This window comes from Paenibacillus sp. FSL H8-0122 (assembly GCF_038005345.1).
Lineage (GTDB): Bacteria > Bacillota > Bacilli > Paenibacillales > Paenibacillaceae > Paenibacillus_AQ.
In genome coordinates this window covers 1,440,673-1,556,015 of record NZ_JBBOTB010000001.1, presented here as the reverse complement: position 1 = coordinate 1,556,015, position 115,343 = coordinate 1,440,673, and the positions used below count along the sequence as shown (strand labels likewise).

Here is a 115,343-nt window from a genome sequence, read left to right as displayed (position 1 = left end):
TGATGAGCGAGGTGCAGGAGTCCAACCAGCAGAAGAATGCCATCCTGCTGAAGCAGAATGAGATCAAATTCAAAATGATGGCCAGCCAGATCAATCCCCATTTCCTGTTCAATGCCCTGGAGTCGATCCGGATGAAGGCCCACACCCGGGGCCAGACCGATATTGCGCAGGTAGTCCGGCTGCTGGGCAAGATGATGCGCAAGAACTTAGAGGTCGGCGGAGGCAGAATCACCCTGCAAAGTGAGCTGGAGACCGTGAACTGCTACCTGGTCATCCAGAAATTCCGCTACAATGACCGGCTGGCCTACGAGCTGTATGTAGATCCGGCAGCGAATACGCTAAGGATTCCGCCGCTTATTATTCAGCCGCTGGTGGAGAATTGTGTCATTCACGGCCTGGAGGACCGGATGGACGGCGGAATGGTCCGGGTGGATATCCGGGTGGAGGAGGCCATACTTAAGGTTCAGGTCTCCGATAACGGAACCGGAATCTCGCCGGCCCGGCTTGCAGAGCTGCGGCAGATGCTGGACAACAACGATGACTATGAGACCCACAGTATCGGAATGCGTAACATCCATCTGCGGCTGAAGCTGACCTATGGCCCGGAATGCGGCTTGATTCTGGCCAGCCAGAGCGGATACGGAACACAAATCAGCTTCGCCATCCCTTTAAGGAGTGATTCCTATGTATAGTGTGTTAATTGTTGATGATGAATTGTCGATCCGCGAAGGACTTGTCACTCTGCTGGACTGGGAGAGCCTCGGCTACCGGGTGGTAGATACAGCGGCCAATGCGATTGAAGCCAGGCATAAGGCTAAGCTGTATTCCCCGGATCTGATGATTGTGGATATCCGTATGCCCGGGAAGGATGGACTGGAGCTGATCGGTGAGCTGCGGGAGGATCATGAGGAGCTGCATATTCTCATTCTGAGCGGCTATGCCGACTTCAGCTATGCCAAGCGCGCGCTATCTTACAATATCGATAACTATCTGCTTAAGCCGGTCGATGAGGAGGAATTGCAGCTGTATCTTACCGGACTGTCCACCGTGCTGAACGCACGGCTGGCACACCGCAAGAATCATGAAGCCGTTAAGGTCTGGAGCCGGGAGATGCTGGTTCAATCCCTGCTGATGGAGAGCAGTCTGCATCCCGCTCCGGCACTGATGGAGTCGGCGCTGGAAGCGGGGCTGCTATGGGATTCCTACCAGATCGTGCTGATCCGGCTGCTGCTCCAGGATCATGCGGACAACGGACCCTCTAGTAGCGTCAAGTCCCGGCTGACGTCAAGCTTCGAGGACAACCGCTGGGGCATCGTTTTCGCGCTCGATTCTTATCTCGGGGTGCTGCTGCAGCCCTCTTACCAGAAGGAGCTGGTAAGCAAACGGATGGCCCTGCAGATCCGTGAGGCTGCTGCCGCAGAAGGACTGGAGTGCATCATCACTGCCGGGGATATGGTGGACAGTCTGACGGAGCTGCCGGTCTCGCATCAGTCGGCGCTGGCGCGGATGAAGGATCATTTCTTCTATGATGAGCCGGGGATGATTGGACCGGATTCGCTCAGGCTGAAGCAGGGGCTGCCTGCGAACCCCCAGGATACGGAGAGCAGGCTCGCTCCCGTGATGGACCGGCTGTATTTCGCCCTGGATACCGGCAATCTCAGCGTAATCTCTGCCCTGATCCAGGAAGCAGGGGACCTTATGGCTGCTGCGGGATTATCCGAGATGGCGGTGAAATCCTATTATGTCCGGGCCGTCACCTCCATGTCCGGCAAGCTCTCCGTTCATTATAAGGAGCTTAGCGCAGCGCAGAGCCGGATGGAGGAGCAGATTCAGCAGATCTACAGGCATACCTCCCTCCCCCAGCTCCAGCGCTATATCACAGGTCTGCTGGAGGAATATGCTGGCGGGATTATCCGCGACGATATGGATGTCCTGATGAAGCGGATGGTCGATCTGATCCACCGGCACTATGACGAGAATCTGAAGCTGGAGACGCTGGCCGATGTGTTCACCTATAGCAGTGCCTATCTGGGTAAGCTGTTCAAGAACACCATGGGCTGCTCCTTCAACACTTATCTGGATACAATCCGCATTGAGAAGGCCAAGGAGCTGCTGGACCAGGGCTGCAAAATCCATCAGGCAGCCAGCAGCGTCGGCTTCAGCGATGTCGATTATTTCCGTGAGAAGTTCAAAAAAATCACAGGCACCTCCCCCTCCGCTTACCGGAGAAAGGAGCCGGAGAATGTTTTTTCAGAAAGCGCTTACGAAAAAGACTGATTTCCCCCTGTTTTTACACTTAAATCTTCGGGTGTTTCCCGTCCTGGCGGCAGATTATGATAAAGCTATATCGAAGGAGGGACATAAATGAAAGCGATTACCACCGCGATGAAGCCGGAGCCGAAGAAATCCTCCTCCAGCTTCTGGGGGAAATTCCGGCAGCAGAAATACCTCTATATGATGGCTGTTCCTTTTGTCCTCTGGGCCTTTGTCTTCAGCTATCTTCCGTTATGGGGGTGGATGATGGCCTTCCAGAAGTATAAGCCGGGCAAATCCTTTTTCGAGCAAAAATGGGTCGGCCTCCAGTACTTCCGGGAGCTCTTCCAGGATGAGCAATTCTTCAACGCCCTGCGCAATACGCTGGCCATGAGTATTATGGGACTGCTGGCAGGCTTTATCATTCCGATTATCTTCGCTATTCTGCTGAATGAGGTCCGGCTGCAGGTGCTGAAGCGCTTCGTTCAGACGGTGTCGTATCTGCCGCACTTTGTGTCCTGGGTGGTTGCCGCCGGGATCATTACCAAGATGCTCTCCACGGACAACGGCGCAGTCAATGACCTGCTGATGGGTCTTCATATCATCAGTGAGCCGATCCAGTTCATGGCGAAGGGCAATCTGTTCTGGGGCATTGTCACCGCCTCGGATGTCTGGAAGGAGACGGGCTGGAATACCATTATCTATCTCGCCGCCATCTCGGGCATCGGGCCGGAGCTGTACGAAGCAGCCAGGGTGGACGGAGCCAGCCGGCTCCAGCAGGTGCGTCATATTACTTTTCCGGGCATCCGGGGTACCATCGTGATCCTGCTGATTATGTCCATTGGCCATCTGATCAGCATCGGGTTCGAGAAGCAGTTCCTGCTCGGCAACAATCTGGTGCGTGACTACTCGCAGACCCTTGACCTGTATGCCCTGAATTACGGGCTGGGGATGGGACGGTTCTCCTTCGGAACGGCGATTAATATTTTCAACTCTGTGGTGAGTGTGATCCTGCTCTTTACCGCCAACGGCATCTTCAAAAAAATAACCAAGGAAAGCATCATATAGGAGGCCCTGCTCATGATTAAAAAACTGGCTGCGGCATCCTGGTCGGACCGCATCTTCGATTTGGTTGTCTATCTCGCGATTACGGTGGTTACCGTCGCTACGCTGTATCCTTTTCTGAACGTGCTGGCGATCTCCTTCAATGACTCGACGGACAGCATCAAGGGCGGGATTACGATCTACCCCCGGATGTTCACCTTCAAGAATTATGAGACGATCTTCGCCTTCTCCGGACTGATTACCGGGTTCAAAATTTCGGTGCTGCGGACGATTATCGGGACCCTGCTCGGACTGGTCAGTGCCTCCATGCTGGCCTTCACCTTAAGCCGGGTGGACTTCCAGGCCCGCAAGTTCGTCTCTACCTTCCTGGCGCTGACGATGTACGTATCGGGAGGGCTGATCCCCTTTTACATTCTGATCAAAGATTTGCATATGATGGGCACCTTCGGCGTGTATGTTCTGCCCGGTCTGGTGAGCGCCTTCAATGTGTTCGTGATCCGCTCCTTCATCGACGGTCTGCCGTACGCTCTTCAGGAATCTGCCAAGCTGGACGGAGCCAATGACTTCACCATCTACTGGCGCGTCATTCTGCCGCTGACCAAGCCTGCGCTGGCGACCATCGCCCTGTTCCTGGCTGTCGGCCAGTGGAATGCCTGGATTGATACCTATCTGTATAACGGCTCGAAGGACTCGCTGACCACCCTGCAGTTCGAGCTGATGAAGGTCATTCAGAGCACTACGACCAATGCGGATAATTTCCGCGGGCGTAACATGACTGAGGTGATGGCCCAGATCTCCCCGGAATCGGTCAAAATGGCGATCACCATTGTCGTCACCGTACCCATTCTGGTGGTCTATCCGTTCCTGCAGCGCTATTTCGTTAAAGGCATGACGCTGGGTTCGGTCAAAAGCTAAGCTGCTTAAGCGGTATCTTCAGGCTGCGGCCTGTGAATACAATATGATTCTACCAGACAAAGGGAGGGTTTCAATTCATGACAAGAAAGACGGCGAAACCGGTTGTGGCGCTGATGGTGCTGACCTTGCTGCTCAGTGTGCTGGCAGGCTGCGGCGGGGGCAATAATAACGGCAACAAGAATACGGCTGAGAATACCGGGGCCAAGGCCACGAACAGCGGCAATGCCACGGCAACAGCTGAGGCTACGGCGGCGGCTGAGGACCTAAGTCCCCTGACACTCTCCTTCTTCGCGGAAGATCCCAATCCGAACTGGAACAATATGAAGGATGAGGTCAGTACCGTCATTACACAAAAGACAGGCGTCACCCTCGATGCCGAATTCGCTGTCGGTGATCCGCAGCAGAAGATTGCCCTCATTGCAGCGGGCGGGGATTATCCCGACATTATCTCTGCTAAAGGCGACATCGGGAAGCTGGTGGACGCCGGCGCGGTCCTGGATCTCACCGATCTGATCGATAAGCATGCCCCTAACATTAAGCGCGTGCTCGGCGATAATCTGGCCCGGGCCAAGTACACGAATGAAGACCAGTCGATCTACGCTATCCCAACCTGGGCAGCCGTGGATGAGAAGAAATTCGTAGCGGGCGGCGGCTTCGAGCTGCAGCACCGGGTCGTGAAGGAAGCCGGTTACCCGGAGATCCGCACGGTGAAGGATTATGAGAACGTAATTAAAGCCTATCTGGAGAAGCATCCGACCGATGAGAACGGCAACAAAAACATCGGCGTCTCCCTGAATGCAGATGACTGGCATATGTATATTTCCGTAACCAACCCTGCGGTTGCGACAACCGGCGGCTCCGATGACGGTGAATATTTCATCGATCAGGAGACTCATGAAGCAATCTATCATTTCCGCCGGCCTGAAGAGAAGGAATACTTCCGCTGGCTGAACCACATGAACGATATCGGCCTGCTTGATAAGGAGAGCTTCGTTCAGAAATACGATCAGTACAAAGCCAAGGTAGCGACTGGGCGCGTGCTCGGGCTGATTGACCAGGACTGGGATTACAACGACGCGCAGCAGGCGCTCAAAGCCGCCGGCAAATTCGATCAGACTTACGGACACTATCCGGTCACCTTGACAGAAGAATACAAGGAAACCAGCTTCTGGCCTACCGGCTTCATGGGCGGCTACGGCATCTCCATCTCCACCACCAACCCCGATCCTGTGCGGACGATCAAGTTCCTGGATTACCTGGCCTCCGATGAAGGTCAGATCCTGAACAACTGGGGTGTTGAAGGCAAGCACTATAAAGTGGAGAACGGCAAACGCGTAGTTCCTGCCGAGGTTCAAGACCGCATTAATAACGACAACACCGCCTTCACGAAGGAAACGGGCATTGGCTTCTACTGGAACATGATGGTTCACTATGGTGACGGTGCCAAGGATTCTACGGGCAACTACTACACCAAGAACTTCCCTGAGCAGCTGGTGCTGGGCTATAGCGATGTTGAGAAAGAGACGCTGGCAGCCTACAAAGCTACGACCTGGAAGGATCTGTTCCCGAAAGAGGAAGAATTCAAGGAGAAAGCCTACGGCGCAGCCTGGAACATTTCAATTCCCGGTGAGGATGAAGTCTCCATTCTGGGCAATAAAATGAAGGATATTACGTGGAAGCGCATCCCGCAAGCGATTCTGGCCAAACCGGCTGAATTCGATAAAATCTGGGATGATTACATGGCCGATCTGGAAAAAGCCGGCGTGAAGAAAATGGAAGCTGGCTATACCAAGTATGTGCAGGACCGTGTTGAGCTGTGGACTAGCAAATAAGATTCCATAAACCTTGATCAAAAAATCTTAGTAATAGGGTAGTCGCCACTGCGGAGATTTTGGACTTCCGGTCGCTGTTGTTGTAAGAATTTCTTGATTGGAACCGCTGGTAGCGGTAAAAATCCGGAAACAAAGGCGAACGCTACGCTCCTACAGTTCCAAAATCTCCTCCGTCGCTCCTTCCTTTATCTGAAGATTTATAGTTCAACCTATATTTCAGTGCAGAAGGACACCCGTGCGGGAAATAGCACGGGTGTTGTTTGCTGTGCTAGGATGCTGTAGTCGCTGGAACGATCGCAACTGCATTTTGTACAACAGAATGCTGGAAGAAGGGCTTCGAAATACAATCTATTGTATTCCGTACAATTGAATGTTGAAAAAAGGCCAGTTTTCACCCAAAACTCAACATTCCACTGTATGAAATACAATAGAATCTCATTTTACGGTAAGCTATGCCTTTTCTATTGCAGGAAATACAATCTAGCTATGCAGCTCGTGATAAGTTTTGTTAATCATATCGGTGTATATGGAAGGTGAGTAATCCCTGACCTGATCATAGGCGAATTGGGACAGCCGCAATGCTTCCTCCTTCAGGCCCCGGCGCATACAGATCTGTGCGCGGTAAGCATAAGCGGTCAACAGGTTGGCGCGGTCAAGCGGGTGGTAGACCTGATCCCCCGGCTCGGCTTTGGACAGGCTGATCAGCGCTTCATCGTCCTGGCCGAGATGAACCCGGGCGATGCCGCACATGAGCTGGACGCTGGATGCATACGGTTCATCCTCCGGCGGGTACTGCTCCGCCAGCGCGAGAACCTTACTGTATTCTCCCTTAGCTACCGCGAGTCTGATCTCTCCGATCTCCACCAGCTTCAGCGAGTCCTGTGATTCGGTGAATTCTGCGAATGCCCGGGCCTTCTTCATAGCTTCCTCTGCCGCCATGGTCTCTCCTTCGGTCAGCGCCAGAATCCCAAGCACCCGGTACAGATGATCCGTCATATAGTAGATTCCCTCTTCCCGCGACACCTGAAGCGCCGACAGCGCCGCCGCACGGCTTCCCGCATAGTCCCCCAGGGCAGACAAGCTGATGCTCTCTGCATAATGAAGCTCGATTTCAAAGATAAAATCATTCCCCACCTTATTATCCTCGTACTCCTTACGGACCCGGCGGATCAGCTCCAGCCCTTCCGCGTATCTGCTCTGTGCGAAATTCAGGGCATAGGAAATATACTGCACCTTCGCCCGTTCCACGAATAAGCCGAAGCGTTCATAGATCAGCGCTGCCCGCGCAAGCTCTTCTTCCCCGCCTCCGGCGCCTGTATAGAAAAGGGAGCTTACATAGAACTCCAGCAGACGCGCAGCGTCAATCGTCATCGGAAGCGTACGCTCCGTTAGCGGCTGGAGCCGCTGGATGACCTCTCTGTAATTCTTCGCCTTAAACTCCGCCTCCATCTCCCGGACAAGCGGAGCCAGCTCCGCCTCCTCCTCGCCTTCAAGGAAGTAGCCCGGATCAACGCCCAGCCGGCCGGCCAGAACCTGCAGGCTGTTCATTGAGGGCAAGGCCCGGCCATTCTCGATTTGACTCAGCATGCTCTTGGTCATATGGTCTCCGGCGAGGTCCGTCTGCGTAAGCCCCTTAGCCTTGCGCAGTTGCTTGACTTTCTCTCCGATGGTTTGTTTGGTGGTCATCTGCTTGCCAACTTTCCAGGTAGCTTTTCTTTTCAGTATAGCTTACCTATACCCTAAGAGAAAACTGAAAATACATAAAAGTTAAATTATATTAAACTTTTTGTTGCGTTTCTGAACTTTCACTCATACAATAAGTTTAATTAAATTTAACTTTTGACCAAGGGAGTGCTAGTATGTCTCAAATAACATCCGCAACCCATGATAAGACAGCGACTAACCGTAACATATTCCTCTTCTTCGGCAGCAAACTGGTCTCTGTTCTCGGCTCCAGTATGTACACCTTCGTAGCCGGTCTGTACATTCTGAACGAGACCGGTTCTGGGAGCAGCTTCGCTGTTACACTGCTGTGCGGTCTTCTGCCCGGCATCCTGATGTCCCCCTTCGCCGGTGTGCTCGCCGACAGAGTCAGCCGCCGCAGGCTGCTGATGGGCTCGGATCTGGCGAGTACCCTGATTATGTCCCTGGCCTTCCTGTTTGCCGCGCTGGAAGGAATGTCCGTGTGGCCTATCTATCTGTCACTCATTCTATTATCTATCTGCTCTACCTTCTATAGTATCTCTGTCTCCTCCTCGATGATGATGCTTGTAGACAGCGGCTCCGTCCAGCGGGCCGGATCACTGAATCAGATTGCCGGATCGGCTGGCCACCTGCTGGCTCCGATTCTCGCCGGCCTGCTGTATGCCTTTCTCCCGCTACAGGATTTCATGCTGTTGAATGCGGCAGGCTTCACCGTTTCGACTGTGATGGGCTGCATGCTGAAGTACAAGCCGATTCCGCGGCTTCAAGCTGCCAGTGAACCCGCCGAAGCCGCAGGTCCCCGGCCGCTCCGCGAACGTCTGGGCACTGCTGTTAACGGGGTCCGCACGAATCTGCAGGAAGGCTTCGCTTATGTGATCCGCCGTCCGGTCCTCCGTTCCCTGATGGGGATTGTGTTCTGGATTAATTTCTTCGTTGTCGCCCTGAATGTTGTGCTGCCCTATGTTGCAGTACAGACGCTGGGACTCTCCTCAAGGCAATATGGAGTCCTCGAAGCGATGCTGGCAGCAGGCGTACTATTGATGTCGCTGCTGCTTGCTATACTTCCCCAGAGCAAGAGTCCGGTGAAGCCGATCCTCGGAGGCTTAAGCGCGCTGGGAGTGTTATTCCTCGCACTTGCGGTTCCGCTGCTGCTGCATTTCGCCCCGAATGCCACCTTCCTTCTCTTCTTGCCGCTGCTGGTCCTTATCGGCGTCATGATTATGTTCATTAACATTCCGATTCAGGTCTATCTGCAGCAGACCACCGAGGAAGAGTACCGTGGACGCGTATTCGGGCTGGTGGAGGGCATCGCCGGTTCCATCGCTCCGCTCGGAATGCTGCTCTATGGAGTCCTCCTCGACCGGATTCCCGGCTCGTTCATTCTGCTCGTCTCCGGTGCAGCTATTCTGGCGGTCACGCTGGCCGGACGGAGAGGCCTCATCCGCAGCGGTGCCGCTGATCAACAGGTTGCCCAGGGGAAGACAGAACAGGCGGGAGCCTGAATGTCTGAATTGACCATAGCTGGCAAGCTGTCCAATTGATACGCTTAACACAGCAGAATCTACTCAAGGAGGCGGAACGTTATATGCACGCGCACCATAGACAGACGCTGGAGAAGCTGGCGGAGAAGCTGGAGCAAGACCCTTCTTGTCTGGCGGCAATCACCAGCGGATCTGTAGCCAAGGGGACCGCCAGCGAGACCTCGGATGTGGATGTACATCTGGTCTTCACCGATGAAGCCTATGCGAAATATGAGCGGAACAACAGGCTCTCCTACGTGGACCGGGAAGTCAGCACCTATGAAGGCGGATATGCCGATATCAAGGTGATCAACCGACGGTTTCTGGAGCTTGCCGCCCGGCGGGGCAATGAGCCGACAAGGTATGCTTTTACCGGTGCAGAGGTTCTATTCTCCAGAATTCCGGAGCTGGGTGAGCTGGTGGCCCGGATTCCCGTCTACCCCGAGGAGAACCGCGAGCGTAATTTGCGGGAATTCTGCGCTCAGATCTACCTGTACGGGCTGTATTTCGCCAAGGAAGCGGGTCAAAAAAATGACGCCTACCTGCTCGCTCATACGGCGGGCCAACTGGTGTTTTTTAGCGGACGGATGATTCTGGCGTATAACCGGCTGCTTTTTCCAAGCCACAAAGGGCTGCTGGATGCTGTCGATGCTGCGGAAGCCCAGCCGAAGAATTTCCGTACGCTGGCAACAGAGGTGCTGCAATCGCCCAGTGCACATAAGAGTGTGCGCTTCGCCGCGAAGATGCTGACTTTCTATAATCATGGCTTGTCCTTCGAGCAGGCACTCGGGATCTATGTGCTGAACAACGAGCGTGCCTGGATGGACCAGTCCCTTTCCTTACAGGACCGCTAGTGCAGCGTCAGAATTAATTTATGGATTGGATCAGTAAAGCGGAACTATATAGTGGAACAGCAAATAGCGCCCCCCACAAAGGGAGTCGCTATTTGCTTTTGCTGGAAATTGCTGCTGTCAATGGTCTCACTCTGCTGGCGCTAATACTATAGTGGAAGCATCTCAGAGACCCGGCACCGCTGCGCTTCGGCCATGATCTGGGACTGCAGCTGCACCCGTTCCCAGGTAGCGTCAAGGTCCTCGGCCTGTTGACCGCCCATGATTGCTGCAAAAGCCTCCAGCTGTCCCACGTAATAGTTCAGCGGGGCGAATTCGCATAGGGTGGTGCGGTTGTCCGGCAGGTCATGCCGGATTTTGAGCTTGTAGAACCCCTTGACCGGCCGGAAGAAATCCGGGACCGTCAGCACCGTATGGTCGAAATACAGGGTATGCGAGGCCCGGAATGGCAATTCGAAGGACGTGAGACACTCAGCCCTCAGCCCGTTCTTGAATTGCAGCGCCGCCTGAAAGGTCCAATCGCAGCCATCCGGCCCGTCAAAGGCGGACTGTGCCAATATCTCCTCCGGCTGAAGACCGGCAAGTATCTGCACGAACTGCAGCCAGTAGCAGCCCAGATCGGCAAAAGCACCTCCGCCCTTCCCCCTGACACTCCGGTAATTGCCAGCATGCCCGTTCTTGGCAGGAACGGAGATTCTGGTACTGATTCTGCGCAGCGCACCGAATTCGCCCGAATCGACAATGCCCTTCAGCGTTTGCTGCCAGGGGTGACAGGCAATCATCAGACCCTCGGCCAGCTTCGGGGCAGCAGGGTTATTCTTCGCCAGCCTTAACTGCTCCGCTTCTTCAGGATGCAGACAAATCGGCTTTTCCACCAAGACATGCTTGCCCGCGTTCAAGGCCCGGATCGCCCACTGCGCATGAAGCTCATTGCTGAGCGCAATATACACCCCGTCCAGCTCATCAAGCTCCAGCAGCTCATCCAGACTACCCGCCACATTGGGAATCTGGTACGCTTCCGCCATGGCCTCCGCTTTCGCCAAGGTACGGTTGGCAATCGCCGTGATCTTCACCTTGTCCACGACCCGAGCCGGCTCCAGCATCGCTGGAACAGCAATATTCGAGGCGCCCAGAATGCCGAGCTTATAGCTTGGCTCCTCTACCACACTGCTCATATCTGCGCCAGCGCAGCATAGGTGTTGAGGTATAGCACATTACATTTGGAGCAGGCCGGGGACAAGCCTTCGTCCATAATCCGCCGCAGCCGGTCATATCGCGCAGAATTCCATATGTCTGTCAGCGTCAGATCCTTCACATTGCCAATAGCCAGCTCCCCAAAAAATTTACAGGCGCTCACCATGCCATTCGGGGCAATATCCACCCGGGTACTGAGCGCCAGACATTTCGACGTACTGCGGGATTTCATCGGCTTCCCGGCTACGAAGTCCTCAATCTCATCAAAGTCCAGCCCCGGCTGATAGCGGATTCGGGTATTGTGCCAGGTGTTACTGTTAATCCGCCGCAGGTCATCGGTCAGTCTGGTGATATTCTCCGGCTGGATATGGTATTTGAACGCGTGCCAGCTGCTCCGGTGATCCGGTGGAAGCTCGGCCAGCCACTGGAAGTGTTCATCGTAGAAGCGGTCCATCGCAAGACTGGTGTCTTCCGAGATATACCAGGGGAAGCAGAGCAGAACCAGATCCACACCCTTTTGTTCAAAAAACTCCACCAGCTCATATAGTCTCCCGATCATATTGTCGTTGATCACATTATGCACCGAGATCCGGCCGCGGAAGCGGCCCTGCTCGCGCAGCTCCAGCAAACGGTCAACGGCGTCGATGACCTTCTGGAACGAATTCTTGCCGCGCAGGAAATCATGCTCCTCCTGGAACCCCTCGATCGGAATCAGCAGCTCCAGATTGTCCGAGATGGCACACAGCTCCTCTTCGAACTTAGGGATCATATAGGCATTGGTGCAGATGGTAGTGTCCCGGGGATGCTCCTTCAGCAGCTCCAGAATCTCCTTGGCCTGCCGGTGAAACAGCGGCTCCCCTCCCCATAAATACAGGCGGGACTGCGCTTCATCCGTCTCCTCCAGCAGCCTCTGGATCATTCCCAGATCCATATCCAGATTCTGCTCAGCGGTATCCATATCATGATGGTAGCCGTCTTCATTCCATTGATAGCAATGCTTGCAGCGCAGATTACAGCGGTTGGTCAGCTTGAGGGACATAATCTCGGGCATCACCGTCTTGAAGCCGGGATCATGCTTGCGTTCCCGGTGCGGAACCACCACATTCTTGATTGTACGTTTCAATGCCTCAAAGGACTGCTCGTCCAGGCTCACTCTACTGGTAGGTTGCATTAGCTTCTCCCTCCTGCTGTGGATAATTGTCCGGCATAGCTTGCCGCATAGTCCGGGTATTGACCTCTGGCGGCTCTGAGGTTATCCGCCCGCTTGCGAAGTTCATCATAATCATATCCTGACGCGGCCCACTCCCCGTAAGTGATGCCGTAACCAAGCCCCACCCACAGATCACTGTTGATCTTCTCGTGCGGGCCGAAGGGATCCAGCAGCACCAGCGGTGTACCCGAAGCCAGGGAATCAATCAAAGCGCCGCCGCCCGGCTTGCTAATGACTGCGGAAGCCTGCCGGATGACTCCGTACATCCCCTCCCCGTAGCTCTCGCAGGGCGGAAAATGCCCGGTCCGGTTACCCGTTACCTCTGCAAACGGCGGGAAGGTATATTGCCCGCTGCCATCCCTCGTCCAGGTACGCCACTGCGGATCATTCATATAATAACGTCTGCCGCGGACAGCCCCGCCAATCTCCTGAATGCTGTAAGCGGCGATATCCAGCTCGTACCCCGCCGACTCCAGCGCATCAAACTTCTCGCGGAAGGTTCCGATTCCCCAGCCGCCCCCATGAACGACCAGCCGTCCGTTCCGGGCCGCAGCAGGCAGTGCTTCCGCAGGTCCGGCATCGATGCTGCACAGAATCTCCTGCTTCCCGGGATCATACAGGCTTACTTCATGGTAGCCTTCTGCGTAACCCGGATTCAGTTTGCGGAGATTCTTCCACGATGGCGACAGGTCAGCGTCGATATACAGCAAATCGGCATATACAGTCATACCTGCCATCTCACGGTACCGGTCCATGACATGTACCCAGTGCCCGGACAAGACGATGAAGCGCTGCCGTTCCTCTTGCTTCCATTGCTCCAGCAATTGTTCAACGGCTGCAGGGTCAAGGCTGCTTCTTATATCGGACGGTATTTTCTGTGAGGTCAGGGCGACAGCAAAGCTCTGCTGGTATGCCCTGCGGCTGTTGTCTGTCTGCTCCTTTTTGTGGTCAGGCATTAAGGCCTCAAACACCTCAACCTCTGCCTGAAGGCCCATCGCTGTGAACTTCCGTTCAAGCAGCAGACCAGGGACATAGAAGCCCAGGCCAAAGCCTGAGCATAGAATCGTCACGGTGTTATTCATTGGAGGATTCCTTTCTTTATCGCAGGATAGTATAGCCTGTGCGCATGAGAGACTCGTCCAGCGTACGGATGAGGCTCTGCTTGCTGTCTTCACTCCGGTAAGTCAGGGCCGCATACAGCTTGCCCTTCGTGGAACCGGCAGCACGGGCGGGGTCCAGCGGCTGGAGCGCGCTTGAGGTCAAGGGCATCACACCTTCACCTGCCTCCAGCGAGAATAAAATCCCCGTCTCCTCCATCCGCTCCAGCAGCTCCTCATAATGAACTTTGCCCATAGCCGCCAGCGGCACCTGTATCAGACAAGTGTGCATGCCCTCCTGCTTGAACCGGCGGTCCACATGATGCTTAATCAGACTCATCGACTTGCGGGCATTGATCTCGACGAGAGGCGCCAGGCTTCCGTCACGCAGCTGCATCGAATCGACACATACTTCACCGTAATATCCGTCAGAGTACAGCTCCCGGCCTATGCTGTGCATGGTCTCCCAGTAGCCCTCCTTGTCCAGCTTGTCCAGCAGAGACGGATGCGGGGAGTGGGATTCGCCGAAGGCGAAGCCCTGGTTCACCAGCTGCTGAACCGACAGCAGATTGATCCGGCCTTCCGGATCAATCTGAAACTGGCAGGAGAAGTCTGTCTCCCGGTCCAGCAGAGGCTCAAGGACAAACCGGATTCTTTTGCCCTGATTGCGGCTCGACTCCAGATACCCGGCCATCCGGCGCAGCATACGCTCGGAATCCACCAGCTGATTTCCTTTACCGGATACCCCATACTCGTCCTTGATCAGGAAGGCCCCCTTCTCCAGCAGCGCTTGTCCCGCTTGCAGCAGCTCCTCCAGACTGTGGACCACTACCGCAATATTCGGCAGCCCGAGCCGGTCCCGCATGGCTGTAGAATAGCTCTTGGTATTCACTGCCCGTACAATCTCTTCGTCAGGCAACGTGGGCAAAAGCTTGTACCGGCTAACCGCAGCCTGTGTCCCGGGAAGCACGGCAAAGGGCTCCAGCAGCGCTCCTTCCGGTATTAAGCGTTCCGGCTCCTGCCCGGCCTCCATCCGGCCCAGCAGTTCAAATACATTCAGCGCCGCCTGTGCGGGAGCAGACGCCTCCGCCTCCAGACTGAGCGGCTCCATGTTGGTGCTGAATGAATAACCGAGCGATTGCAGATAGTCATATTGTGCCCGGTTCATCCCCTGGCGGGTTAAGAGAACATCGCCGCTCCCGCAGAAGACAAACAGCATTTCATCCATCGCCTGTACGATAGCCAGCGCCTTCGCATCGGGAATGGCCGGCAAGGAGGCCAGATCCTCCTCCCGCCAGTACCGCTCCGACTCCAGGCTGCCGCAGTGCACAGCGTTCCTCATTGTACGGCAAGCCCGGCGACATAAGCGGAGAACCGGTCCACTGATTTCAGATGCTCCAGATCAAAGGTGTCGAAATCTACCTCTATATTGAATTCATCCTCGACTCTCAGAATAAAATTAATGATCTGCAGGGAGTCAAGTGCGGCGTCCAGAGTCAGGTCAGAAGCTCCGCTGAGCGTCTGAAGCAAGCCTGGTTCCTCCTTGATTTCGGCGATAATCTCAATGACTTTCTGCTGCATGTGTCTACCCCTTTCAGGTTGCATAATTGGAATGAATAGGATGAATATACCAAATTTTAAGTTGTTAATATATGGTTGAATGCGCCAAAATATTGAGATATACTAGGGTGGATTCCAGTCATCCAACATAAGGAAGCAGGAAACGGAGGTTTGTTTATGGAAGCTTTTCCGCTATTTACGGGGGACTATTTATTCGACTCCTGTTCGCCCGTACAAATGCTCCTGACTCAAAAAACGGTCACTTCCGTACGTCATCAGCACGACTTCGTAGAGCTGGCCTACGTGGTTCAAGGGACAGGCATTCATCTGGCTGGCGAAGATAAAATGCAGGTAACGCAGGGGGATGTGCTCGTGATTCCGCCGGGGGTATCCCATGTCTTTCATCCGCAGGATCTGAGCGGTGCCGAGCCGCTGCTGATCCTGAGTTGTATGCTCAGGCCCGGGCTTGGCAGGATGCTCAGCGAGCTGCCGGGGCCCTTGTCCGAAGAGTCCCGCTTGCCGCTGCTGAAGCTTCTGGAGGTGCGGCAATGGTTCGGATACAGGGAGAAGAACAAGGAAATTCTCTTCCTGCTCGGGCGGCTGCAGGGGATGCTGAATTCTGGCCTGCTCATGGATGAGCAGCGGCTATACCCGCCGCTGCTGGAGCTGGCGAAGCTGATTATGCCCGCAGCAGACGTCCCCTTCACCAGGCGCCCGGAGCCTCAATATGACCCGCTGCATGATGTCATCCTATATATGATCAGCAACTATAGTGAGCGGATCACGCTGAATGAGATGAGCGGGCACCTGGCGATGAGCTCCCGCCAGTTCCAGCGGCTGCTCAAGAATAAGACCGGCAGATCCTACATCCAGATCTTCCAGGAGATACGGATGAAATACAGCTGCATCCTGCTCCTGTTCACGAAGCTTGGCGTGCAGTCCGTGGCCCTTAAGGTCGGCATTTACGACATGAAATATTTCTACCGGCTCTTCCGCGAATTCAGCGGCATGACTCCCGCTTCTTATCGCAACCGGCTGCACAGCCACTCCAGCTCGGCGAAGGAGATGATAAGCAGTGTTGAACATTGCTCCTGTTAAGAGTACCCCATACCCTAAGCTGCGCAGCTGCATTGATGATTGCATCCAGTCTGTAGCGCAGTGGCAGGGCCTGGACAGCAAAGGCATGTACGGCGATGCCTGGCAGATGTTCCTGGATGAGCCGCAAGCCCCGGACCAGCCGCTGATTGAGCGGATCCGTCTGCCCCGGATCAATACCGGCTATTTGTCTGCGTACCATGGCCTCACCTTCAGTTATATAGAACGGACAGAACCGGCAATGGATAGAAGCTACATGCTTGACCTGCTGGAGAATCAGCTGTCCTCCGGCATGCCGGTTCTGGTCGGCTTCGATTCCTATGACTGTCCCTGGTGTGTAGTATACCGCAGGCTGCATACGAACCACGCCTGTCTTGCCGTGGGTCTGGACAGGGAGAAGAGCCTGATCTATTTGACGGATGCCTACTATGGCAGGGATCTTGAAGCGATAGATTTCGGCATCCTTGAAGGGGCCTGTCATTTCTATGCTTTATTCGGGCGGTGTGAAGTCTCCCGTTCCTGCTCCGACTGGCAGACCATCCTTCAGGAGGTACTTACCAGCCAAGCCCCGCTGGTTCGTCCGGATCAGGTGGGCGTCCAGCTCAGAGCGTATGCCCAGGCCTATCTGGAGACCGGGATTAAGGCTGATAACTCAGCCGAAGCCAGTTCAGCCTTCAAAATCTATGCCAACGCCCTGCCGATCAGCCGGATCCGGTTCAGCCAATTCCTGCAGCTGCTGGAGCGCGAAGGCCCGGCGCCTGCTCTCTCCCGAGCAGCTGAAGGCTACCGTCAGGCAGGCGAGAAGTGGGATCTGATCAATCAGTTCATGATTAAGGGGATGTACTCGGGCAACAAGCCCGCCGCGCGGGTGAAGCTTCACAGGAATATGTGTGAGATTATCCGCCTGGAGGAGCAGCTTCTGGAGGAGCTGGTAGATTTGACGATGACGACGCAGCCTAGCAGATAGGTTATCGTGTGAACCCTTGGTGTGTGATTGGTTACACAAAGAAGCAGCGGCCCCCAACCGGGAGCCGCTGCTCTACTTGTGTCACACTATCCTGTTATTCTGCTACTTGCGCACCGAGAGGACGAACCGCTCCAGCGCGCTTATATCCGTAATGCTCTGATTGCAGCCCTGATTATCCATACATACGTACTGGCCCACGGAAGCAAAATTATCTGCTGCCGCCAGCTCCGGCTTGGTCTTGACGGTCAGGAAGGCAAGCTCCTGCTGCCGGTTGCAGAACAGGCAGTAGCCCTTCTTATGCACAGGCAGCATCCGGCCTTCCACACCAATGAACTGCCCTTCATGCGGATAGACGATGAACAGCTTGTTTGTGGCGATGTCCACCCAGGCCAGATACGTGACATAGCGGAAATCAAAGGACTGCAGGTCAGGCAGCTTCATCTTTTTATTCTTGGGAAACAGCTTCTGAATCTGCTTCAGTGTAATCGGCGGAAACGGCTCCAGATAAGGCTCCAGCCCGCTGGTATACTGCTGGAAGTCCTCGGCCTTCTCGAAGGTGGAGATTGCCCGCAGCATCTGCTCCTGCCCCTCGGTCAGTGAGGCGAAAGCCCCCGTCACGTTGAGCTCGGCGCTGTATCTTACGGTCTCCAGGACACGGCGGTCCGCTACCGAACGCAGTGTTTTCAGCACAAAATCCGCTTGTTTCTTAATATAATTATATTGATGGTTTCTAATAAATGTTGGTTTCACAGCTCTTCAGCCCCTTATTATGATTGATTACAGCAATAAGGTGCAGAGCCTGCGATTAGAAACGATAATATCTGTTTGGGCGATCAAGATTGTCCTGCCGCACCCCACGCAAAGTATCGCCCCGGATCAGGCTCTGCATGAGGACTCCCTAGCTAATGAGCAATTCGTTGCCATCCGTGTAACCCCCTATCAACTAACCTGACAAAAGTATAGCAGGAAATTACGGACGGAACAATTCCAATAGTGTACACAGCAGAGTGCCTGAAGGGATGACGGCGGCATGGCGTAGCTATTTTATAGCAGGAGTGTATTAAACGATTCCGCATCCAGCTCCAGCTTGTAATGCGTGCCGTCATTCGAGAGGGTAACCGTCCGCGATTCCTTGAACGGATTGGCAATGACGAGAACCCGTCTGCCCTCCGGCGTCTCGAAGGCGACTGCATTTCCGGTCCATTTGCCCTTGAGTCCGATTCTGCTGGAGCCGGGACCCACGAAATGGGCGAAATGCTTCATGACATAGAATTCGGGATTATGCACTGCCTGAACGCCGCCCGGGTCTACAGTAATCATAGAGTTCTGTTCCCATCCCCACGTACTGCGCCCCTTAGGCAGCAACACCATATTCCAGTAGATATACGCGTTCACGCCGTTAGTGAAATAATGCTGATACAGGTTGAATACATATTTGGCATAGAACCAGGTATTCTCCCCGTCCCCGCACTCATTCTCCGTCTGCATATAACGCAGTTCAGGATAGGCCTGTACCGTACGCTGGATGCCGTATTTACCTGCCCACTGGTAGCCGACTCCCTTCACATACTTATAAGCTTCAGGATCACTTAATACCGTATGGGCATAGGCATCGAAGCTGCTGTCCTTCTTCTTCATCCACTCGTCCCAAGGCTCCGGCGCGTTGATTGTACCCAGCCAGATCTCCGTACCCAGTCCATGCTGTTCAAAAGCCGGCCCCAGATAATCACGGATGAATTCACGGAGTTGTTCGCCCGTCCACACGCAGGAAGGGAATTTCTGATCGGCCACCACCTCGTTCTGCACATGCACCTGATGAATAGTAATTCCCTCTCCGGCATACGCCTGGACGAACTTCACGAAGTATAGCGCATAGGCCTCCAGAATATCCTTCTCCCAGCGCAAGGTACCGTAATTGTAGGCGCGCGGGAATTTCATCCACGTGGGCGGACTCCAGGGGGAGGCGAATAATTTCAGCTCCGGGTTCAGCTTGAGGGCTTCGCGGATATAGGGGATCAGATACTTGCGGTCCCGCCCGATGGAGAAATGCTCCATGGCGTAATCGCCGTCGGTCTCATTCAGGCTGTACCATTCCAGGGCATAGTCGCTGGCTCCGATCGGCAGGCGGCAAATGCTGAACCGCTGATCCCCTTCCGGGTGAAACAGCGAATGCAGTACAGCGCTTCGGTCTTCATCCGCGAGGAGGTTCAGCGCCTCGAACCCCAGCTCATTGAAGCATCCGCCGAACCCTTCGATATTCTGATGCAATTGTCCGGTGAACGCCAGATCCACTGCTTCTGCAGTGGTGGCTTCCAGGGGATGGGATACCCAAGGCTCATTTTCTGTACTCGATATCCATACTTGTCCTGTAACGTCCACGCTTCTGCCTCCTAATGCTATTAGTTAACTAATAATCATAACGCCCCAAGCATCAAGCGTCAGTTCTTCATCCTGCGCCACCGCATTGCCGGACAACAGCTCCTGACCGGCCTCATGCGGATATTGGAAGCTGAGCGGCTGGGCTGAGTAGTTATAGTAGTAGCGGATGGTGCTTCCCTGGCGGTTCACACCGGACTTCACGATGAGCGGGAACGACAGCTGCTGGTCCGCTCCCCATAATCCGGCCGTTTGGAGCGTATCGCGCAGGATCTCCGCAAGTGCGGCAGGTCCGGTCATGCAGCCGATGTAGGTGGCTGTTCCTTCGCCGAAGGTATTTCTGGTGACCGCCGCATATTCGCCCCACTGGGGATGATCATAGCTGGCCAGCACCTCCGCTGAACCGGGAACAATCATCTCCATCCAGGTGCGGACGGTGTGAACGCCTGCTTCGGCTCCCTCAGGGAACAGCTTGCCGGTAAGTCCCGTAACCGCATTCGGTGTGGCAAAATGACTGTAAGCAATCCCGCAGGCCTCATGAATGATCCCGGGTTGTGCGGTATGACGAACCTTCACCTGTTCATCGGTGAACCCGCTCTTGAAGGAATAGACTACATGGCCGCCGCTGCGGACGTAATCATTCAACTGCTGCAGCGCTTCATCGGAGACGGCGTATAACGCAGGAACCACAACCAGCTCATACTCGCTTAGGCGCGGGCTGCCCGGCTGGATGAAATCGCAGGCGATGTTCATTTTATATAACTCATCGTACATCCAGCGGACCACATCGTTGTAGTTGAGACCTCCTGGAAGCTTGAACCAGTCGATCGCGGACAGCGCCTCATTGCTGACCATAACGGCCACCTTACTGGTCTTCTTCAGTCCGATCAGCTGGTCGCTTAACCGCTTGAAGTCCGCGCCGATAGTCATAGCTTCCTTATACACCGGGTTAGGCAGGAAGTCATGGCTGAGCAGCCCTTTCCAGTAGGTCTCGAAGGAGTTATGAATCGAATGCCAATGCCAGTAAGCGACCATCGAAGCCCCTGAGCCCAGATGGCTGAATGCCAGCTGCCGCAGCTGTCCTGGATAAGGCGTCCACTCTGGGAACGCCTGTGCCTGCGTCTCCAGCACGAAGTAATTATCCTGCTTCAGCGAGCGGATCAGATCTCCCCCGAAGGCAATCTCGGCACCGGTCAGCTGGTCCTGGGAGGGATGATAAATATCTGTACCGGCAATGTCAAAAGGCTGCGAAGCCGCAAAATGATCCACCGAAGGCTGAACACCGAAGGAATAGCCCCGCCACTCGAAATCGAAGTTATGCGTGGTGAACTGCCCCGGCTGCTTATACTCATTCACAATTCCGACCTGCCACGCCAGGAACTCATTCACCAGCCCCCGCTGGAACCGGGCGAATTCCGCCCCCAGACTGCCGTTGATCGTCCCAACCATGGACGGGAAGTCCTCCCAGCTGTCGATCCGGTTACTCCAGTAATCCAGACCGAACTGGTGGTTGATGGCTTCGAGCGTTCCATAGGTTTCCCTCATGTATTTGACGAATCTAAGCTGGACGTTCGGCCCGGCCGTCTCATAATGCTTGGTCTCATTATCGATCTGGTAGCCGATCACCGCCGGATGCTTATGTACCACAGCCATCAGCTTGCGGATGATCCGCTCCGAGTAGAACAGATACGCCGGACTGGTGATATCCATAATCTGTCTGGCACCATATTTGCCTTCCCCGTTCACGGTGACCGCCAGCACCTCCGGGTGCTCCTTGACCATCCAGGCCGGAACCGCATAGGTAGGTGTTCCTACAATGACATGAATTCCGGCCTCATGCATCGCATCCAGCACTCTACGTACAGAGGAGAAGTCGAATACCCCGTTCTGCGGCTCATGTGTGCTCCAGGTGGATTCGGCAATCCGGACGGTATTAATGCCCGCATCCTTCATCATTTGGATGTCCTGCGCAAGACGGTCATAAGGCATGTATTCATCATAATAAGCAACGCCGTATAACAAGTGATCCATTATAATCCTCCTGAAAGTTTTGATAGCATACGCTAAGAGTTTTGATAGCATTTTACACGATAAGTTTAGCCTTTTACCGCGCCCGCTGTCACTCCCTTGGTAATCTGTTCGTTGAAGATGGCATAGATGACAATGGCCGGGATTGATGTCAGCACCATGACTGCAAATTGTGAGCCGTAGTCTGAGGAATACTGGCCGGCGAAGTTCATGACCGAGAAGGGCAGCGTCTTCAGCGCATCTTTACTGAGGAAGGTCGATGCCATAATGAATTCATTCCAGCAGTTCAGGAACGTTGTAACGATGACCGTAACCAGTGCAGGCGCGGTAAGCGGGGCAATGATCTGGAAGACAATCCGGTAAATATTTGCACCGTCTACTACAGCGGACTCTTCCATCGCTCTTGGAATGCTCCGCATGAAGCCGGTCAGGATGAAGGTTCCCAGTGGTACAGATACTGCGGTGTACGGCAGGATCAGCCCGAGATAGGAATTCGTCAAGCCCAGCGCCTTGAAGATGGCAAAGTTAGGCAGGAGAGTCGCATGAATCGGAATCATAATCCCAAGCAAAATAATGGTGAAGAAGATGGGGCGCAGCTTCCACTGCATACGGGTGAAGGCATAGCCGAGGGTAAGGGACAGAATCACCGTTAACAGAATAGTTACTGAGGTCACGAAGGCACTGTTAATGAAGTAGCGCAGGAATTTGCCGTCTACCCAGGCGTTAATGTAGTTCTGCCATTGGGGGTCACTCGGCCATTTCAGGACGCTGGAGGAGTAGAACTCATTGCTGCTGAGGAATGAGAAATCTACCAGCCAGATGAGCGGGAACAGCTGGACCAGGGCGACGATCAGGAAGAACACCCATAGTATGGTTTTTGTGCTTTTTGTCATGGTGAGTCCTCCTTAGAATTCCGTCGCATCACTGCGGGTCAGTTTGTTGCTGAGATAGGTGGCAAGCAGGCAGACAATGATGAACAGAATCGAGATGGCGTTGGCATAACCGTATTGGCTTGCCGAGAACGCCTTGTTATAGAGATACACGGCCAGGAATTGGGTGGAATCGCCGGGACCGCCGTTAGTGGTCAGGAACACCGTTTCCATCTGTTTCAAGGCGGTAATCATAGCCAAAGTAATCTGCACCGTAATAACCGGTGACAGCAGCGGAACGGTAATCCGCCAGTGCAATCGGAAGCCGGAGGCTCCGTCCAGTGAAGCGGCTTCATACATATCATCGGGAATGCCTTTGAGTCCTGCATAATAGAACAGCAATCCCCAGCCGAAGCCGGCCCAGATCAGGATGAACAGCATGGAGATCAGCGCGGTGCTGCTATCCCCCAGCCAAGCGTGCTTAAGGAAGCCGAGTCCCAGAGAATCCAGCATTTTGTTGAAGGCCCCGAAGGTCGGGTCCAGCAGGGACAGCCACATTTTCGAGATGACGACTACAGATATTACGCATGGGATGAAGAAAATCGTTCTAAACCACTTCTCTGCCTTCCCGCCCAGGCGGTCCAGCATAATGGCAAAAAAGATGGCAATCGGATGTTGGATCAGGATAAAGCCCAAACCGAGCAATACGGCATTTCTAAGCGCCAGCCAGAACCGTGAATCGTGAAACAGCAGCTCTGTATAGTTGGCGAATCCGATGAATGCCGAGGGCGTTCCCGGAGACAAAGTGTCTCTGAACGAGTAATAGGCGCTGAGTACAATCGGTACAAGAAAGGTTAGGGCGAACAGGAGAATCCCCGGAAAGACGAACAGAAAGATTGCCATTTTGTTGTTGAATACTTTTTGCATGGAACTCCAACTCCATCCTTAAGATTAGAGAGGGGCAAGAATGCTTCCCGCCCCGTCTCCTTTCACTCTCTTTAGTGGTGATCTGTTATTGTGTTTCCGCAGCCTTTTGAAGATCAGCCAGCAGCTGCTGCGGCGTTGATCCGCCGGCGAAGAACTTGCCGAAGGCATTCTGTGCATCATCCTTGAACTTAGGCGTTCCGGAGTCAAGAGCAATGGAGCCCGCTGTACTGGTTGCACCGGTCAGAACCTCGGTCAGTTGTTTCTGCAGCTCGCTCTCTTTACCGGACAGCTCATACTTCTGCGCCGGTACAGCTGCTCCGGTATCCCATACAATCTTGGCCCATTGATCTGCGGACATCATATAGTCGAAGAACTTCTTGGCTTCTTCAGGATGCTTCGAGCTGCTGACCAGTGAATATCCTCCGCCGTTCCAGGCCAAAAGATCGGTGTCCTTACCTTTGCCGCCTTCGACAACCGGGAATTTCAGTACATTCACATTGTTGCGGAAGTCTTCCGGCAGCTTGTCATTCGTTGCCATCCCTGCTTCCCACGAGCCCATGTACCACATGGCTGCACGGCCCTGAGTGAACAGGTTCTGCGATGCGCCGTAATCTGCTGTCATGAACGATTCCTGGAACAGCTTGGTGTCTCTGGCCTGGGCCAGCAGCTCAGCAGCCTTCGTGAAGTTCTCATCGCCAGTGAAATTCTTCTTCTTCGCTACCGCATCCAGCATCAGGTTCTGATCGCCGGTGAGGCGTACGACAAGATCCTGGAAGAAGGCCGCGAAGCTCCACAGGTCCTTACCGTTCATCGACATCGGCTCAATGCCTTTGGCGCGGAACTGCTTGCCCGCTTCCAGCAGCTCGGCATAGGTGGAAGGAATCTTGATACCGTTGTCATCGAACAGCTTTTTGTTATAATAGATCACTTCATAGTCACTGTTGCGGGGCAAGCCGTAGAGCTTGCCGTTAAAGGTGAATGATTTGTACACTCCCGGCAGGAATTTATAAGTATCTCCTTCGTATTCCGCAGGGTTCAGCTCTTTCACATAGCCGGCTTGTACCAGCGTATTCAGCTCTGCACCGCCGTGAACCATGGTCACATCCAGCGCTTCGTTGGAGGCCATGTACGCCTTCAGCTTGTTTTTGAACGGCTCCTCGGCGAGGGTTTCGATATCGATCTTGACATTGGGATTCGCTTTGATATAGTTGTCGATTACCATTTGCTCTGCCAGACCCTGGCCCGATTTACGGTCGGGAAGGTTCGAGAACAGACGCAGCGTTACTTCCTTGTCCGCAGAGCCGGCTGTGCCGCCGTTCGTGCCGCTGCCTGCATTATTGTTCTTGTCATTGCCGCCTCCGCATGCGCTGAGCACCGAGACTGCCGCAAGGGCCGTAACCAGCAGTATATTACGTGTGGATTTTGAATTCATAGCCATGTCATTTCCCCCTAATTGTTATGGATCGTGGGTTGCCTTCTTTGTTTCTGAACACATCGTACCAGAGCACCAGAGCCAGGGTCAGTAGAGAAAAAGAGAGTAAAGTTGAAAATTGTCGACTTCAATCGTCAGCTCCCTTGTGTATACCCGGCATTACGCATAAGATAAAAAACAAAAAGGTTAGTGATCCTGTGCTGCGCTACTACTTGAATATGAACCTGCGATACAAGATAACCATACTGATCTTCCTGCTGATTACAGGGGTGGCCTGCACGCTGGGCGCTTACTCCTATAAGATCTCCAAGCAGCAGATTATCAATAAGGTGAGCAATTCCAACCAGAGTGTGCTCAAGCAGATTGACAGTAATCTCGCCCGTATGCAAAAGACGTTAGCCGACTGGGTCACCGTATTCAGCCTCGCTCCAGTCGTCCAGGACACTCTGAGGAGCAATACCCCGGATTCGGCGAAGATCGAGAACCAGCTCTATAACGGACCCACCGCGTCGATCATGAACCAGATGCTGGTGACCGGAAGCTTCGACTATCTGGCTCTGTATGGCAGCTTGTCCGAGCCGCTGTTTCAGGTCGCTACCGATGACAGCAGCGGTGCGTATAGTTTGAGCAAAATTACCTCAAATGATACTTATAAACAGACCGTTGCCTTAAACGGTGCCTCCTACTGGTTCCCGCTGACGGAAGAGAACAATGTATTCATTCAGAGCAACCGCAATGACAAGCTCGGCATGACCCGGATTATCCGCGATATTGTGAACGGGAACCGGATCGGCTTTGTGTTCGTCGGCATTAATCTGGAGACCATCCGCCGAACCTATCTGACGAATCTGTATGACAAGGATCACGGCATCCTCATCCTGAGTGAACAGGGCGCACAGCTGCTGTCGGCAGGCAAAGAGACCTACAGCCCCGAAGCCGTAGACTTCGTGATGAAGCAGGCCAAGGCCGGCATTCTGTCCGGCAACACCATCGTCAGCCTGGAGGGCAAGGATACGCTGCTGAATTACAACATCAACGAGGATGGCTGGATCACTCTGTACAGTGTTCCACTGCGTTCGCTGACCCAAGAGCTTAATTCCATCAAATCGGCAGTGCTCGTGATGGTATTAGCCAGCCTGGTGCTGAGCATTCCTCTGCTGATGTTCTTCTCCTCCTTCCTGACAGCGCCGATCAAGACGCTGCTGCTGTCCATGCGGCGCTTCCAGAACGGGCAGTTCGAGGAGAAAGTGGAGATCAAATATTGGGATGAGATCGGCCAGCTGAGCCGGGGCTACAATAATATGGTCGGCAACATCAAAGCGCTTGTGGACGACGCCTATCTGCTGAAGCTGAAGGAGCAGGAGGCAGAGCTGAAGGCACTGCAATCGCAGATCAACCCCCATTTTCTCTACAACATGCTCGACACGATCTTCTGGGAAGCGGAGGCGGCAGGACAGGACAAAATCAGCGAGATGGTGATCAACCTCTCCCGGCTCTTCCGGTTAAGTCTGAATCAGGGCAAGAGCTTCACCAGCGTAGCCAAGGAAAAAGAGCTGATTGAGCTGTATCTGTCGCTCCAGAAGATGCGGTTCCAGGAATCTCTGGAGTATGTGATCGACATTCCCGAGGAGCTGTACGCCTATGTCATCCTGAAGCTCAGCCTGCAGCCGTTCATTGAGAACGCACTAATCCACGGCATTGAACGCAAGCGCGGCGGCGGACGGGTAAGCATCAGCGGACAGCGTACCGGAGATCAGCTGAGGTTCGTGATTGAGGATAACGGGGGCGGAATGAGCAGTGATACGCTGCAAAAGATTCTTGCCATGCCTGACGAGACAGATGTGTATACTGCCCGGGATGTCGGCGGCTATGCGGTGCAGAATGTACAGGCACGGCTGAAGCATTTTTATAAAGGTGACTATGCCTTGAACTATACCAGTGTCCCCGGAGAGGGAACTCGCGTGGAGATCGTAGTTCCGGTGATCGTAAATGACATGCAAGAATAAAAGAAGCCGGGGCGAATAAACAATACGAATACAGATCGGAGGGGATGTCCCTTGTATAATATGATTATTGTGGACGATGAGGAGCGGGCGCGGGTAGGCATAAGGACTCTGATTGACTGGCATTCGCACGGCATCCATATTGCAGGCGAAGCCAGAGACGGCCTGGAGGCACTTGAACTCCTGGATACCTATTCCGTCGATATCATGCTAACGGATATCCGGATGCCGCAAATGGACGGCCTGGAGTTAATCAAGGTTGTCTCGGAGAAATACCCCCGCGTCAAATCGGTCATTATGAGCGGATATGATGATTTCGCCTATGCCCAGCAAGCGATAAGATCCGGGGTCAGCAACTATCTGCTGAAGCCGAGCCGCCGGCAGGAGATTCTGAGTACGGTTCTGGCCATCACGGAGCAGATTCAATCCGAGAAGCTGGAGATTACCACGCTTGAGCATCTGCGGCAAGGCTTCCGGGAGAGTCTGCCCCTGCTGAAGGAGAAGACGTTAAGCCAGCTCATTCTCACTGAGAGTCCCGCGTATTCCCGGCTGCTGGCTAATCTGAAGATGAACCAGCTGGTTTTTCCCTATTTGCTGTACGGCATCATTCTGCTGCGGATCGACAATTTCCAGCTGCTGCATGAGAAGTATATGCATGAGGATACGGAGCTGCTGAAGTACGGGCTGAAGAATATTTGCGAGGAGTCGCTGCCGGAGGCTGTGCTATGCGTTGCCTTCGAGCATCAGGACGATATTGTGCTAATCCTTAATATGGACGAGCTGCCGGATCAGGAGGAATTAAGCGGTTATATCCGGATTATTCAGGAGAATATCGCCAGCTTCCTGAAATTCACCGTGTCCGCCGGGATCGGAAGTATCGACAAGAATATCGGGCATCTGCGCCACTCGTTCGTGGAGGCCTGCCAGGCCTTGAATACAACCAACTACACCGGCATCGCTAAAATCGTGGAGTACAGCGGAGAATTCGATGCCGAGTCCTCTCAATCCTCCTATCCCCTGCATGAGGAGCAGGAGGTGCTGAAGGCGGTACGCGGCGGTTCCCCCGCAGACATCGCCGATAAGCTGACGCTGTTCAACGTAGCCCTGCAGCCCGAGACGGTGTCCAGGGACCAGGTGATCAAATCGAGCTTCGCCCTGTTCTTCGCCCTGTATAAATTATGTATCGAGAACAATGTCAATGTAAATAAAGTCTTTGGGCAGAATCTGACCGAGCTGATCCATGTCCTGTCCCGCTCCAGTCTGGATAATTTGTTCCAGTCTCTGCTGGAGACGGCCCAGCGGGTCAGTGAGCATTTGACGTCCAAGAAGAACAGCAACAAGCTGCTCGAAGCGGCCAAGAGCTATATCGGCGAGCACTTCATGAAGGATATCAACCGCGAGATCGTCGCCAGGGAGATCTATATTACCCCGGGATATTTAAGCCTGCTGTTCAAGCAGCAGCTTAAGATCAGCTTCATCGATTATCTGCATAAGGTCCGCATCGAGCATGCCTGCCAGCTATTCAAAGATCCCGGAATGCGGATTGAGGATATCGCTCTGCAGTCCGGGTACAACGACACGAAATACTTCTACCAGGTATTCAAAAAGTATAAAGGGCTCACGCCCAATCAGTTCCGCAGCAATACGGAGTAAGGGATATTGTTCATACTGCCCGCCCTGCTCCCTGCACCGGATGCTTCATATGTGTGCAGGGGCTTGTGGCCGCACCCGGTCCAATTGTGTTCGGTTTTTAACATACATTTGGTCCACGCGCCGCATCCAGGCCGATTGTAATCGATTTTTCGATTACATTTGTCCCACTCGCCGCATCCAGGCCAATTGTAATCGGTTTTTCGATTACATTTGGTCCATGCGCTGCATCCAGTCCAATTGTAATCGGTTTTTCGATTACATTTGTCCCACTCGCCGCATCCAGGCCAATTGTGATCGGTTTTTCGATTACATTTGGTCCACGCGCTGCATCCAGGCCAATTGTGATCGGTTTTTCGATTACATTTGGTCCACGCGCCGCATCCAGGCCAATTGTAATCGGTTTTTCGATTACATTTGGTTCACGCGCCGCATCCAGTCCAAATGTAATCGGTTTTTCGATTACATTTGGTCCACGCGCCGCATCCAGGCCAATTGTGATCGGTTTTTCGATTACATTTGGTCCACGCGCCTCGAAAGGCCAGCAGCCTCTCCAAAGGAGAAGCTGCTGGCCTGCTTGTATGTTGGTGGCACTAAAGAGCCAATGTTGAGTTATTGACCGAAATTGCTGTACTATGACCAAAATGCTGTGTTTTCGCACCATATTTCTGCTCATTGCACCGGAATGCTGAGCTCTGTCCCGCCGGAGGTTAGCACCGTAATCCGCTCTCCGGCAAGCTTGATCTGGAGCAGGTCTTCAGGAGTCTGTTCCAGCATCAGGCCGAGTTCCTTTGCCCCGTCTGTCAGCGGCGCAGAGGAAGGGTCGCCGTACACAGCAGAAGCCAGCCAATGAACTCCAGGCTCCAGCGATGCCATCAGGGTAGGCAGCACAGTCCGTGGATGAAGCAGGTTCGTGTTGGCATTCGGCGAGATTAGCTGAGCCTTGGTATAACCCATCAGCCCCTTGATGGCGCTTGTGCCCCATGGGGTCGCTGCCGCCGCCTCCAGTTCGTCCAGCTGCTGAGCAGGCTCCGCCTCCTGACCCAGCGCGAATCCGCCCTCGGCGGCATCCAGGGCCCGGCCCGTCTCGATCCGGTGAATCCGGATATGCCACGGCAGACCCGCTACCACCCATGTGCGTACCTCAACATCAGCCCAAGGCTTCCAGACGGACCGCAGGACGTTGTCCGTAATCTCTGATTCCAGATTCCGCCGCCGAACGCGGTACAGATTGTCCCCGCCTTCGCTGAGCGCCAACATGGAATCATAGGCTCCCTGTGCTAATCCCCATTCCGCACGCGGCACACTGAAGCCGAAGCCGATGGAATAGACGAATTTCTCGTATTTGGCCGAGGTATGGGTATGCTCATTGGTGGACAGATGCCCGCTGTTGAAGGCGGCCACATGACCGGAAGCCGGTTCGCGGACCAGAACCAGATGCGGCGGATGCTGCACCGTCACAGCCGGAAGCTCCGGCAGCGGCAGCTCCGGTTCGCTCCAGAACGGATGCTCCGCGCCGAGGGCAAGCAGCAGGAAGGTCTTCAGCGCCCAGTAAGGCGAGCCGGGCGCATTATAATTCTCCGCCATGACCAGATTCGGATACGTGTATCCGATGGTCAGCACACCGGCTGCATCGAAGATAGGCTGGCGGAACCACCAGCGCAGGTTGCGCAGGACGATGCCTTTGACCACACCGGCAGTGAAGCCCTCCACCTCTGCATACGCCAAGGCGCTCCAGAAGGCAGACTGGGCGAACCGGTACGCCAGACTGCGGCCATAGGGAAGCGCAGCGCCGTCCGGGGCGAACCAGCGTATGAATTCAGCGGCGAACAGCCGGGCGCGTTCTTTGAACAGACGGGAACGCTCCGGGTCCTCCCGCTCCATCAGCTTGGCATACAGCAGCGAATAGTAATGGATGGCGAAGGGCCCGTAATAATCGCAGTGTCCGCCAACACCGTCACTGTACCAGCCTTCACCCAGATAAAAGGCATCCATCCGCTCCAGATTCCGCTCCAGTTGAATCGCATCATAGGGGCGTCCTATCGTACGGAAGCCGACATTCACCAGCACGTTGAAGAACAGCCAGTTGCAGTCATAGCAGGGACGGGAATTGATCTGATTCAGCCAGTTGTATAGATGCTCCTGTTCCTGCTTGTCAAGCGGCAACCAGATATGCTCCGGCACTGCCGCCAGCGCGAAGCCGAAGGCGGCCATCTCGACCAGACGCTGGTCATAGTCCCTTACATCACCCCAATATTCCTCATGGGCCGGATCGGTGCCGTGCCGGATGCCGTCCAGCACAGTGGCCCATAGCTCACTGTTCCCGCCTCCGGCGAGCAGTGGAATTAGTCCCCAGAGCACCCGGGAGAAGCCCTCCATTCCGGCGGTGGCTGACGGATAGCTCGCTCCCGTAATCCCGATCTCAAGTCTTGCGCTGCCTCTGCTATAGAGCGGCCGAAGCGGCTCTGTCAGCTGCTCAAGGGCAGCCAGCAGGTCGTCCCGGGTCTTCAGCGGATTGCTCTGAATCCCCAGCTTGCCCGTCGCCGGATCGCCTGTCCCCAGATTTCCAACCACCGGAGTCCTCTTATCGTTCGTCATGATCATACTCCTCCTACTCCCAATAGAACGGGCCTGCTCCCTTAATCCGGGCCAGTGCCTCGACATAGAAGAAATCCCCGTAGATCAGCGGCACATCGATGTTCCGGTCCTCAGGAAAGTTACTGGTACCGTGAAGCAGCAGCCCCTGTTCGGCGGGATTGTCCCAAGTTCCATAATTGCGGTAGAGAGATTCCGTGATTCTAAGCGCCCCGTTTCGGTAGACTTGAGCCTCTGATTCTTCCACCAGCCCGGCCAGCAGCAGCAGACCGCTTGCCGCACAGGAACCGGCCGAAGAATCGCGAATCTCGCCAACATCGCCGGGAGCGCGGAAATCCCAATGCGGCACCTGATCCTCCGGCAGCCGGGTCAGGAAGAAATGCGCAACCTGCTTGGACGCATGCAGGTAGCTAAGCTTGCCCGTATGGTGATAGGCCAGCGCCAGCCCGTATAGTGCCCAAGCCGCGCCGCGCGACCAGGCCGATTCCGGCGCATAGCCCTGTCCGCCCAGCTTCTCTGCCACTTCGCCCGTCTCCGGGTTGAAGTTGACAATATGATAGACGGAGCCGTCCGGCCGGATGAAATGCTCCAGCACCGTATCCATATGTGCCTCCGCGAAATGCCGGTAACGCGGGTCTCCCGTGACTTCGGAGGCCCAGAACAACAGGCTGGTGTTCATGCTACAGTCAATGATGGCGACCCCGCTGTTGTCCTCGCCTTCTCTCCAGGGATTCCAGGCCCGGATGTAGCGGCCCTTCAGGTTGAAGCGGGCGGCCAGATAGTTGGCGGCCTTCAGCCCGCGAACCCGTGATTCTTCCCTGCCCGTCAGCTTGTAATTGGCAACACTGGTCAGCAGCCACATGAAGCCCAGGTCATGGTCCAGCTTCACATAGCCGTCCAGCACCTCATCCAGCCGCTCCTCGCAGCGCTCGGCTACCGCTTTCAGGCTCTCATCGCCGCTCCCTGCGTAGAGCTGCCAGAGCATGCCCGGCCAGAAGCCGGCAGTCCACCAGCTCGGCACTTCCAGTACATACTTGCCGCCTTGGCTGGCATGCGGGAACTCCGCCCCGATGCTGATACTGTTCGTTCTCGTCTTCTCCAGCGCCTTACTCCAAGCCTCATCTACCCATGTCTGATCTATGGTTCTGCTCATTTGAATCCCGCCTTTATCTGAATGGTATACGCCTGCCGTCATCTACAGAAATTGAAAAGTAAACACCAATACGCCTTCCGCCCCGGGCTGGAGAACCTGAAAGTCCAGACTATGCCACACCTTGTCCTGGCCATAGTGGTCCTGGTACACATGTGCGGTAATCTCCGGCCGGACGATCTGCGGATCGTAGGTCACCTGAACGCCGTGGCCTTCGGCACCCGGTAGCAGTACGTGCCCTGAACCCGTCAGCTCCGGTCTGCGCCACGTTACGAACCGTTCCGTCCAGCTTGCCGGAGCTCCGTCATAGCGGTAAGTGTCTGTCAGCTCCAGACGGGGCAGCTCCTCCTTATGCCAGACCAGCGAACGGACCAGGGATTGCAGTCCGGCTACCGGGTATGCCCGGGCCAGCTCCAGCATCAGCTCATCCTTCGCCTCCGCTGCCGATGCATGCAGCACCGTTGCCTCGAACTCCCGTCCTGCCCCCTGGTACTGGCCGTCAATAATCGGCACACTGTGGCCCTGCGACCCGTTACAGTCATAGCCGTAACGGCCGGCACCGAAATAGTCCGCCGTGTACTCACCGCTGCCCAGATCGGCCGCGAAGATCTCCCCCCGGCCGCTCAGAACGAATTGGCCCAGGTCATTATGATTATGCGGCTCGTCGTTATGGCCGCCCTTGGCCGCGAAGCCGAAGGCGCCGGCAGCGGAGATATGCCGTGCTACCAGCCAGGCTGCATCGGGCAGATAGCTGCTGCCTGCCTCCCACGACTCCTTCTCCTCTCCGGCTCTTGTCCAGATCAGATTGCGCAGCGCCGGTGCGAAGCGGCTGCAATGATCCTCCGTGAACGGGGCGCGCAGCGCAGAAGGCGGGCGCAGGACATCCGGATAGACGTCCGCCAGATAATGGGAGAGTCCCATATGCACCCGCACCCGGGGCACGGAATCGGAGAAATTAGCGACATAGCTGCCGTCTATGAAGCATTGCTGCTGGAAGCGGGCGATCTGTGCCACCTTCTCCTGCTTGAACCAGTCCAGCGTGCCTCCGCTCCTTACACGGAGCAGATCGCTGTAATAAGTGAAATAGCCGAACCCGTAATTCCAGTAGCCCAGCCCTTCCTGACAGGCCCCGTCTGCCCCGAAGCCCTGCAAATAATAATTCATGCTGCTCTCTGTCTTCAGCAGGATCTCCGCCAGCATGTCCTTGTCCTTCACAAGCAGCAGTGCAGCCGCCCCGACAGAGCCTGCGCAGACCGCCGCCCAATTGTGAGTCGAAGTCTCCCAGAAATAAGGGCCATGCGCAAGGAACGGCCGGAAGATTCGATTCTCCACCTCACTGCGTATCCGGGAGTGGAGCAGCAGCGGGAGTCGCTCTCCGAGCAGCAGCAGACATTCGCTTAAGGTAAAGCCCGTCTCGGAGGAGAACAGATCGATATGGCGGTTGATCTCAGCAGCCTCATGCTTCTCAGGAAGATGGGCGGGAACGCACCATGTGTACTCATCGCAGATCGCCCATAGAATATCTGTAAGCTGCTCCAGAGCTGCTGCGTTCTCCGGCTCCAGCAGACTAAGGAACACATACGTATTCAGTCTTCTTCTCCGTTCAAAATAAGGCCGCTCATACTCCAGTCTCGACCCCGTCTGCCGGAAAAGGGTAAACAAACGATACGACAGCAGCGGTATAGGCTGCCCTTCCAGCCTCCGTGCCTCTGCACGAATCTCACTGATACTGGCCTGCAAAACTTTAGAAGATGCCGCCTCTCTCCAAAAAGCAGCCGAATCTCCTTGCGGATAATATAAGCTGAGATCTGCCGGCTTCATGTTCTCTACGATTGCCTTAAGTTCCTGTATGTTCATGCCTAAGCTCCCTCTCCTGTTCGCTGTGTCTGTATCCCTTATTCCAAAGCATGGTCCCGCATCACATTCTCGCCGTCTGCGATTCTCCGGGCCGTCCATTTCATGTCCTCTCCCGACCAGAAGGGGTCAGCCGGAGGCAGCCCCAGCGGCAGGAAAACAGCAGCGCACAGATACAGACTGCCCGTATTAATGTAGCTCTCGGCCAGCTCCGGCTGATAGCCGTAGATCCCCGGCTGCAGCCAGCCGTTCTCATCCAGCGTGCCCGGGTATTGCATAATCCGGCTAATGACAGCGGTCAAAGCGCAGCGCACCTGGGCCGGGGGCAGCGAGTCTTCCAGGAGATGCTGGAGCGCCGCCTGCGACAGCAGCTGAAATGCCCCGAACCGGTAAACGATAGAACGCCCAAGGAACGGATACGTTCCGTCCGGGGCGATGCTGCGCTCCAGCACAGATGCGTATCTCTGCGCCCGCTGCAGGACCAAGGGTCTAAGCCGGGCATACTCCTCATTCTCCTGTTCGAAAAGGGTAACCACATCCAACAGCATCGGCTGAATCACGAAGCTGTTGTAATAATCCCAGTGGAAGTCCTTCCCGTCCCCGTAGACTCCGTCACCCTTGTACCAGTCCATGAACATGTGGACCGCATAACCCACCCGCATCCGGTCATACTCCGGGTCGTCCAGCAGGTATAAGGCTGCTTCCACCATCGCACTGAACAGCAGCCAGTTGCTGCCGCTGGGGGCGGTCCGCCGCGTCTGCTTGAGCGCCGCAATCAGATTGCTTTTGACCCGTGTGTCCAGCCGGGCTGTAACCGCTTTCGGTGCCCGCACCAGAGCATGGGCCAGAAATGCCGCATCGACCAGCGGCTGGCCCTCGGTCTTGAATTCCATATAGTCAGGCGACTGCGGATCGACCGCCGCAGCAATTGCTTCCAGCATCAGCCCGGCATAACGGGCCCTCAGCTGCTCTTCTTCACCCTCAAGCCCCTGAAGCTCCAGCCAGGGAGCCATTCCGCAAGCCAGCCTTGCAAAAGCTTCCAGATGCGCAAACTGGCTGCGCTCGCTATGAAACTCCGCAGGTAACTGTTCTTTCAGTTTCCGCGCGGAGAGCGCCTCCAGGACCGGCATTCCAATCCGTAGCATCGTATCCAGCCAGTATTTACGCTGTTCTATCCCACTCATCCCTAGTTCCACCCTCTCAGGTATTCTTCTTCTCTAGTGTATTGTGGTATTATTGCAATGTCTTTGCGAATAGTGATGAAATATTGCGTATATTGTGATCAACATGAAAGGGGCAGTGACAATGAAGCATGCCCGGTATTATGAAACGTTCGACGGCGATATTCTGGCCGGTATCGGCAATTCTCCGATCTCTCCGACGAAGGATTTCCATATCCATGACCACTATGAAATCTTCCTGTTCCTCGGCGGCAGCGTGAATGGCTTCGTGGACCAGTACAGCTATCCGCTGGAGCGCGGCGACGTCCTGTTATTCAATAATCATGAGATTCATAAAATCATCAACCGGTCCCCCGAGCCTTATAAACGGCTGACCATTCATTTCAAAGCCCCGCTGGTCTACCCGTTCTGTACGGCGACCACGAATCTGCTGGCCTGCTTCCAGAACCGCCAGCCCGGGGAGAATAACCTGGCGCGGATGGAGGAGCCGCTGCTCTCAGAGTATACCGACCTCTCCTCCCGGCTGATTGCAGCCCTGGAGCGCAAGCAGTACGGCAGCGAGGTGCTGGCCCTGACGTATCTGATTCAGATTCTGGTGCTGGTCAACGAGCTGTACAGCCGCTCCCGTGCTGCCGTGCCCAGCATCATCTCTTCCCATATTCAATCTGCCATGAGCTATATCGACAACCACCTGCACATGAATCTGTCGCTGGATCACATCGCCGGGGAGCTGGGCCTGGATAAATACTATCTCAGCCACCTGTTCAAGCAGCAGACCGGAGGCACCATCTACCGTTATGTCCTGCTCAAAAAGATCGCGTTATCCAAGCAGCTTCTGTCCGCCGGCAACTCCGTGTCCGATACCTGCTACCTGTCCGGCTTCAATGATTATGCCAACTTCATCCGCACCTTCAAGAACATCACGGGCATCCCGCCGGGAAAATACGGCAAATAAAGACGGCAGCGCCTATCCGCAGCGCTGCCGTAAAATGAACGATATAACTCGAAGCTTCGTCGTCACTGCGGTGAACATTTGGACTTCCGGCCGCTGCCCAATTTAGATTCCTTGATTAGAACCGCTCTTCGCGGTAGAAATCCAAATACAAAGGCGGTCGCTATCGCTCCTTCAGTTCCAAATTTCCCCTCCACTTCTTTTTGCTTTTTGTTAGTAACCCCGCTCCCCTCCCCTATACTCCGTAGGACTTACGCCCGTATAGTCCTTGAACACCTTGGAGAAATAATGCTGGTCGCCGAAGGACAGCAGCTCCGACAGCTCCTTCACCCTCAGCTCCGGCCTCAGCGCGATCAGCCGACAGGCTTCGGCTATCTTCAGCCGCATGCTGTAATGCACGAAGGTCTGGTGCGAATAGCGCTTGAAGATCCGGCTGACATAGGAAGGGCTCACATGGAACTTAAGCGCGGCCTCGGTAATGGAGAGCGGAGCGTAGAGCTGCTCCTGTACATATTGCTCCAGCTGCTTAAACAGCTCTTCGCTGCTCTTAGGCCGCTGCTGCCCGGCAGAGATCGCTCCCTCCGGCAAACCTATTCTGCTGCCCTCCTGCTCCTGCAGATGGGCGACCAGCCGCTGCATCACTTCGGCAAGCTGCTGCCGCTCCACCGGCTTCAGCAGATAATCGAATACCTGCAGATTCAGCGCTTTGCGCGTATACTCGAAGTCGCTGTAGCCGCTGATCAGCACCGCCTTGAGCGCCGGATTCACCTGCCTGCACTGCCCGATCAGCGCAAGCCCGTCCAGCTTGGGCATGCGGATATCGGTCAGCAGGATATCCACCGGGTTAGCCTTGATGTATTCCAGGGCATCCAGCCCGTTCGAGGCGGTGGCGGATATACGGACAGGCAGCTCCATAGACTGCAAAAGAGCCTCGATATTCCGCAGAATCGGCTTGCTGTCCTCTGCAATGATAGCGGTATACATAGCGGTCCCTCCCGGTTCTAGTAGAAGTCTTTACTCATAGATGCGATAATCTGGACCGTGGCACCCTTTTCCCCGCCCAAGTGGTTGTAGATGTTGAAGAACAGCCGGTTCCTGTACATCAGCTTCAGCCGGTTCACCGTATTCACAATCCCCATATTCCCAATTCCTGAGGTATCATGCCGAAGCTCGCTAACCCCGGAATCCGAGTCCTCAATATTGTCCAGAATCTCCCTGATCCTGCCCGGCGCGAAGCCTTCTCCGTTATCCCGGATTTCGATGGCCCACAGGCCGTTATATACCTTCACCCGCACCTCAATCCTCCAAGGAGGGTCCGTATTCTTAAAAGCATGCTCGATACAATTCTCCACGAACGGCTGAATCACCAGCCGGGGCAGCTCAATCCGCTCAAGGCCCCCGTCCCCGTCAATCTCCCACTCCAGGTCGTCCTCGAAATTATGCTGAATCAGGGACAAATAATGCCGGGTATGCTTCAGCTCCTCCGTCAATGTCACATGCTGATAAGGGGAGGACACAATATAGCGCAGGCTGTCCGAGAGATGCTTGCACATCTCCGTCACTACGCTATTCTTCCCTTCCTGGGCGGCAATACTGATCAGATACAGGACATTGTGGATGAAATGGGGGGCGATCTGGGCCTGCAAGGCGGAATTCCGCGACTTCACTTCTTCGTGGAGCGCAAGCTTTTCCCGTTCGATGGATTCCTGCAGCCGCTCCAGCAGCTCCTGAAAAGCGCTATTCAGTTGAATCAGCTCATTGTTGTGGGTACGGGGGCCCGTCTTCATATTCAGGTTGCTGTAGTTCATCCGCAGAATCTGGCTGCGCAGCTTGCGGATCGGAAGCAGCAGGTTCCGGGTCGAGAAGTAGATGAAGATGAACGAGAACAGAATCAGCGCGGTGATCAGCAGAATGGAGAGGTATTTCACCGAATTGACCGGGCCCAGCACCACATTCCTGGGATTCACCACGTAGGTAGTCCAGCCCGTCTCAGCAGAGCGGTGGTAAGCCACATAGTTCTGGCCGCTGCTTAGATAGATTCCGTTAGCTGTTGCAGATTCAGAGGGAGACGCTGCGAATTCGGGGACCTTCTCCCCTTCCCGCAATGCCGGAGAGCTGGAGACCAGCCGCTGGTCCTGATCCATAATATAGACCTTGCCGCCCGCCAGGCCCGCAGCAGATCTGTTCAAATACCGCTGGTCGAGCTGCACCGCCAGATAGCCGAACACCTGACCATTCTGGTTCCTGATCGCCCGCACAAAAGAGATGGCATCCGCCCCCTGCCGGTACAGCGCGTAACCGCTTGCATTCCAGGTCGGCAGGTTGCTGCTCTCTTCCAGAAACGGCCTGAGCGAAGCCGGGCTATCCGCATATCCGATATAGGATGCCACCCGCTCCCCTGTCAGATCATAGATCATCATATCCTCAATGTTCAGACTCGGCCCCAGCGCCTGGAACATGATGTCTTTCAGCCGGCGGCTCCGGGTCAGCCCTTCGAGGGTGAGCTGCGAATAATCACCTGCGGACAGCAGCGTGAACACCTCTTTGTTCGACAGAATCCGCTGGGAGAGCTGGTTCTGGTTACTGATATACAGGTTCAGCTGGTCGCTGACCTGGACAGCCGCCCGCTTCATTTCGTTCTCCGTCTTGTCCTTGAGCGGCTGGATCACCATATAATTCACGTAGACCAGGAAGCAGCCCAGCACAATCAGCAGGAGCAGCATGAAGGTGAAGAAGAATTTCGTTTGCAGACTGGCCTGAACCCTGCCTCCGCGTAATTTCTGAACAATAGTAGCCAAGCCCGAGCCCTCCCTGAACCTTAGGATGCTGCCTACTTTACAACCAATCGGGCGAAATGACAAGCCATCCCCGGAGTTCAGAATATTACACAGAAAGTGTCAAGTACAAACATGTACCTTGTGCTCTCCTCATTCTATAATGGGCAATGTAAACGGATTCAGTTCACAGAAAATACACTACGGGGGCGATCACATGAGTAAGCAAATGAAGAAAATCGCGACAGGCCTGCTCGCTGGAATCATGACCTTAACGCTGGCGGCATGCGGCTCTGACAATTCAGGTAAGGGCAATGCTGCGGCAACGGACAGCGGAGGCGGTAACAGCGGAGGCAGCAGCAACGGCAAAAAGGTAACCATCGAGCTGGCCATCTCCAAAAGCTCGCAGGATTCAGCGTTCGTGGCCCAGGATGTGCTGGATGAATTCGAGCAGAAAACCAACATCAAAGTCAATCTCCAGTTACTTCCCGCAGAGCAGACTGCCACGGTACTCCAGACCAAGCTGGCCGTTGACGAGGTGCCGGATCTGATTCAATATAATCTCGCCAGTGCGACCACGGACCTGAATCTGGAGCGGAATTTCGAGATTCTCGATAATGAGCCTTGGGTGAGCCGGCTGCTGAACAAGGATGTGCTCTCTGCTTACGATCATGTCTACAGCTTCCATTACAGCCAGGATACAGGGATGCAGGGAGTCGTCTATAACAAGGATATCTTCAAGGACTTGGGGTTGAGCATTCCGAAGAACTACGAGGAATTCCTGGCCGTGTGCGAGAAAATCAAGGCCAGCGGCATTACGCCGGTGTTCATGCCGTTCAAGGATAACTGGGCGGCGAATATCTGGCCGGCAGCAGCTTTTGCTGACTGGGCAGCCAAGAATGAGCCATCCCTGTTCGAGGACATTAATGCCGGCCGCAAAAAGTGGTCCGATGTCCCTGAATTCGCCACCTTCCTGGACCAGCAATACGAGGTCTACAAGAAAGGCTACACCAACACAGACATTCTCAGCGACAGCTACGATATGGCCGTGGGCAAATTCCTGAACAAGGAAACGGCGATGATGTTCATGGGCGACTGGCTGATCGTGAACGTGGCCGAGAAGGACCCGAATGTGCATCTGGGCCTGTTCGCCATCCCTTCCTCTGAAGATGCCAATCTCGGTGCAAGCCCGCTGGGCGGCCAGCTGTTCATTCCGAAGAAAGCCAAGCATATGGATGAAGCGAAGAAATTCCTGGAGTTCCTCGCCACCAAAGAGGTTGCCCAGAAAATGGTCGACAGCCAAGGCTCCGTCTCCAACTTCAGTGATGTCACAACACCGACGCTTCCCGAATACAAGCAGGAAATTGTCGATCAATATATCACGCCTAAGAAGACTACGCTTACTACCGATGCTTATATGATCGTGGACCGCAGCGAGCTATACCGCCTGCTTCAGGATGAATTCGCCGGCGGTCTGGACGCCAAGGGCGTACTTAAGGCCTGGGATGAGAAATTCAGCCAGCTGATGAAGGACAAAGGCGCAGAAGGCTTTTAAATCAAGTATCCCATCTGATTAACCATACAGCAGGCAGAATAGAGTCCGGCCAGGGCTTTATTCTGTCCTGGGCTATATAGGAGTGTGAAGAGATGAACGTATCCAAGAAGCTATACTCATATTATCTAATCTGGCCTGCGCTGCTGATCTATTCAATTTTTTTCGTGCTGCCCGCGCTGATCGGACTCTTCTATTCCTTCACCGACTGGCGGCTGGACAGAGAAGCGGTTAAGTTCATCGGCTGGGACAATTTCGAACGGATTTTCACAGATCGAACGCTATTGCTTGCGATGAAAAATACAGCGATCTTCGCCATCGTTACCGTTCTCGGCAAAAATCTGCTCGGCATCGCGCTTGCGGTCGGTCTGAACATGAAGCTGAAATCCAAAAACCTGCTGCGGGCGATTTTCTACTCCCCGTCGATTCTTAGTGTTCTCGTAATCAGCATTGTGTTCACGCCCATGCTGCGCTCTGACGGAACGATTAACCGCATCTTCGAAGCTGTGGGTCTGCCTTCGCTGAGCCAGGCCTGGCTGACCAATCCGGCTCTTGTCATCTGGACAGTTGCCTTCGTGTCCATCTGGCAGCATACCGGCTTCCAAATGGCGATCTACCTGGCCGGACTCCAGTCGATCTCCAAAGAGTATTATGAAGCCGCCACCATCGACGGCGCCGGCTCCTGGCGCAGCTTCCGCAGCATCACGGTTCCGCTGCTGCTTCCTGCCATCAACATCAATCTGATGCTGACCCTGATCGGCGGCCTCAAGGTATTCTCCGAGGTGTTCGTACTCACCGGCGGGGGGCCGGGCAATGCCTCCCAGGTGGTCGGAACGATCATCCTCCGCTCGTTCGGGGAAGGCAGCTGGGGGCTGGGCACAGCCGTCAATACCCTGCTGTTCGCTGCTGTAACTGTCATCGCCATTCCCCTGCTGATCTTCATGCGGCGTAAGGAGGTATCGGAGTAATGAGCTTTTCCCGTAAAATGGCCTGGCGCAACTATATCGTCGAAGGGCTGCTGATTCTGGCCTCGCTGCTGATAATTCTCCCGCTCCTGATTATGCTGTTCGGCAGCTTCATGACCAGCTCCGAGGTGCTGAAGTTCTCCCTGCGGCTCCCGGAGGAGTGGAAGTTCTCCAACTATACGACTGTATTCAAGGAAGGCGGTCTGGGACGGGCGTTCCTGAACGGGATGCTGATTACCGGCGTATCTTCCATCCTGAACATCTTCACCTCGTCGGCGGCCTCCTTCATTCTGGTACGCCGGGAGACCAAGTGGTCGAATTTCCTGTATATGTTCTTCTTCATGGGCCTGATTGCGCCGATGTCCACCATCACCACGATCCGTGTTGTGCAATGGATGGGCTTCTATGGCAGCATCACCAGCGTCATCCTGATCTACGCTTCGCTCAACACGGCGTTCAGCGTGTTCCTGTACAGCGGATTCATCCGGTCTATTCCGAAGGCGCTGGATGAGGTTGCTTTTCTGGAGGGGGCGAATACCTTCGATGTGTTCTTCAAGATCGTCACCCCGCTGATCGTCCCGGTGAACGCCACCGTAGCGATTATGGTGTTCATGTCCGTCTGGAACGATATCACCATCCCGCTCTACTTCCTGACCGACAGCTCGGACTGGACGATGCCGCTCTCGGTATACAATTTCTACGGCAAATACAGCCGGGACTGGAACCTGATCTTTGCGGATCTGGTGTTAACCTCCCTCCCCGTACTGATCCTGTATATCTTCTGCCAGAAGTACATTGTCAGCGGACTTACGGCGGGAGCGGTGAAGGGGTAACCTCTGCCCTTTTTGTGGCTTTCTAGGACTTTGGATCATTCGGGCCGGAGCATTCAGACATAACATACAGCAGACAACCTGATGAGGCTTCCGGGAGAATCCGGCGCGCCTGCCCATCCGGTTGTCTGTCCGCCGGGCCCGGCGAGTCCATGAGCCAGAAGCACATGAAAGGGGTTTTTAATTATGAATACAAAAATAGCAAACCACAGAAGAAATCTAGCATCAAATTTTAATCCTTACGTGTTTGCGAGTTATGAACTTTCCTATTATTTTGGCTACGTCGCTGTCATTGATCCTGTATACAATAAGGTCACCAAACGGATTCCGGTAGGCCTTAACCCTGGTCCTATGTGCTTGAATCCAAGTGAGGATAAGCTCTATGTAGTAAATACGGGCAATGATTCGGTCACTATCATTGATGCATATAACTTTAACGTTATCAAAACCCTTCACATTGGCTCTTCGTCCACCTCTAGCGCTCCTGTTGCTATCTTCGCTGCTGCTAACGTGAACAAAGTCTATGTAGCCCATTCGGGTAACAGGGCCGTTACAATTATTGACTCCGTCACAGATACGGTTATTAAGCAAGTGGATTTGCCTAGCGGAAGCGGCTACCCTTTTGCCTTTGCCGGTAAGGTGAACAGTCTCTTTGTCTTTGTTGCATGTAAGTCTAAAGATAATGATAAAGGCAAGGTTGTCGCCATTTCCGTTGACGATGATACCGCCCATCCAGTTGGGGATGATACTCCGCTTGAATTTGACGGGACCCACAACCCCTTGACCGTGTACCCAGGCGGAGTGGAGCTGGTCACACTTGGGCAGACTGGCATGCTGACTCATTTTGAACAACTTACAATTGGTCCGTCCAAAACTTCAAGTATGCTGGACAATACGGTATCCGGGATCTATCTGGATAACAAAATGTTATTTTGCACCTCGCGGGAAGATAGAGCCTATCTGAAAAAATTCAACAACCTGTTCATGGACCAGCAAGGAAACATCACCCATGATCAATTCACAGAAATTCCTAGCTACAAAGGCCAGGATAAAATCCGTGTTTCAAGTGATCAAAATACTATTTGCATCACCATTCAACCCACCACTTTCCCGACAGGTGGTCTGCAAATTTACGATGTAAACGCTGCTAGTTCACGGTTTGTTCCGCTCCCTTATGTCGGTGATTTAGCACTTTACGATTTCATCATTGCCTATGTAGGACAACTGACTTCGATTCAACCGATTGATTTGGGAAATCCAAGTAATCCCATTCCTGCTATTCCGATTGGCACAAGTCCCTCAGACCGCGTCAACGTGAAGAACATTATTTCCGGTTATAGCAATCAATCCTTGTAATGCACATTTAGTATAAAAATTGAGCTGTCGCTTCAAGTCGAACTGGACTTGGGGGCAGCTCTTTTTTTTACCTTACTGGACATTAGGACTATTCGGGCCGGAGCATCCAGACATAACCTACAGCAGACAACCTGATACGGCATCAAGGCACAGGACCGGTGCGTCTGCCCATCCGCTTGTCCCGTCCGCCGGGCCCGGCGAGTCCACTAAATAGAGCTGCATGAAAGGGGATTTTATCTATGAATATGAATCAAACCGCACAGCACAGCAGAAATACACGGAGCGGCGTTTCTTATGTCTATGTGTCTTATGTAACTAGCAATGCTGGGTATATCGCTGTTATTGATCCTACTACCGATGAGATCATCAAACGGATTACGACCGGCCGCAATCCTACCGCAATGTGTTTGAATCCCTCTGGGGATAAGCTTTTCGTGGCAGATGGCCTTGGGAATGTAGTCTTAGTTTATAGTACGGATGACTTTCGCCCTTTAGGCGGAATTCCAGTTGGTAATAAACCTGTTGCTATCCTCATAGAGCCTAGCGGCAAAAGAGGCTATGTAGCTAACTATGGAGAACCCAGCGTAACGGTCTTTGATCCCATCAATCTTAAAGTAATTGGATCTGTACCTTTGAAGAACTACGGCATGCCTTTCGCCATTGCATGCAATGAGAAGAGCCCCTACGTCTATATTGCCTGCAAGGGAATTCCTCCGTTTGAAGATTTTACTACGATGATTATCATTAATAGTGATGAATATCTGCTCCTTACCATTAAGGGACCTGTATTTGATCAGACCCACAACCCCTTGACCGTTCACCCGAATGGAGATAAACTGGTTGATATTGGAAATATTGGATTTATTGCTTATGTTGTTACTGGTAATATTATCGAAAATACGATAAGTCTGCTGGACAATACAGTATCCGGGGTTTATCTGGACAATGGCTTGTTATTCTGCACGATGCGAGAAGAACGGGACTTTTTGAAATTATTCAGAAACCTGGATATTGATGAGAATTATAACATCACCTATGATGATTACAAAGAAATTCCCAGTTACAAGGATCAGGATAAAATTCGCACTTCGCCTAGTCAAAAGTATATCGGAGTCACTTTTCAACCGGGTAACTCCCCGCTGGGTGGTCTGCAAATTATTGATGCAGATAATTTAAGCTCCCGGTTTGTTGAGCTTGCTTCCATTGGCGATCTTGCATTCTTCTCAGACACCAAAGCCTATGTGGGAGGATTTAACCATGTTACTCCCTTTGATCTGGCCACTGCAAGACCTCTCCCTCCAATCGTCATAGGGACAACGTACTTCAGAGTGAAGAATGTTATTTCCGGTTATAGCAATCAAACCTCCTAATGTATATTAGTATGAATGTTCGAGTTGTCTCTTCAAGTCGAAATGGACTTGGAGGCAGCTCTTGTTATTTGAGCAGATTCTTTTTTGTTACACATGCCTTTTTGTGGACTGACTGGACGTTTTGGTTGTTCTGTATGGAAAATATATGCATAACCTAAAACAGACATCCAAATGAGGCATCCGGATACTATCTGGCGCGCCTGCCCATCCTGGTTGTCGGTCCGCCTGGCCCGGCGAGTCCATCAGGTAGAGCCACAAGAAAGGGGATTTCATCCGTGAATCCGAAAAAGACAAACAGCAGCAAGAATTTGCCCTCAGGCGATCCTTACGTTTATGTGTCTTATGAACTTGATTATCAAATCGGGTATGTCGCTGTTATTGATCCTGTAGAAGATAAGGTTATCAAACGGATTCAAGTGGGCTACAACCCTGGCCCTATGTGCACTAATATCACAGAAACAAGGCTTTACGTACTTAATACCCGTTCGAGTTCGGTCACCATCATTGATACGAATACATTTAACATTATCAAAACCGTTCGCGTTGGCAATGTTGGCAGCACAAATACCAATCCTGTTGCTATCTTCGCTTCACCTTATGGTAACAAAGTCTATGTAGCCAATGCCGGAGATCAGAACGTTACGATTATTGATACCGATACGAATACGGTTATAACAAATTTGGATATCATCCCCGGCAAGCCAGGCAAGCCTTTTGCCTTTGCGAGCAATGAGAATAGTGATTTTGTTTATGTTGCCTGCAAGGTTGCCGATAAAAAAGATTTTGTTGTCGCCATTTCCGTTGAAGATGACTACCACGCCTTTCCGTATAACCAGGGAATTGAGCTTACCTTTGACGAGGCCCGCAACCCCTTGACCGTTCACCCGGACGGAGCCACGCAAGTCACGCTTGGCCCTATAGGCATGGCTACCTATTTTGGAAATGATAGTATCGGCTTGCCCAACACATCAAGTGTGCTGGACAATACGGTATCTGGAGTCTACCTGGACAACAAATTATTATTCTGTACCACGCAAGAAGAAAAAGCCATTCTGAAACGGATTACTGACTTAACTGTTGATTGGAAAGGAAACATCACCTTTGATAAAGTTGCAGATGTTCCCAGTTACAAAGGCCAGGATAAAATTCGTGTCTCACGTACGCAAGGCTATATTGGTGTTACCATTCAACCCACTACTTTACCAACAGGTGGCCTGCAAATCTATAATGTACGCAGTGCCAGTTCCTGGTTAGTTCCACTCTCTTATATCGGCGATCTGGCATTTTTCTCAGATACCAAGGCCTATGTGGGAGAACTGAACGCCATCCGTCCGATTGATCTGGCAACCGCAAAGGCTCTGCCCTCAATCCCGATCGGGTTCGCAACCGACACTCGTATCAAAGTCAAGAATATTATTTCCGGTTATAGCAATCAATCAACATAGGCCCTGAGCACAAGAAAGGGGATTTCATCCATGAATCCGAACATGGAAAAGGCAAACAATATCCACAATTTTCCAGTTGGAGATTCTTACGTCTATGTATCTTATGAACTTGACTATTTCATTGGATATGTCGCTGTTATTGATCCTGTTGAAGATAAGGTTATCAAACGGATTCAGGTGGGTATGAACCCTGGTCCTATGTGCATGAATCCCGTAGAGAATAAGCTGTATGTAGTGAATACTCACGGGAATACGATTACTGTCATTGATGTGAATACATTTAACGTTCTCAAGACCGTTCGCGTTGGCACTCTCATTGGCGCAAATGTCGAGCCTGTTGAAATATTCTTTGCTCCTAATGGTTATAAAGTCTATGTAGCCAATTCAGTAGATCATAGCATAACGATAATTGACGCCCACACAGATACGGTTATAACCAATGTGGATGCGGGCCCCGGTACGCCTTTTGCCTTTGCGAGCAATCAGAATAGCTCTTATGTCTATGTTGCCTGCAAGCTTGCCGATAAAAAAGATTATATTGTTGCCATTTCCGTTAACGACAACTCCTCTTTTCAGTATGGTAACGAATATGAGCTTACCTTTGACGGGATTCACAACCCCTTAACCGTTCACCCGGATGGACACACCCAAGTCACGCTTGGAACTACCGGTTTGCTTAGTTATCTTGATATTTTTGCATTAAGCGTTCCCACTACGTTCAGCTTACTGGACAATACGGTATCTGCAGTCTACCTGGACAACGAATACCTATTCTGTACCACGCAAGAAGGAAGAAGCTATCTGAAACAATTTATTGACCTAGAGGTTAATATGGAAGGGCAGATACAAGGTGACTATACTTTTTCAGAAATCCCCAGTCACAAAGGCCAGGATAAAATCCGAGTGTCACGCAATCAAAAGTATATTGGCGTCACCATACAGCCCACCACTTTCCCTACGGGTGGTCTGCAAATTTTAAACCCAACCGGTAGCCAGTCCTGGTTCGTTGCACTTGATTCTATCGGCGATTTGGCGTTTTACTCAGATACTAAGGCCTATGTAGGAGAACTGAGCGCGATTCGTCCGATTGACCTGGCAACCGCAACAGCCTTGCCCGCTATCCCGATTGGGTTTGCAACCGACACTCGGATCAATGTCAAAAATATTATTTCCGGTTAGCAAGCAATCATTATAACAGCATAGCAGCCAAATCTTTGGTCATTTAGCGTTACAATAGAGTTGTCTCTTCAAGCCGAAATGGACTTGGGGGCAGCTTTTTTTTGCCGAAAATACATTGCTAAGGGGCTTAGCACAGGGCAATTAAGGGATAACACACGCCTTTTTGTGGCCTTACTGGACATTCGGATTATTCGGGCCGGAGCATTCAGACATAACATACAGTAGACAACCTGATGCGGTATCCGGATCCAAACCGGCGCGCCTGCCCATCCGGTTGTCTGTCTGCCGGGCCCGGCGAGTCCAAGAGGTTGAAACACAAGAAAGGGGATTTCATTCATGAATCCGAACAAGGCAAAGGCAAACAACAGAAATTTACCTTCAGGCGATCCTTACGTCTATGTGACTTATGAACTTGACAATCTAATTGGATATGTGGCTGTTATTGATCCGGTTGAAGATCGGATTATCAAACGGATTAAAGTGGGCTTCAACCCTGGCCCTATGTGTATGGACCCCGCAGAGAAGAAGCTTTATGTAGTTAATACCCTCTCGAATTCAGTCACTATCATCGATGCAGATACTTCTAGAATTCTCAAAACAGTTCGCGTTGGCACTCTAGGCAGCTCAAATACCAATCCTGTTGCTATCTTCGCTGCTCCTAACGGTAATAAAGTGTATGTAGCCAATTCCGGAGATCAGAACGTTACGATTATAGATGCGCTCACGGATACGGTTATAAAAAATGTGGATATCTTCCCAGGCGGCCCAGTAACCCTAGGCGACCAAGGTAAGCCTTTCGCCTTTGCGGGCCATGAGGCAAGCAGCTTTGTCTATGTTGCCTGCAAGGTTGCCGATAAAAAAGATTATGTTGTCGCCATTTCCCTTGAAGATGACCATCCTTTTCCGTATAACAGGGATATTCAACTTACCTTTGACATGTCCCACAACCCCCTGACCGTTCACCCGGACGGAGACACTCAAGTCACGCTTGGACCGATCGGCATGGCTACCTATTTTGGAGATGGCGAAATCGGCTTGCCCAACACGTCAAGTGTGCTGGACAATACGGTATCCGGGGTCTACCTGGACAACAAATTATTATTCTGTACCACGTTAGAAGAAAAGGCCATTCTGAAACGAATTACTAACCTGACCGTTGATTGGAAGGGAAACATCACCTTTGATAAATTTGCAGATGTCCCCAGTTATAAAGGCCAGGATAAAATTCGTGTGTCGCGTACGCAAGGCTATATTGGCGTCACTATTCAGCCCACTACTTTCCCGGAAGGTGGTCTGCAAATATACAATGTTAACGGTGGCACATCCCAGTTTGTTTCGCTTGCTTCTGTCGGCGATCTGGCGTTCTTCTCAGACACCAAGGCCTACGTGGGAGAACTGACCTCGGTTCGTCCGATTGATCTGGCAACCGCAACGGCCCTGCCCGCTATCCCGCTTGGGCATTCAAATAACAATAATGTCACCGTCAAGAATATTATTTCTGGTTATAGCAATCAATCCCAATAACAGCAATCCTATTGATCATAGACCGTAAAAGCGAAGCTGCCTCTTCAAGCCGATAAAGGCTTGGGGGCAGCTTTTTTGAGCAGTCTCAACATATGTCCAGGAACTCTAAGTGGCTTTACTGGGCTGACTGGATGTTTTTATTGTTCTGGCTGTTCTGACCGGGAAATCCATGAATAACCTATAGCAGAACCATAAGAAAGGGGATTTCATCCATGAGCCCGAACAAGGCAAATACAAACAAGAGAAGGAGCATGCCTTCAGGAAGTCCTTACGTCTTCGTTACTTATAATCTTCACTCTCTATATGGACATGTCGCTGTAATTGATCCGATAAATGATCAGTTGCAAAGACGAATTCCGGTAGAAGCCAATGCTGGCCCTATGGCTATGGATCCAACAGAAAAAAAGCTTTACGTGGTGAATACCGGCTCAGATACGGTCACCGTCATTGATACGAATAACTTTGACATTCTCGCTTCCATATTCGTTGGCAATGATCAGTTCACAAATTCCGGTATTGCTGCGGTCTTCGTTGCCCCTTACGGCGACAAAGCCTATGTAGCCAATTTCAATGATAGAGCCGTAACGATTATTAATACCAAAACGGATAAAGTAACAACAAAAGTGGATGTGGGCTCAGGTAAGCCTTTCGCCTTTGCGAGCAATGAGAAAAGCTCCTTTGTCTATGTCGCCTGCAGGGTTGCCGATGGACGCGATTACATTGTCGCCTTTTCCATTGAGGATAACATTGGCTATCAGTATGGCAACGAACTTAATCTTACCTTTGATGAGACCCGCAACCCCTTGACTGTTTCCCCGGATGGAAACACCCAAATCACGTTGGGAACTAACGGTATCCTTTGTTTTTTTGATGATGATGTGAAAGGCCAGCCTACCACATTAAGTTTACTGGACAATACGGTATCCGCAGTCTACCTGGATAACAAATTGTTATTTTGTACCTCGCAAGAAGGAAAGAGCTATCTGAAACGAATTATTGACCTCACTGTTAGTCCGAACGGACAAATAAGCTATGATGATTTTAAAGATATTAACAGCTTCAAAGGGCAGGATAAAATTCGTTTTTCCCGCAATCAAAAGTATATAGGCATCACCATACAGCCCACTGTTCTCCCGAGGGCGGGACTTCAAATTTACAATTCAACCGGTACCCAGTCCCGGTACGTCTCACTTCCTTCTGTCGGCGATCTGGCCTTTTACTCAGACACCAAGGCCTATGTGGGAGAATTACAAGCGATCCGTCCGATCGATCTGGAAACTGCGACGGCCTTGCCCGTTATCACGATTGGTTCTTATGACACTACTCCAGTTCAAGTCAAGAATATTATCTCCGGTTACCGCAATCAATCCTAACAAGATACAACTACAAGAAAAGAGGAATTCATCCATGAACACAAACAATGCAAAAACAAAAGAAATGGCAAACAGAAGGAGATCCTCAGGCAATCCTTACGTCTATGTTAGTTATGTGTATGATTATGTTGCCGGGTATATCGCCGTTATTGATCCTGCTCGCGATGAAATCATCCGAACTGTTATCGCTGGCTTCGACCCTGGCCCTATGTGCACAGATGTCGAAGAAAAGAAGCTTTATGTACTAAGCAGCCAAGGCAGGTCGGTCACCGTTTTTGATACAGATACTTTTGACATTCTGGCTTCCTATCACATCGGCGATACAAATGACTCCTACCCTGTTGCTATCCTCGCCTCTCCTCTGGGCGGTAAACTGTATGTAGCCAATTCCGGTGAAAAAACAGTTGTAATTATCGATACCTCCACGCATGGCATTACAAAAGAGGTGGATGTAGGTCCAGGCAAGCCCTTTGCTTTTGCGAGCAATAAGAACAGCAACTTTGTCTATGCTGCCTGTAAAGTTGCAGATGGTGAGGATTATGTAGTCGCCATTTCCCTCGAGAAGGACATCGCTTATCCGTATGGCAAGGAAATGGGGTTAACCTTTTACGAGGGGCTCAACCCCTTGGCTGTTCATCCGGATGGGCACACCCAAGTCACAATGGGAACTCCCGGGATGCTTGTTCATACAGATGATAAAATTGGCAAGCCGGTTATGACAAGTCTGCTGGACAATACGGTATCCGGCGTATACCTGGACAACAAAAAGTTATTTTGTACCACAGACGAAGGAAAAAGTATTATTAAAGAAATTACTGACCTGGCCGTTGATGAAGAAGGAAACGTAACTTACAATTATTATTTAGATATTGATAGCTACAAGGGCCAGGATAAAATTCGTTATTCCCGTAATCAAAAATATGTTGGCATCACCATACAACCCACCACTACACCGGTAGCCGGAGTTCAATTCTACACTTCAACCGGTACCAATTTCCCGATAGTCAGACTGCCGTCCGTCGGTGATCTGGCGTTTTCCTCGGACACCAAGGCCTATGTGGGGTTATTCAAAACCGTTCGCCCGATTGATCTGGCAACTGTAAGGCCCCTGCCCGCTATCCCGATGAGTCCCATAAGCACCGATAATATCCAAATAAGAAATGTTATTTCCGGTTATAGCAATCAATCCTGACAGTGCTGGGCGCACTAACAAAAGAGCAGCGGATGTCCAATAAATGGATTATCGCTGCTCTTTTTGAATCAAAAGTCTTAAGCTTGAACCGCCTCGTTAGTGTTACTGTTACTTATGCCCCAGCAGATTGGAGATGACTTGCGCGCTCTCGGCGCGGGTCATGGTCTCCTGAGGCGCGAATTGCTGGTTGCCGCGTCCTTGGATCAGGCCCATCTGTTCAGCGGTAACGGCAGCGTTCTTCGCCCAATCCTGAATCCGGGAATAGTCACTGAACGAGCTGGCAGCAGATTCACTGCTGCTCTTGCTTCCCTTCAAGTGTTCATGTGCCCGAACGATCATGAGCGCCATCTCCTCGCGGGTAATGCGCTCATCCGGAGCGAAGGTCTCCTTGCTGCGTCCCTGCACAATGCCTGCTTCGTTCACTGCTGCTACAGCTTCGGCGTACCAGGCTTTGGCATCCACATCGGTGAAGGCTGATGCGGCTGAGCTTGCCGCCTTAAGGCCGAGCGCACGGGTAATCATCGCGGCGAATTGCGCCCTTGTAACTTCCCCTTGCGGCTGGAACTCCGTACTGGAGATGCCCTCGATAATATGCTTCGCAGCCATGGACTTAATGACAGAGCTTGCCCAGTGGCCGCTGCTGACATCGGTGAAGCTCTTATCGTACTCCAGTACGGCGTAATGGCTGAAATGCTGCACATCAGCAGTAAACTTTCGATTACTATCTACCAGCTTACCGCCCACATATTCCACTGCTCCGCTGGCAGCGATATGGTAGACGCCAAGCAAATCGCGGTTCGCCTTAGAATCTACTGCGAAGGTCACCGTCAGCGGCTTGGCAAAAGCCGTCACCGGTACGGTGCTTCCGTCCGCAGCAACAACCTCCAGGCTGAAGCTGATGACCTCGCTTGCCGCGGTTAACCGGACAGACCCGTTGACTGCCGGATTATTCATCCGCTGTTGTAGGCTGTCAGCGTCTGTCTTCACCGCAGATAGCCTGATGGCAACTCCATCGGCTTGACCTCCACCTGCAACAACAGTATTCAGGATACTCTTCAAAGCTTCCGGGCCCAGATCAACAGCAATTGTATTCCAGGCAAGACGCAGGGTGTTCGCGCCTGTCATGCTTGTGACTCCTGCCGGAAGCAGCACGGATTCCGTAGCGTCCGTAAGCTGAATGGTTACGATTCCGTCTGCCGGAGCCGTGAAATCATCCTGATGAAGCACCTTCTCCGTCTGTGGAGACGGGGACGGGGAAGGCGTTACAGCCGGTTTCGGTGTTGGTGTTGCAGTCGGTGCCGGTATCCATACCGGCTCATTCGTTGGAGCCGATGTGGCTGACGGTTCAGGAGCTGGTGTTGGCGTCGGGGTTGGTGGCTGCTCCACCGGCGGCAGCTCTTCTTCGCTTACCGTCACCGTTCTTGTCACTTCTTCGGCTGCGTTGCCGGCTGTATCTCTGACATTATAATGGAAGATATATTCCCCTGCTTGCGCCGTATCCAGTTCGGTCAAGCTGTAGACATCACTGGTTACGGTGGTCTCAATGCGTTCTGTGATATCTCCGTCCTGATCGTCATAAGCGGTAGCTCCCGCATCGGTGTATTCCGCTCCGACCGGCAGATTGACTGTCGCCTCGCCTGTCAGGGTAATAACCGGCGGTACCGTATCCGGTTCCGGTAGCGTGATCGTTCCACTGGCCGAGCTGTCTGCTCTCGCTTCCCCCTTGCTCAGCGTTACTGTGAAGGTGAAGCTGCCGTCAGTATCCTCCGTGGCTTCCTGGAATGCAGACAAGGTAATGTCACCCATTGTAACCCCGGTGTCGCTTAAGCCCGGCAACCCGCTAATGGTCTGCGCCAGCCAGTTCCGTACAGCTTCTTCACTATTCGCTTGCGCCTTCTTGACGCTGTAAGCCGCGCCTTCAATTATACTCTTCGCTTCAAGGACAGCCTGTTCATTGGCCGCGCTGGCCAAATCCTTCGCCACAGCCAGATAGCTGATCAGCGAAGCCTGGCTGAACGTATTGTTCACCGAATATTTCACCGTACCGCTGACCGGCAGCGTGAAATCATGTTGAACCTTCACTCCGCCCAGACCAGCAACCAGTCCGGTCTTTACCGTCTCGGTCACAATCTCTCCCTCGGCATCAGGATAGCTGATTGTAATATCCATCGTCCGGTTCAGGTTATTCCACCAGTCCAGATGATAGGAAGTAACCGTATATTTACCTGCACTCAGAGGCAGGTTGTAGACCAGCGGCGTATTTTTCGTATTCGAGCTGTACACTCCGGTCTGGGCTTTATTGGTGGTAACTACATCACCGCCCAGCCCTTTGACACTGTAGTTACCGCCCGTATTCGTATGTCCCCATACTGAATCCCCTGTGGACAGTTGGTCCGCCTTCTGATTCAGCAGACTGTCGCCTGCAAGATCCCGGATGGCTGTATACGGCGGAGTGTCGCCATCCCCGGCAACACCCATGTCCAGGAAGTACACCAGCCCCTCAGGAACCACTTCCACATAGGTAATAGTCTTCAGGCTTCCATAGGTGCCAGTGACCGCTACCCGTTCATATGGAGTATTGAAGTTAAGCGTATCGAGATTCCACTTCACAGCTACCTGTATGGTCGTGCCGTCTGCGAGCGTGGCCTCTACCTTGGCTGGCAGCTCCGGCAGTTGCCCTGCATAGGTGGCCCTATCAGGAATGGACGCAAGCTCTCTCACATCTCCAAGCAGCAACAGATTCAGAGAGGAAGACAGACGTTCCGCCAGCTGCGTTGCCCCTTCCTGGTCCAGCCGGTAGAGAACCGGATCATTCAGTGCTGCCTGGGCCGTATCCAGGGCATTCGTGAACATCCTCCAATCCTTCTCCGGGTAGTCGTCTTCCCTGCTGACCGCAAGCGCAGCACTCACCGCCTGCTTAAGCTCCGCCGTATCCGGGCTTCCTGCTCCTTCCCCGCTGATGACCGCCACGGAATCCACGGTCAGGGTTCCGCTCAGCACCTTGAGCTGAACCGTATGCTCATCGTATTTCAGTCCACGGAGCGTGAAGGTCTGGTATAGCTCCTTCGCTGCGTTAGCAGCGCCCGCGACTACCAGGGTCTCGCCGTCCACCACAGCTTCCAGCTTCGCGGAGCCGTCATTCGGCCCCAGAATATCAAGGCCCGTGCCGGTAAAAGTATACTTCAGCACCGCCCCTGCCCCTTGGCTGGTAGAGAGGGAACGCTGATAGACATACATGCCTTTGCCATTCTCATGGACCCAGCCGCCTTCATAGACCAGCTTGGTCCCTGGGACCTCAGCCAGATCCGTCATCTCCAGATTATCCAGTTGCTCGGAATAATAAGGGGTATACCCGTCTACCTTCTCCACCTTCAGATTATCGAAGCGGGTATGATAGAAGCCGCTGGCGAGCTGCACGCGCCCGGAGAGCTTCGGATTCGGATCGGTGTAGGAGGCAAGCTCAACCTGATCCAAATAAGCAGTCACCGTATCACCGGCCACCTGAATGGCAAGGTTATGCCACGCATCATGTGCCGTATTGAAATTCGAAATCTTCACACCGCCGGAGCCGGTAGCTGCGTTGCCGCTGGCCACAACGGTGCCGCTGGACAGCAGCTGCCAGCCGCCATCAAACCAGAACTTGAGCGCATAAGGGGTGCCGTTAATCGTCTGCGGCCCGCCTTGGTATCTGGTTCCAACCGCTGCGTAATTGTTCCCTCCAAACGTGCTATTCTGTTCAAAAGATACATCGGCACTCGCCTTGTAATTGGTCCAGCGGTAATCCCCGATTGCAGTAACCGGGTCGCCGCCATTCCAGGCGCCGCCTACTCCGGTGGTCGTCTGGTCCAGCTGCTGCCGCAGGACATAGTTATCCGTGCCATCGACCAGATAGCCCTCGAACGCTCCGTTGAGGTCCTGCGTATAACGCGGCATGACACTATACGGGCCGCCGCGCGAGCTGACATAGCTCTGCATGCCAGTAATCTGCCCGCCCTCTCCGATCACGGGAACACTCCGGTCGCCATAATTGAAGTCATCGGCGTACAGCGTCTGATCCTCCGTATTCTGCACAGAACCGGTAGCATCGGTATCAAGCACTGTGCGTTCGCCCTCCACCGGGAGCGGTGTGTTGAATCCTGCCTTATTGCGGTTATCCAGCGTGGTAACCGTGACAATGGAGAACGGCTTCACACGGATGGTATACACACCGCTGCCGTCTGCATGCACATCCCCCAGATCTTTCATATAATTGCTGTTAAAAGCCTGACCTGTCTCCGCCGCACGCGTCTCCCACATTTCCAGGGATGGATTGCCGGTATAGGCCATGTTGACAGCCTGGAGCTTGTAGATCTTCTCAACCTCGCTGTCATTGATAATCACCGTCGAGAAATCCTGCTTGTCAGGTGAAGCCAGTGTCATATAGCTCGGAGTTCCGTTGCGCCCGCTTACCGGGTTCGTGCCGGTTGCTCCGGTGTAGCTCGCCTGGGGAACAGCCCGCCAGATTCCTGCCGTATTGTCTTCGTTCTCCCAGCCGGTCTTGGCGAACCCATTAAAATGCTTCAGAACCAGCAGTCCAGCGTCATAATGAATGAAGCCCGACCACGGGTCACGGGCGCTGAGCAGCTCCTTGAACGAGTACTGCCCGCCTTCATAGAAGGAGCCAATTGCCGGCTGATAGATGAAATGCGTCCGGCGTGAATTCACGAAGCCCTTAATAATGGTATTGCCCATCTCTAGCGGTCCGCCGGTGCCGCCGATCCCTGTCCCGGGCTTAGAAGGGTCTTTCATATTATTGTGAGGGCGGAAGGCCGAATTACTGAAGGTGGCCTGGGCTTCACTGTTCCAGATCTCTTTGTCGAATTCATCCGCCAGCCGCTTGAAATTGCCTTTGCTGTCGTCATCGGTGTTGTAATGATACCCGGCAGCGGCTACAGCTTCGCGCAGCGACAGGTCATTCACCAGTGCATCGCCGAAGGAGCCGATGCCGACCTCATCGGAAATCACCAGCTTAATACTGTGGTACAGCTCTTTCTCCTGCTCGCCTTCAAACCCGGCAGTATCCGCTTTGACCCTCTCGCCATACTGCTTCGTCCAGGCCAAATCCGGCGCGTGCTCATTGATATGGGGATTCACATAATCCACCATATACCCGTATTCACGGTATGCGGCCAGAATGGTGTTTTTGTACCAGGTATAGATTTTATCATTGCTGTTCGCCCAGGCCGGAGCATTCCAGCGCAGGAAGCTGACCTTCACTGCCGGATTAATGGCCTTAGCATCAGCCGCAAGCTGGAAGCCGGGATGCCGGGCCACATTGGCCTCCTCATCCTCCGTGCGCATTGTCGCAGGGTCAGGACCGGTAGAGTTATTGCGGTCATTGCCCATCTCAATCTTGACATGGTCGATCAGCGGGCGGTCGCCGCCGAACAGGAGCTTCAGCATTTGCGCATACGCCTCCGGCTGCTCGGACTTATAGTCCATCAGCAGGGCGCTGGTGCTGTTGCCGCTCAGTACGCCGAAGCCTTTGAAGGTCAGGCCGTTAACATTGTCAGCCTTGATATCATTGCCGTCCAGCTGGACTCTGATCGCAGAAGCATCGGTCTCGCTGGCAGAAGCTACAGGCAACCCTAGTGCAGGGAACATCCCAGCCACGAGTGTAGCGGACATCAGCACGGAGAAAAGCCTTTTCTTCACGCGGTTCTTTCTGTTCATTCATTAATCCTCCTCTTTCTCACCTAAGTAAGCGCATTCAACATGTCGTTAGTAGAATGATTGACTTGGACAGACCTTCGTCTAAATTCACAATGCGGATATACAAATACCTGGCAGACTGCGACAAGCTGCAACTGCCAGGCGGATACTCTACTCACCTCAATCCTCGATTGGGACTGGATAGGATATTTTTATTACCTGCAAGTGGTTTACACTGCATAAGAAGCACTAAAGAAATTAACAAAAAGCAAAAGAAGCGGAGGGGAAATTTGGAACTGTAGGAGCGGTAGCGACCGCCTGAAAGCTTTCCGCAGGAAAGCTCGCTTCGGAAGCATCAGCAGTCACCGGATTTCACCCGCGAACAGCGGTTTAAATCAAGAAATCTGGTGACAACAGCGGCCGGAAGTCCAAATGTTCACCGCAGCGACGATGCAGCTTCAAGTTCAAAACTTAAATGCGTCTTATATAGTTAAAATCTGACTCCACTACCCCTTAATCCCCGAAGCAGCAACGCCTTGCACAAAGTACTTCTGAAGTGCCAGGAACACAAACACTACCGGAATGATCGACACCACACTCGCCGCCATAATCAGGCCATACTCCGCAGAATACTGTGAGATGAACATCCGCAGACCGATCTGGATGGTCTTAAGCTTCGTATCGGTCAGATAGATCATTGGCCCGAGGAAGTCATTCCAGGTGGCGACGAAGGTGAAGATGGTGAGTGTTGACAGCGCGGGCTTGGACAGCGGAAGCATGATTCTTGCCCAAATTCCGTATTCGCTGAGTCCGTCAATCCGGGCCGCTTCACATAATTCATCCGGTACTCCCTGATAGAACTGGCGCATCATGAACACACCGAAGGCCGAGAAGGCTTGCAGCAGAATGATTGCCAGGTGGGTATTGTTCAGTCCCATGTAACGCATCAGAATGAACTGCGGCACCATATAGGCCTGCCAAGGAATCGCGATTGTCGCGATGTACCCCAGGAAGATCACATTTTTACCTCTGAAATGCAGCTTCGAGAACGCATACGCCGCGAAGCTGGAAGTCAACAGCTGCAGGATCGTAACGATAATGGATAATTTCGCTGTATTGTAGATGAAGCGTCCGAGCGGAATCCGGGTCCAGATATCCTGGAAATTCTCCCAGCGCGGATTCGCCGGAATCCACTGCATCGGGAAGGAGAAGACATCCTTGTTCAGCTTGAGCGATGACGACAGCATCCAGATATACGGCACCAGCATTGCCAGCACGGTCAGAATTAACAGGGCATATACAAGCACCATTAAGCTGATTTTAAGTCCTTTACTTTTACCAACCATATCTTATAGATCCCCCTATTGTCCGTATTTCTTCTCGCCGCGGAACTGGACGATGGTAATGCCGAGTACCAGCAAGAAGAGCACAATCGCCATGGCACTGGCATATCCGTAATCCAGCGAGCGGAACGCCGTGTTGTAGATCTGATAGACCATGACCCGTGTAGCATTGTTGAGCTGGTTATCCGCGCCCGCGAACAGGTTGATGAAGATATCGTAGACCTTGAACGAGTTGATGACGAGAATCATCAGGACAAAGAAGGTGGTTGGTGCCAGCTGCGGCACAGTCACGTTGCGGAATCTTCTCCACGGGCCTGCCCCGTCCAGCTCAGCCGCTTCATACAGCTCTGGATTAATGCCCTGGAGACCGGCCAGATAGATGACCATGTAGTAGCCCATATTTTTCCACACGGTGAAAAGCACTACCGTAAACATCGCCCACTGCTTATCCGCCGCCCAGCGGGGCAACTCCTCCAGCGGAATGCCGGTAATCAAGTGCAGGATGTTGTTCACCGGACCCATGGTCGGGCTGAAGATGAAGTTCCATACCGCCGCAACCGCTACCAGCGAAGCCACATAGGGGAAAAAGAAGACCGTTCTCATGAAATTACGGCCCATAATCTTCTGATTAAGCAGAATCGCCAGCGCCAGCGCTACAATCATGGTCAGCGGCACGACTCCGATGGTGTAGACAATCGTGTTCCACAAGGCTTTGTGGAAGGTGGTATCCGAGATCAGCCGGGTAAAGTTGTCCAGCCCGATGAACTTCATCGGATTGGCCCCGTCCCATTTCACAAAGGCCAGAATAAAGGCAAAAATCATCGGTACCAGGGTGAACAGGGCAAATCCGATAAAGTTCGGCGCAATAAAGCTATACGCGACCAGGTTATCCCGGAATCCGCGCGACAACCGGCTTTTTGGGCTCTTATTTGTACGCAATAGGGTTTCGTTCTGCATTTGTTCTCCTCCAAACCTTATATAACATCCCCGCAAAGTGGGAATTACTTCGAAGCCTGTTATTGTGAATGCTGTGATGTCCTCTATTTATATGGAAGGCGGGCCTTCGCCCGCCCTTCATTCAGGACACTAACGTTACATGTTCACATTAATTGTTCAAAAGCTGGCCCACACGGTCATTCATATCCTTCAGACCTTCATCAATCGAAGCGTTCTTAGTCATGATGTTATCATGTGCTTCATTCAGAATAACCTCGATGTCTGCACTCTTCTCGTGAATCGGCATTTCCAGGTAAGTCTGAACGGTATTCAGCGCAGCCTTGCTGTTCTCGTCAGCCGGGAAGCCGTCGATGGAAGTGATAGAATTGATAACTTCATCGTTCTTGATCGCAGGAATCGTACCGGTGGAAGCAATCACCTTGGCGCCTTCTGCCCCGGTTACGAAGTTCATGAAGTCAAGCGCTGCTTCTTTGTGTTTGGACTTCTGGTTAACAGCCAGGGAAGTAATCGTTCCCAGCGTAGTTCCGGCTTCAACGCCGTCAGGATGAGGGTATTTCACGATGCCCCATTCCGCAGATTGGGATTCGCCGCTCTTCACCTTCTCAATCTGGGTGGCAATGAACCAGCTGCCCATGTTCATCATGGCTACGGAGTTGTTGTAGAATACGCCGGAGTAATGCGTGCTGGAGGTCTTCAGGGTCGCATAATCCATGACGATGCCGTCTTCCTGCTCCTTCAGAATCCGCTCATAGGTAGGCTTCAGGAAATCATAGTTGCCGCCGACCACGGTGTTCTTGCCGTCCAGAATCCCGAACAGTTGAACCGCGCTCCGCCAAGTGTGGTAGTGGGCACCGTATACTTTTTCCGAACCGCTGCCGGAGGTCATCTTGCGGGCCAGCTCATCATATTGGTCGAAGGTCATATCGTTGCTTGGATAATCCACGCCTGCTTTGTCAAACAGGGCCTTGTTGTAGTAGACCAGCCAGAAGTCACTGCGGAACGGAAGCGCATACACCTCACCGCCCACTTCAATCTGCTCAACCGTACCGCCGTATACCGAAGGATCGATGGACTTGTCACCCATGTAGGTCTTCAGCGGCTCCAGGTGATTCTGCTTCACAAGGTTCGAGTAACCCGGAATATCCTTAATCGTCAGGACGTCCAGATCCGCCCCGCCCGAGAGCTGGGTACTGAGCATGGTCATATAGTCGGTGGAGCCAAGATCGACATATTCAATGGTTACGTTCGGATGTGCAGCCTTGTAAGCATCGATCAGCGGCTTGTAGTATGCAGTAGCTTCCCAGTCCCACAGCGCCCATTTCAGTGTTACCGGCTCCTGGCTTGGTTCGGAGGAAGCGGTTGCAGCGTTGCCCGAAGCAGGTGCGCTAGTTGCAGCAGCGTCTTTCGTATTGTTATTGCCGGAGCATCCGGCCAGCATGCTCACGGAGAGCGCGGTGGCAAGGGTCATGCCGTAGAATCTTTTCAAGTTCATGTAAGTATCCCCTTTATCTTCTTATGATGGTGCAGCGGCCGGCACCGGTTGATCCGGCCTTAGTTCAAATTGTAAGCCTTTTCAGACCCGATGGGGATGCAAAATCAAACACAGTTCCTTCACTATTCTGTGCTCTTCTCCGCACGGCCTGCCCCGAACCTGTAATTTCTTATCCGAAACCTGTAAAATTCTCCGCTTCTCCCCCTGGCTCTATAATGAAACGCAGGAATATGCTATGGTAGTTGAAAACGCTTTAAATAGGTCCAGTTATAGATGAAGGAGTGTTCACCACGGTACGTAAATCTACTATTAAAAGCCGCATTATTCTGCTCATGACCGCCTTTGCGCTGCTGATTGCCTCGCTGCTGTCTTGGTTCAGCTACGAACTGATTACGTATTACCAGCGCAAAACGACGATCCAGGCGACGGAATTCAACCTCCAGCTCGTCTCCCATATTATCGAACAGGATCTGATTAATCTAACTACGCTGGCGATGACCAGCAGCACCAACTCGTCCACGAACACCCTGCTTACCGAATATTTCGGTTCGGCGGAGGCCAGCCCCAAGCAGGCGCTGAATGTCTTCAATGCGATGCAGGACGATGTGCGTATTAACCGTTCCTACAGCTATGTACGCCGCCTGATTGCCACAGATAACAGCGGAAAGTTCCTGCAGGTGGAGAATTTCGGCACCTCCATTCCGCTTACGATCCATAATATTGGTCAAGTGACCGGTCTGGCGAATGATGCCGAAGAGCAATGGAACCGGGTCATTAAGGACCCGCTCTCCAATTCCTACGGAATTCCCTTCGTGTTCCCGATCTATGGCCGGGGGGCCACCCGGGTGGGCACCGTCTACCTGCTCGCGAATACCTCCGTCATTACGGACAAGCTGAAGGGCTATGCCCTGCCGGAACACTCCCGGCTGCTGCTTACGCTCGGCGATCATCATTATCAGCTTAACGGAGATCAGGTCAGAGCCATTGAAGAGCCGTACGAGCCGGTAGCCTATACCAGTGACAAGCCTGTCGGCCCCGATACCGAGCTGTCCATGGTGAAAATGCAGGATGATGGGGAAAGCCATATCGTGGTATCGTATCCGGTACGCAGCGGTGTCATGCTCTCGCAGACCTTATCCAGCGACCAGTTCGCGCCCCGGAGCAATATATGGATTCTCGTTCTGCTCGGCGTCTGTCTGCTCGTGCTTGTCTTAAGCGCGATCATTACGCTGTATTTGACCCGCACGATCAGCCTGCCGGTCGAGAAGCTGAAGAAGCGCATGGATAAGATCGCCCAGGGCAACTTCCTGCTCGACCGTAATATTGAATGGAACAGCGAGCTGGGCGATGTCGGCCGGGGCATTAACCGCCTGTCCCAGGATATCGTAGCCCTCATGGACAGCCGGCTCGCGGACGAGAAGCAGAAGCAGGAGCTTGAATACCGGATGCTCCAGAATCAGATTAATCCGCACTTCCTCTACAATACCCTGAATTCGATCAAATGGATGGCTACGATCCAGAACGCCACCGGCATTGCGGAGATGACGACCTCCCTGTCCCGGCTGCTCCGCAGCATTGCCAAGGACAACCGGCGGCTGATGCCGCTGAAGGATGAGCTGAGCCTGCTGGAGGATTATTTCCTGATTCAGAAATACCGCTATGGCAGCACGGTTACTATGGTCACAGAGATTGAAGAGGAAGCGCTGCTTGGCGGGCTTATCCCGCGCTTCACACTCCAGCCCCTGGTGGAGAATGCGATTTTCCATGGCATCGAGCCCAAGGGCCGGGGCGACATTGTTGTCCGGGTCACGAAGAGCGGATTCACGGATCTGCTCATCACGATCGAGGACAACGGGGTCGGGATGACGGCGGAGCAGATTGCCACCATTCTAACCGTTCCCGGGGACGAGGCCAAGGGCATGCTGGAGAATATCGGGCTGCGCAGTGTGAACGAACGGCTGCAGCTCGCTTTTGGCAGGGAATACGGCTTGTCCATTGAGAGCGAGCCCAGCCGCTATACCTTAATGAAGCTGCTGCTCCCCTTCCGGCAGAGAGAATAGCTAAGAATCCCCCACAAAGTGAGGTCTTAGCTTCGATGAGTACTCAGGTACTTTGCGGGGACCCCAAAACAATAGCATACCGAGCAAGGATGTGATGAGCTTGATCAAATTATTAATCGCAGATGATGAAGCCCTGGTCTGCATCGGACTTCAGTCCATGCTGAAATGGGAGCAATATAACATTGAGATTGTGGGCATCGCCCATAACGGCGCACAGGAGGAGGAGATGATTGACACCCTCCGCCCGGACATTGTAATTAGTGATATCAAAATGCCGATCAAAAGCGGCCTGGAGGTCGCCGGCTCGGTCCGCCGCAAGTACGGGCGGCTTCCGCTGTTCATCATGCTGACCAGCTATGAGGAATTCCAGTATGCGCGCGGAGCGATCGAGGTCCAGGCTACCGATTATCTGGTGAAGCTGGAGCTGACCCCGGAGGCGCTGGCGGAATCGATCCGCAGAGCGATTTCCACACTCGAAGCCTATCAGACGATGGAGAGCTATCCGAAGCTGGTCCACCGTGGTAATCTCCAGGCCCAGCGGGATAAATTCTTCATCCGGCTGTTCAACAATCTGTTCGAGAACAAGAACCAGTATCTGCTGCAAAAGGAGGACCTGGAGGTGGACCTCTCCGCGCCGGCTTATCTGGTCTGTACCTGCCGCATTCTCGGACCGGACACCATCCCGCCGCGCGGGGATAAGCTGGTGGCCTTATGCTCAAGCACCGTGCAGATGGCAAAAGATACGCTGGCCTCCAGAAGCGCCTGCTACGTCACCAGCCTGGATCTGCGCAACTTCGCGCTGACCCTGCCCGTGCCGGGCCCGGACCCGCAGCTCTGGATGCCAGACATCCAGATTTTGCTGGCAGATATGGCTTCCGTGCTGCATAATTACTTCAATGTGACCATTATCGGGGCGATTGGCTTCGCAGCGGAAGATCCTTATCTGCTGCAGGGGAGCTATCTCGCTGCCCGGAAGGCGCTGCCCGCCGCTGTGAAGGAGCGCTCCTTCGTCTTCTTCACGGAGGGCGAGGCCCCGCTGCAGGAGCAGCTGCTGTTTGATTTCTCGGAATCGCGGCTTGAGATCCGCAGAGCTTTTGAAGAAATGGATACCCGCGCCTTGCACAGCATTATCTCCCGGATGATCGAGACCTTCGACGGACGGGATGACCTGCTCGTTCCCGCCACCGATGCCGCCTGCAACATTCTGTATATGGCGACCTCCCTGCTCGCGGACGGGGAGAACATGGTGGAGCAGATCTTCGAGCAGGAGCCGGAGGGCTACCGGGCGATCTATCAGATGCATACCATTGAAGAGATTACCGGCTGGCTCGTCCAGTTCCGGGACGGCTGTGTCCGGATGCTCGCCACCCGCAGACAGAGCTATAAGGAGCAGGTGGTGAAGAATGTACAGGAGTATATCAAAAGAAATCTCGGCACCAAGCTCTCGCTCCATCAGGTGGCGGATGTGTTCAACTTCAGCCCCAACTATCTGAGCCACCTGTTCTCCAAGGTCGCCGGGGTGAACTATGTTGAGTATATCACAGAGACTAAAATCACCGCCGCCAAGGAAATGATGGTCCGCGGCGAAGGCCGGATCTACGAAATCTCCCAGAAGCTCGGCTATGAGAGCGCCTTCTATTTCAGCAAGGTGTTCAAAAAGGTCACCGGGCTCTCTCCCCGGGATTATATGCAGCAGATTGAAGGGAATGCGGGAGGGAATTAAACGAAGGACGAAAGGAAGAAAAGTCAAATGAACAAAGGACAAATCGTATTTCTAAACGGAGTGACCAGCTCCGGCAAAACCTCAATAGTCGATGCGATACAATCGAGATCGCCGGAGTTTTTTTATGTGGTAGCCAATGATCTGTTCGAAGAAACGATCGGGGAACGTTACCTGCGTGAAGATTACTGGAAGTATCTTAGTGAAGCGATTATCATGATGTACCATACCGCCAAATTATTCTCGGATCATGGCAAGCATGTGCTGATTGACGGCATCCTGGTGGAGCGGCCGGGCCTCACGCCTCATTACGAGAAGGTGAAGGATATCTTCCCCGGATACCCGCTATCCATTGTGGAAGTATTTTGCCCCCTGGACATTTGCCGCCAGCGCAATCTGGCCCGGGAGCACCGGAGCGAAGACCAGTCCGAAGAGCAGCACAGGCTGATGGCCCGTGACATCGGATATAGCTTCAAGGTGAATACGCATGAGAACACCTCTGAAGCGTGTGCGGATCTGATTGTGGGACATTTGTTCGGTAAGCGTACCGGAGAATGATAGGGATGAGATGACGTTATTTGCTTAAAAAAAATGGACGAGGCTGAGGCTGCCGATATAGGTAGCCTTTTTTTGCTGCGTACAAACTGGATGATGGGCTGCGGCAACCTTTCCCGAAGGAGCAAGAGCTGGGCAACCAAGCAAAGCCTGCTATGCGCGTAAGGATTCCACCCAATCGGTGGCGATTAACCTTGGTTAAAGCTCCTCTTTGGGTTGTTTTGCATTTGGCGGACTCAGAGGACGCTATTGTGTGAAAAAACGGACTTTTGCGAGTTTCGCGGACTCAGGGGCGCTTATGTTGTCTTGTAACGCTGGAAACGAGGGGAATGTGGTTCATTAGCGGCCACTGAGTCCGCTTAGCCCGGTAGGATCGCGGTATGCATACAAATAACGGCCTGTCAGTCCGCACAGTCCTCGGGGAAGCGCGATGTTGATGCGATGGCAGGCTTGGTGATGCGGTAGCAGGCTTGATGATGTGGCGGCAAGCTTGATGATGCGGCGGTAGGCTTGAACTATGCTGCAGCAGGCTTGAACAATGTGGCGGACTTGAAATGATGCAGCGGATTCCTGGTGTGTACGAAACCAATGGAACCATGCTGCCCTTCAACCCCCTTCTAAATGTAAGCGCTCAAAAAATACTCTTGAAAGAACCTTCGGCGGATGATAGGATTAAGGCGAATGTTTAGTAAATTTATTAACTAAAAAGGCGTGATCAGCTTGGCAACGATTAAAGACATCGCCCGGGAGGCAGGCGTATCAGCCGCAACCGTATCCAGAGTGCTAAATAACGACCTGTCCCTGGCTGTCAGTGAGGAGACACGCAGCCGCGTATTCGCTGTGGCCGGGCAGCTGGGCTACAAGCCCTCACGGGTGCGGCAGCTGAAGCGGGAGAATGAGCTGGGCAGTAAGACCGTCTCGCTTCTGCTCTGGTGTTCACCCGAAGAAGAACGGGACGACCCTTATTACGGCTCCATCCGGCGCGGCGTGGAGCTGCGCTGTGAAGAGCTGGGCATCCGGCTGGGCCAGACGCTGCGCGGACACAGCACGCCAGCCCCGCTCCGGCCTGCGGGTGACGGGCTTATCGTAGTCGGCGGAAGCTTCCAGCCGGGAGAGCTTGCGAAGCTGCACCCTGACCGGGGCACCACGGTGCTTGTCGACCATTACTCGGAGCGCACGGAATATGACTCCGTGCGGACACATTTCCGGCAGGCTGTCGATCAGGCGCTGGGCCATCTGCTGGAGCTGGGCCACCGCGATATCGCCTTCATCGGAGGCGGCAGCGGGGAGGAGCGCCGCAGGCATCATTACACCCGGATTATGCAGAGCCAGGGCTGCTATGATCCGGCGCTGATCCGCACCGGAAGCTGGACCAGCGCTGACGGCTACCGGATGATGAGCGAGCTGCTGGCAGGCGTAAGGCGGCCTACGGCCTGCTTCGCCGCCAGTGATCCGCTGGCGGTCGGCGCTCTGCGCGCCCTGCATGATCACGGGATACAGGTGCCTGCCGGGATGGCTGTCGTCGGCTTCGATGATATCGAGATGGCGGCCTATGTTCAGCCTCCGCTGACAACGGTCCGCGCCTATCCCGAGCAGATGGGCAAAGCTGCGGTTCAGCTGCTCGCCGAGCGGTTCGAAGGACGCGAAGCCCCTTCGCATTCGATGATCGGCACGAAGCTGATTGTCCGCGAGACCAGCGGCGGGACCAGAGATTAGCCGTAGTAAGTAGCACACAGCAAGTAATGATTGCTCTATTCCAATACCCAAGGAGTGTTATGATCATGAACATTTTTGCAGACGAATCACTAGGCTTGTTCCATCTTCAGTCCAAAGACACCAGCTATATCATCCAACTGGTAGAGGGTTACCCTGCCCATGTCTACTGGGGCGCACGGCTCCGTCATGATGACAGTCTGGCAGGGATACTTGAGCTGCGCGAACGCGCCTCCTTCTCACCAACCCCGCTGCCGCAAAAGCCTTCCCTCTCGCTGGATGCCCTGCCTCAGGAGTATCCGCAGTATGGTACGAGTGATTTCCGGCGGCCGGCCTATCAGGTTCAGCTAGCGGACGGCACGCGGATCTCTGAACTCAAATATGCGGGATATAGCATTACACCAGGCAAGCCGGCACTCGAAGGACTGCCTGCCGTGTATGCGGAGAATGAAGCAGAAGCACAGACACTGGAACTTACCCTGAAAGATGACTACGCCGGTCTGACGGTCAGACTGCTCTATACAGTGTTCGCTGACCATCAGGCGATCACGCGCTCTGTCCGCTTCGAGCATAACGGTGAAGCCCCGCTCCGGCTGGAGCAGGCGCTTAGCACATCGGTGGATTTTGCCGATTCTGCGTATGATACCCTGCATCTGAGCGGCGCATGGGCCAGAGAGCGCCATGTTCAGCGCCGCCGGCTTAACCCCGGAGCCGCTCTGTCCCTGGAGAGCCGCCGCGGATCAAGCAGCCACCAGGTCAATCCCTTCCTCGCGCTTCTGCGCCCGGGTGCAGATGAAGACCAGGGTGACGTCTATGGCTTCAGCCTCGTCTACAGCGGCAGCTTCAGCGCTACTGCAGAGGTGGAGCAGTTCGGTCAGACCCGTGTAAGCATCGGAATTAACCCGTTCGACTTCTCCTGGCTGCTGGAGCCGGGCCAATCCTTCCAGACCCCGGAGGCCGTGCTCGTCTATTCCGGCGAAGGCATCGGCGGCATGTCGCGCACCTATCACCGGCTGTACCGGACCCGGCTCTGCCGCGGTGTTCACCGTGATCAAGCCCGGCCAATTCTGGTCAACAACTGGGAGGCGACTTACTTCGACTTTAATGCGGACAAAATCGCAACCATCGCCAAAGCAGCAGGCCCGCTCGGCATTGAGCTATTCGTCCTGGACGACGGCTGGTTCGGCAGACGCGACAAGGATAACAGCTCACTAGGCGACTGGTTCGAGGACCGCCGCAAGCTGCCTGAAGGTCTGGCCGATCTGGCCGGCCGGGTCAACAAGGAAGGCGTACAGTTCGGTCTATGGGTGGAGCCGGAGATGGTCTCGCCGGACAGTGAGCTGTACCGCAAGCACCCGGACTGGTGCCTGCATGCCGCAGGACGCCGCCGTACAGAAGGCCGCAATCAGCTGATCCTGGATCTCTCCCGCCCAGAGGTATGCGACTATCTGTACGAGACGTTAAGCACAGTCTTCGCAAGTGCCCCGATCCGCTATATCAAGTGGGACATGAACCGCAATATGACCGAGATTGCATCGGCGAAGGCTGCCCCAGAGCGCCAAAAAGAAACCGCCCACCGCTATATGCTCGGCCTGTATAATCTGCTGGAACGCCTGACCTCGCGCTTCCCTGACATTCTGTTCGAGAGCTGCTCCGGCGGCGGCGGCCGGTTCGATCCGGGCATGCTGTTCTATATGCCGCAGACCTGGACCAGCGACAACACCGATGCGGTGGAACGCCTGGCGATTCAGTACGGCACAAGCATCGTCTACCCGGCCAGCAGCATGGGCGCACATGTATCTGACGTTCCGAACCATCAGGTAGACCGCATTACCTCCCTCGCTATGCGCGGCGATGTAGCGATGAGCGGTAACTTCGGCTATGAGCTGGACCTCACAAAGTTCACTGAAGCGGAGAAGGACCTGGCCGCCCGGCAGATTGCCCAGTACAAGGAGATCCGCACGCTGGTGCAGCAAGGGGACATGTACCGTCTGCTGAGTCCGTTCGAGGGCAGCGGTGAGACCGCCTGGATGTTCGTCAGCGAGGACAAGACCGAAGCCTTCGTCGCTTACTTCCGCGTACTCGCGAGACCTAATCCGCCAATCTCGCGCCTTACGCTCAAGGGACTGAACCCGGAGCTGGATTACGTGCTTGAGACGGGGGCAAAAGGCAGCAACGAGCATCTGCACGGCGGCGCAGAAGTACATGAGGCAGCAGCGGGCGACAGCTCCGCTCCGTTCCGGACCGCCTTCGGCGGGACACCGCTCGGTGGAGACCGCCTGATGCGCATGGGTCTCGTAGTCTCCGACCTGCGCGGAGATTATGCAAGCTGCACCTACCGCCTGAGAGCGGTGCAGCGCTGATCTGTAGCTTTCGTTCTGCGGGCGGTGCAGCACTGATCCGCAGCTTCCTTTTCACTATAAGACTTATGCACGGTTTAGCTTCAGGCATACCACAGGCGTCAGCCTCCTTTAGGAGATTGACGCCTGTTTTTTTTGTGGAAAGGTGCAGTCAGGAAGGCGGCTTGCTGGCGGTTTATTAACGACTAACGCCTACTCCTGTTCCTGCCCCTGTTCCCGGCCAAGCAGTCCGCTGAGCGCTTCTGTTACGTTCATGCCGGTCAGCGTCTTGGTCAGCTCAGGTACCTGGGCCATGATTTTGGCGATATCGCCGGTGATTTTGTTCACGCCTGAGGAAGCCCCGTCCTGGGAGATGACGGTGATCTTGTCTACTTTAGCCAGCGGGGAGGCGATTTTGTCAGCCAGCTCCGGCAGGATTTTCAGGAATTCTACGGTCAGGGCGGCTTGAGTGAACTGTTTGTACGCTTCCGCTTTCTTTTGCAGCGCTCCCGCTTCGGCCGCTCCGGCCAGCTGGACGATCTCCGCATTTGCCTTCCCTTTGGCCAGCTCCGCCTCGGCTGTTGCCAGCCCGCGCTTGGTCGTTGTAGCGGCTTCGGCTTCTGCCTCCAGAATCTGCCGCTGCTTGGCAGCTTCCGCCCGCATAACCGTAGCCTGATTCTCCGCCTGGGCAGGCTTGATCACCGTTGCCTCCAGCTCCCTCTGTCTAAGCTCCACTTCAATCTCCCGGACCGTCCGGTTGGCCTCTGCTTCCATCTGTGTGATCTTGACCTGTTCCGTAACCAGCGACTGCTTGATCTTATTCTGCTGCAATTCATAGGCCAGATCCGCCTGCGCCTTCTTCACCTCGGTCTCCAGCTTGAAGTCCGCCTGCTTAATATTCAACTCCTTTTCGAACAAGGATTCCTTCGCACGGGCGGCGGTTCCCGCTTCTATAGTCGCCTGATGGGCATTGGCTTTGGCAATGGAGGATTCCTTCTCCGCTTCGGCCTGTTTGATCTGAATGTCGCGTTCGGCCTCAGCCTTGGCAATACTGGCATCGCGGCGGATACGCTCAATCTCGGGCACCCCCATATTGTCGATGTACCCTTTGTCGTCGGTAATCTTCTTGATGGTGAAGCTGACCACCTCCAGCCCCATCTTGTCGAGGTCCTCTGAGCAGGTCTCCCGCATCTTGCTGTTGATCTCGTCAGGGGTCTTCAGGATAGATTCTACGGTAAGCTGGCCGATCAGGCCGCGCAGATGACCCTCCACCGAATGCAGAATAATTGTCTCTCGGTCTTCTTCCGGCCGGTCAATGAACTGCTCGCTGGCTGTGAGAATAGCGGTTGGATCGCTTTTAATCTTAATCTGGGCTACCGCCTCCAGGTTCAGCTTGATGCCCTGGCGGGAAAACATGGCCTGCGCCGGGATCACATCGAAGCTCATCAGCATCATGGAGATGGTTTTATTGTTCTGGAAGCCGGGGATGACGAATGTCCCGCCGCCCTGGACCACTCTTTTGCCGCCGAGACCGTATACGATCATGGCCTGATTGGGCGGAACCTTTTTATACGCGGTCACAATACTGGTTAACGCCAGCAGAATTACAACAACAATAGCTCCGGTTACATATAAAATTAACATTTGCTCCGACACTCCCCGTTAGTTTTGTTCCATTTCCCTCTCGAACAAAGTGACCGCTGCGATCCCCTTATCCGTCTTCACAATAATCACCCGATCGCCCCGCAACAGCGACTGGCCGGATTCGGCACGCACGCCGATGGAGCGCATGGTCCCGTGCAGCACATACTTCATCTCTCCCACGGCCCCATCCGCTGCGGCGATGCTGATATAGCCGAGCTGGCCTGCCGGATCATAATCAAGTTCACTCATACTGCTGTCATACCGGGTCATCACCCGGGCTAGTACCGTGTAGAGCAGGATGCCCGGCAGCAGGGCGATCAAGGTACAGACCAGTACCACGGCGAGCAGCTGCATCCCGCTGTACTTGACAAGCATATACCCCGTGCCGCCCCAGACGGTGACAAACACCATCAGTGGAAGAATCGGCAGAAAACCAGGCCCCCCGGCATCGCCTCCCCCGACATGCAGGTGGCCTGCCAGGCCGTGCCCATGAATACTGCCACTGAGAATAAGCAGAAGTCCAACCCAAAAGCAGACGATAAATACAGTAGCGATGGTAACCCTCTCCTTTCAATGGATTGGTGATATGGTAACTGACTAGTGTGACGATGAATAGACCGACTAATTATTGTTGTTATACGTCTTTTTTGCACTTGCACTTGTCGCTATTGCCCCTAATTTCCACTTTGGGCTGCCTGGTTAGGTGGGGGCAGAGGCACAACTTGGTTGAAGTGCACTTGTGCTCCTCATTTGCTCGTTTAGCCAATTTTCCTGAGATTCAGGTGCACTTGTGCTCTTCATTTGCTCGTTTAGCCAACTTTTCTGGAATTCAGAGGTACTTGTGCTCTTCATTTGCTCATTTAGCCAACTTTCCTGGGATTCTGGTGCACTTGTGCTCTTCATTTCCACCTCCAGCCCAATTCCAGCGCAATCAGTGGGATTTATCCCTCTCATTTCCGCATCCAGCCCACTTCCAGCGCAATCAGTGGGATTTATCCCTCTCATTTCCGCATCCAGCCCACTTCCAGCACAATCAGTGGGATTTATCCCTCTCATTTCCGCATCCAGCCCACTTTCAGCCTATTCAGTGGGATTTATCCCTTTCCTGCACAGCAAAAAGACCACAGCAGCAGGGCTCTCCGTGGTCGGTTAATCGATCATGGCGCTCATCCTCTCTCTTCGAGGCTTACGGGGTTAGCTGACGGATTCGGGCAGCGAGATTGCCCTACCTTACCGGAGCTATAGTAGCACACTGGCAAGGATTCACCCCGGGTACTCAGCAGCCCATCCTTAAGCCGCCTGCACCAGTTGGTTCCCCCGTTCCCGTTACGGAATTCAGCCATTTCAAGAACAGTGTCATTTCATTCGGTTGTTGATTGAATCTTACGCCTGTAGCCATTTAATGTAAAACCTCACGGATGACAAAAGAAGTCAAAAATGCTGTCCCTTCGGGAATGAAGGCGCATTCTTCAGTTCGGCTCTTAACCGCCCGGCGATTTGCTCCTGCTATCGTCTGTTTACACCAACGTTACTCTTCCTCTCACTTACTTCTCTTCCTACGCCCACTCCCCTGCTCATCTGCTCATCTACTCACTCTTTCTTCTACTCACTCTCGCTTCTACTTACTCTCTCTTCTACTTACTCTCTCTTCTACTCACTCTCTCTTCTACTCACTCTCGCTTCTACTTACTCTCTCTTCTACTTACTCTCTCTTCTACTTACTCTCTCTTCTACATACTCTCTCTTCTACTCACTCTCGCTTCTACTTACTCTCGCTTCTACTTACTCTCTCTTCTACTTACTCTCTCTTCTACATACTCTCTCTTCTACTCACTCTCTCTGCTACTCACTCTCTCTTCCACTTACTCTCTCTTCTACTCCTATACTCACTCACTTCTCACCTACTCACCTACCCACCTACTCACCTTCTCACCTTCTCACCTTCTCACCTTCTCACCTACTCACCTTCTCACCTACTCACCTTCTCACCTTATCACCTTCTCACCTACTCACCTACTCACCTACTCACCTACTCTTCTACTCCCACTCACATCCTTCTCACTTTCCTCTATCCTACTTCTCATAAACCTTAACCCCCACCTTTCTTCCCCATCCCACTACTCAAAATTTGAAATATTCACGCTTCCGTCACTTGATGCTCATTGTGCAATCTTTCCCTTTGAGCAATAATAGAACCTATAGATTCTATAGCGCCTTTAACTTTTGAAGAAAGGAGGAACGTTGAAATTTGAATTCCAAACTGAATTTGCGGGACAAAAAAAAGGAAGCCACTGCCTACGCTCTAGCTGTAGGGGCCTTCGAGCTTGCGCTTGAGCATGGCATGGACGGCTTCATTGTTGACGATGTGGTGCAGAAGGCCGGTTACTCCCGGCGGACTTTTGCCAATTACTTCTCCTGCAAGGAAGAAGCGGTGGCCGCCTATTTCATTGGCAATATTGCTGCCAAAGAGAAAGAAGAAGCGAATAACACGCTGGCCGGTCAACCGCCGGATGCTACACCGCTTGATGTCCTGTACAACCTGCTGAAGCTGCAATTCACCTCGGAGTTCCTGCATAAGCTGCGGCAGTTCGTATCCCTGGCGAATCAATATCCGTCTCTGGAGCCTTACATTCTCAATGTCTTCCGGCATTTGCAGATCACAGCCCAGGAGACACTGGAGCAGTTCACCCGTGGACGGTATGCCAATGGATATACCCACCTGCTGGTAGGTGCCGTCTATGGGGCCTTCGTGCCTATCTTGGACGGACGGCTGAATGTCATGCTGCCGGGCGAACAGCTGAGTGAAGGCTCCGATGCCATGCCGTTTGAACAATACCTGAATTCTATGTTTGCTTATTTACGTAACGGCTTCTAAATTCACAGATAAAGAGGAGAAACCACTACATGTCTACCTTTCTATACCGCTTAGGTAAATCGGCTTATGCCAAGCCTTGGGCCTTCATTGCAGTCTGGATCATTGTACTTGGAGTTGTAGGCACCCTGATTGGAGTCAATGGCATTCAATCCAGCTCCGAGATGAAAATTGAAGGCACAGAGTCGCAAAAAGTGCTGGATAAGCTGACAAAAGAGCTGCCCGCTGCGGCCGGAGGCCAGGCTAGTATCGCCTTCACTGCACCGGACGGCGAACGTCTGGATACGCCTGAGCGTTCCGCACTATTGCTGAAGGCCATTAATGATGTATACAACATGGAATATGTCATAAACCCTGTAGAGCTCGCAGCACAAGCAGCGGCCGCCGCTAGTCAAGCCGCTGCTGATCCTTCCGCCGCTACGGGCCAAGCCGCTGCCGATCCTTCCGCTGCCGCTGGCCAAGCCGCTGCCGATCCTTCCGCTGCCGCTGGCCAAGCCGCTGCCGATCCTTCCGCCGCCGCTGGTCAAGCTGCTGCTGATCCTTCCGCCGCCGCTGGTCAAGCTGCTGCTGCGCAGGCGATGCCGTTCGGTCCGCTGATTGCCGAAGGCGCTCCGGTTCCCGGCGTGATGCTGTCGGCTGACGGCAGTATTGCCCTGTTCCAGTTCCAGTTCACGGTTCAGCAGACCTCTCTGCCATCGGAGGTGCCGGATAAGATCATCGATACCGTAACCGAGGTGGAACAGTCCGGTTCAGGCATTACCGCGATTCCAAGCGACTCGCTCAAAAGCATGCCAGCCATCGGCTCCACGGAAGCTATCGGCGTAGCCGTTGCTGCCGTCGTATTGTTCCTGACGCTGGGCTCGGTTGTCGCCGCAGGCTTGCCGCTGTTGACCGCGCTTCTCGGAGTCGGCATCAGTGTCGGAGGTGCTTTTGCCCTCGGCAGCCTGATCCAGATGAACGATATTACACCGGTTCTTGCCGTGATGATCGGTCTCGCGGTAGGGATCGACTACTCGCTGTTCATTGTGAACCGGCAGCGCCGTCTGATCCTGGATGAGAAATTAAGCGCAGCCGAAGCAGCCAGCCGGGCACTGGGCACCGCAGGCAGTGCCGTATTCTTCGCCGGTCTGACCGTTATTATCGCCTTGTGCGGCATGCTCGTCATTGGCATCGGCTTCTTATCGACAATGGCACTTGTGGCTGCGGCCAGTGTTCTGATTAACGTCCTGCTGGCCTTGTCCCTGCTGCCTGCGCTGCTCGGCCTGGTCGGTGAACGGATCGTAACCGCCAAAGCCCGGACGAAGAACACCACTGCCGCCGCCAAAGCGCAGCACAGCTTCTCGCACCGCTGGGCAAATGCCACGGTGAAATACCGTTGGGCCATCATTGTGCTGGTGGTGCTGGTGCTTGGCACAGCTGCCATTCCAGTTACCAAGATGGAGCTGGGTATTCCATCCGGCGCCTCGGCGAACCTGGATACTCCGGCCCGCCAGAGCTATGATGTCATCTCCAAAGGGTTCGGCGAAGGCTTCAACGGCCCGCTGCTGCTGGTCGCTGAGACGAAGAATCCGTCTGAGAAGATCTCCATACCAATTCTGGGCAAGCTGGTTCAGGAGCTGCAAATGCACGATAATGTGACCCTGGTCTCTCCGCTCGGTGTCAGTCCCACCGGCGATCTCGCCATCATAAGCCTGATTCCGAAGACAGGGCCCACAGATACCGCAACCAGAGATCTGGTGCAGGAGCTGCGCGATCCGAATTCCGCTCTGACCGCCGGCAACAATATTAATCTTGGCGTGACCGGCTTCACCGCCATCAATATTGATATGTCCTCGAAGCTGTCCGATGCCTTCCCTGTATACATCGGGATCATCGTGATCCTGTCGCTGATCATTCTGCTCCTGGTGTTCCGGTCCATTATCGTGCCAATCAAAGCGACCGTCGGCTTCGTGCTAAGTATTCTTGCCACCTTCGGCGTGACCACCGCCGTCTATCAGTGGGGCTGGCTGCATTCGCTGTTCGGCTTCGATACCGGCGGACCGCTGCTCAGCTTCATGCCAATCCTGGTTACTGGTATTCTGTACGGACTTGCCATGGATTACCAGGTCTTCCTGGTCAGCTCCATGCGTGAAGCTTATGTCCACGGCCGTCATGGCAAGGACAGTGTCATTCACGGCTATGATCTGGCCAGCCGGGTCGTACTGGCCGCAGGTGTGATCATGGTGTCCGTCTTCGCCGGCTTCATCTTCGCCCCGGATGCGATGATTAAGCAGATCGGCTTCGCACTGGCCTTCGGCATCCTGATTGATGCCTTCATTGTCCGGATGACGCTGGTTCCGGCCGTCATGGCCGTCTTCGGCGACAAAGCCTGGTGGCTGCCGAAATGGCTGGACCGCCTGCTGCCGAATCTCGATGTCGAAGGCGATAAGCTGATCGCCAAGCTGAATGCCGAGAGCGGACAGAAGCACTAAATCTTCCCCCATAAAGCAGAGACTTGGCTTCGATGATTACCAGGTACTTTGCGGGACCCCCAGACATGTATATCTCCCCGGAATAACGGACGGTGCTCCCGCCGTACTCCCGGTACAAATAGAGCCTGCGGCATCGTCCGCAGGCTCTATTTTGATATAATGGCTATAATTGAATTCAAATCCTAAGGAGGAGTACCCGTGAACATCGTAGAACTGGACCTTGCTCAGAACCAGCAGGAAATCTCCAGACTTCTGGAGGAACACAGCCGCGGCATAGACAGCAGCATTCCACCTTATCAGCGTGAGGTAATCTCCCTGGCGGCCTACGAGAACGGCGTCTTCGTTGGCGGCATTACCGGAGATATCGTCTGGAATATCCTGAACGTGCACTTACTGGCCGTTGACCCCACGTACAGAGGCAATGGACTCGGCAAGGCCCTGCTGGAAGAGATGGAACATAGGGCCTCACTTCGCGGTTGTAAGGTTAGCGAATTGACCACAATGAGCTGGCAGGCGCCGCATTTTTATCAGAAGCAGGGGTATGAAATCTTCGGTGAAATTAAGGATTGTCCGCATGAAGGGCAGAGCAAATATTATCTCCAGAAAAACCTGAAGCCCGGTTCTCCCTCCTAAGGGGTCCCGGCGCTTCGCGCCATCCCGTTCAAACCACACTGAAAATCACATGCTTCCCGGCCGCCAGTGCCTTCCCGTAGAAGTCCAGCAGGCCTGCAAATTCACTCTTCACTGCCTCGTTAAGCTGCTCTGTCACATTGCCCGGCTCCAGCTTCTCCAAGTTTACCTGCTGCATCGCCGCAATAATGTCTTCTAGTTCATCCTGCTCCGTGCAGGCGAAGAACCCGTCCTCCTCCTCCACCTCAAATACATGCACCCCGACAACAGCCTCACTTAACGGGTCCCCCTCTATAGGTTCACTGGCCGAGACACCGGTTAGCGCCACATGCAGTTCCTCCCACAGCTTGTCGATATCGTAGTATTCACTTCCGCCTTCAATGAGCTTCTCCAGCGTATCCATCAGCTCTGAACCGTCCATCTCCATCATGCGATCCAGCGTATCCTCATCCACCATGACATATTGGCCCAGCATCCCCATTTGTCATTCCTCCCTCAATAAAATACAGCTGCCCACGCTCCACTCTCCTTACAGAATAGGCGACAGCAGCCGGGAAATCCCCTCTTTCAGCTTGATCACAAGCGAGCGCTGCGCATACCGTTCAACCGTAAGCTCCGAGCACAGTCTGACATCATTCAGGAAAATATCCTGGAGCTGTTCGGCAATCGCCCGGTCATACACAATGGCATTGACCTCGAAGTTCAGCCGGAAGCTGCGGGAATCGATGTTCATCGTTCCAACAGAGGCAACCTCCCCGTCTGCGACAATCGTTTTGGCGTGCAGGAAGCCGTTCTCGTAGAGCAGGATTTTGGCCCCGTAATTCAGCAGATCTCCGGCATACGCCCAGGTGGCCCAATACACGAACGGATGGTCAGGCTTGTTAGGGATCATGATCTGCAGATCGACTCCGGAGAGCAGGGCGATTTTGCAGGCATCCATGAAGCTGGTGTCCGGTATGAAGTACGGGGTCTGGATATACACACTTTCCTTGGCTGACAAAATCAGCTTAATATACATGTTCTTCAGATGCTCGGTTGACGAATTGGGGCCGCTCGTAATGATCTGGACCGGGCTTGTCCCTGTATGCTGCTCCATATTGAAGACGAATTCCCCGTAATCCCCGCGCTCATGCTTCCCGGCCTGATGCCAGTCGAGGATGAATCTGCCCTGGATATGGCTGACGGCATTTCCGGTGATCCGGAGATGAGTGTCCCGCCAGTAGCCGAACTTCGGATCCTGCCCCAGATATTCATCCCCCACATTGAATCCGCCGATATAGGCGATGCTTCCGTCAATAATGCATAGCTTGCGGTGATTCCGGTTGTTTATCCGGAAGTTCAGCGGCTTGATCAGGGACGGGAAGAACACTTCAACCTCGCCCCCTGCTGCACGCAATTCCCTGAAAAAATGCCGTGAAATCCGCTTCGAGCCGACTTCATCATATAACAGCCGCACCTTCACGCCTTCCCGCGCCTTCAGAATCAGCTCTTCACGCAGCTTCATGCCCAGCTGGTCCGGCTGAATGATGTAATACTGAATATTGATCTCTGCGCGGGCAGACCGGATATCCTCGAACAATGCGGCGAACTTCTGATGGCCGTCACTGTAAATAACAATCTCATTATCGTTAGATAACAAGCCGTGCGACGAGCGGATATTCATGTTGATGAGCTGGGCATAATTCTGCAGCAGCTGCGACCGGTCATCCGCCCCTTCCGCGAAGGCTGCCAGCTGCTTGTCCGCTTCAGCCTGGACATATTCCTGCTCTTCGATGAAGAGCTTGTAGAAATTCCTTTTTTTGAGATTGCGTCCGAAGAAGATATACAAGACAAATCCCAGAATCGGGATGAAAAACAGTACCATCAACCAGGCCCAGGTGTACCCCGCCTCCCTGCGCTCAATGAACAGAAAGCCCAGTGCCAGAATGATGTTAATGAGGGTGACGACTGTGGTTAGACTTGCAAACTCCATGCTCTTTCCCCTTTCCTCTCTGTCTCTCTCTGCTGCCTAAAAGTCCTCCAGCACCTTGGACCTGTCGCCATGAATCCTGTCCAGATGCTCCTCTCCCCAGTAGCATAACAGGTCCAGCGCGGGCTTCAGCCCCCAGCCGTAGGCCGTCAGCTCATACTCCACTCTGGGCGGAATCTCCTGGTAGATGGTCCGCGAGATTATTTCATCGTTCTCCAGGCCTCTTAATTGGGCGGTCAGCACTTTCTGGGTGATGCCGGGGATGAGCCGCAGCAGCTCGGAGGTACGCTTGGGTCCGGTCATCAGATGGTAGATAATCAGCGGCTTCCACTTGCCGCCCATCACTTCCAGCGCCGCCTCTACTCCGACTCTATACTTCTTAGGAACGCTATCGTCACTCTGTTCAGTCATTGCTTCTGCCTCCATTATGTAGGGAACCTCAACGTTCCTATGGAACATACACCTTCCTATAGAACAGCAAAGTGCGTACTTCCAGATTATTTGATTCCTGTTTATAATAGCATCAGCCAAGGAACAAGGCTACAAACCTGCTAGTAAGAAAGGTAGTGAAGATACAATCATGAGCGTATTAATCGTCGTATCGCATCCGAGACAAGATTCCCTGACCTTCCAGGTGGCCCGCCGTTTCGCTGAGGGATTGAGCCGGGCCGGCCATGATTATGAGATATTGGATTTGCATGGGATAGGATTTGACCCTGTTCTACAAGGGCGGGAGGAACTCCATATGACTGCAGGTGAACAGGAATACCCCTATTCTCCTGAATTAGAGCGGGAAATGGAGCGGTTGCGGCAGCATGACGGCCTGGCCTTTGTTTTTCCGCTGTGGTGGTGGCATCTGCCAGCCATGCTGAAGGGGTATATCGACCGGGTGCTGAACAACAGGGTTGCCTACGGCACAAGTAATCTGCATGATTATCGTGCGCTGTGGCTGGCTCTGGCAGGCGTAACAAAGGAGCAGATGAAGAAACGTAATTATGATGAGGCCACCACGCGTCTGCTGAACGTAGGGATTGCCGATTATTGCGGAATCACAGACTCCAGAGTAGAATTCCTCTACGATACTGCGAGTTCCGCACCCGGACACCGTGAGGCGTTGCTGGAACAGGCCTATCAGGCGGGACTACATTATGGCAAGTGGGAAAACTGACAAATCGCAGGAATAAGGGAGATCACAGCATCACATCAAATTCACCCACATAAACTGCGTTGCCAGTCACTTCTATAGTGTTGCCGTTGTCTGACACGGACACCCTGACTCTGCCGTCCCTGCCGATCTCTTGGCCCTGCTCAATTAGCAGCTCGAAGGAGGGGTCTTGTCCTTGTCCGCCGATGTACCTGGAGTAATAAGCTCCCATCACCCCGGAGGCGGTGCCAGTAACCGGGTCTTCAATCGTACCGGAGAACGGAGAGGAGAAATGGCGGGCGTGCATATGGGCATCAGGATCATATGTCTCCAGGCAGAACGGGTGAATGGATGAGCGGGGCATCTCCTTCAGCACCTCGGGGAACAGCTTGTTGTCCGGCTGCATCCGGTTGAAGGCGGACAGGCTTTTGACGGGGACGATTAAGGTCCATGTGCCTGTACTGCCGTACATTACGGGCAGCATCTCATCCAGATCGCCGGGTTCGAGGCCGATCGAGCGGGCCAGGTCTTCAAGCGATCCGTTAAAGGGTTGAAACTGCGGACTGGCCTGTCTCATCGTCATATAGAGGCTGTCGTGATCTTCTGTGAAACGGACCGGGAGAATCCCTGCCTTAGTCTCGATGTTCAACTCACTGGCGTCTCCCAGCAGCCCCTTCGTCTTCAGGGCATACAACAACGCCATGGTCCCGTGGCCGCAGAGATTGATCTCATGCCCCGGGGTAAAATAGCGGATTCTGAGATCCGCCTGGGTGGATTTTAACGGAAACGCCGTCTCATTGAAGCCCACCTTCGCTGTAATCTCCTGCATTTGCTCCTCCGAGAGTGCTCCGCCGTCCAGGACAACCCCTGCCGGGTTCCCTTTGTTTGGAATGCTGCTGAACGCATCGTAATGATAGACTTTGATGTTCTGCACACCTGCACCGCCTGTCTTTTTTGAGTAATATGATAGCATAAATGAATACAATGTGAATTTAAGATATTTAGGCATTATGATATGTTCGGTTTTTCGATTACATTTGGATCACACGCCTCCGCCACGCCCAATGTAGTCGGTTTTTCGATTACATTGGGACCACGCGCCTCCGCCACGCCCAATGTAGTCGGTTTTTCGATTACATTTGGACCACATGCCTCCCTCACGCCCAATGTAGTCGGTTTTTCGATTACATTTGGACCACGCGCCCCCGTCACGCCCAATGTAGTCGGTTTTTCGATTACATTTGGACCACATGCCTCCCTCACGCCCAATATGGTCGGTTTTCCGCGTTCAGACAAAAAACAGCAACGGACCTCCCTCTAAAAAGAAAGGTATCCGTTGCTGCAATCATAAAGAATATACAATTTGTCTACTCTGCTGTCTATTCAGCCATCTATTCAGCCATCTATTCAGCCATCTATTCAGCCGTATCCCGCTTCCCCAGCCAAGCCAGCTCCGCCATCGCCCGCAGCGGTCCGCGCAGGCCTGACGCTACTTCCGCTTCGCTCTGCGCTTCCGGCTTATCGCTCCAGATGGAGAAGGTGCTGCCGATGAGTTCACGCGGATAGGCTCCGGTGTATTCCTGCTTAGCTTCCCCGGTACGGTTCGGGAACAGGCCGGGATGCCAGGAGGCGCGGATTTTCTCGCCAGTCGGATACGTGTAGCCTGCATGTTCACCCAGCACATAATACAAGTAGCCATCATTGTAGTTGATTACCTGATGCCCCTTGGCGAGAATGTCTTCCACCGGGGCCATCATCGGGTGCCACTTCGTCCAATACGTGATCTGGATGGACGGCTTGGGCGCGACCCGCTGAATCTGATCCGCACGATAGAGGCCATCATTCCAGGCACGGACGGTCCAGCCCTTCGACTCCAGATGTTCAGCAACCTCGTTAAGGTAATCGATATAAGTATCCACGCCCGTGCCTCCGCTGATGTCCAGCACATTCCGGGCATACTCCGCAAGCTGCGGGTACTTATCGAACTCCGCGAAGTTAATGAATTCATCCCCGCCGATATGAAAATAGCGGCTGCCGGCAAATAACTCCGCGTATTCGTCAATCAGGTCCAGCACGAACCGGCGGGCTGCCGGATTCGTAATATCCAGCGCCCCCGGAGCCGGAGTTCCCGCTGCATCCTTAAGCAGCCACTCGGGATGAGTGCGGAGCGCCTGTCCCAGATGCCCCGGTGAATCCAGTAATGGGATAATATCCACATGATATCTCTGTGCCGTAAGGATAATCGCCTTCATTTCCTGCTTGGTTAAATAGTGATCTGACACTACCTCGGGATGGCTCTCACTCATCAAGCGGAAGCCTTCATTCTCGGAGAAATGCAGCTGCAGCGTATTCAGCCGCAGCCGGGACATCTCTCTAATCCGCTCCAGGAGCCAGTCTTGGCTGTAGAATTTGCGGCCAATGTCGATATGCAGCGCCCGCTCTCGAATGACAGGGTAATCGGTGATGGTGCCGCAAGGCACGGAGCCGTCATCTGCCAGCCGCTGCAGCAATGTCCACAGACCATACATCACGGCCCGTTCACTTGCGGCGGTGATCTTCGCATAAGTCCCGATGTCAATGACGTAAGCTTCCTGGCTGTCCAGGTCTCCCGCTGCTTCATGATCCGTCAGCTCAATGACGATATCGCCTGAAGCGGGAGGCTCCGCGCCCCCGTGAACAAGAGTCATGATGTAGTCAGCGGGGGTCAAAATGCCCGAGAATTGGCCCAGAACCATAAAGACTGTTTCGTTCAGAACACTGTTATTATCCGATCTCGCATTGTCCACAATTCGCGCTTTGAACCCGGCAGACAAGCGCCATTGTCCCCCGGCTACCGCCGCAATCTGCTGCTGTACACCGGTAAGCGGGCCGTTATTGGAGGTTTGCCGATCTAATGGTTCATCCATATCCATCCCCATACTTTTCTCACCTCTTCCTTCTTCGCCTGGATCAGCTCAGCCGGATACCAACCGTTGTAATCTCATGTCCGCCAAGCGGAAGCTTCAGCGAAGCGGCTCCTTCTAGCTGAAGCTCTTCCCCTTCTGTTTCCAGTACATTTGAAGCATAGATGGCGGCAGCAGGAAGCGCTGGTTCCAGCTCCAGTATACAGGACTCGCCCGTCATGTTGAACCAGCGGAGCAGCACATCGCCGCGTTCCTTGTTCAGCTTCATAGAAGAGAACGCAGCGGTCGCGCCGCTCCAGCGGACGGCCGAATACACGGCAGGAATCATTCCCGTGTGAACCTCTGCCTGCGCACAGGTCCAAGGAATCTGGAACTGGTATGCTGCAGCAGCGGCACCGGAGGTTACGGCATCCCCGCTATGCGGCAGGAGCAGCAGGTCTGCGGTCTGTTCGCCCAGGCACTGGGCTTCCGGTGTAGGGAACCAGCCCCAGTCGCCCATCTCGCCGACACTGCGGAGCAGCGTAACGGCAATCGTATTGCGGCCATCGCGTAGAATCTCGTATTCGTGTAATCCGAGGTTAGCGACCGTCAAGCCTGCGTTCTCCCCGGCAACATCCACGAAGCACTGCTGATGCTGCGCATTACTCGGGTTCTGCCATTCCGGTGCCGGCTCGTTCGGACGCTCCGCCAGCTCGAACATCGAATCTACGCGGTGCGAGGCTGCAGCCAGATCCGCAGGGAACAGCATCCGCAGACGGTGGTCTTTAGCCGTATTATCGATGAAGCTCTTCACTTCCAGACCTTTGCCGCTACGTTCTAGTCTTAAGACAGTCCGCAGCTTCAAGGTTACCGTGGCGGCAGCGCGCTGCGCCAGCCGCTCCGGGTAATAGACCAGCGCCCGCTGCTCTTCTTCCAGCAGGGCATCGGCCGAGGCCGGAATCTCCCATTCATGGGTGATTTCGATGGAAGCCCGGTATGGCGTATCTTCAATAACAGCGATATCCGCGTTAAGGCCGAGAGTCGTCATCGGCACTTCACCCGCAGGCTGTCTGTACATATATTCGTTCCCGATGTCACCTGTGTTCTCATAGACACCAAGGTCACGGTAGATCTTGCCGCTCGGCTTATGCTCCAGTGTGAAGGAGCCGTCAGCCATAACCTCTACCCGAAGCGTATCGTTCTCCAGCACGTGCGCGCCTTGAACCAGCGAAGCTGGGACGGAAGCCATAGCTTCCAGGTTCGCCGCCGGAGCGCTTCCGGCAACATCAGCGGCGTTCGCTCCAAGCGGACGAACCCAGGCATAGGTGCGCAGCCCCAGGGCAGGCACATCCGCTGCCTCGAAGGTCAGCCGCACCTTGCGGCAGCTATACGGCTGGCGGAAACGGTCATCCGGCAAGTCATAGCCGAAGGACAGGCCGAGATCCTCCACCGTACAAGGAACCGGCTGGCCTTGTTCATCGACCAAGACCCGTCCGGCCAGGTCCACGGCTTTCATCAACCGGGCATTCTCTTCAAGCGGCAGGCCATCGCGCAGATACTGGCGGGCCGCATCCAGCTCTACGGTCACCGTGCCGGTGCGGCTCCAGCCGCTGATATTGGTTACCACGAGCGGAAGGGCCTCTTCGCCGTAAGCGGCGAAGCCGGAGGTATCGACCGCTGCGGTGATCGCCTGCATACTATCCGCTACAATGCCCTCGGCCATGTGATAGCTCTTGTCGAAGCGGGTAACCATCTCACGGTGCACCTCATCCACGCTGCAGCCGCAGATGGAATCATGCGGATGGTTCTGCAGCAGCGTCTTCCACGCATAATCCAGCAGATGCTGCGGATACTCTCCGCCGTGCAGCTTCGCGATCACGGCCAGCGGCTCGGCGACCTTCTCCAGCATCGCCTGACCCCGTTGGTTCAGTTGCTTCAGGTATACCCGGGCTGACGCTGTATTAACCAGCGTTCCCCAGCCGTCGGTGCGCTGGCTGCGCAGCTCGCCCTTCACGGTGGACAGGCTGCGGCCAGCCAGTGAAGCTTCCACTGCCCGGATATAGTCCGGGAAGTTGGAATGAACGAAGTTGACCTCCGGGTGCAGCTTCTCCGCCGTGCGGATCGCCTCCGGCAGGTCGGTCTGCAGCGGCTGGTGATCGCAGCCGTTCATGAACAGCAGCTGGTCGGTCGCTGCATACTGCCGGGCATCGCCCAGCTTGCGCTCCCAGAAGCGGCGGGCCTCCTCTAATTCCACCGGAACCTCATTCCCGTTAGAATACCAGTTGGCGAACAGGATGCCCAGCACCTGCGAGCCGTCCGGCCCCTCCCACACCAGCTCCGAGAACGAGGATTCATAGCCGTCATCCGAGACCATATTGTTGAAGCCTGTCGGCTTCACCCCGCGCCCGAAGAAGGCGTTAGTGATGCCGGCCTGCTGCATAAGCTGCGGAATCTGTCCGGTCAGGCCGAAGGTGTCCGGGAAATAGCCGATTTTGGACACTTCCCCATAGACTGCCGCATCCTGATGACCCAGCTGTAGGTTACGCACATTGGCTTCCGGGCTGGTGAGATAAGCATCCTGCAGAATATACCAAGGCCCGATGTAAATCCGGCCCTCCCGGATATGCCGTATCAGGCGTTCCCGGTTCTCCGGGCGGACCTGCAGATAATCCTCGATGATAATCGTCTGGCCGTCGAAGAAAAAGCTGCGGAAGTCCAGGTTCTGCTCCAGCGTGTCCAGCAAAGTGTCCACCAGTTGAATCAGCCGGATGTGATGGCGCTCATAAGGCAGATACCATTCCCGGTCCCAGTGCGTATGCGAGATAATATGTGCCGTCTGTTTTGTGGTCATAATCGGTTACCCCTCAATCTCCAGCGGATATTCCTCCATATAGCTGATCAGCTCATCCACGGTCGTGAAGGCCAGTCCTGTCACCGTATCCGCACAACCGTAGTAGATAGCAATTCGTCCGGTAGCCGCATCAGTCAATGCCGCGCAAGGGAAGGTTACATTCGGCACATCGCCTACACATTCATACAGCTCTTCCGGGCCGAGAATATAGTTGCGCGAACGGGCTTTCACCTTCCAAGGCTGATCCAGATCCAGCAGCGCGACACCCATGCGGTAGACGAATCCGTTACAGGTGTTGATAACGCCATGATAGATCAGCAGCCAGCCCTTGTCAGTTTCAATCGGAATCGGACCCGGGCCAATTTTCTTGGACTGCCACGCGGAAGCATCACCGTCAACCGTACCCATCACATAGCGGTGCTTGCCCCAGAAGGTCAGATCAGGACTCTCACTGTAAAAAATATCGCCAAACGGCGTATGCCCCGTATCACTCGGACGGCTGAGCATCGCATAATTGCCGCCAATCTTACGCGGAAGCAGCACACCATTGCGGTTATACGGCAGGAAGGCATTTTCCAGCTGGTGGAAGGATTTGAAATCGAATGTATATGCCAAGCCGATTGTCGGCCCGTGATACCCGTTGCACCAGGATACATAATAACGGTCATCAATCTTGCAGACACGCGGATCATAGCGGTACTCGCGCTTGGTGATCTCTTCATCGCCCTCGAAGACGATAGGCTCATGGTTGATCTTCCAGTTCACGCCGTCTTCACTGAAGCCCGCGAAGATGTCCATGCTGACCGACCGCGAATCACAGCGGAACACACCAGCGAACCCGCCCTCAAACGGGATAACTGCCGAGTTGAATACACTGTTAGAGTTCGGAATGGCGTTGCGCGGAATGATCGGGTTGGCAGAATATCTCCATACCGGGGAATTCGTGCCCTCAGGCTTCTCCTGCCAAGGGATGTTCGGTAGTGCTTCTCCAATAATTGTGCTCATGATCAGGTCTCCTTTATCTGTAAAAAAGTATGTTTGTCTTAGAGAATGTCTTCCTTCAGCGCCCGCAGGATCAGCTGGGAGAACAAGCTGTTCGACCAGGCGAACCATTTGCGCGTAAACACAGCCGGATCGTCGGCATGGAAGCCTTCATGCATATAGCCGGTATCGGCGTCAGTTGCTTCCAGCATGGCGATCACTGCCAGCCGCTCTTCCTTGCTGTCTGCCGTGATGCCCTGCATCGACAGCGCCATATGCCAGATGTAGCCCGGAGGGGTATGCGGACTGCCAATTCCCTTGGCGGCCTTGCCCTCGAAGTAGAACGGATTCTCGCTGCTCAGCGCGAACCGTCTCGTATTCTGATAGACAGGATCGTCATTGTTCAGATAGCCCAGGTACGGAATGGACATCAGGCCCGGCGTTCCGGCGTCGTCCATCAGGCTGTAATTGCCATACCCGTCTGTCTCGTAGGCGTAGATCGGTCCGAATTCCGGGTGGCGGTAGGTGCCGTACAGCTTGATGCCGTGATCAACCTCCTGCTCCAGTTCCTTCAGTTCGGCCAGGAAATCCAGGTCCCGGAACACCCACTCGGCGAAATCCTGCATCTGCCGCAGCGCCACCACGGCGAACATGTTCCCCGGAATGTTGTAGTGGAAATCGCAGGCATCGTCGCTGGAGCGGAAGCCGGACCAGATCATGCCGGTGTAATTGACAGGCATCCCCAAGCCGCCGTTACGGATGGAATCCTCTATAATCCCGTTGTTCCGGGTGAAGCGGTACGGGGACTGCTCGGCATGATGCTGCTCGCGCTTGAACAGGTCGGTGATGACGCGGAGCATTTTTTTGAAATCGGCGGTGAAGAAATCGGTCTGCTTCGTCTCTTCCCAGTAAGCATGGGCCAGCCGGATCACGAAGCACAGCGAGTCGATCTCGAATTTGCGCTCCCACACCCAGGGCGACATCTCCGTCACATCGGCGGCATTCCAGTGCCAGTCATTGGCCGATTCATTGAACGCGTTGGCGTAAGGATCGATCAGCACATACTCTGTATGGCGCTTGATCAGCCCGCCGATAATCCGCTGGAGGTCAGCATCTTCTGCGGCAAAAGGCACATAATGAATGACCTGCTCCACTGAATCGCGCAGCCAGCAGGCCGGGATGTCCCCCGTAATCACAAAGGTGGTTCCGTCATCAAGCAGCTTGGTAGTCGTCTCCAGTGTATTCGGGAAGCAGTTGCGGAACAGCCGCTGGAGCTTGGGCCGGTGAGCCAGCTTCGCTTCGGCGTCGGCCAGCACGGCCTGAATGGATGACGGCAGCGTAAGCTCCGGCATCTCGATGCGGGGAAGTCTGAATTGTTCCAAGATAGTAGTCTCCTTATCGCTAATCTATAATTTTAGAAGCTGAATTTAAAATCGAACTTAAAGCTCACTCGTCACTGCGGTGAATGTTTGGACTTCCAGCAGCTGCCCATCCCCAGATTTCTTGATGAGAGCGGGAGTTGCGATAGGTTTAATTGCAAATTGTACAACTAAAGCATCTGATTTATAGCCGACAAACCGTTTAGTTGCATTTCATACATTTAAAAATCGATAAGCTGTTAATTCTCACCCTTTTGGGCATTTTTAGTTGTACAGACTACACTTATACAATAAAAGAATGCATTTCCGCTGTTTTTAATTGTACGTTCTGCAACTATCCGAGTACCTTACACTCAGCCCCTCATGTGCTTCTATTCAGCATGAATAATCTTAATCGTCTTAATCTCGAACGGATGGAAGTCTAGCGTCAGCATGCCGTCTTCATCCGGCAGCAGCTCGGTCTCTTCCTCCAGCGCATTAGACAGGTAGATCGCCGAGTGCGGCAACGGCCAGCTGATCCGCACGGTCTCGCGTCCACCGGCTGATTCATACAGCCGCAGGATGCTGCCGCGTCCATCTTCCGCCAGCTTGACGGTATCCAGCACTACCTGCTTCCCTTCGTAGGGAAGGAAGGAGCCAGTGGACGGATGCTGTCCCGCACTCGCCTCGCAGGCTACAGCATACGAAGCATGATTCAGCTCGGCGGCCTTGCGCTGAGTATGCGCCGTACGCCAGTCTCCGGTATGCGGGTAGAGCGAATAAGTGAATTCATGCTCTCCCTGATCCGCCGAATGATCCGGCCAGCGCGGGGCGCGCAGCAGGGACAGACGGATGGTGCTGCCCTGCGTGTCATAGCCGTATTTGCAGTCGTTCAGCAGGCTGACGCCGTAATCATGCTCTGACACATCGGCATAACGGTGCCCGCAGACCTCATACTGCGCCTGCTCCCAGCTGGTGTTGCGGTGCGTGGTCCGCTCCAATGCGCCGAACGGAATCTCATACGTGGCCTTGCTGGTCACTACATCAATCGGGAAGCCAACCTTCAGCAGCTTGTGTGCTTCGTGCCACTGGACCTTCGTCTTGAAGTCGATCCGCTTGTCGGCATGGTACAGGATCAGCTCCTGCTGTATTTCCGATTGTCCGAGACTCCAGCGGAAGCTCAGCACATCACAGACAGGTCCTGAGGACAGCAGCCGCTTCTCCAGCAGAACCGCTGCTCCGGCAGGCTGCTCCTCATACCGGCTGTCAATATCCCAGGCATCCCATAGAATCGGCCGGTCATGGAAGAAATGCAGCCGGTTCAAGGCTTCACCAGACTTCACAATCTCACGCCCGGCTTCCTTGTCATACAGGCTGATGATTTCGCCCAGCTCATTGAACTGAAGCCGGTAATAACCGGTCTCCCAGCGATCTTCGAATGTAGCGGAGTTCGCCGCAGAGATTGAGTTGTTGCCTGCATCCGATGTATCCGCCCCCTGCTGCTCCGCTTCCCGCAGCCACACGGTTGCATAACCGAATGCCGGAACCTCCGGCACCCGGACGCGCAGAACTGTCCGCTTTCCTGCTGTAGTCAGCTCTGCCGGAAGCCGTGTTCCGTTCCCGTCATAGACGGCGACAGCGGCAGGCTCCACTTCAGAGGCAACCGCAAGCTCGGCCACCATGTCCCGGGTCCAGCCCAGTCCGTTCAGAATGACATATGGCTGTCCTTCGCCATGGGTATCAATATCCGATACAGCAGCTTCCATAACGGACTTCAGGGTGCTCTCTCCAAGGACGAAGATGTTCTTGTATTCCTTGTCCGAAGTCTCATAGACCTCGGGAATCGACGAGCCGGGGATTATATCATGGAACTGGTTCAGCAGAATCAGCTTCCAGCCTTCATGCAGGGCCTGACCTACCTCTTCCCGCCGCTGCGGCGTCAGCCGGTGTCCGGCCAGAGTCTGCCACAGCTCCGCTTCCCGGTACAGAATCTCGGCCTTGCGGTTATTGCGCTTGTTGCGCGCATGAGTTGTATAAGTTCCCCGGTGCAGCTCGAGGTATAGATCGCCCTGCCAGACCGGCAGCTCAGGTGCAGCCTGCTCGATGCCGGCGAAGAAATCCGCCGCCGTGCTGTAGCCGGAGGCAGGCTGACCCACCATCAGCTCCGAGCGCGACAGGTATTCAAGCATCTCCCGCGTCACGCCCCCGCCGCCGTCGCCGTGTCCGTAGAGCAGCATTTGCTCGCTGTGAACGGCTTTTTGGCGGTAGGACTGCCAGTGCTCATGGATATCCTTCGGCAGCGTACTCTCATTCACGCCATGGTTCATATAGGATAATAGCGCTGTCCCGTCGATTCCGACCCAGTGGAACAGATCATACGGGAACAGGTTCGTGTCATTCCATCCAAGCTTCGTTGTCATAAAGTAACGGACCTTGCCGTGCTTCAGGATCTGCGGCAGAGAGGCGCAATAGCCGAAGGTGTCCGGCAGCCATTCAATCTCGGACTGCTGTCCGAACTCCTCCTGGTAAAAGCGCTGCCCGTACAGCATCTGCCGCATCAGGGATTCCCCGCTCGGAATATTCAGATCCGGCTCGACCCACATGCCGCCGACCAGCTCCCAGCGGCCTTCCTGAATCCGCGCCTTCACCTTCGCGTACAGCTCAGGATCATTGTCCTTCAGATAAGCGAACAGCTGCGGCTGGCTCTGGGCATAGCGGTATTCCGGGTACTCCTCCATCAGGGCATGTACCGTCGAGAAGGTCCGGCTGGTCTTGCGTACCGTCTCGCGGGTCGGCCATAACCAGGCAATATCAATATGCGACTGCCCGATCATATGAATGAAGCCCTCGCTGTTGCCGCCGATGGCCTGCACCTTCGCGGCCAGCTCCTGCTCAATCTTCTCTATCTCCTTGCCAGCCTGCGAAACGTCAGGCCTCAAATTCACATATGCATCCATCGCCTGATGCAGCGCCTCCAGCACACGGACGAGCCGGAAGTCCTGCTCCGGCAGCAGCAGCATGGAATCCCGGATGACGGTCACCGTATACATCAGCGACTGCACCGGCAGGTTCGCTCTGACCAGCGCGGCGGTGATCGACCGGACCGGCGGCTGAATGACCGCCTGCTTGTTCAGGGGATCATCCGGCTCAGGGATCGGATCATAGAGCTCAATCTCAAGCTCCGGGTGTCTGCCGCCCGTCTCCGGGTTCAGGGAAGCATAGGTATGATTGCGGTCCAGTCCCTGCCGCGAGGCTCCGTTCACTCGCAGCAGGCCTTCGCCGCCGGAGTGGAAGATCAGTCCGGTATCCCTATCGGTCCAGTCCGCCGGGATATCCAGAGTAGTGCGGAAGTAATAGGTGGTGCCTTGCACACTCGGAAACAATCCGAACGATTCACTGCCAGAATAAGGCTGTGCTTCGTCATAGTGGCCCGGCTGTCGGTAGATGGTGGAGAAGACCTTCCAGTCGTCAAGCACCCGGTATTCCAGCCACTGCTGCTGTGAGCACTCCCGAATGAACCGGTTAATCCGTTCGATGTTGATCTGCTCCATCTCTAATCCTCCATGACCGTAAGATCTATATTCAGCGTGTCGTTCACATTCCTGCCGACCCCGATGCGGAAGCTTCCCGGCTCGACTACTGGTACATACTCCGGCCCGATGTAGCTCAGATGCTCTGCACTCAGCGTGAAGGTCACCGTCTGCTTCTCGCCCGGCTCCAGTGCGATCTTGCGGAAGCCCTTGAGTTCCTTGGCCGGTCTCGTTACCTTACTGACCAGATCGGAAATATATAATTGCACGACCTCCGCACCGCTGCGGGAGCCTGTATTCTCTACTTCCACTGTAACCTCAGCTGTCCCATCTGCTGTGATTACTGCCGGCTCGACCTGGAGTCCGCTATAGCTGAATTCGGTGTAGCTGAGTCCGAAGCCGAACGGATAACGCGGCTGCGAATTCCCTTCCAGATAGCGTACTCCCCGGGAACGTTTGCCTAAGTAATATACTGGCAGCTGTCCTACATCCTCAGGGAGGGAGAGAGTCAGCCTGCCGGACGGATTGACATCACCGAACAGAATGTCGGCAATGGCGTGGCCGCCTTCCTGCCCCGGATACCAGGCTTCCAGAATGGCATCCGCCTGCTCATCGATCCACGGCTCGGCAATGGGACGGCCGTTGATATATACGACGACTACCGGCTTGCCGAGCGCCTTCTGCTCCTTCATCAGCTCCAGCTGAACACCGGACAGATGCAGCGACATCCGGTCGATGCCTTCGCCGCAGTCCATATCGCTAAGTGCATTCTCTGTCACCTTGGAGGCTCCAGTCCGCAGATCGATGCTGCCTTCGCCGAAGTCACGGGCACTTGACCCGCCCAGGGCAAGCACAATGATATCCGCTTCGGCTGCTACCTTACGCGCAAGCTCGAAGCCCTCGGTGGAGCTGTCTTTGATCCGGCAGCCCGGCGCATAAGCTACACGCTCCGGCTGCGCGGCAAGCTTGGCCCGTATCCCGGCCAGCACCGTTGTCACCCGGTCACGCGGCTGCGGCGAGGTGTAATCGCCGAGCTGATTGTAGCCGATGTCTGCGTTCGGCCCGATCACCGCAATCTTACTCTTGTCCTTAGCCAGCGGAAGAATGCCGTTATTCTTCAGCAGCACAATTCCCTCTGCCGCAACACTCCGCGCCAGCTCTGCATGCTCTGCACTGCCGATTACCTGCTCTGCTGCATCGGGATCGGCATATGGTTGCTCAAACAGGCCCAGCCGGAACTTCAGCTCCAGCACCCGTGCCGCTGCCTGATCCACCAGCTTCTCCTCCAGCCGACCGGAACGCAGCGCCTCCAGCAGATATCCGCCGAACATCACGCCGGACATCTCCATATCAATCCCGGCGGTGAGTGCCTGTACGGCTGCATCCTCCCCGCTGTCCGCTGTATCATGGCCCGAGGCCAGCATATCGATCGCGCCGCAATCGGTAATGACCATGCCCTGGAAGCCCCATTCGCCGCGCAGAATCTCTTCCAGCAGCTCCCTGTTCGTGGTACAAGGCACGCCGTCAATCTCGTTATAGGCCGGCATGATGGAGACCGCACCGGCTTCCACCGCTTTGCGGAACGGGTACATATCGACTTCCAGCAGCTCCCGCTTGCCGATATGCGCCGGCCCGGCATTGCGGCCGCCCTCCGAGCTGCCATAGGCTACGAAGTGCTTGAGGGTTGCCCCCACACTGGACGCGCTGTCAAGCCGGTCGCCCTGTAGTCCTTCCACAGACGCTACGGCATATTCGCCGATGAGATACGGATCTTCCCCGAAGCATTCCTCGGTCCGGCCCCAGCGCGGATCACGCACCACATCCAGCACAGGGGAATACGTCACGGCTCCGCCTTGAGCACGGGTCTCCCGCGCGACTGCCCGGGACATCTCCCGGTAGAGGTCTACATTCCAGGTACTGCCGATCAGCAGCGGAACCGGAAATACCGTGGCCCCGATGGCCATATGCCCGTGCGAGCATTCCTCGCCAATCAGCAGCGGAATGCCCAGCCTGGAATGCTCCAGCGCATAACGCTGAATCGCATTGACGGCCTCCGCTCCAGCCCGCGCATCCAGCCCGCTCTCCAGCGTAACCCCTGTCCAGGGATCGGCACGCAGGGTTCCGTATAATGCGCCGACACCGCCTTCGCGGATCTGGCGCTTGAAGTCTTCTGTCAATTCAATGGTTCCATCTGTATGATTATAGGTCTGCCATCCGAACAGCTGCACCAGCTGGCCGACCTTCTCTTCCGGCGTCATCAGCCCAAGCAGATGCTTCGTCCGCTCCTTGACGGGCTGTGTACGGTCTCTATATAACATCCTGGCTCCACCCTCTCTCCCTTTGTTCTCTATTCTTTTATTCCGGGTTAGCCGTGACTCCAGAGAATGTTTGGCCTTCCGGTCGCTGTTGTCCCCAGATTTCTTGATTTAACCCGCTGTTCGCGGTGGAAATCCGGTGACAAAGGCGAACGCTATCGCTCCTACAGTGCCAAAATTCCCCTCCGCCACTTTTCCCTGCTTTTTTTTCAAAGTTCAATCTAAACAGCCCCTACTCCTTAACCGCTCCAACCGTAAGACCCTGAATGAAGTAACGCTGGAAGAACGGATACGCGAAGATAATCGGTCCGGTCGCCAGTACCACCATCGCCATACGCGAGGTATCCTGAGGCATGTTGCGGAGGGCCTCCAGGCTTAATGAACTGTTCTGTGAGTTCTGCAGAATGAACTGCATGCTTGTCTCAATCCGCATCAGCATGGACTGCAGCGGCACCAGATTCGGATTGTCAATATAGAGCAGCGCGTTGAACCAGTCATTCCAGTACCCCAAGGTGCTGAACAGACCGATCGTAGCAAGACCCGGTAGGGACAGCGGCAGCACGATTCCCAGGAAGGTGCGGAACTCTCCGGCGCCGTCGATTTTGGCCGACTCGATCAGAGCATCCGGTACGCTGGTGATGTAGAAGGTACGCAGAATCATAATGTAAAAAGCATTCACCGCCAGCGGCAGCACCAGCGCCCAAATGCTGTCCTTCAGGCCCAGCATCTGTGTCACGACAATATAGGTCGGAACCAGCCCGCCGTTAAACAGCATGGTGAAGAAGGAAAAAAACGCGAAGAAATTGCGGTATTTGAAGCTTTTACGTGAAATGGCATAGGCATAAAGTGAAATAATCAGCAGGCTGACAATTGTACCAATGACCGTTACCGCAATGGTCACTCCGTAAGAACGGAGCAGCGTGTCCCCTGAGCTAAATACATATTTGTAGGCTTCCAGACTCCATTTGGCCGGAATTAACCGGTAGCCGTCCCGCGCAAGCGCCCCTTCGTCCGTGAACGAGATAAGGACAACGAACAGGAACGGGAAGATACACAGGATGGCAAAGCCTCCGGCGATACAGTTGAAGATGGTATTGAGCACCGGCGACAGGCGATGGAAATCGCGCGATTTCGCAGCATTAGCAGACATTTGGATGACCTCACTTTCCTTCATTTTCCCTAGAATAATGCACTGTCCTTATCGAATTTGCGCACGATGTAATTAGAGGTAAGAACCAGCACGAACCCGACCACTGATTGATACAAGCCCGCAGCCGTACTCATTCCGATCTCGCCGGTAGTCTTAAGTCCACGGTATACATAAGTATCGATTACGTTGGTCACACTGTAGAGCGTCCCAGAATCTCTCGGCACCTGATAGAACAGCCCGAAGTCGGCATAGAAAATCTTCCCGATCGCAAGCAGCGTCATAATGATAATAATCGGCTTCAGCATCGGCAGCGTGATGCTGCGGATCTGCTGGAGCTTGCTGGCTCCGTCGATCATCGCGGCTTCGTACAGGGACTTGTCTATGCCCATAATTGCGGCGAGATAGACCACGCTGTTATAGCCGACGGCCTTCCATAGAAAGACGAATATAATAATGAACGGCCAGTATTTCGATTCCGAGTACCAGGAGATATTGCTGCCGAACATGGCATTAAGCAGCCCCCGCTCCGAGCTCAGGAAGCTGAACGCGAAGTATCCTACAACGACCCAGGACAGAAAGTACGGCAGGAACATGCCTGTCTGATAGAACTTGGCTAGTTTTTTATTGGCAATCTCGGACAGCACCACCGCCATCAGCACGGACAGAATCAGGCCCAGGCCAATGAAGGCTATATTATATAAAAGGGTATTGCGTGTGATCAGATAGGCATCATTGGTGCTGAACAGAAACTTGAAATTATCCCAGCCGACCCACTTGCTGTTGATGATGCTGGCCCAGAAGCCATCCCGGCTGAAGCGGTACTCCTTAAACGCAATAACCGTACCCACCATCGGCAGGTAAGAGAAGAATAAAAACCACAGTGTGCCCGGCAGAACCATAAACAGCAGCACTTTGTTTCTCAATATATCCTTGGCGGACTTTCCTATTTTCCCCATACTTCTAGTTCCTCCTATGCCGGAAAATTCTTCTTCCGTTGATACAAAAAGATCGGGCAAAGTCTAATCACCCGCCCGATCCTCTAATAGAATGCTACTTATTATTCGCTGCTTTCCAGGCGTCGATCTGCGTTTGAGCTTCAGCAATAATTTTATCCAGACCGGCAGCTTTCAGCTTCTCGTTAGCCTTGGTCAGGTACTCTTCCGAATCTACAGATCCGGTCATCAGCGGTGCCCAGAATTCTTCCTTCACGTTCTGAACAGCGGCGATTTCATTCGTCACCTTGGACGTATCGAAGTTGAAGCCGAGCAGCGGTGCGTTGATACCGGCATCATTGAACTTCTTGAATTCTTCCCATTTGTTCTCAGGGTCGCCTTCATTCAGATAGTTGATCATGATGTTACCCAGGGAGAATGTCGGCATGTCGTAGTTCTTCGCATCCGGCAGGTTCTTGATCATGTTGTCGCTGATTTTCTCGTAATGTACACCCTCGATCCCGGAGTCAATCATGTTGCGCAGCTTAGGATCTGTGTTCAGCAGGTTCAGGAATTCCATCGCTTTCTCAGGGTACTCGGAGTTAGCCGAGATCGCCTGCATGGAGCCCATTACGGACCAGTTGTAGATATAAGGCTGGCTGGCTGGTGTCGATACCACCGGATACCCGTAGCTTGCGGACCACAGATTGTCGGCCATCGGCTGGGTGGATGCACGGTCAGTGAACCATTTGCCGGCTTTGTACAAATCATCTACCGATGAGGTAGTCGCTACTTCAGGGGAGATGTAACCCGCCTGATAGAATTTGCGGACGGTCTTGAGCGCTTCCTTGATCTCAGGCGTTTCCAGGATGTTAACTACTTTGTAGTCCTTGGTGTCCATATAGACAGCCATCGGCATCTTCTCGATCACATAGTCAAAAGGCATAATCGGCATGAAGTCCTTGACCATCGCGTAAGGAGTGACTCCAGGCTCGTTTTCCTTGATCGTTTTGAGCAGCGGCTCCAGATCCGCCATCGTCTTCACGCTGGTGATATCCAGCTTGTGTTTGTCGAGCAGCTCCTTGTTGAAGCGGAAGACCTCTTGGGCCGGAAGCTCTTTGTTGGCCGGAATCGCATAGTTGTGGCCGTCTACCTTGGAGCCTTCCAGGAAGGCCGGATCAATGGTATCCACAATGCCCTTGCCCTGATTCTTCAGCAGATCATCGAGCTGCAGGAAGGCGCCCTTACGTGCATTCTGCACATAATCGAAGGCCCAGGACGAGGTGAACAGGATATCCATCGGCTCACCGGAAGCAGCCATAACCTGCATTTTTTGCGTATAGTCCCCGAAGTCGAGCATTTTGATATCGAGTGTGGCGTTGATTTTCTCAAGTGTGTATTTATTGACTTCTGTGAGGACCTTGTCCATATCCTTCTGCGGCGGCCCGATCGTGTACCAGATCAGTTCCACTGGCTTTTCGGTAGTCTCCGAGGCTTTATTGCCGCCTGAAGCTGCTTCCCCGCCTGCATTGTTCTTACTGTTCCCCCCGCACGCCGTCAGCGCCAGTGAAACGGTTAAAAGCGTTGTCAACAACAAGGAGAAGTGTTTCTTTTTCTTACTCATTTGCCGTACCCCCTTTTAATTAGCTGTCCGGAAAATTCAGGCCTGCCGGGCATTTCCGGCTGCTGGTTTCCTTGGGCTATACCTTAACTTTATAAGATGAAAGCAGTTTCAAATAGAAGAGAAACTATAGTTTTTCAGGTATGAAATAAAGAAAAATAACTCCGTACCTAACATATAATTTCTTTTCTTTTCAAAAAGAGCTGCCTTCAAAGCAGCCCCTTGAACTCTGTCGGGGAGATCCCGACATATTTCTTGAACTGCTTGTAGAAGTATCCCATTTCCCAGTATCCCACGGCTCTTGCAATTTCATGCACCTTCAGGTTCGTCGTGCGAAGCTGTTCCTTGGCCTTATCGATCCGGTAGCGGTTCATATATTCCGCAAAGGATTCGCCGGTCGTCTTGTGAAACAGCTGTCCCAGATACACCGGATGAATGTTGAACATGAAGCCCAGCTTCTTCAGCGACAGGTCCTCACTGTACGATTTCGCGATATAATTCAGCACCTGATTCACCACCGGGCTCTTCAGCTCCCGGTCCAGCATCCCGATGATGCCTGCCGAGGTCTGCCGGAGCGCAGCCGACAGTGCGGGCAGCGAATTCGCCCGGCGGATCGCCGTCAAGCCCTCGGCAATACACTCCCGCTCCGTTTCACTGCGGATATCCTTGATCAGCACCCGGAAGAACAGAATCCATTCCAGCGAGATCTCCTCCAGCATCGCTGGCGTTAACCCTTCCATTGCAGGAGACGAGAAATAGAGCTCCAGCTGCTCCGACAGCCCCGCCGCATTCTTGGACATAATGAGCTTGGCGTAATCGCTCCAGTCCTCCGGCAGAACCGCCCCCAGATCCTCCTTCCGGTCCCTCAGCTGCTCATAATAGATGATGCTGCGCTCCGGGTGAATCTCCAGGAACTCCTGTGCCTGCTTCGCCTGCTCGTAGCTTGCGGGAGCGGCGTCCACCCCATACACAGGCGGGCCTACGGCTGCGCGCAGCTTCTCACCGCCGGTGCATAAGCCGGTAATCTCCTCCAGCATGAATGCCATCTCCGCCGCTCCGGCGGAGGCTTCTTCATAGTTATGTATCAGCACCAGATCATTGTCCGAATCCCAGAACATGAAGAACGAAGCCTCTGCCTCTGCCAGATCGGATACCCTCTTCCTGAAGGTATCCGTTGCCGGCTCTACCTGTAGCAGGGCAACCTGCACATAACGGCTGGTGAGCGGCAGGCCGATCAGATTCAGCCGTTCGGAGCGCTCCTGCGGATCAATCTGCCCCCGCAGCCAGCGCAGCAGCACATTATCCTTCAGCACGGAATTCGTATATTCCCACCACTGCATATCCAGCCTGGAGACGTTCAGCTTCTCCACAATCGTCTCCAGCGTCTGCTGGAATTCCTCCAGATTAATCGGCTTCAGCAGATAATTCTCGATCCCGAGCGCCAAGCCTTCCTTCACATACATGAATTCATCGAAGCCGCTCAGCACCACCACCTTCAGATCCGGGCGGAATTCCCGGACAGCGCGGATCAGCTCAAGGCCGGTCATCACCGGCATGGAGATATCGGTAATCAGAATATCAGCGGGAATCTCCCGCAGCTGCTCCAGCGCTTCCTGCCCGTTCTCCGCCTGCCCCGCAATCGTGAGGCCCAGCTCCTCCCAGTCCAATATATCCTGCAGGCCGCTCAGAATGAACGGCTCATCATCCACAATAAACACCTTATACATCTGCGTTCTCCTCCTTCGGCGGGTATGGAAAAGTAATCGTAACCACTGTTCCGCTGCCCTCCTCACTCTCCAGCTCTAAGCCGTAAGGCTTGCCGTACATCAGTCTCAGCCGCTCATGTATGCTGCGCAGCCCGAACGACTCGGACCCGGACAATTCGCCGTGATCCTCCAGCACCCCGCGGAGCCGGGCCAGCCGCTCCTCCGCGATCCCTTTGCCGTTATCCGTAACCACCGCGCGGATACTCTCCGGCTCCGCTGTGATCACAATACGGATCACATTATCAGTCTGCCCTGTCCGCATGCCGTGCAGAACATAGTTCTCAATGACCGGCTGCAGCGACATTTTGAGTACAGGAAGCTCTTCCAGCTCTGGGCTGCATTCGATGGTATACGCGAACCTGTCCTTGTACCGGATACGGAATAATTCCAGATACAGACGACAGGCCTCCAGCTCATCCTTGAACGTATATTTCAGCTTCGGACGGACGTACGACTTGAACAGCATGGACAGGCTGTAGATCATCTCACCTACATCCTTCGCCCCGCTGGAAATCGCCCGCATCCTGATGACTTCCAATGTATTATACAGAAAATGCGGATTCACCCTGGCCTCCAGTGTAGCGATCTCCGTATGCTTCTGTTTGATTTCCGCCTTATAGACCTGGTCAATATACTGATTGAGTTCATCCAGCATGCTGTTGAAGCTTTTGGCAATCTGGCCTAATTCATCTTCCTTGCCGTCCACAATCCGGGTGTTCAGATCCCCGTTCTTGACTTTGCGGGTGAAGCGGATAATACGGTGGGTCCGTTTGGCAAAATTAGAAATGAACATCGCCGGCAGCAGCACGGCAAACAGAATACAGACGAGTGCGATGGACACAATGGTGCTCCGCGCACTGCTATAGGTCTCAGCCAGCTCCTTTTTGGAGATCAGACTGACTACTGTATACCCGGCCTGGCTCTGCGTCTGGCTTGTAACGACCATCCCCTCTATCGTAAACTCCTCGCCGGCGTTAATCCCTTGCAGCTTCGGCAGCTTCCGGCCATACCCCTTACCCGAGGAATCGAAGATGACTTCATTCTGGGCGGAGAGCACGAGGATGTCGCCTTTGAAATCCTGCTTATAGTTATTCATGGCCTGCCAGATCGCCTCGGAGTCGAAGTAGACCAGCAGCTGGCCGATATTAAGCAGGGAGGACTTATTGTTGATGGGTATTTTCACAGAGAACATTGGGGCTGTCGGCATCCCTATACTTTTCAGCACCCAAATATTCGGAACAGAGACAACACTCTCCTCACCCAGAACCATCGAATCGGGGACGAAGGAATGCGCCGCATTGGTCGAGATCCGCTCGAACTGCCTGCGGTTGTCGTAATAATACATCACCTGCTGGTTGGCGCTGTACAGGATCAGGCCGCGGATGTCGGGATCATCGTCAATCTTGTTCTGGAAATACTGGATGGCGTTCGAGGTAGACTGTTCCCCCAGCAGAAAGCGGTCCAGCCGGTGCTCGATATAATCGCTTAAGGGATTCTCCAGCAGGAAGGTCGTATTACTGGCCAGACTCGCGTCCCGGTATACATCACGGAGCATATCCTGAACGGATTGATATTTGTTCTCCACATAATTGCTGATGCTCTCCATACTCTTGCGCTGGATATCCATCTGGCGCTGCACTGCCGAATCCGAGATTAACAGCAGCACCAGGTAAGAGAAGGCGATAATGGTGGCTATGAAGATACAGGACACGATCAGCGTGAAGCGCAGGAACATATTGTCTTTAAAATACTTGCGGTACAGCGAAAGGCTTCGCATGATTCACCTCCTTACATAGTTGATAGCCTTGCAGGCACGGCTAGCCGGGATACACAAGAAGCGCTCCCCCCTGCTAAATGTGCCAGAGGGTGAGCGCTTTGTGTATGTTGTGCAGAATGGGCGGTACCTATTCCTACCCGCGCCTTACGGCGTTGGTTGGCCTTTGAGGTATACAGGCTGCGACTTGTTGCCGCTGTAATCCTCCATGACCACTGTAACTACTGCTGCGGTAGAAGTGAAGCTCAGCGCAGCCTTCGTCGTGCGGCCGCGAATAATCATCGGCTTCATGCCCGCAGCACCAGAGATATAGGTGACCGGGAATGACCGGTTCTGGCCGTCTTCATTAATGTACATATACCGCCAGTCCCGGGTGCTTGGCATCGGCAGGTTCAGCGTATTGCCGTTCCAGGACCAGTTCTCTGCATAAGGCTCGGACACCTTGTCGGTGAACGTTCCGTTATAGGTTATTTTATCGGTATTTCCGGCTTGAACGGTAACCGTATACTCGTCTCCGTTCACCGGCATATTCTGGAACAAGGCTGAGGTTGCCCCCTGCGGCACGGTCAATTCCTTCGATACCGGCTGCGGCGTGGTAGTCCAGTTCACCGACTTCACTGTAACCTTGACACTGCCCTGGGCTGCGGCGGGATTCGTCCACTTCACCAGGAAGTCTCCATTCGCAGCGGACTCGGCAGTCACATTGGATACCGCAGCATTCAGGTTGAAGGACAGCGTGGCCGGATCGCCCTCCAGCCCGTCTGCACCTACAGCCGCTACCTTCAGCACGCCGGATTTGGCCGGAAGCTTCTTGATATAGAAGGTCTCATCATACTTCCCGCCCACATAGATATCATTCACGTAGACATTATATTGCTTCACCTTGGAATAATCGGTGTCCATACTCCACTTCACGATCATCTCATCCGTGCCGGACAGGGCCTGGGCAATAGACAGACCGGCTGGAGCCGATGGTTTGACCGCTGAGCCGTCATGAATCCGCAGCTGGCCGATGTTCATCTGATAATTGGCTGCTTGTGTGGCTCCAGGGGTGAACACCAGACCGAAGGCAGCGATCTCCCGGCCGGCATAAGCACCAAGATTAAGCTCGGCTGTGGTCCAGCCCGTGGTATGCTTGCCGCTATTTGCAACAGGAACCTTCACCACTTGATTCGGGTTGTCGCGGAAGATGAGTCCTGCGCTCAGCACTGAGGTGTCGTTTGCCGACGGCTTGTTGTAAACGATGGACAGCTTGGAACCAGCTTTTACGGCAAGATTGCTCTTATAGAGACGCAGGAAGTTCTCGCTGTTCAGATTCCCGCTCACCGCCAGCGAGCTTCCGCCGTTGTAACCGCCAAGCTGCTGGTAATTCATACGCGAATTGGCGGTCTGGTCATAACCCGGACCATAATCGAAGTCCACGTTGAGGCGGTTGCCTGTAGTATCCTGCCACCATTGCCAGGTGACCGGAACATCCTGAAGGCTCATGTTCGACCACTCCGCCCCGCTGGATACCGATCCGTTCTTGTAATAAGCAAGGCCGTGGCCTGTATTAAAGCTGGTATAGAAGTTGGCATCCTTCACTACCGAGCGCTCGGCAATGACCGAAGCGATCCCAGGCCAGTAGCGGTTATCGGCATATACATCGGCTACCGTATTATTGGAAGACACCGCTGTATTCTTTGGATTCACCTGCGGTCCTGACCACCATAGCTGCTCGCGCAGGTTCGTCATCCATTGGTATTTGTTATCCGTACGGTTCGAGACCGGCCAGGACTGATTCATATCTTCGTCCAGGCCAGCATGGACAAAGTCCGCGCCCAGCGTTGCCAGGCTGGTTCGTGGAATCCCCCCGGACAGCTTGCTGCTCAGCGCTGAGCCCTGCACGCTCTTGAAGCGGTCGCGCCCGGCTTCAAGTCCCGCGAAGCCGGTCTCAAAAAGATTGTAGCTCGTTCCCTGAGCTGCATTGAAGGTATTCAAGTAATTCGCCGCTGAGGTAATCTGCGAGCTGCCCATGCCATAATCGAAGAAATACGAATTCGAGACCTGTTTCTGGGCCGTTTTATCATAGAGCATAGAGATATTGTTGTTATTAAAGGTTCTGGCGAAGACGTTGGCTCCCGTGGCAGTATTCAGAGAATCATACCATTGAACATACAGCCCGCCTTCCTGTAGCGCTTTCATGAAAGCAATATAATCCGGAATATCCGCTGTCGCCACATTCGGGTTCTGCTCCTCCTGATTCAGGAAGTACCCGTCATACCCGAAGTATTCGGCCATTTCAATCATTTTCTCAGCTACCGGGAACTTCCCGTTCGCATCCTTCACAATCATCTGCTTATACGTCTGCTGTCCCCGGTCATTGTTCGAGAAGAACACCCCGGCCAGTGACATTACCCCATTCTTATGTGCGGCATCGGTATATGCCGGATTCGGAATATTCAGCATGCCGAACTCGAACCATTTCTGCTGCCAGTCGGACTGGGCCAGATCGTCGTAATATTCCGGCGGTGTATACGCTGTCGCTGTTCCGTGCCAGTAGGAATAATAGTCAATATACTGCCAGAAGTTGAAGTGGTACTGGGCGAACTTGTTGGTGTACGGGGCATTCTCGATAAAAGCATTACCATAATCGCCCGCAACATTCATCATCTGCACCGCCGGATTCAGCGCCGGATTGGCCTGAGTCTGCTGGAAAGGTGCAATCCGCTGCTGCAACGGCACCCTGGAGCGCAGTAGCGCTGCGTCCTGATCTCTCTGCGGACTCCAGTCCGCTATGTGCTGGCTGGTATAGCCATGTACGCTGGGCTGATTCGCACCGTGTGCGCTTTCACCTTTGAACGGCCAGGTGTCTCCGGCCATGGCTGTCTGCGGCAGCAGGGTAACCAGCAGCGCTGTACCTAATACCGCTGAAGTCAGCTTACAAATTCTGTGTGTCCGGGATGTAGCTACCATTGTTCACTCTCCTCATTCTTCAGTTTGATGAGAACGCATTCATAATAACTGGCTGAATCTTCCTTCTGGATGATAGTGATCAAGGTTACTATATAGCAGCTCATGCGGGGACTAATAGAAGCGAAATTAAAGATTCGCTGGTCAAATTAAAGAAAAGTGCAGTGAGGAGGGCAGGGGCGGCCGCCCTGCGGAGTGTATTACTTGTAATTTTGCAGTATGGGATCGCCGTGACTCCAGAGAAGTTTTGGGCTTCCGGCCGCTGTTGTCCCCAGATTTCTTAATTTAAACCGCTGTTCGCGGATGAAATCCGGTGACAAAGGCGGACGCTACCGCTCCTACAGCTCCAAAATTCCCCTCCATCACTTTTCCCTGTCTGTGTTTTTTCAAGTTCAATTTATATAGTTACTTTATTGGCTGCTTGCTGCTGTGTTCGCTTTTCCGCATACATTTCGCCCACGCACCTCCGCTGCCGCCATTGTGTTCGATTTTCCGCATACATTTCGCCCAAGCGCCTCCGCCCTGCCCAATGTGATCGGTTTTTCGATTACATTCGGCCTACGCAGCGCCCCCGGTCCAATTGTGATCGGTTTTCCGATTACATTTGGCCTACGCAACGCCCCCGGTCCAATTGTGATCGGTTTTCCGATTACATTTGGCCGACGTAGCGCCCCCGGTTCAATTGTGATCGGTTTTCCGATTACATTTGGCCTACGCGGCGCGTCCGGTCCCATTGTGATCGGTTTTCCGATTACATTTGGCCTACGCGGCGCTTCCGGTCCAATTGTGATCGGTTTTTCGATTACATTCGGCCGACGTAGCGCCCCCGGTTCAATTGTGATCGGTTTTCCGATTACATTCGGCCTACGCGGCGCGTCCGGTCCAATTGTGATCGGTTTTCCGATTACATGCAGCACCCGCACCCTTGCCACGCCAAGAAGCAGCCCCGCAAGGACCTGCCTCATGTTTGTCTCATATGTTACTTACCTTCATTACATAAATCCGCCAGCTTACTCCGCATCCGGATAAGGATTGATACTCTGGATCGTGCCGTCTTCGTTGTATTTCAGCTCGGTGTACTTCACGCAGCGCTTGTGGTTGACGCCTTCAGACAGGGAGCTGTCGTGATAGAACAGATACCACTTGTCTTCCACTTGCACAATGGAGTGGTGAGTCGTCCAGCCGATGACCGGAGACAGAATCTCACCCTTGAAGGTGAACGGCCCCATCGGATTCTTGCCGATTGCATACACGAGCTTATGTGTGGTTCCTGTTGAGTAGGACAGGTAGTAATCGCCGTTATATTTGTGCATCCATGGGCCTTCAAAATATCTGCGCTCTTCATCCCCGGCCAGAATCGGATTCCCGTCTTCATCGACAATCGAGATCTCGGCAGGCTTGCCTTGGAAGGACAGCATATCGTCGCTAAGCAGCGCAACTTGCGGTCCAAGCGCCGGCTGGTCGGCAGCCGGTCCTTCCGCATCCGGCACGAAGCTGCCGGTCTGCCACTTCTCCAGCTGGCCGCCCCAGAGTCCGCCGAAGTAGATATACGCCTGGTTGTCGTCATCTACCAGCACGGCCGGGTCAATACTGAAGCTGCCTTCCATATAATTCGGCTGCGGGGAGAACGGGCCTGCGGGAGACTCCGACGTTGCCACACCAAGACGGAAGATGCCGTCATGGTCGCGGGCCGGGAAGAACAGATAGTAGGTGTTGTTCTTATATGCGGCATCTGGAGCCCAGAGCTGCTTGGAGGCCCATGGAATATCTCTCACATGCAGCGCTTCGCCGTGATCGACCACCGGAGAATCGAAGCTGTCCATCGATAGAACATGGTAGTCTTCCATTTTATACTGATCGCCGTTATCATTGCTCGGCTCGTCATGATCCAGATCGTGGGAAGGATAGATATAGATTTTGCCTTCATAGACATGGGCGGACGGGTCCGCTGTATAGATGTGAGTTACGATCGGTTGATTAGGCTTAGGTGGTTGTTGCTGATTCATAAGGCATCTCCTTTGATATTGGAATAATAGAATCCTTCATAGTAAGCAGGGCTGGCATTCTCTGTACCGTTGCCCGAGGCATGTACGCCGAGGCAGACACCGGTGAAGCCGCCGTTGACCTCCGGGGACAGGACCGATACATGAACCGTCTCCGGGACTTCATGCCAGGACACGCCATCTGCCGAATATGAGCAGTGGTAGTGATGGCCGTCGCAGCGGAGGCGAAGCTGAACGGCACCTTGACCGCTTACCTCATACTGGTGAACCTGCCGCTCCTCGCCGTTCTTCACGACAAGCTCCATCACCCGGCGGCCGTTGCGGCAAGTAAGTCCCCAGAAAAGATATCCACGGTTGTTCAGCCGCGCAGCCAGTCCGGCATGCTCGCCTTCGGTCACCGGCGTGAAGTCAAGGCTTGCGCCCATCTCCATCCGGTGGTGCTGCTGGCGGAGACACGCGAACACGGCAGGTGCCTCATCGTCCAGCGTGTAAGCATTCCCGCGCACGGTGAGGCTGTCTTCCCGCTCGGTCCAGGAATAGCGCTCCGCCTCATAGGCGCGGAGGAACGCCCACTCCGGTCCGAAGCCGCTCTCCGGCGTAAAGCGCAGCACAAGGCTGTCCAGGCTGGATTCACCCTCTGCAATGACGGTGCCTTCATTATTGTCTATCATCGGCCAGCCGTCCTCCGTCCAGGTGACCGGAGCCAGGAAGGTCTCCCGGCCCAGCGGGGAATACCGGCCTTCCACCGGGCGCATGCCCAGGAAGACGGCCCACCAATGCCCGGACGTATCCTCCACCAGATCGGCATGTCCAAGGCATTGTACCGGGTGGTCCTTCAGTCCCCGGTGGGTCAGGATCGGCTCCGGCTTGTCCTCGAACGGGCCGTAAGGACTGCTGCTGCGGGCAATAATCTCCCGGTGATCACCCGCCGTGCCGCCGGAGGCGGTCATCAGGTAGTAGACGCCCTTGATCTTGTACAGATGCGGGCCTTCGACCCACGGACCGTCATCGCCGCTCCAGATGTTAACCGGCTCCGACAGCACTTCCCCGGACAGCGGATCAATCTCATACTGGATAATGTGCGACTCATAGCCTGCACCGTTCTGCACCGTAACATAGGTGCGCCCGTCATCATCGAAGAACAGAGACGGATCAATGCCCCCGTGCGGCAGCAGAATCGGATCAGACCAGGGCCCCTCAGGCTTGTCCGCAGTCACATAGAAATTGCCGATGCCTCTGACATCTGTAGTAATCATGTAGAATCGCCCGTCATGATAACGGATGGTGGCGGCGTAGATGCCGGATGAGCTCTTGGTCACCCGCAGATCCAGCTGGGACTGGCGGGTCAGCACATGCCCTATCGGGGTCCAGTCGATCAGGTCCCTGCTGTGGAAGACAGGCACACCCGGAAAATATTCAAAGGTGCTGTTAATCAGATAGAAATCTTCATTCACACGGACCACACTGGGGTCCGGATAATACCCGGCAATAACGGGATTCCGCACATTCATGGATTGCATCATACCCTCCTCTGGAATGAAAGCAAGCGTTTACAATTCGCTAGTGTTATTGTACAAGCCCAGATTAAGCTTTCCTATGCGCAGACTAAAGAATTTCCCCCGAAAAAATGTACAATTTCCGCCTACAACCGATTGTACTGGAAATAAGCACCGTTTGCTCGTCATTTTGCTTGAGGAAATGGTCATTTTTTGCGGAGTTTACCGGCTACCTATAGTAGTCTCAAAAATCAACAAAAAGCCGTCCCCCAACCATAATCTGGCTTGGGGGACGACCCTGATCTTGCTTATACAATCGTTATGTGATGCCTATACTTACGGATTAATCAGATTCGATTGAATCAGCAATCTGCGGATAGCCGCCGACGCTTCGGCGCGGGTAATATTCTCGTTCGGCGCAAGACGCTGCTCGTCTCTGCCCTGAATAATGCCGGCCGACAGATTCAGCTTCACATTGGCAACCGCCCAGCCCGCTACCGATGCGGAGTCGGCAAAGGACTTCAGCAGCTGCTGAACCTGCTCTTCGCTGCGCGAAGACTTCAGCTCTGTAATGCTCATCGCTCTGCTGACAATGGCCATGGCTTCCTGTCTGGAAATATTGTTATCCGGTCTGAAGGTTCCGTCCGGATAACCGGTGATCAGGCCGTTCTCGATAGCAACCTGAAGCTCCAGCCCGTACCATCCGCCTGCGGAGACATCGCTGAATTTAACCGGCTGATCCCCATGCGTGACTATCCCGAGTGCTCGGGCCAGCATAGCTGTGAATTCAGCCCGCGTGATCGCCCGCTGCGGTTCAAAGACCGCTTCCTTCGTGCCGCTTACCACCAGTCTTGAGCCCATGTCATTGACATCCGGCTTGCTCCAGTGCTTCGCCACATCCGGGAATTCCAGCGGATTCCAGATCAAGCCGAAATCGCCGTTCTCCAGACTGTTAATTGTCGCATAATAACGTCCGTCTTTGATTGTTACATAAGTCGGCTGATGATAGATTTTACCGTCCCGGTATAATACGCCAGTGGTAATCTTCATATTTGCCGGTACCGGCAGCGTGTATTTCACCCAGCCGTGGCTGGTTACAAGTACGGTCTGTCCCTGATACTTGGCCTTGACCGAGAAGTTCGCAAGTGTACCGCCTGTTTGCGCCTTCCGCATCCCGGCGGCAAGCTTGAATCCTTCAACGCTGGCCGGAGCAGACTCCGTCAGCTCGGCAGTAATAACAATGTCGTTCACATTCACATTGCCTTGACCGAACTGCTTGCTGAGCTCTGTCAGATTGATATCTGCAGCATTCAGTCTGGCTGTACCCAGATCAGACTCGACTACGATCTCGCCGCCTTTATTCTGCAAGTCCTTCAGGCTGCTCGCAGTAAGCTCTACACTGCCAGCCGGAATGCCAGTATTGGTTCCTTGCGGAGCAGGTGTAGCCGTTGGAGCAGGCTTCGTTACTGGATAAGACTCAGGACTCTTATCTGTAATCCGCACAATCTGGAAGGTGCTGAATTTGTCAATCTGAATCTCCAGCGCTACAGGCTCGCCGCTGGAATTATACACAATCGCTGGAGTATAGACGGCAACCTCGCCGTCGCTGTGTTCAACATATACCCGCAAGCTGTCCAGGAAGGCATCACGCGCCCCGGAGCTTTGCAGCGGAATGCCGCCAGCGATTTCAGTGAGCGGAAGCAGAATCTTGGTGTTGATCTTGCTGTAGTTGGCTTCAATCTCCCTTGGAGCTCCAAGGGTCTGGAGCGTCTTGTCACTGGTCAGCGCCAGCTTGGAAACGCCGTTCAGAACGGCATTGCTCTGAACCCTGAGCTGTTCCAGGGTATTCTCCACCGGTACCACCCGGAAGTACAGGTCTGTAGTGGTTGCTTCGAGCTGCTCCAGGCTGGCTGCATCCAGACGGATGGAACCCAGTGCTGTGACAATATCAAGTGAAGCCTTGCGTCCGGCCAGAACCGATACCGCGCCGGAAGGAATCTCCACCGCAATCTCATCCGCCTGTGCAGCAGAATCATCCACATGGGTGATGCTTACCTTCCGGTTCGCTGCATCCGGGTCATTCGGATTCACGCCTTCAATCAGGTTATACATTTCATTCTCATCAATCACAATCGTGTCAATCCTGGTTCCGTTCGACAGGTTCGTTCTCAGAATCGTTACGCCCTGCTGTAGCGGACTGCCGTCATTAGGGGTAGACATTCCTGCCTGCCTGGAGGTTGCCTGACGGACGGCACCGTCCTTGGTCACGCCTTTTGCCTTAACGATCAGCAGATAATGCTTAACTGCACTCTTCCCGCCCCGGGTGAAGGTTGCGGTCAGAATGACATTCGTATCCTTGGGCGGAAGGGTTACATTGCCCTTGGCCTGTTCGGCATTCTGCTGGACAGCGATTACCGATGCTTCATTCGAAGACCAGGTAATCTTCGTATCATATTTGCCGGTCTGCAGCAGTACGAAGGCTTCGGTGACACTCTCCCACGTATCCCCAGGCGCGAAAGTGGCCGCCGTGTTGATTCCGGTGCTTCTTGCCGCATCCTCTGCGGCTTCCTGGTCGCTGAGCTTTTTGACAACAATTGTAAAGGTCTTGACCAGCGTTTCGCCCGGACGGTCAGGGTCTGCCAGCTTCACAGTAAGCTCTACCGTCACATCCTCTTCATCCGGTCCAGGTCTCTTGACCCGTCCGGTATTCGTGAGAACATCAGGGTTACTGGAGGTCCAGGTCAGCACAGATCCGGTCTCGCCTGTCTTCGGCAGGAATAGATTCCGGGTCACCGACTCCTCTGAATCTCCCGGAGCATAGGTTACTTGAATATTCAGCTCATCCTGGGGAAGGTTGACCGGGCTGGTTCCTTTGACTGTAATATAGAAATCCTTCTCCCGGAAAAAGCCTTCCTTGGCAACACGCGCCGTCAATCTAACCACCGTATCCTTCAGCGGACGCTGAACTTCACCGGTGTTGCTGACAATATCGCTGCGGTGGCTCGTCCATACTACATCAGAATCATAATTGCCTTTCGAGATCAGTGTGATGGCTTGCGTTACACTCTTCGCCGTATCCTGCCCCTGATACCCGATAGCCAGGAGTTCAGCAGCTTCATCAAGCTGAGCATCAAGCCCCTCCCGCTTCGCCTTAACTGTTACAACGAACTCCTTGATGACGGTGACATTGCCTTTGGTAATTGTTGCGGTAAGGGTCACCTCCCGGTCCCCTTCATTAGCACCAGGACGGTTCACTGTACCCTCTGCACCCAGTACGGAAGGCTCCGTGGAGGTCCAGGTAATCTTACTGCCATAGTTGCCCTCTGTAATCAGGTCCAGCTTCGTTTTCACCTGCTCCTGGAGCTCATTGCCTGCCCGGATCTTCTCCCAGGTCAGAGCTTCCAGGCTCTCCTTCACGGACTCTTCGTCCGTCAGCGGATGCTTGACCACGGTGAGTACGAATTCTTTCGTCTCGGTTACATCCCCCTTGGTGATGACCGCCGTTAAGGTAACAGTACGATCGCCATCCAGGTAGGAAGGAGCCTGAAGTTTGCCATCCGGCGTAATGACCCCCTCATCTGAAGAAGTCCATTTGATGCTGCTGCCATTCTCACCGGCTGCCGGTAAATAGACATCTGAGGTCACCGAATCCTGGCTGACATTCTCTTTGCGGATGGTATTCCAGGTCAGCAGGTCTGTATCCTCGGCTACCGATTGGTTGTCGGTTCCGGCCTGTTTTTTGACTGTGAGCACGAAGGTCTTGGTCTGTTCCGAATCCCCGTTCTTCAGTACAGCGGTCAGCGTAACCTCCTGATCTCCCTCCGCAAAGACAGGGCGTGTTACAGTCCCGTCCGGCCCGATAACAGCCTCGTTGCTGGAGGTCCAGGTAATCGTGCTGCCGAAAGCGCCTGTCTCGGGTAAAAGCAGCCCTGACACAACAGACTTCTGCACCAGATTCTCCTGCCGGATCGTATCCCAGGTAACGGCTGCCGCGTCACGGTTCACCAGTGACACCGTGCCCGGAAGCTGGATATCGAAGTTATTTGACGTCACCGGCTTAACGCCGTCTACAATTATGGACGGATCGACAGTCACCGATGCGAAAGCCGAAGCCTCAAGCTTGCCGGTTGCTTCTCCGGTGATCTGGATCTCCAGCACGGTGTCGCTGATCCGCACTACCGTGTAGTCCAGACCTTCCGGCAGATTGTTGAGGTGAACCCCTCCGCTAATCCCTTCGGTGAATACGCCGTTGCGCAGGGTAACCGTCAGCTTCTCTGCCGCTGTCCCGTCGCCTGCATCGTGAATCACTTCAGGAGACACTGCAATCGCTGCCGGAGGAGAGCGGAACAGAATAGCGAAGGTTCCCGAAGGAATGCCTGCAACCATAACTCCCGCCCGGTCCACGCTATCAGCGGACTTGTGGCTGGCCGCCTGTCCGGCCAAGGCTACCGTAATCTGAGTCGGGCTATCTACGGTGATCTTGCCCGGCGTCAGGCCCGGCGGCCAGTTCACCGCTTCAATAGCCTCGATCACCGACTCATCGAAAGAACCGTTCTTCAGCTCCAGCACAAGCGCTCCCTCAATGGTGCCGTCATTCATCTCAGACTCATAGAGCAGCGGTGACTTGACCACCAGATAAGGCTCTTTGTCCATGAAGTCGAATTTGAAGGTATTCGTGCTCAGGTCCGCCGCTGCTCCTGTCAGCTTGCCGGAGGCCACGGTTACATAAGCTCCGTAGACATCGCTGGTTACCGTAGCTGCACCGGTGAATTTGATTTCCAGCTCCGTGTCGGAGATTCTTGTTACTGTTGTGCCGAGGCCCGCTGGAAGGCCATGCACCTGCACATCGCCCGCATTGACCGGTGCGGCGAATTTCCCGCCAGTAAGCGTCACACCGAGCGTCTCAGTAATTTCTCCAGAGCCGTAGACGGCTTCGGATACAATCCCTTTATTCAAGCTGAGCACCGCAGGGTCTCTGAACGTTACACTGAAGGTCTTGGTCGTCAGACCGGAGGAATTCCCAATCAGGTTCTCCTTATCGACCGTCACGGACAGATTGTTCGTGGTCGCGTCCTTGCCATGGTTAACGGCAGCACCCTTCAGCGTGAAATTAAGCTCGGTATCACTGAGCCGGGTCACGTCAAAGTCAAGGCCTTCCGGCAGATTATTGACACGGATGTGGCTCAGATCAATAGGATCTGCAAGGGTGGCCCCGACAATGTTGACCATCTGGTTGCCCGTAACTGTTCCATCGTTAGCCTTAGCCTCCGTCAGATCTGTACTGTCCTCCTCATCCAGCTCGATTTCCGAGATGACCTCACTGAAATCCCTCTCGTCCAGACTCGTATAATAGGTGAATTTCTTGCTCTCACGGGCAGCCATCGCACCTGAATCCCAGGTAATGGTAATCCCCCTATCCGCTACAACTTCATTGCCCTTGGCCGCCGGGCTATCATAAGCGGCTTCTTCATAAGGGTCGCTGTTGCTGAACCCGAAGACAGAGGCCTTCGCCCGCGGATTGCTGGAGTAGAAGAAGATCGGTGCTCTCGAATTGAAAGCCTTGAAGAGCGGATCATTATCCCCTGTGGTATTCGCTCTAACTACGGCGGCGCCATCCTCTTCGATGGTGTGAGTCACCATATTGGAAGTTACAAAGGCTCCACCCTGATCTACTGTATTATCCGGGTCCATGGTACGCATATACCGCGCCCCGTCCCATTTCTTGCCCGTCAGATTGGTGATGGTTACTTCATTGCGGTAGAACTTCTGGTCTTCCTTGAAGCTGATTACTTGCTTAATCTCCATTGCGCCAGCCCAAGTGGATACCGTGGTCGCACTTAGCATCCCTTTATCCGTCTGCGAGGTATTTATAACTCTAGTAGGCATATCGTGGGCGTTCATCAGAGCTGAATTGGACTTCGCATATGTATTTCCCTCGCTCTGGTATCCTACCGCGAAGCGTTCTTCCGGTGTGCCCGGCAAATAGTAATCGACCGGCAGGTCTTTGCCTGTTCCATAGCCGTCATGGTCGGCGCTCATCCCCAGATTCGGTCTTGAATTCGTGCCACGGAAGTTAGCGGGCTTACTGCCCATCGTACCGAAATTCCCCCAGTTGCTTACTCCCAGTTCAATGAATTTGCCCCCCAGGAAAAGCTCTGTTCCGCCTTCTCCGCCATAGGCAGCCCTCGCTCCCCAATCTGCTGAATCTGCATGTACAGCCAGGGGTGCAGGAAACATAGACAGGATCATTGCGGGCACCATTAGCAGTGCGAGCAGCTTCTTACGCTTCATTGTCTCACTCCATTCTTAATAATTGAAATGCAAGCTTATACATATAAAACCAAATCACTCTCACAAAATTCTCACAAATGATCGAAAAATGTCGTTAATTTGCGCAAAAAGCAAAAAAAGAAGCAGAGCGCACGATTACACGTGAACGCCCTGCCTTATGTTGATTCATATAAACTGCGGTTAGGAATGCTCTTCCCTAAGCCGGGAGTACATCTGCTGCATACGCCGGTTCTGATCTTCGGCCGGAAAAAGCTGCAGCAGCTGGCGGTAAAACTCCTCATTCTGCGGATCGGCCAGCAGACAGGCGTAGAACCGGTCCTCCGCTGCCTGAAGTGCACCTCCCGATATGCTCTCGCTGATCAGCCGAAGACTGAGCTTCTCATAGATCAGACGATACTTCTCTTCCAGGGAAATCTTCCATACATACGGCTTCCCCTGAAGTAACGGCCCCCGGTACAGGCTAAAGAGCGTCTCCAGCTGCTCTGCATCCAGACTTTGACCTGTCAGCACTTGTCCCGCCTGGTGATATTGCATAACGTCATAGTTGAATGCCCCGGTATCCAGCGTATATCCCTCAGAAGTCTTTTTGATCCTCATGGGGATGCCACCTGCCTCCATGACTCTTTTCACGCGATAGATGGCTGTGTGCAGATTGCGTAGCACCCGTTCTCCATCCATATCCGGCCAGAGCAGCTCGGACAGCTTCCATTTATCCACCTCACGGTTAGGATGACAGAGCAGGTAGGCGAAGAGTTCCTCCGAGATCCGCGTAGGGAATTGGAGCAGCTGCTGCTCTTCGTTACGCACCTCCAGCCGTCCAAAGCCCGTAACGGTTGGTGCCGGAGCCGGCAGAACAGAAGCGGTGGCCGGCCGCTCCGGCATACTCCGGTAAGGCTGCTGTCTGGCAAGCCGCTCGTATACCCGTTCAATTGCTTTAGGGGTAACGGGCTTGACAATGTAATCCAGGGCTTGTACATCGAAGGCTTTCAATGCATAATGCG

The 115,343-nt window shown here is 53.9% G+C and carries 78 protein-coding genes and 1 riboswitch (2 of these 79 only partly in view); of the genes, 31 read left to right on the top strand and 47 right to left on the bottom strand.

The genetic code is table 11. The annotated features are described in order from the left end of the window. The 5 genes from NSS64_RS06635 to NSS64_RS06615 form a co-directional block, all read left to right on the top strand. Positions 1 to 692 carry the end of a sensor histidine kinase gene (locus NSS64_RS06635; protein WP_341139639.1) on the top strand. 1,099 nt of this gene lie to the left of the window's left edge, so 692 of the gene's 1,791 nt are visible here — the last part of the coding sequence; its start codon lies beyond the left edge, outside the window; its stop codon occupies positions 690 to 692. Further along, a complete protein-coding gene (locus NSS64_RS06630) occupies positions 685 to 2,277 on the top strand; it encodes a response regulator transcription factor (RefSeq protein ID WP_341139638.1) in 1,593 nt (530 codons plus the stop codon). The genes NSS64_RS06635 and NSS64_RS06630 overlap by 8 nt, the downstream gene beginning before the upstream one ends. An 87-nt stretch (positions 2,278 to 2,364) precedes the next feature. Next, positions 2,365 to 3,321: an ABC transporter permease gene (locus tag NSS64_RS06625; protein ID WP_076081235.1), complete on the top strand. Its 957-nt coding sequence runs from the start codon at positions 2,365 to 2,367 to the stop codon at positions 3,319 to 3,321. Between the two features lie 12 nt (positions 3,322 to 3,333). After that, on the top strand, positions 3,334 to 4,233 hold the full coding sequence (locus tag NSS64_RS06620; protein WP_340939312.1) for a carbohydrate ABC transporter permease: 900 nt from the start codon (positions 3,334 to 3,336) through the stop codon (positions 4,231 to 4,233). A 77-nt stretch (positions 4,234 to 4,310) separates the two neighbouring features. Next, positions 4,311 to 6,065 (top strand): ABC transporter substrate-binding protein, encoded by a 1,755-nt coding sequence (locus NSS64_RS06615; RefSeq protein WP_340939311.1) that lies wholly within the window; start codon positions 4,311 to 4,313, stop codon positions 6,063 to 6,065. A 480-nt stretch (positions 6,066 to 6,545) separates the two neighbouring features. On the opposite strand, the gene NSS64_RS06610 is transcribed toward NSS64_RS06615, so the two are convergent. Next, positions 6,546 to 7,751 carry a helix-turn-helix domain-containing protein gene (locus NSS64_RS06610; RefSeq protein ID WP_341139637.1) on the bottom strand — a complete coding sequence of 402 codons (1,206 nt, stop codon included), beginning with the start codon at positions 7,749 to 7,751 and terminating at the stop codon, positions 6,546 to 6,548. Between the two features lie 173 nt (positions 7,752 to 7,924). Between NSS64_RS06610 and NSS64_RS06605 the strand changes: the two genes are divergently transcribed. Both NSS64_RS06605 and NSS64_RS06600 read left to right on the top strand, forming a co-directional pair. After that, positions 7,925 to 9,271 (top strand): MFS transporter, encoded by a 1,347-nt coding sequence (locus NSS64_RS06605; RefSeq protein WP_341139636.1) that lies wholly within the window; start codon positions 7,925 to 7,927, stop codon positions 9,269 to 9,271. Between the two features lie 83 nt (positions 9,272 to 9,354). Continuing rightward, positions 9,355 to 10,143, top strand: coding sequence for a nucleotidyltransferase domain-containing protein (locus NSS64_RS06600; RefSeq protein WP_341139635.1), 789 nt, complete (start codon positions 9,355 to 9,357; stop codon positions 10,141 to 10,143). A 146-nt stretch (positions 10,144 to 10,289) separates the two neighbouring features. Here NSS64_RS06600 and NSS64_RS06595 read toward each other — a convergent pair whose 3' ends face one another. The 5 genes from NSS64_RS06595 to NSS64_RS06575 are packed head-to-tail and all read right to left on the bottom strand — an operon-like array spanning position 10,290 to position 15,222. Further along, positions 10,290 to 11,315, bottom strand: a complete 1,026-nt coding sequence (locus NSS64_RS06595; protein ID WP_341139634.1) for a Gfo/Idh/MocA family protein — start codon at positions 11,313 to 11,315, stop codon at positions 10,290 to 10,292. Continuing rightward, the gene (locus NSS64_RS06590) at positions 11,312 to 12,505 is read right to left on the bottom strand and encodes a radical SAM protein (protein ID WP_340993682.1); all 1,194 of its coding nucleotides are present in this window, start codon (positions 12,503 to 12,505) and stop codon (positions 11,312 to 11,314) included. Before NSS64_RS06590 ends, NSS64_RS06595 begins: the two co-directional genes overlap by 4 nt. Beyond that, the gene (locus NSS64_RS06585) at positions 12,505 to 13,626 is read right to left on the bottom strand and encodes a UDP-glucuronosyltransferase (protein WP_341139633.1); all 1,122 of its coding nucleotides are present in this window, start codon (positions 13,624 to 13,626) and stop codon (positions 12,505 to 12,507) included. The genes NSS64_RS06590 and NSS64_RS06585 overlap by 1 nt, the downstream gene beginning before the upstream one ends. Positions 13,627 to 13,642: 16 nt before the next feature. Continuing rightward, positions 13,643 to 14,971, bottom strand: a complete 1,329-nt coding sequence (locus NSS64_RS06580) for a hypothetical protein (protein ID WP_341139632.1) — start codon at positions 14,969 to 14,971, stop codon at positions 13,643 to 13,645. An 8-nt stretch (positions 14,972 to 14,979) separates the two neighbouring features. Continuing rightward, entirely contained in the window at positions 14,980 to 15,222 is a 243-nt protein-coding gene (locus NSS64_RS06575; protein WP_340752608.1) for an acyl carrier protein, read from the bottom strand. A gap of 156 nt (positions 15,223 to 15,378) precedes the next feature. Here NSS64_RS06575 and NSS64_RS06570 point away from each other — a divergent pair, with 156 nt between their 5' ends. Both NSS64_RS06570 and NSS64_RS06565 read left to right on the top strand, forming a co-directional pair. After that, positions 15,379 to 16,299: an AraC family transcriptional regulator gene (locus tag NSS64_RS06570; RefSeq protein WP_341139631.1), complete on the top strand. Its 921-nt coding sequence runs from the start codon at positions 15,379 to 15,381 to the stop codon at positions 16,297 to 16,299. Continuing rightward, positions 16,277 to 17,263 (top strand): hypothetical protein, encoded by a 987-nt coding sequence (locus tag NSS64_RS06565; RefSeq protein ID WP_341139630.1) that lies wholly within the window; start codon positions 16,277 to 16,279, stop codon positions 17,261 to 17,263. Before NSS64_RS06570 ends, NSS64_RS06565 begins: the two co-directional genes overlap by 23 nt. A 102-nt stretch (positions 17,264 to 17,365) precedes the next feature. Here the strand turns inward: NSS64_RS06565 and NSS64_RS06560 are convergent, their stop codons facing one another. The 6 genes from NSS64_RS06560 to NSS64_RS06535 all read right to left on the bottom strand — a co-directional run bounded on the left by NSS64_RS06560 (position 17,366) and on the right by NSS64_RS06535 (position 24,901). Next, positions 17,366 to 18,013 (bottom strand): FusB/FusC family EF-G-binding protein, encoded by a 648-nt coding sequence (locus NSS64_RS06560; RefSeq protein WP_340993687.1) that lies wholly within the window; start codon positions 18,011 to 18,013, stop codon positions 17,366 to 17,368. Positions 18,014 to 18,307: 294 nt separating this feature from the next. After that, positions 18,308 to 19,579: a glycoside hydrolase family 30 protein gene (locus tag NSS64_RS06555; RefSeq protein ID WP_341142773.1), complete on the bottom strand. Its 1,272-nt coding sequence runs from the start codon at positions 19,577 to 19,579 to the stop codon at positions 18,308 to 18,310. An 87-nt stretch (positions 19,580 to 19,666) separates the two neighbouring features. Next, complete coding sequence (locus NSS64_RS06550) at positions 19,667 to 21,670, bottom strand: beta-galactosidase (protein ID WP_341139629.1); 2,004 nt, start codon at positions 21,668 to 21,670, stop codon at positions 19,667 to 19,669. A gap of 65 nt (positions 21,671 to 21,735) precedes the next feature. Further along, positions 21,736 to 22,560 carry a carbohydrate ABC transporter permease gene (locus NSS64_RS06545; protein ID WP_341139628.1) on the bottom strand — a complete coding sequence of 275 codons (825 nt, stop codon included), beginning with the start codon at positions 22,558 to 22,560 and terminating at the stop codon, positions 21,736 to 21,738. Between the two features lie 12 nt (positions 22,561 to 22,572). Next, complete coding sequence (locus NSS64_RS06540) at positions 22,573 to 23,463, bottom strand: carbohydrate ABC transporter permease (RefSeq protein ID WP_340939286.1); 891 nt, start codon at positions 23,461 to 23,463, stop codon at positions 22,573 to 22,575. An 85-nt stretch (positions 23,464 to 23,548) separates the two neighbouring features. Beyond that, positions 23,549 to 24,901, bottom strand: a complete 1,353-nt coding sequence (locus tag NSS64_RS06535; RefSeq protein ID WP_341139627.1) for an ABC transporter substrate-binding protein — start codon at positions 24,899 to 24,901, stop codon at positions 23,549 to 23,551. A 191-nt stretch (positions 24,902 to 25,092) separates the two neighbouring features. On the opposite strand from NSS64_RS06535, the gene NSS64_RS06530 reads away from it, so the two are divergent. Both NSS64_RS06530 and NSS64_RS06525 read left to right on the top strand, forming a co-directional pair. Continuing rightward, positions 25,093 to 26,901 carry a sensor histidine kinase gene (locus tag NSS64_RS06530; RefSeq protein WP_341139626.1) on the top strand — a complete coding sequence of 603 codons (1,809 nt, stop codon included), beginning with the start codon at positions 25,093 to 25,095 and terminating at the stop codon, positions 26,899 to 26,901. Positions 26,902 to 26,961: 60 nt separating this feature from the next. Further along, positions 26,962 to 28,551: a response regulator gene (locus tag NSS64_RS06525; protein ID WP_340944469.1), complete on the top strand. Its 1,590-nt coding sequence runs from the start codon at positions 26,962 to 26,964 to the stop codon at positions 28,549 to 28,551. A 97-nt stretch (positions 28,552 to 28,648) separates the two neighbouring features. Here NSS64_RS06525 and NSS64_RS06520 read toward each other — a convergent pair whose 3' ends face one another. From NSS64_RS06520 to NSS64_RS06500, 5 genes are read right to left on the bottom strand one after another with little or no spacing between them, the layout of a single operon-like run. Beyond that, complete coding sequence (locus tag NSS64_RS06520) at positions 28,649 to 29,212, bottom strand: hypothetical protein (RefSeq protein WP_341139625.1); 564 nt, start codon at positions 29,210 to 29,212, stop codon at positions 28,649 to 28,651. Positions 29,213 to 29,220: 8 nt separating this feature from the next. Continuing rightward, positions 29,221 to 31,146, bottom strand: a complete 1,926-nt coding sequence (locus tag NSS64_RS06515) for a DUF2264 domain-containing protein (RefSeq protein WP_341139624.1) — start codon at positions 31,144 to 31,146, stop codon at positions 29,221 to 29,223. A 13-nt stretch (positions 31,147 to 31,159) separates the two neighbouring features. Further along, positions 31,160 to 32,296, bottom strand: coding sequence for a glycoside hydrolase family 88 protein (locus tag NSS64_RS06510; protein ID WP_341139623.1), 1,137 nt, complete (start codon positions 32,294 to 32,296; stop codon positions 31,160 to 31,162). A gap of 42 nt (positions 32,297 to 32,338) precedes the next feature. Beyond that, positions 32,339 to 34,150, bottom strand: a complete 1,812-nt coding sequence (locus tag NSS64_RS06505) for a hypothetical protein (protein WP_341139622.1) — start codon at positions 34,148 to 34,150, stop codon at positions 32,339 to 32,341. Between the two features lie 38 nt (positions 34,151 to 34,188). Beyond that, positions 34,189 to 35,331, bottom strand: a complete 1,143-nt coding sequence (locus tag NSS64_RS06500) for a DUF2264 domain-containing protein (protein ID WP_341139621.1) — start codon at positions 35,329 to 35,331, stop codon at positions 34,189 to 34,191. 121 nt (positions 35,332 to 35,452) lie between these two features. On the opposite strand from NSS64_RS06500, the gene NSS64_RS06495 reads away from it, so the two are divergent. Beyond that, complete coding sequence (locus tag NSS64_RS06495; RefSeq protein ID WP_341139620.1) at positions 35,453 to 36,283, top strand: helix-turn-helix domain-containing protein; 831 nt, start codon at positions 35,453 to 35,455, stop codon at positions 36,281 to 36,283. Between the two features lie 210 nt (positions 36,284 to 36,493). Here NSS64_RS06495 and NSS64_RS06490 read toward each other — a convergent pair whose 3' ends face one another. Next, positions 36,494 to 37,264, bottom strand: coding sequence for a response regulator transcription factor (locus NSS64_RS06490; protein WP_341139619.1), 771 nt, complete (start codon positions 37,262 to 37,264; stop codon positions 36,494 to 36,496). A gap of 17 nt (positions 37,265 to 37,281) precedes the next feature. Then, entirely contained in the window at positions 37,282 to 39,078 is a 1,797-nt protein-coding gene (locus tag NSS64_RS06485) for a sensor histidine kinase (RefSeq protein ID WP_341139618.1), read from the bottom strand. A gap of 193 nt (positions 39,079 to 39,271) precedes the next feature. On the opposite strand from NSS64_RS06485, the gene NSS64_RS06480 reads away from it, so the two are divergent. From NSS64_RS06480 to NSS64_RS06435, 10 genes are all read left to right on the top strand, one after another. Beyond that, positions 39,272 to 40,609 (top strand): ABC transporter substrate-binding protein, encoded by a 1,338-nt coding sequence (locus NSS64_RS06480; protein ID WP_341139617.1) that lies wholly within the window; start codon positions 39,272 to 39,274, stop codon positions 40,607 to 40,609. A 92-nt stretch (positions 40,610 to 40,701) separates the two neighbouring features. After that, positions 40,702 to 41,574: a carbohydrate ABC transporter permease gene (locus NSS64_RS06475; protein WP_341139616.1), complete on the top strand. Its 873-nt coding sequence runs from the start codon at positions 40,702 to 40,704 to the stop codon at positions 41,572 to 41,574. Next, the gene (locus NSS64_RS06470; RefSeq protein WP_341139615.1) at positions 41,574 to 42,404 is read left to right on the top strand and encodes a carbohydrate ABC transporter permease; all 831 of its coding nucleotides are present in this window, start codon (positions 41,574 to 41,576) and stop codon (positions 42,402 to 42,404) included. The genes NSS64_RS06475 and NSS64_RS06470 overlap by 1 nt, the downstream gene beginning before the upstream one ends. 183 nt (positions 42,405 to 42,587) lie before the next feature. Then, the gene (locus NSS64_RS06465; RefSeq protein WP_341139614.1) at positions 42,588 to 43,757 is read left to right on the top strand and encodes a YncE family protein; all 1,170 of its coding nucleotides are present in this window, start codon (positions 42,588 to 42,590) and stop codon (positions 43,755 to 43,757) included. Between the two features lie 239 nt (positions 43,758 to 43,996). Further along, positions 43,997 to 45,127: a YncE family protein gene (locus tag NSS64_RS06460; RefSeq protein WP_341139613.1), complete on the top strand. Its 1,131-nt coding sequence runs from the start codon at positions 43,997 to 43,999 to the stop codon at positions 45,125 to 45,127. Between the two features lie 275 nt (positions 45,128 to 45,402). Beyond that, complete coding sequence (locus NSS64_RS06455; protein ID WP_341139612.1) at positions 45,403 to 46,572, top strand: YncE family protein; 1,170 nt, start codon at positions 45,403 to 45,405, stop codon at positions 46,570 to 46,572. A gap of 30 nt (positions 46,573 to 46,602) precedes the next feature. Further along, entirely contained in the window at positions 46,603 to 47,751 is a 1,149-nt protein-coding gene (locus NSS64_RS06450; RefSeq protein ID WP_341139611.1) for a YncE family protein, read from the top strand. A 336-nt stretch (positions 47,752 to 48,087) separates the two neighbouring features. Continuing rightward, the gene (locus NSS64_RS06445; protein ID WP_341139610.1) at positions 48,088 to 49,275 is read left to right on the top strand and encodes a YncE family protein; all 1,188 of its coding nucleotides are present in this window, start codon (positions 48,088 to 48,090) and stop codon (positions 49,273 to 49,275) included. Positions 49,276 to 49,487: 212 nt separating this feature from the next. Next, positions 49,488 to 50,648, top strand: coding sequence for a YncE family protein (locus tag NSS64_RS06440; protein WP_341139609.1), 1,161 nt, complete (start codon positions 49,488 to 49,490; stop codon positions 50,646 to 50,648). Between the two features lie 34 nt (positions 50,649 to 50,682). Next, positions 50,683 to 51,840 (top strand): YncE family protein, encoded by a 1,158-nt coding sequence (locus NSS64_RS06435; protein ID WP_341139608.1) that lies wholly within the window; start codon positions 50,683 to 50,685, stop codon positions 51,838 to 51,840. A 108-nt stretch (positions 51,841 to 51,948) separates the two neighbouring features. On the opposite strand, the gene NSS64_RS06430 is transcribed toward NSS64_RS06435, so the two are convergent. From NSS64_RS06430 to NSS64_RS06415, 4 genes are all read right to left on the bottom strand, one after another. Then, positions 51,949 to 57,552 carry an S-layer homology domain-containing protein gene (locus tag NSS64_RS06430; protein WP_341139607.1) on the bottom strand — a complete coding sequence of 1,868 codons (5,604 nt, stop codon included), beginning with the start codon at positions 57,550 to 57,552 and terminating at the stop codon, positions 51,949 to 51,951. A gap of 485 nt (positions 57,553 to 58,037) precedes the next feature. After that, entirely contained in the window at positions 58,038 to 58,877 is an 840-nt protein-coding gene (locus NSS64_RS06425) for a carbohydrate ABC transporter permease (RefSeq protein WP_341139606.1), read from the bottom strand. 15 nt (positions 58,878 to 58,892) lie between these two features. Then, complete coding sequence (locus NSS64_RS06420; RefSeq protein ID WP_341139605.1) at positions 58,893 to 59,831, bottom strand: carbohydrate ABC transporter permease; 939 nt, start codon at positions 59,829 to 59,831, stop codon at positions 58,893 to 58,895. Between the two features lie 148 nt (positions 59,832 to 59,979). Beyond that, positions 59,980 to 61,323, bottom strand: a complete 1,344-nt coding sequence (locus tag NSS64_RS06415) for an ABC transporter substrate-binding protein (RefSeq protein ID WP_341139604.1) — start codon at positions 61,321 to 61,323, stop codon at positions 59,980 to 59,982. Positions 61,324 to 61,604: 281 nt separating this feature from the next. On the opposite strand from NSS64_RS06415, the gene NSS64_RS06410 reads away from it, so the two are divergent. From NSS64_RS06410 to NSS64_RS06390, 5 genes are all read left to right on the top strand, one after another. Continuing rightward, positions 61,605 to 63,383, top strand: a complete 1,779-nt coding sequence (locus tag NSS64_RS06410) for a sensor histidine kinase (protein ID WP_341139603.1) — start codon at positions 61,605 to 61,607, stop codon at positions 63,381 to 63,383. Between the two features lie 100 nt (positions 63,384 to 63,483). Next, positions 63,484 to 65,106 (top strand): response regulator transcription factor, encoded by a 1,623-nt coding sequence (locus NSS64_RS06405; protein WP_341139602.1) that lies wholly within the window; start codon positions 63,484 to 63,486, stop codon positions 65,104 to 65,106. A gap of 27 nt (positions 65,107 to 65,133) precedes the next feature. Further along, on the top strand, positions 65,134 to 65,661 hold the full coding sequence (locus tag NSS64_RS06400) for a phosphotransferase-like protein (RefSeq protein ID WP_340939250.1): 528 nt from the start codon (positions 65,134 to 65,136) through the stop codon (positions 65,659 to 65,661). A 717-nt stretch (positions 65,662 to 66,378) separates the two neighbouring features. Beyond that, on the top strand, positions 66,379 to 67,374 hold the full coding sequence (locus NSS64_RS06395; RefSeq protein WP_341139601.1) for a LacI family DNA-binding transcriptional regulator: 996 nt from the start codon (positions 66,379 to 66,381) through the stop codon (positions 67,372 to 67,374). Between the two features lie 65 nt (positions 67,375 to 67,439). Next, positions 67,440 to 69,734 (top strand): alpha-galactosidase, encoded by a 2,295-nt coding sequence (locus NSS64_RS06390; RefSeq protein ID WP_341139600.1) that lies wholly within the window; start codon positions 67,440 to 67,442, stop codon positions 69,732 to 69,734. A gap of 189 nt (positions 69,735 to 69,923) precedes the next feature. On the opposite strand, the gene NSS64_RS06385 is transcribed toward NSS64_RS06390, so the two are convergent. Both NSS64_RS06385 and NSS64_RS06380 read right to left on the bottom strand, forming a co-directional pair. Further along, complete coding sequence (locus NSS64_RS06385) at positions 69,924 to 71,354, bottom strand: flotillin family protein (RefSeq protein ID WP_341139599.1); 1,431 nt, start codon at positions 71,352 to 71,354, stop codon at positions 69,924 to 69,926. Positions 71,355 to 71,372: 18 nt separating this feature from the next. Further along, positions 71,373 to 71,729 carry a hypothetical protein gene (locus NSS64_RS06380; RefSeq protein ID WP_340951237.1) on the bottom strand — a complete coding sequence of 119 codons (357 nt, stop codon included), beginning with the start codon at positions 71,727 to 71,729 and terminating at the stop codon, positions 71,373 to 71,375. A gap of 793 nt (positions 71,730 to 72,522) precedes the next feature. Then, a riboswitch (cyclic di-AMP (ydaO/yuaA leader) is annotated at positions 72,523 to 72,705 on the bottom strand. A gap of 897 nt (positions 72,706 to 73,602) precedes the next feature. Here NSS64_RS06380 and NSS64_RS06375 point away from each other — a divergent pair. The 3 genes from NSS64_RS06375 (at position 73,603) to NSS64_RS06365 (ending at position 77,330) form a co-directional block, all read left to right on the top strand. After that, entirely contained in the window at positions 73,603 to 74,229 is a 627-nt protein-coding gene (locus NSS64_RS06375) for a TetR/AcrR family transcriptional regulator (RefSeq protein WP_341139598.1), read from the top strand. 29 nt (positions 74,230 to 74,258) lie between these two features. After that, positions 74,259 to 76,697, top strand: coding sequence for an MMPL family transporter (locus NSS64_RS06370; RefSeq protein ID WP_341139597.1), 2,439 nt, complete (start codon positions 74,259 to 74,261; stop codon positions 76,695 to 76,697). Positions 76,698 to 76,895: 198 nt separating this feature from the next. After that, complete coding sequence (locus NSS64_RS06365; protein WP_341139596.1) at positions 76,896 to 77,330, top strand: GNAT family N-acetyltransferase; 435 nt, start codon at positions 76,896 to 76,898, stop codon at positions 77,328 to 77,330. Positions 77,331 to 77,358: 28 nt separating this feature from the next. Here the strand turns inward: NSS64_RS06365 and NSS64_RS06360 are convergent, their stop codons facing one another. The 3 genes from NSS64_RS06360 to NSS64_RS06350 are packed head-to-tail and all read right to left on the bottom strand — an operon-like array spanning position 77,359 to position 79,707. Further along, the gene (locus NSS64_RS06360) at positions 77,359 to 77,808 is read right to left on the bottom strand and encodes a DUF1877 family protein (RefSeq protein ID WP_341139595.1); all 450 of its coding nucleotides are present in this window, start codon (positions 77,806 to 77,808) and stop codon (positions 77,359 to 77,361) included. 48 nt (positions 77,809 to 77,856) lie between these two features. Beyond that, positions 77,857 to 79,299 carry a cardiolipin synthase gene (gene cls, locus NSS64_RS06355; RefSeq protein WP_341139594.1) on the bottom strand — a complete coding sequence of 481 codons (1,443 nt, stop codon included), beginning with the start codon at positions 79,297 to 79,299 and terminating at the stop codon, positions 77,857 to 77,859. A 36-nt stretch (positions 79,300 to 79,335) separates the two neighbouring features. Next, positions 79,336 to 79,707, bottom strand: a complete 372-nt coding sequence (locus NSS64_RS06350; protein ID WP_340939230.1) for a winged helix-turn-helix transcriptional regulator — start codon at positions 79,705 to 79,707, stop codon at positions 79,336 to 79,338. Positions 79,708 to 79,876: 169 nt separating this feature from the next. Between NSS64_RS06350 and NSS64_RS06345 the strand changes: the two genes are divergently transcribed. After that, positions 79,877 to 80,464 (top strand): NAD(P)H oxidoreductase, encoded by a 588-nt coding sequence (locus NSS64_RS06345; RefSeq protein WP_341139593.1) that lies wholly within the window; start codon positions 79,877 to 79,879, stop codon positions 80,462 to 80,464. A 22-nt stretch (positions 80,465 to 80,486) separates the two neighbouring features. Here the strand turns inward: NSS64_RS06345 and NSS64_RS06340 are convergent, their stop codons facing one another. The 19 genes from NSS64_RS06340 to NSS64_RS06250 all read right to left on the bottom strand — a co-directional run. Beyond that, positions 80,487 to 81,374, bottom strand: coding sequence for a PhzF family phenazine biosynthesis protein (locus tag NSS64_RS06340; protein WP_341139592.1), 888 nt, complete (start codon positions 81,372 to 81,374; stop codon positions 80,487 to 80,489). A 74-nt stretch (positions 81,375 to 81,448) separates the two neighbouring features. Further along, positions 81,449 to 81,736 (bottom strand): hypothetical protein, encoded by a 288-nt coding sequence (locus tag NSS64_RS06335; protein ID WP_341139591.1) that lies wholly within the window; start codon positions 81,734 to 81,736, stop codon positions 81,449 to 81,451. Between the two features lie 119 nt (positions 81,737 to 81,855). After that, positions 81,856 to 83,346 (bottom strand): beta-N-acetylhexosaminidase, encoded by a 1,491-nt coding sequence (locus tag NSS64_RS06330; RefSeq protein ID WP_341139590.1) that lies wholly within the window; start codon positions 83,344 to 83,346, stop codon positions 81,856 to 81,858. Between the two features lie 43 nt (positions 83,347 to 83,389). Further along, a complete protein-coding gene (locus tag NSS64_RS06325; protein WP_341139589.1) occupies positions 83,390 to 86,173 on the bottom strand; it encodes an alpha-mannosidase in 2,784 nt (927 codons plus the stop codon). A gap of 6 nt (positions 86,174 to 86,179) precedes the next feature. Continuing rightward, positions 86,180 to 87,178: a glycoside hydrolase family 130 protein gene (locus NSS64_RS06320; protein ID WP_341139588.1), complete on the bottom strand. Its 999-nt coding sequence runs from the start codon at positions 87,176 to 87,178 to the stop codon at positions 86,180 to 86,182. A 38-nt stretch (positions 87,179 to 87,216) separates the two neighbouring features. Then, entirely contained in the window at positions 87,217 to 88,536 is a 1,320-nt protein-coding gene (locus NSS64_RS06315; RefSeq protein ID WP_341139587.1) for a glycoside hydrolase family 125 protein, read from the bottom strand. A 368-nt stretch (positions 88,537 to 88,904) separates the two neighbouring features. Then, a complete protein-coding gene (locus NSS64_RS06310) occupies positions 88,905 to 92,048 on the bottom strand; it encodes an alpha-mannosidase (protein ID WP_341142772.1) in 3,144 nt (1,047 codons plus the stop codon). 17 nt (positions 92,049 to 92,065) lie between these two features. After that, on the bottom strand, positions 92,066 to 94,360 hold the full coding sequence (locus tag NSS64_RS06305; RefSeq protein WP_341139586.1) for a glycoside hydrolase family 3 N-terminal domain-containing protein: 2,295 nt from the start codon (positions 94,358 to 94,360) through the stop codon (positions 92,066 to 92,068). 229 nt (positions 94,361 to 94,589) lie between these two features. After that, on the bottom strand, positions 94,590 to 95,507 hold the full coding sequence (locus NSS64_RS06300; protein WP_209984878.1) for a carbohydrate ABC transporter permease: 918 nt from the start codon (positions 95,505 to 95,507) through the stop codon (positions 94,590 to 94,592). A 29-nt stretch (positions 95,508 to 95,536) separates the two neighbouring features. Beyond that, the gene (locus tag NSS64_RS06295; RefSeq protein ID WP_076084393.1) at positions 95,537 to 96,463 is read right to left on the bottom strand and encodes an ABC transporter permease; all 927 of its coding nucleotides are present in this window, start codon (positions 96,461 to 96,463) and stop codon (positions 95,537 to 95,539) included. A gap of 94 nt (positions 96,464 to 96,557) precedes the next feature. Beyond that, positions 96,558 to 98,063 (bottom strand): ABC transporter substrate-binding protein, encoded by a 1,506-nt coding sequence (locus tag NSS64_RS06290; protein ID WP_340939211.1) that lies wholly within the window; start codon positions 98,061 to 98,063, stop codon positions 96,558 to 96,560. 206 nt (positions 98,064 to 98,269) lie between these two features. Beyond that, the gene (locus tag NSS64_RS06285; RefSeq protein WP_341139585.1) at positions 98,270 to 99,787 is read right to left on the bottom strand and encodes a response regulator transcription factor; all 1,518 of its coding nucleotides are present in this window, start codon (positions 99,785 to 99,787) and stop codon (positions 98,270 to 98,272) included. Further along, positions 99,780 to 101,603, bottom strand: a complete 1,824-nt coding sequence (locus tag NSS64_RS06280) for a cache domain-containing sensor histidine kinase (protein WP_341139584.1) — start codon at positions 101,601 to 101,603, stop codon at positions 99,780 to 99,782. Before NSS64_RS06280 ends, NSS64_RS06285 begins: the two co-directional genes overlap by 8 nt. Positions 101,604 to 101,747: 144 nt before the next feature. Further along, positions 101,748 to 104,555, bottom strand: coding sequence for an endo-beta-N-acetylglucosaminidase (locus NSS64_RS06275; protein ID WP_341139583.1), 2,808 nt, complete (start codon positions 104,553 to 104,555; stop codon positions 101,748 to 101,750). A 407-nt stretch (positions 104,556 to 104,962) separates the two neighbouring features. Continuing rightward, positions 104,963 to 105,517, bottom strand: a complete 555-nt coding sequence (locus tag NSS64_RS06270; RefSeq protein ID WP_341139582.1) for a hypothetical protein — start codon at positions 105,515 to 105,517, stop codon at positions 104,963 to 104,965. Positions 105,518 to 105,562: 45 nt separating this feature from the next. Further along, positions 105,563 to 106,558 (bottom strand): glycoside hydrolase family 43 protein, encoded by a 996-nt coding sequence (locus NSS64_RS06265; RefSeq protein ID WP_339249842.1) that lies wholly within the window; start codon positions 106,556 to 106,558, stop codon positions 105,563 to 105,565. Further along, positions 106,555 to 108,078: a glycoside hydrolase family 43 protein gene (locus NSS64_RS06260; protein ID WP_341139581.1), complete on the bottom strand. Its 1,524-nt coding sequence runs from the start codon at positions 108,076 to 108,078 to the stop codon at positions 106,555 to 106,557. Before NSS64_RS06260 ends, NSS64_RS06265 begins: the two co-directional genes overlap by 4 nt. A gap of 309 nt (positions 108,079 to 108,387) precedes the next feature. Continuing rightward, positions 108,388 to 114,342 (bottom strand): S-layer homology domain-containing protein, encoded by a 5,955-nt coding sequence (locus tag NSS64_RS06255; protein ID WP_341139580.1) that lies wholly within the window; start codon positions 114,340 to 114,342, stop codon positions 108,388 to 108,390. Between the two features lie 180 nt (positions 114,343 to 114,522). Beyond that, positions 114,523 to 115,343, bottom strand: partial view of a response regulator gene (locus NSS64_RS06250; protein ID WP_341139579.1) — the 3' portion only. The gene runs 253 nt beyond the window's last position; 821 of the gene's 1,074 nt are visible here — the last part of the coding sequence; its start codon lies off the right edge, out of view — the gene reads right to left on this strand; its stop codon occupies positions 114,523 to 114,525.

Bases quoted from the DNA above. Each gene is read 5' to 3' on its own strand.
- NSS64_RS06630 (WP_341139638.1), top strand. From the start codon at position 685: ATGTATAGTGTGTTAATTGTTGATGATGAATTGTCGATCCGCGAAGGA.
- NSS64_RS06625 (WP_076081235.1), top strand. From the start codon at position 2,365: ATGAAAGCGATTACCACCGCGATGAAGCCGGAGCCGAAGAAATCCTCC.
- NSS64_RS06620 (WP_340939312.1), top strand. From the start codon at position 3,334: ATGATTAAAAAACTGGCTGCGGCATCCTGGTCGGACCGCATCTTCGAT.
- NSS64_RS06615 (WP_340939311.1), top strand. From the start codon at position 4,311: ATGACAAGAAAGACGGCGAAACCGGTTGTGGCGCTGATGGTGCTGACC.
- NSS64_RS06610 (WP_341139637.1), bottom strand. From the start codon at position 7,751: ATGACCACCAAACAAACCATCGGAGAGAAAGTCAAGCAACTGCGCAAG.
- NSS64_RS06605 (WP_341139636.1), top strand. From the start codon at position 7,925: ATGTCTCAAATAACATCCGCAACCCATGATAAGACAGCGACTAACCGT.
- NSS64_RS06600 (WP_341139635.1), top strand. From the start codon at position 9,355: ATGCACGCGCACCATAGACAGACGCTGGAGAAGCTGGCGGAGAAGCTG.
- NSS64_RS06595 (WP_341139634.1), bottom strand. From the start codon at position 11,315: ATGAGCAGTGTGGTAGAGGAGCCAAGCTATAAGCTCGGCATTCTGGGC.
- NSS64_RS06590 (WP_340993682.1), bottom strand. From the start codon at position 12,505: ATGCAACCTACCAGTAGAGTGAGCCTGGACGAGCAGTCCTTTGAGGCA.
- NSS64_RS06585 (WP_341139633.1), bottom strand. From the start codon at position 13,626: ATGAATAACACCGTGACGATTCTATGCTCAGGCTTTGGCCTGGGCTTC.
- NSS64_RS06575 (WP_340752608.1), bottom strand. From the start codon at position 15,222: ATGCAGCAGAAAGTCATTGAGATTATCGCCGAAATCAAGGAGGAACCA.
- NSS64_RS06570 (WP_341139631.1), top strand. From the start codon at position 15,379: ATGGAAGCTTTTCCGCTATTTACGGGGGACTATTTATTCGACTCCTGT.
- NSS64_RS06550 (WP_341139629.1), bottom strand. From the start codon at position 21,670: ATGGATCACTTGTTATACGGCGTTGCTTATTATGATGAATACATGCCT.
- NSS64_RS06545 (WP_341139628.1), bottom strand. From the start codon at position 22,560: ATGACAAAAAGCACAAAAACCATACTATGGGTGTTCTTCCTGATCGTC.
- NSS64_RS06540 (WP_340939286.1), bottom strand. From the start codon at position 23,463: ATGCAAAAAGTATTCAACAACAAAATGGCAATCTTTCTGTTCGTCTTT.
- NSS64_RS06535 (WP_341139627.1), bottom strand. From the start codon at position 24,901: ATGGCTATGAATTCAAAATCCACACGTAATATACTGCTGGTTACGGCC.
- NSS64_RS06525 (WP_340944469.1), top strand. From the start codon at position 26,962: ATGATTATTGTGGACGATGAGGAGCGGGCGCGGGTAGGCATAAGGACT.
- NSS64_RS06520 (WP_341139625.1), bottom strand. From the start codon at position 29,212: ATGGTGCGAAAACACAGCATTTTGGTCATAGTACAGCAATTTCGGTCA.
- NSS64_RS06515 (WP_341139624.1), bottom strand. From the start codon at position 31,146: ATGACGAACGATAAGAGGACTCCGGTGGTTGGAAATCTGGGGACAGGC.
- NSS64_RS06510 (WP_341139623.1), bottom strand. From the start codon at position 32,296: ATGAGCAGAACCATAGATCAGACATGGGTAGATGAGGCTTGGAGTAAG.
- NSS64_RS06505 (WP_341139622.1), bottom strand. From the start codon at position 34,150: ATGAACATACAGGAACTTAAGGCAATCGTAGAGAACATGAAGCCGGCA.
- NSS64_RS06500 (WP_341139621.1), bottom strand. From the start codon at position 35,331: ATGAGTGGGATAGAACAGCGTAAATACTGGCTGGATACGATGCTACGG.
- NSS64_RS06495 (WP_341139620.1), top strand. From the start codon at position 35,453: ATGAAGCATGCCCGGTATTATGAAACGTTCGACGGCGATATTCTGGCC.
- NSS64_RS06490 (WP_341139619.1), bottom strand. From the start codon at position 37,264: ATGTATACCGCTATCATTGCAGAGGACAGCAAGCCGATTCTGCGGAAT.
- NSS64_RS06480 (WP_341139617.1), top strand. From the start codon at position 39,272: ATGAGTAAGCAAATGAAGAAAATCGCGACAGGCCTGCTCGCTGGAATC.
- NSS64_RS06475 (WP_341139616.1), top strand. From the start codon at position 40,702: ATGAACGTATCCAAGAAGCTATACTCATATTATCTAATCTGGCCTGCG.
- NSS64_RS06470 (WP_341139615.1), top strand. From the start codon at position 41,574: ATGAGCTTTTCCCGTAAAATGGCCTGGCGCAACTATATCGTCGAAGGG.
- NSS64_RS06465 (WP_341139614.1), top strand. From the start codon at position 42,588: ATGAATACAAAAATAGCAAACCACAGAAGAAATCTAGCATCAAATTTT.
- NSS64_RS06460 (WP_341139613.1), top strand. From the start codon at position 43,997: ATGAATATGAATCAAACCGCACAGCACAGCAGAAATACACGGAGCGGC.
- NSS64_RS06450 (WP_341139611.1), top strand. From the start codon at position 46,603: ATGAATCCGAACATGGAAAAGGCAAACAATATCCACAATTTTCCAGTT.
- NSS64_RS06445 (WP_341139610.1), top strand. From the start codon at position 48,088: ATGAATCCGAACAAGGCAAAGGCAAACAACAGAAATTTACCTTCAGGC.
- NSS64_RS06440 (WP_341139609.1), top strand. From the start codon at position 49,488: ATGAGCCCGAACAAGGCAAATACAAACAAGAGAAGGAGCATGCCTTCA.
- NSS64_RS06435 (WP_341139608.1), top strand. From the start codon at position 50,683: ATGAACACAAACAATGCAAAAACAAAAGAAATGGCAAACAGAAGGAGA.
- NSS64_RS06430 (WP_341139607.1), bottom strand. From the start codon at position 57,552: ATGAACAGAAAGAACCGCGTGAAGAAAAGGCTTTTCTCCGTGCTGATG.
- NSS64_RS06425 (WP_341139606.1), bottom strand. From the start codon at position 58,877: ATGGTTGGTAAAAGTAAAGGACTTAAAATCAGCTTAATGGTGCTTGTA.
- NSS64_RS06420 (WP_341139605.1), bottom strand. From the start codon at position 59,831: ATGCAGAACGAAACCCTATTGCGTACAAATAAGAGCCCAAAAAGCCGG.
- NSS64_RS06415 (WP_341139604.1), bottom strand. From the start codon at position 61,323: ATGAACTTGAAAAGATTCTACGGCATGACCCTTGCCACCGCGCTCTCC.
- NSS64_RS06400 (WP_340939250.1), top strand. From the start codon at position 65,134: ATGAACAAAGGACAAATCGTATTTCTAAACGGAGTGACCAGCTCCGGC.
- NSS64_RS06390 (WP_341139600.1), top strand. From the start codon at position 67,440: ATGAACATTTTTGCAGACGAATCACTAGGCTTGTTCCATCTTCAGTCC.
- NSS64_RS06385 (WP_341139599.1), bottom strand. From the start codon at position 71,354: ATGTTAATTTTATATGTAACCGGAGCTATTGTTGTTGTAATTCTGCTG.
- NSS64_RS06380 (WP_340951237.1), bottom strand. From the start codon at position 71,729: ATGCTTGTCAAGTACAGCGGGATGCAGCTGCTCGCCGTGGTACTGGTC.
- NSS64_RS06370 (WP_341139597.1), top strand. From the start codon at position 74,259: ATGTCTACCTTTCTATACCGCTTAGGTAAATCGGCTTATGCCAAGCCT.
- NSS64_RS06360 (WP_341139595.1), bottom strand. From the start codon at position 77,808: ATGGGGATGCTGGGCCAATATGTCATGGTGGATGAGGATACGCTGGAT.
- cls (WP_341139594.1), bottom strand. From the start codon at position 79,299: ATGGAGTTTGCAAGTCTAACCACAGTCGTCACCCTCATTAACATCATT.
- NSS64_RS06350 (WP_340939230.1), bottom strand. From the start codon at position 79,707: ATGACTGAACAGAGTGACGATAGCGTTCCTAAGAAGTATAGAGTCGGA.
- NSS64_RS06345 (WP_341139593.1), top strand. From the start codon at position 79,877: ATGAGCGTATTAATCGTCGTATCGCATCCGAGACAAGATTCCCTGACC.
- NSS64_RS06330 (WP_341139590.1), bottom strand. From the start codon at position 83,346: ATGGATGAACCATTAGATCGGCAAACCTCCAATAACGGCCCGCTTACC.
- NSS64_RS06325 (WP_341139589.1), bottom strand. From the start codon at position 86,173: ATGACCACAAAACAGACGGCACATATTATCTCGCATACGCACTGGGAC.
- NSS64_RS06320 (WP_341139588.1), bottom strand. From the start codon at position 87,178: ATGAGCACAATTATTGGAGAAGCACTACCGAACATCCCTTGGCAGGAG.
- NSS64_RS06305 (WP_341139586.1), bottom strand. From the start codon at position 94,360: ATGTTATATAGAGACCGTACACAGCCCGTCAAGGAGCGGACGAAGCAT.
- NSS64_RS06300 (WP_209984878.1), bottom strand. From the start codon at position 95,507: ATGTCTGCTAATGCTGCGAAATCGCGCGATTTCCATCGCCTGTCGCCG.
- NSS64_RS06295 (WP_076084393.1), bottom strand. From the start codon at position 96,463: ATGGGGAAAATAGGAAAGTCCGCCAAGGATATATTGAGAAACAAAGTG.
- NSS64_RS06290 (WP_340939211.1), bottom strand. From the start codon at position 98,063: ATGAGTAAGAAAAAGAAACACTTCTCCTTGTTGTTGACAACGCTTTTA.
- NSS64_RS06285 (WP_341139585.1), bottom strand. From the start codon at position 99,787: ATGTATAAGGTGTTTATTGTGGATGATGAGCCGTTCATTCTGAGCGGC.
- NSS64_RS06280 (WP_341139584.1), bottom strand. From the start codon at position 101,603: ATGCGAAGCCTTTCGCTGTACCGCAAGTATTTTAAAGACAATATGTTC.
- NSS64_RS06275 (WP_341139583.1), bottom strand. From the start codon at position 104,555: ATGGTAGCTACATCCCGGACACACAGAATTTGTAAGCTGACTTCAGCG.
- NSS64_RS06270 (WP_341139582.1), bottom strand. From the start codon at position 105,517: ATGAGGCAGGTCCTTGCGGGGCTGCTTCTTGGCGTGGCAAGGGTGCGG.
- NSS64_RS06265 (WP_339249842.1), bottom strand. From the start codon at position 106,558: ATGAATCAGCAACAACCACCTAAGCCTAATCAACCGATCGTAACTCAC.
- NSS64_RS06260 (WP_341139581.1), bottom strand. From the start codon at position 108,078: ATGATGCAATCCATGAATGTGCGGAATCCCGTTATTGCCGGGTATTAT.
- NSS64_RS06255 (WP_341139580.1), bottom strand. From the start codon at position 114,342: ATGAAGCGTAAGAAGCTGCTCGCACTGCTAATGGTGCCCGCAATGATC.